This window comes from Holophagales bacterium (assembly GCA_016699405.1).
GTDB lineage: Bacteria > Acidobacteriota > Thermoanaerobaculia > Multivoradales > JAGPDF01 > JAAYLR01.
This window is the reverse complement of sequence record CP064972.1, coordinates 913475-1028817: the sequence shown is the minus strand read 5'-3', so window position 1 is coordinate 1028817 and position 115343 is coordinate 913475. Positions and strand designations below refer to the sequence as shown.

Annotated in this window: 89 protein-coding genes and 2 tRNA genes (1 of these 91 cut by a window edge); 38 read left to right on the top strand and 53 right to left on the bottom strand. The window is 70.0% G+C overall.

The genetic code is table 11. The features are described 5' to 3' along the window. The 8 genes from IPJ17_04370 to IPJ17_04335 all read right to left on the bottom strand — a co-directional run. Positions 1 to 1048 carry the 5' portion of a hypothetical protein gene (locus tag IPJ17_04370; GenBank protein ID QQR74830.1) on the bottom strand. Its footprint begins 188 nt before the window's first position, so 1048 of the gene's 1236 nt are visible here — the first part of the coding sequence; its start codon is at positions 1046 to 1048; its stop codon lies beyond the left edge, outside the window. Between the two features lie 332 nt (positions 1049 to 1380). Next, positions 1381 to 1836 (bottom strand): SUF system NifU family Fe-S cluster assembly protein, encoded by a 456-nt coding sequence (locus tag IPJ17_04365; protein ID QQR74829.1) that lies wholly within the window; start codon positions 1834 to 1836, stop codon positions 1381 to 1383. A gap of 29 nt (positions 1837 to 1865) precedes the next feature. Continuing rightward, positions 1866 to 3128 carry a cysteine desulfurase gene (locus IPJ17_04360; GenBank protein QQR74828.1) on the bottom strand — a complete coding sequence of 421 codons (1263 nt, stop codon included), beginning with the start codon at positions 3126 to 3128 and terminating at the stop codon, positions 1866 to 1868. Continuing rightward, a complete protein-coding gene (gene sufD / locus IPJ17_04355) occupies positions 3125 to 4468 on the bottom strand; it encodes a Fe-S cluster assembly protein SufD (protein QQR74827.1) in 1344 nt (447 codons plus the stop codon). The genes IPJ17_04360 and sufD overlap by 4 nt, the downstream gene beginning before the upstream one ends. Before the next feature lie 11 nt (positions 4469 to 4479). Further along, positions 4480 to 5253, bottom strand: coding sequence for a Fe-S cluster assembly ATPase SufC (gene sufC / locus IPJ17_04350; protein QQR76083.1), 774 nt, complete (start codon positions 5251 to 5253; stop codon positions 4480 to 4482). A 37-nt stretch (positions 5254 to 5290) separates the two neighbouring features. Then, complete coding sequence (gene sufB / locus IPJ17_04345) at positions 5291 to 6742, bottom strand: Fe-S cluster assembly protein SufB (protein ID QQR74826.1); 1452 nt, start codon at positions 6740 to 6742, stop codon at positions 5291 to 5293. Continuing rightward, positions 6739 to 7227 carry an SUF system Fe-S cluster assembly regulator gene (locus tag IPJ17_04340; protein QQR74825.1) on the bottom strand — a complete coding sequence of 163 codons (489 nt, stop codon included), beginning with the start codon at positions 7225 to 7227 and terminating at the stop codon, positions 6739 to 6741. The genes sufB and IPJ17_04340 overlap by 4 nt, the downstream gene beginning before the upstream one ends. A 140-nt stretch (positions 7228 to 7367) precedes the next feature. Beyond that, entirely contained in the window at positions 7368 to 8462 is a 1095-nt protein-coding gene (locus tag IPJ17_04335) for an AI-2E family transporter (protein QQR74824.1), read from the bottom strand. 248 nt (positions 8463 to 8710) lie between these two features. On the opposite strand from IPJ17_04335, the gene IPJ17_04330 reads away from it, so the two are divergent. Next, a complete protein-coding gene (locus IPJ17_04330; protein ID QQR74823.1) occupies positions 8711 to 9010 on the top strand; it encodes a hypothetical protein in 300 nt (99 codons plus the stop codon). An 88-nt stretch (positions 9011 to 9098) separates the two neighbouring features. Continuing rightward, the gene (locus tag IPJ17_04325; protein QQR74822.1) at positions 9099 to 9713 is read left to right on the top strand and encodes a DUF2238 domain-containing protein; all 615 of its coding nucleotides are present in this window, start codon (positions 9099 to 9101) and stop codon (positions 9711 to 9713) included. Between the two features lie 88 nt (positions 9714 to 9801). Here the strand turns inward: IPJ17_04325 and IPJ17_04320 are convergent, their stop codons facing one another. After that, positions 9802 to 10359 carry a PaaI family thioesterase gene (locus IPJ17_04320; protein ID QQR74821.1) on the bottom strand — a complete coding sequence of 186 codons (558 nt, stop codon included), beginning with the start codon at positions 10357 to 10359 and terminating at the stop codon, positions 9802 to 9804. Between the two features lie 140 nt (positions 10360 to 10499). Here IPJ17_04320 and IPJ17_04315 point away from each other — a divergent pair, with 140 nt between their 5' ends. Further along, a complete protein-coding gene (locus IPJ17_04315) occupies positions 10500 to 12341 on the top strand; it encodes a phosphoenolpyruvate carboxykinase (GTP) (GenBank protein QQR74820.1) in 1842 nt (613 codons plus the stop codon). On the opposite strand, the gene IPJ17_04310 is transcribed toward IPJ17_04315, so the two are convergent. After that, positions 12283 to 12993 carry a methyltransferase domain-containing protein gene (locus IPJ17_04310; GenBank protein ID QQR74819.1) on the bottom strand — a complete coding sequence of 237 codons (711 nt, stop codon included), beginning with the start codon at positions 12991 to 12993 and terminating at the stop codon, positions 12283 to 12285. The genes IPJ17_04315 and IPJ17_04310 overlap by 59 nt on opposite strands. 44 nt (positions 12994 to 13037) lie before the next feature. Here IPJ17_04310 and IPJ17_04305 point away from each other — a divergent pair, with 44 nt between their 5' ends. From IPJ17_04305 to IPJ17_04295, 3 genes are read left to right on the top strand one after another with little or no spacing between them, the layout of a single operon-like run. Further along, positions 13038 to 14843, top strand: a complete 1806-nt coding sequence (locus IPJ17_04305) for a glycosyltransferase family 39 protein (protein ID QQR74818.1) — start codon at positions 13038 to 13040, stop codon at positions 14841 to 14843. 13 nt (positions 14844 to 14856) lie between these two features. After that, positions 14857 to 15606, top strand: coding sequence for a glycosyltransferase family 2 protein (locus IPJ17_04300; GenBank protein QQR74817.1), 750 nt, complete (start codon positions 14857 to 14859; stop codon positions 15604 to 15606). Beyond that, a complete protein-coding gene (locus tag IPJ17_04295; protein ID QQR74816.1) occupies positions 15603 to 16511 on the top strand; it encodes a ChbG/HpnK family deacetylase in 909 nt (302 codons plus the stop codon). Before IPJ17_04300 ends, IPJ17_04295 begins: the two co-directional genes overlap by 4 nt. Here IPJ17_04295 and IPJ17_04290 read toward each other — a convergent pair. Both IPJ17_04290 and IPJ17_04285 read right to left on the bottom strand, forming a co-directional pair. Next, positions 16474 to 19632: a nucleotidyltransferase domain-containing protein gene (locus IPJ17_04290; GenBank protein ID QQR74815.1), complete on the bottom strand. Its 3159-nt coding sequence runs from the start codon at positions 19630 to 19632 to the stop codon at positions 16474 to 16476. The two genes, IPJ17_04295 and IPJ17_04290, sit on opposite strands and share 38 nt — an antisense overlap. A 204-nt stretch (positions 19633 to 19836) precedes the next feature. Further along, positions 19837 to 21123 (bottom strand): Glu/Leu/Phe/Val dehydrogenase, encoded by a 1287-nt coding sequence (locus tag IPJ17_04285; protein ID QQR74814.1) that lies wholly within the window; start codon positions 21121 to 21123, stop codon positions 19837 to 19839. Between the two features lie 200 nt (positions 21124 to 21323). On the opposite strand from IPJ17_04285, the gene IPJ17_04280 reads away from it, so the two are divergent. Next, positions 21324 to 22955 (top strand): short-chain dehydrogenase, encoded by a 1632-nt coding sequence (locus tag IPJ17_04280; GenBank protein ID QQR74813.1) that lies wholly within the window; start codon positions 21324 to 21326, stop codon positions 22953 to 22955. On the opposite strand, the gene IPJ17_04275 is transcribed toward IPJ17_04280, so the two are convergent. Next, on the bottom strand, positions 22945 to 23784 hold the full coding sequence (locus tag IPJ17_04275; GenBank protein QQR74812.1) for a sensor domain-containing diguanylate cyclase: 840 nt from the start codon (positions 23782 to 23784) through the stop codon (positions 22945 to 22947). The genes IPJ17_04280 and IPJ17_04275 overlap by 11 nt on opposite strands. Positions 23785 to 23934: 150 nt before the next feature. On the opposite strand from IPJ17_04275, the gene IPJ17_04270 reads away from it, so the two are divergent. After that, positions 23935 to 25347 carry a Glu/Leu/Phe/Val dehydrogenase gene (locus IPJ17_04270; GenBank protein QQR74811.1) on the top strand — a complete coding sequence of 471 codons (1413 nt, stop codon included), beginning with the start codon at positions 23935 to 23937 and terminating at the stop codon, positions 25345 to 25347. A 76-nt stretch (positions 25348 to 25423) separates the two neighbouring features. Here the strand turns inward: IPJ17_04270 and amrS are convergent, their stop codons facing one another. From amrS to rpsU, 9 genes are all read right to left on the bottom strand, one after another. Beyond that, complete coding sequence (gene amrS / locus IPJ17_04265) at positions 25424 to 26530, bottom strand: AmmeMemoRadiSam system radical SAM enzyme (GenBank protein QQR74810.1); 1107 nt, start codon at positions 26528 to 26530, stop codon at positions 25424 to 25426. A 51-nt stretch (positions 26531 to 26581) separates the two neighbouring features. After that, positions 26582 to 27175 (bottom strand): NAD(P)H-dependent oxidoreductase, encoded by a 594-nt coding sequence (locus tag IPJ17_04260; GenBank protein QQR74809.1) that lies wholly within the window; start codon positions 27173 to 27175, stop codon positions 26582 to 26584. A gap of 63 nt (positions 27176 to 27238) precedes the next feature. After that, positions 27239 to 27586, bottom strand: coding sequence for a 4a-hydroxytetrahydrobiopterin dehydratase (locus tag IPJ17_04255; GenBank protein ID QQR74808.1), 348 nt, complete (start codon positions 27584 to 27586; stop codon positions 27239 to 27241). 16 nt (positions 27587 to 27602) lie between these two features. After that, positions 27603 to 28355 (bottom strand): enoyl-CoA hydratase/isomerase family protein, encoded by a 753-nt coding sequence (locus IPJ17_04250; GenBank protein ID QQR74807.1) that lies wholly within the window; start codon positions 28353 to 28355, stop codon positions 27603 to 27605. A 193-nt stretch (positions 28356 to 28548) separates the two neighbouring features. Further along, a tRNA-Asn gene (locus tag IPJ17_04245) sits at positions 28549 to 28623 on the bottom strand. Between the two features lie 82 nt (positions 28624 to 28705). After that, on the bottom strand, positions 28706 to 30406 hold the full coding sequence (gene rpoD / locus IPJ17_04240; GenBank protein QQR76082.1) for an RNA polymerase sigma factor RpoD: 1701 nt from the start codon (positions 30404 to 30406) through the stop codon (positions 28706 to 28708). A gap of 89 nt (positions 30407 to 30495) precedes the next feature. Further along, the gene (gene dnaG / locus IPJ17_04235; protein ID QQR74806.1) at positions 30496 to 32295 is read right to left on the bottom strand and encodes a DNA primase; all 1800 of its coding nucleotides are present in this window, start codon (positions 32293 to 32295) and stop codon (positions 30496 to 30498) included. Positions 32296 to 32363: 68 nt separating this feature from the next. Continuing rightward, the gene (locus IPJ17_04230) at positions 32364 to 34778 is read right to left on the bottom strand and encodes a Smr/MutS family protein (protein QQR74805.1); all 2415 of its coding nucleotides are present in this window, start codon (positions 34776 to 34778) and stop codon (positions 32364 to 32366) included. Positions 34779 to 34891: 113 nt separating this feature from the next. Further along, positions 34892 to 35101: a 30S ribosomal protein S21 gene (rpsU, locus tag IPJ17_04225; protein QQR74804.1), complete on the bottom strand. Its 210-nt coding sequence runs from the start codon at positions 35099 to 35101 to the stop codon at positions 34892 to 34894. 372 nt (positions 35102 to 35473) lie between these two features. On the opposite strand from rpsU, the gene IPJ17_04220 reads away from it, so the two are divergent. The 6 genes from IPJ17_04220 (at position 35474) to IPJ17_04195 (ending at position 41929) form a co-directional block, all read left to right on the top strand. Further along, the gene (locus tag IPJ17_04220) at positions 35474 to 37474 is read left to right on the top strand and encodes a hypothetical protein (GenBank protein QQR74803.1); all 2001 of its coding nucleotides are present in this window, start codon (positions 35474 to 35476) and stop codon (positions 37472 to 37474) included. A gap of 4 nt (positions 37475 to 37478) precedes the next feature. Further along, positions 37479 to 39710, top strand: a complete 2232-nt coding sequence (locus IPJ17_04215; protein ID QQR74802.1) for a lytic transglycosylase domain-containing protein — start codon at positions 37479 to 37481, stop codon at positions 39708 to 39710. Between the two features lie 79 nt (positions 39711 to 39789). Next, a tRNA-Ile gene (locus tag IPJ17_04210) sits at positions 39790 to 39862 on the top strand. Between the two features lie 166 nt (positions 39863 to 40028). After that, positions 40029 to 40769, top strand: coding sequence for a hypothetical protein (locus IPJ17_04205; protein QQR74801.1), 741 nt, complete (start codon positions 40029 to 40031; stop codon positions 40767 to 40769). Further along, positions 40766 to 41212 carry a ribonuclease HI family protein gene (locus IPJ17_04200; GenBank protein ID QQR74800.1) on the top strand — a complete coding sequence of 149 codons (447 nt, stop codon included), beginning with the start codon at positions 40766 to 40768 and terminating at the stop codon, positions 41210 to 41212. The genes IPJ17_04205 and IPJ17_04200 overlap by 4 nt, the downstream gene beginning before the upstream one ends. A 9-nt stretch (positions 41213 to 41221) precedes the next feature. Further along, the gene (locus IPJ17_04195) at positions 41222 to 41929 is read left to right on the top strand and encodes a YggS family pyridoxal phosphate-dependent enzyme (protein QQR74799.1); all 708 of its coding nucleotides are present in this window, start codon (positions 41222 to 41224) and stop codon (positions 41927 to 41929) included. 42 nt (positions 41930 to 41971) lie between these two features. Here the strand turns inward: IPJ17_04195 and IPJ17_04190 are convergent, their stop codons facing one another. Then, a complete protein-coding gene (locus IPJ17_04190; protein QQR74798.1) occupies positions 41972 to 45013 on the bottom strand; it encodes a hypothetical protein in 3042 nt (1013 codons plus the stop codon). 50 nt (positions 45014 to 45063) lie between these two features. Between IPJ17_04190 and IPJ17_04185 the strand changes: the two genes are divergently transcribed. From IPJ17_04185 to IPJ17_04150, 8 genes are all read left to right on the top strand, one after another. Continuing rightward, the gene (locus IPJ17_04185) at positions 45064 to 45468 is read left to right on the top strand and encodes a GntR family transcriptional regulator (GenBank protein ID QQR74797.1); all 405 of its coding nucleotides are present in this window, start codon (positions 45064 to 45066) and stop codon (positions 45466 to 45468) included. Then, on the top strand, positions 45461 to 46366 hold the full coding sequence (locus IPJ17_04180) for an ABC transporter ATP-binding protein (GenBank protein QQR74796.1): 906 nt from the start codon (positions 45461 to 45463) through the stop codon (positions 46364 to 46366). The genes IPJ17_04185 and IPJ17_04180 overlap by 8 nt, the downstream gene beginning before the upstream one ends. After that, positions 46363 to 48405, top strand: a complete 2043-nt coding sequence (locus IPJ17_04175; protein ID QQR74795.1) for a hypothetical protein — start codon at positions 46363 to 46365, stop codon at positions 48403 to 48405. The genes IPJ17_04180 and IPJ17_04175 overlap by 4 nt, the downstream gene beginning before the upstream one ends. A gap of 47 nt (positions 48406 to 48452) precedes the next feature. Then, the gene (locus tag IPJ17_04170; protein QQR74794.1) at positions 48453 to 48752 is read left to right on the top strand and encodes a YggT family protein; all 300 of its coding nucleotides are present in this window, start codon (positions 48453 to 48455) and stop codon (positions 48750 to 48752) included. 9 nt (positions 48753 to 48761) lie between these two features. Continuing rightward, a complete protein-coding gene (locus tag IPJ17_04165; GenBank protein QQR74793.1) occupies positions 48762 to 49262 on the top strand; it encodes a DivIVA domain-containing protein in 501 nt (166 codons plus the stop codon). Between the two features lie 93 nt (positions 49263 to 49355). Next, the gene (locus IPJ17_04160; protein QQR74792.1) at positions 49356 to 50615 is read left to right on the top strand and encodes an imidazolonepropionase; all 1260 of its coding nucleotides are present in this window, start codon (positions 49356 to 49358) and stop codon (positions 50613 to 50615) included. Positions 50616 to 50652: 37 nt separating this feature from the next. Further along, entirely contained in the window at positions 50653 to 51060 is a 408-nt protein-coding gene (locus tag IPJ17_04155; GenBank protein ID QQR74791.1) for an EVE domain-containing protein, read from the top strand. Between the two features lie 2 nt (positions 51061 to 51062). After that, complete coding sequence (locus IPJ17_04150) at positions 51063 to 51959, top strand: endonuclease/exonuclease/phosphatase family protein (GenBank protein QQR74790.1); 897 nt, start codon at positions 51063 to 51065, stop codon at positions 51957 to 51959. Position 51960: 1 nt separating this feature from the next. Here IPJ17_04150 and IPJ17_04145 read toward each other — a convergent pair whose 3' ends face one another. From IPJ17_04145 to IPJ17_04110, 8 genes are read right to left on the bottom strand one after another with little or no spacing between them, the layout of a single operon-like run. Beyond that, positions 51961 to 53205 (bottom strand): efflux RND transporter periplasmic adaptor subunit, encoded by a 1245-nt coding sequence (locus IPJ17_04145; protein ID QQR74789.1) that lies wholly within the window; start codon positions 53203 to 53205, stop codon positions 51961 to 51963. Further along, positions 53202 to 53900 carry an ABC transporter ATP-binding protein gene (locus IPJ17_04140; GenBank protein ID QQR74788.1) on the bottom strand — a complete coding sequence of 233 codons (699 nt, stop codon included), beginning with the start codon at positions 53898 to 53900 and terminating at the stop codon, positions 53202 to 53204. The genes IPJ17_04145 and IPJ17_04140 overlap by 4 nt, the downstream gene beginning before the upstream one ends. Positions 53901 to 53906: 6 nt before the next feature. Next, complete coding sequence (locus IPJ17_04135; GenBank protein QQR74787.1) at positions 53907 to 55034, bottom strand: FtsX-like permease family protein; 1128 nt, start codon at positions 55032 to 55034, stop codon at positions 53907 to 53909. A gap of 14 nt (positions 55035 to 55048) precedes the next feature. Beyond that, positions 55049 to 55693 (bottom strand): GWxTD domain-containing protein, encoded by a 645-nt coding sequence (locus IPJ17_04130; GenBank protein ID QQR74786.1) that lies wholly within the window; start codon positions 55691 to 55693, stop codon positions 55049 to 55051. Between the two features lie 9 nt (positions 55694 to 55702). After that, on the bottom strand, positions 55703 to 55987 hold the full coding sequence (locus IPJ17_04125) for a DUF3467 domain-containing protein (protein ID QQR74785.1): 285 nt from the start codon (positions 55985 to 55987) through the stop codon (positions 55703 to 55705). 25 nt (positions 55988 to 56012) lie between these two features. Continuing rightward, the gene (locus IPJ17_04120) at positions 56013 to 57305 is read right to left on the bottom strand and encodes a DUF4147 domain-containing protein (protein QQR74784.1); all 1293 of its coding nucleotides are present in this window, start codon (positions 57303 to 57305) and stop codon (positions 56013 to 56015) included. Next, positions 57287 to 58594, bottom strand: a complete 1308-nt coding sequence (locus tag IPJ17_04115) for an ABC transporter ATP-binding protein (protein ID QQR74783.1) — start codon at positions 58592 to 58594, stop codon at positions 57287 to 57289. Before IPJ17_04115 ends, IPJ17_04120 begins: the two co-directional genes overlap by 19 nt. After that, positions 58591 to 59409, bottom strand: coding sequence for an ABC transporter permease (locus IPJ17_04110; GenBank protein ID QQR74782.1), 819 nt, complete (start codon positions 59407 to 59409; stop codon positions 58591 to 58593). Before IPJ17_04110 ends, IPJ17_04115 begins: the two co-directional genes overlap by 4 nt. 62 nt (positions 59410 to 59471) lie before the next feature. Between IPJ17_04110 and IPJ17_04105 the strand changes: the two genes are divergently transcribed. Then, positions 59472 to 59780: a hypothetical protein gene (locus IPJ17_04105; GenBank protein QQR74781.1), complete on the top strand. Its 309-nt coding sequence runs from the start codon at positions 59472 to 59474 to the stop codon at positions 59778 to 59780. A 22-nt stretch (positions 59781 to 59802) separates the two neighbouring features. Here IPJ17_04105 and IPJ17_04100 read toward each other — a convergent pair whose 3' ends face one another. The 9 genes from IPJ17_04100 to IPJ17_04060 all read right to left on the bottom strand — a co-directional run bounded on the left by IPJ17_04100 (position 59803) and on the right by IPJ17_04060 (position 71732). Beyond that, positions 59803 to 61113 carry a trypsin-like peptidase domain-containing protein gene (locus IPJ17_04100; protein ID QQR74780.1) on the bottom strand — a complete coding sequence of 437 codons (1311 nt, stop codon included), beginning with the start codon at positions 61111 to 61113 and terminating at the stop codon, positions 59803 to 59805. Between the two features lie 73 nt (positions 61114 to 61186). Then, entirely contained in the window at positions 61187 to 63409 is a 2223-nt protein-coding gene (locus IPJ17_04095) for a hypothetical protein (GenBank protein ID QQR74779.1), read from the bottom strand. Between the two features lie 4 nt (positions 63410 to 63413). Beyond that, positions 63414 to 64916 (bottom strand): Rne/Rng family ribonuclease, encoded by a 1503-nt coding sequence (locus tag IPJ17_04090; GenBank protein QQR74778.1) that lies wholly within the window; start codon positions 64914 to 64916, stop codon positions 63414 to 63416. A gap of 14 nt (positions 64917 to 64930) precedes the next feature. Further along, positions 64931 to 66073: a rod shape-determining protein RodA gene (gene rodA, locus IPJ17_04085; GenBank protein ID QQR74777.1), complete on the bottom strand. Its 1143-nt coding sequence runs from the start codon at positions 66071 to 66073 to the stop codon at positions 64931 to 64933. Next, positions 66027 to 67820 carry a penicillin-binding protein 2 gene (gene mrdA, locus IPJ17_04080; protein ID QQR74776.1) on the bottom strand — a complete coding sequence of 598 codons (1794 nt, stop codon included), beginning with the start codon at positions 67818 to 67820 and terminating at the stop codon, positions 66027 to 66029. The genes rodA and mrdA overlap by 47 nt, the downstream gene beginning before the upstream one ends. Before the next feature lie 12 nt (positions 67821 to 67832). Then, entirely contained in the window at positions 67833 to 68345 is a 513-nt protein-coding gene (mreD, locus tag IPJ17_04075) for a rod shape-determining protein MreD (GenBank protein QQR74775.1), read from the bottom strand. Then, positions 68332 to 69177, bottom strand: coding sequence for a rod shape-determining protein MreC (mreC, locus tag IPJ17_04070; protein ID QQR74774.1), 846 nt, complete (start codon positions 69175 to 69177; stop codon positions 68332 to 68334). The genes mreD and mreC overlap by 14 nt, the downstream gene beginning before the upstream one ends. Positions 69178 to 69209: 32 nt before the next feature. Next, positions 69210 to 70235, bottom strand: coding sequence for a rod shape-determining protein (locus IPJ17_04065; protein ID QQR74773.1), 1026 nt, complete (start codon positions 70233 to 70235; stop codon positions 69210 to 69212). Positions 70236 to 70292: 57 nt separating this feature from the next. Then, entirely contained in the window at positions 70293 to 71732 is a 1440-nt protein-coding gene (locus IPJ17_04060) for a FecR domain-containing protein (protein ID QQR74772.1), read from the bottom strand. 135 nt (positions 71733 to 71867) lie between these two features. Between IPJ17_04060 and IPJ17_04055 the strand changes: the two genes are divergently transcribed. Next, positions 71868 to 73814: a SurA N-terminal domain-containing protein gene (locus IPJ17_04055; protein ID QQR74771.1), complete on the top strand. Its 1947-nt coding sequence runs from the start codon at positions 71868 to 71870 to the stop codon at positions 73812 to 73814. A 66-nt stretch (positions 73815 to 73880) separates the two neighbouring features. Here the strand turns inward: IPJ17_04055 and IPJ17_04050 are convergent, their stop codons facing one another. Continuing rightward, positions 73881 to 76757 (bottom strand): insulinase family protein, encoded by a 2877-nt coding sequence (locus IPJ17_04050; protein ID QQR74770.1) that lies wholly within the window; start codon positions 76755 to 76757, stop codon positions 73881 to 73883. Between the two features lie 117 nt (positions 76758 to 76874). Here IPJ17_04050 and ruvA point away from each other — a divergent pair, with 117 nt between their 5' ends. The 5 genes from ruvA to IPJ17_04025 all read left to right on the top strand — a co-directional run bounded on the left by ruvA (position 76875) and on the right by IPJ17_04025 (position 82399). After that, complete coding sequence (gene ruvA / locus IPJ17_04045) at positions 76875 to 77465, top strand: Holliday junction branch migration protein RuvA (GenBank protein QQR74769.1); 591 nt, start codon at positions 76875 to 76877, stop codon at positions 77463 to 77465. 55 nt (positions 77466 to 77520) lie between these two features. Next, complete coding sequence (gene ruvB, locus IPJ17_04040) at positions 77521 to 78549, top strand: Holliday junction branch migration DNA helicase RuvB (GenBank protein ID QQR74768.1); 1029 nt, start codon at positions 77521 to 77523, stop codon at positions 78547 to 78549. 40 nt (positions 78550 to 78589) lie between these two features. Then, a complete protein-coding gene (locus IPJ17_04035) occupies positions 78590 to 79480 on the top strand; it encodes an NAD(+)/NADH kinase (protein QQR74767.1) in 891 nt (296 codons plus the stop codon). 32 nt (positions 79481 to 79512) lie between these two features. After that, positions 79513 to 81627 carry an acetate--CoA ligase family protein gene (locus IPJ17_04030; protein ID QQR74766.1) on the top strand — a complete coding sequence of 705 codons (2115 nt, stop codon included), beginning with the start codon at positions 79513 to 79515 and terminating at the stop codon, positions 81625 to 81627. Between the two features lie 103 nt (positions 81628 to 81730). Next, on the top strand, positions 81731 to 82399 hold the full coding sequence (locus tag IPJ17_04025) for a Crp/Fnr family transcriptional regulator (protein ID QQR74765.1): 669 nt from the start codon (positions 81731 to 81733) through the stop codon (positions 82397 to 82399). Positions 82400 to 82450: 51 nt separating this feature from the next. Here IPJ17_04025 and IPJ17_04020 read toward each other — a convergent pair whose 3' ends face one another. After that, positions 82451 to 84016 (bottom strand): radical SAM protein, encoded by a 1566-nt coding sequence (locus IPJ17_04020; GenBank protein ID QQR74764.1) that lies wholly within the window; start codon positions 84014 to 84016, stop codon positions 82451 to 82453. A gap of 355 nt (positions 84017 to 84371) precedes the next feature. On the opposite strand from IPJ17_04020, the gene IPJ17_04015 reads away from it, so the two are divergent. From IPJ17_04015 to IPJ17_04000, 4 genes are all read left to right on the top strand, one after another. Continuing rightward, positions 84372 to 85772, top strand: coding sequence for a hypothetical protein (locus IPJ17_04015; protein QQR74763.1), 1401 nt, complete (start codon positions 84372 to 84374; stop codon positions 85770 to 85772). Positions 85773 to 85888: 116 nt separating this feature from the next. Further along, complete coding sequence (locus IPJ17_04010) at positions 85889 to 87262, top strand: glycosyltransferase family 4 protein (GenBank protein QQR74762.1); 1374 nt, start codon at positions 85889 to 85891, stop codon at positions 87260 to 87262. 163 nt (positions 87263 to 87425) lie between these two features. Then, positions 87426 to 88709, top strand: a complete 1284-nt coding sequence (locus IPJ17_04005) for an S-layer homology domain-containing protein (protein QQR74761.1) — start codon at positions 87426 to 87428, stop codon at positions 88707 to 88709. A 253-nt stretch (positions 88710 to 88962) separates the two neighbouring features. Beyond that, positions 88963 to 89919, top strand: coding sequence for a glycosyltransferase (locus IPJ17_04000; protein ID QQR74760.1), 957 nt, complete (start codon positions 88963 to 88965; stop codon positions 89917 to 89919). 1 nt (position 89920) lies between these two features. Here IPJ17_04000 and IPJ17_03995 read toward each other — a convergent pair whose 3' ends face one another. Next, positions 89921 to 93874, bottom strand: coding sequence for a glycosyltransferase (locus tag IPJ17_03995; GenBank protein ID QQR74759.1), 3954 nt, complete (start codon positions 93872 to 93874; stop codon positions 89921 to 89923). Positions 93875 to 93980: 106 nt separating this feature from the next. Between IPJ17_03995 and IPJ17_03990 the strand changes: the two genes are divergently transcribed. From IPJ17_03990 to IPJ17_03975, 4 genes are all read left to right on the top strand, one after another. Then, positions 93981 to 94985, top strand: coding sequence for a glycosyltransferase (locus IPJ17_03990; GenBank protein QQR74758.1), 1005 nt, complete (start codon positions 93981 to 93983; stop codon positions 94983 to 94985). After that, entirely contained in the window at positions 94982 to 95533 is a 552-nt protein-coding gene (locus tag IPJ17_03985; protein ID QQR74757.1) for a GNAT family N-acetyltransferase, read from the top strand. Before IPJ17_03990 ends, IPJ17_03985 begins: the two co-directional genes overlap by 4 nt. Continuing rightward, on the top strand, positions 95530 to 97182 hold the full coding sequence (locus IPJ17_03980; protein ID QQR74756.1) for a GNAT family N-acetyltransferase: 1653 nt from the start codon (positions 95530 to 95532) through the stop codon (positions 97180 to 97182). The genes IPJ17_03985 and IPJ17_03980 overlap by 4 nt, the downstream gene beginning before the upstream one ends. Positions 97183 to 97328: 146 nt before the next feature. Continuing rightward, the gene (locus IPJ17_03975; GenBank protein QQR74755.1) at positions 97329 to 103022 is read left to right on the top strand and encodes a polysaccharide pyruvyl transferase family protein; all 5694 of its coding nucleotides are present in this window, start codon (positions 97329 to 97331) and stop codon (positions 103020 to 103022) included. A gap of 26 nt (positions 103023 to 103048) precedes the next feature. Here the strand turns inward: IPJ17_03975 and wecB are convergent, their stop codons facing one another. Further along, complete coding sequence (gene wecB / locus IPJ17_03970) at positions 103049 to 104164, bottom strand: UDP-N-acetylglucosamine 2-epimerase (non-hydrolyzing) (GenBank protein ID QQR74754.1); 1116 nt, start codon at positions 104162 to 104164, stop codon at positions 103049 to 103051. A gap of 6 nt (positions 104165 to 104170) precedes the next feature. Beyond that, positions 104171 to 105367, bottom strand: coding sequence for a glycosyltransferase (locus tag IPJ17_03965; protein ID QQR74753.1), 1197 nt, complete (start codon positions 105365 to 105367; stop codon positions 104171 to 104173). A gap of 216 nt (positions 105368 to 105583) precedes the next feature. Here IPJ17_03965 and IPJ17_03960 point away from each other — a divergent pair, with 216 nt between their 5' ends. After that, positions 105584 to 107035 (top strand): PQQ-dependent sugar dehydrogenase, encoded by a 1452-nt coding sequence (locus IPJ17_03960; GenBank protein ID QQR74752.1) that lies wholly within the window; start codon positions 105584 to 105586, stop codon positions 107033 to 107035. 15 nt (positions 107036 to 107050) lie between these two features. On the opposite strand, the gene IPJ17_03955 is transcribed toward IPJ17_03960, so the two are convergent. From IPJ17_03955 to IPJ17_03920, 8 genes are read right to left on the bottom strand one after another with little or no spacing between them, the layout of a single operon-like run. Beyond that, the gene (locus IPJ17_03955) at positions 107051 to 109252 is read right to left on the bottom strand and encodes an MMPL family transporter (GenBank protein QQR74751.1); all 2202 of its coding nucleotides are present in this window, start codon (positions 109250 to 109252) and stop codon (positions 107051 to 107053) included. Between the two features lie 32 nt (positions 109253 to 109284). Next, a complete protein-coding gene (locus IPJ17_03950; protein ID QQR74750.1) occupies positions 109285 to 110391 on the bottom strand; it encodes an FAD-dependent monooxygenase in 1107 nt (368 codons plus the stop codon). Further along, a complete protein-coding gene (locus tag IPJ17_03945) occupies positions 110388 to 111161 on the bottom strand; it encodes a glycosyltransferase family 2 protein (GenBank protein QQR74749.1) in 774 nt (257 codons plus the stop codon). Before IPJ17_03945 ends, IPJ17_03950 begins: the two co-directional genes overlap by 4 nt. Before the next feature lie 7 nt (positions 111162 to 111168). Continuing rightward, positions 111169 to 112965, bottom strand: a complete 1797-nt coding sequence (locus IPJ17_03940) for a fatty acyl-AMP ligase (GenBank protein QQR74748.1) — start codon at positions 112963 to 112965, stop codon at positions 111169 to 111171. Continuing rightward, positions 112962 to 113219, bottom strand: coding sequence for an acyl carrier protein (locus IPJ17_03935; protein QQR74747.1), 258 nt, complete (start codon positions 113217 to 113219; stop codon positions 112962 to 112964). Before IPJ17_03935 ends, IPJ17_03940 begins: the two co-directional genes overlap by 4 nt. After that, positions 113216 to 113809 carry a hypothetical protein gene (locus IPJ17_03930; GenBank protein ID QQR74746.1) on the bottom strand — a complete coding sequence of 198 codons (594 nt, stop codon included), beginning with the start codon at positions 113807 to 113809 and terminating at the stop codon, positions 113216 to 113218. Before IPJ17_03930 ends, IPJ17_03935 begins: the two co-directional genes overlap by 4 nt. Before the next feature lie 16 nt (positions 113810 to 113825). Further along, positions 113826 to 114887: a type III polyketide synthase gene (locus IPJ17_03925; protein ID QQR74745.1), complete on the bottom strand. Its 1062-nt coding sequence runs from the start codon at positions 114885 to 114887 to the stop codon at positions 113826 to 113828. A 21-nt stretch (positions 114888 to 114908) separates the two neighbouring features. Next, positions 114909 to 115331, bottom strand: coding sequence for a hypothetical protein (locus IPJ17_03920; protein ID QQR74744.1), 423 nt, complete (start codon positions 115329 to 115331; stop codon positions 114909 to 114911). Positions 115332 to 115343: the final 12 nt, after the last annotated feature.

The window sequence follows — 115343 nt, the reverse complement described above, 5'->3', positions numbered from 1 at the left end:
GGCGCTGGGCTGAATCAGAGGAACGCTCTGTTTCCAGGCCCTCGACCCCGGCCAAAAGCGACTGCTCCGCACTCCGGTAGCTCTCGAGGACGCTCTCCGTCTCAGCCAGCTTCCTCTGCATCCGGCAGTAGGCGGCCTGCGACTCATCTAGATAGTGCTCGAACCTCTCCATTCGAAGCAAGAGTACTCGGTGGAGATTGATGACGTTCCGAACTGCCGCTGGCTGGAGGCCAAACCTCTCCTTGTACGTCAAGGCCATCAGGATCTTCGCGAATGCCGTGCAGCCAGTCGAAGCGATCGCCTGTTTGCCATTGACGACCCAGTCCACGTCGAGGAGCCCGTCGACTCCGTTTCGCGACCTGGCCGACGTGACATGCCACACATAGCAGGCGCGACCCGGGAACACCTCGCTGCCTCGATATTCGAGCGGCTCCGCTTCCAGCCCTGTGGCGGCGGCGATCTCAGCGGCAAGATCCCGCGCTTCATCGATCACGAAGAGATGAAGGTTGTAGAGCAGGCCGTCGAACGGAGAAGCCCCTAACGACCATACCGTGAACTCCGAGTACCCCCTGAGAAAGGTGGGGGTACCGAAGGAGAAGTCCGCCGCCCGGCGCAAGACAGCGTGATCGCAGAGGAAGTCAACCAGCCCCTTGGCGATTGGAAACTGTTCGGTCAGCCACTCGTTGATCTCGTCGCCGACATCCTCGAACCGCTTGGCCGAATCCTGGTCCGTCACTTCACAGCGGACCTGAATGAGCAGAAGCCCACTCGCGTGCACTTGGAGCGTCAAGGCACGGAGCTGCCATGGGGTGACCTTCGCGAGGCTGGACCCAAGGACATCGAGCGCGCCTTTGTCGAGGTCAAGGACTAGGCGGTCCGGGAACCTCAGATCGTCCCACTGCGACCCGACGGTCAGCCTTGCGGCCCCGGCTCGCGCGAAGCCGCCCGTGACCGCCGGGAGGGAGATGGTCCCGAGGGCGGGGGGAAGATCGAACCGGAGTATTCGCGTTCCAAGGACCCAGACGAGACTCTCCACGAACTCGATCATCGGACTCCCTTCAGAAGGCGAACCATCGTGTTTCGTCGAGCTTCTCCTCAGCCACAAAGCGCCCGGCTATCGGCAGGCAAGGCCTACGCTTCTTCTGGTTCTCCGAGTTGCACTTGTCCGCCGAGCCTTATGCGCCGCGGACCGGGTCAACCTCCGCGCATCTCTCTAGCTGGCTGCCTTCAAGGCCTGCAACTGAGCGGGTGCCTCTCGGCGTCGCAGTACATGCATAATACTACCGACGGTCGAGATCACCGAGGGAACCGGCTTGGGCTGCGGGTCGAGATTGTGTTCGAGAGAGCTTCCCGCGGCGGTCGCCCCGAACCGACGTGGTACTACTCGGTGGTGACGGCCGGCGCCCCACCTTCGAGGGCCGACTTCAAGGTGTGCCAGGCGAGAGTCGCGCACTTGACGCGCATCGGGAACTCGCGGACGCCGGAGAGGGCGGCGAGCTTGCCGAGCGCCGGGTCGAACGCCGCCTTCTCGTCCGGCGGGCCGGTGAGCAGGTCGTGGAAGCGGTGGAAGAGGGCCTCGGCTTCGGCGACCGTGTGGCCCTTGATCGCCTCGGTCATCAACGAGGCCGAGGCGGTCGAGATGGCGCAGCCGCTCCCTTCGAAACCGACGTCGACGACGCGATCGCCGTCGAGCCGCAGGGCAACGCGCACCTTGTCGCCGCAGAGCGGGTTCGCGCCGTCGGCCTGGTGATCGGCCCCGGCCGGCAGGCCGAAGTTCCGCGGCCGGCGGTAGTGGTCGAGGATGACTTCCTGGTAAAGGTCGGCGAGCCCGTCCATGGCTTGACGATATCCCGTTGCCGGCTGTTTCAGAGGGGGAAGAAGCGCCGCACCTTGGCGAGGCCGGCGGCGAGCGCGGCGACCTCGTCGAGGGTGTTGTAGAGCGCGAAGGAGGCGCGGACGGTGGCCGGCACGCCGAAGCGGTCCATCACCGGCTGGGCGCAGTGATGGCCGGCGCGCACGGCGATCCCTTCGCGGTCCAGGATCGTTCCGACGTCGTGGGGATGAGCGCCCTCGACGACGAAGGAGAGGACGCCGGCCTTGTCCGGAGCGGTACCGACGAGGCGGATCCCCGGCACGGCCGCCACCGCGTCCGTGGCCGCCGCGAGTAGCCTGTCCTCCCAGGCCGCGATCGCCGGCCGACCGACTTTTTCGATCAGCTCGAGCGCCGCGGCGAGGCCGACCGCCTCGGCCACCGCCGGGGTGCCCGCCTCGAAGCGCGACGGTGGCGCGTCGAACACCGTCTTCTCGAAGCTGACCGAGCGGATCATGCCGCCACCCGACTGATAGGGCGGCATCGACTCGAGCAGCTCCTGGCGTCCGTAGAGCACGCCGATTCCGGTCGGGCCGTAGGTCTTGTGGCCGGAGAAGACGTAGAAGTCGCAACCGAGCTCCTGCACGTCGACGGGCAGGTGCGGTGCCCCCTGGGCGCCGTCGACCAGCACCGGCACGCCGCGGGCATGAGCGAGGGCGACCATCTCGCGTACCGGGTTCACCGTGCCGAGGGCGTTCGAGACGTGGGCGAGCGCGGCGATGCGCGTCCGGTCGGAGAGGAGCCGTTCGAATTCTTCGAGGATCACCACCCCGCGGTCGTCGATCGGTGCGACGACCAGCCGGGCTCCCGCCTGTTGGCAGGCGATCTGCCAGGGGACGAGGTTCGAGTGATGCTCGAGCGCGGTGATCAGGACCTCGTCGCCAGCGCCGAGTCGCCCCCGCAGATAGGACGACGCGACGAGGTTCACCCCCTCGGTGGCACCGCGGACGAAGACCACTTCGGAGAGCTTCGCCGCACCGAGGAAGCGGCGGGCCGTCTCCCGCGCCCGTTCGTACGAGGCGGTCGCCTGGGCGGAGAGCAGGTGGACCCCGCGGTGGATCGCCGCGTACTCGTGGGCATAGAAGCGGGCGAGCCGATCGATGACGGCGCGCGGCTTCTGCGCCGTGGCGGCGCTGTCGAAGTAGACCAGCGGCTTGCCGTACGGACGCTCGGCAAGCACCGGGAACTCGGCGCGCCAGCGCTCGACGTCGAACGCGCCCGTCTCCGTCATCGCTCGCTCCGCCGCCTCGGCGCTCATGTGGCGTCCCGCACCACTTCGCCGTGGGGAATCCAGGAGAGGAGCGATTCGCGCAGGGCCTGGCGCACCGACTCGACGCGAATCCGCTCGACGATGTCCGAGGCGAAGGCGTAGGTCAGGATACTGCGCGCCGCCTCCTCGCCGATGCCGCGCGAACGCAGGTAGAAGACCGCGTCGGCATCGAGCTGGCCCACCGTCGAGCCGTGGGTGCAGCGGACGTCGTCGGCGAAGATCTCGAGCTGCGGATTCGTGTTGACCAACGCCTCCTTCGACAGCAGGAGGTTGCGGTTGGTCTGTTTGGCGTCGGTCTTCTGCGCGTGGGGATGCACGAAGATGCGGCCGTTGAAAACGGCACGCGCCTTCTCGTTGAGGATCCCCTTGTAGAGCTCGTGACTCGCGCAATGCGGCTTGGCGTGATCGACCCGCATGTGGGTGTCGGCGAGCTGCCGCCCGCGGACCATGTAGAGGCCGTTGAGATTCGCCTCCCCGCCTTCGCCGTCGAGCAGCGCCCGCACGTCGTGGCGGACGAGCGCTCCGCCGAGCGAGATCGAGTGCGAGGAGACACGGCTGTCCCGTCCGGTGGCCAGGGCGAAGGTCGCCAGGTGGAACGCCTCCAACCCCTCCCGCTGCACCTTGTAGTGGTCGATCGCCGCCGCGGGGCCGGCGACGAGCTCGGTGACGGCGCAGGTCAGGTAGTTATCTCCCGGCCGGCCGACGTAGGTCTCGACCACCGTCGCCGCGCTCCGTTCCCCGGCGAGGACGAGCACGCGCGGGAAGGCGGCCGTCGGGACACCCTCCTCGTTGGCGCCGAGGAAGAGCAGGTGCACGGGCGGGTCGAGCGCCACGGCACGAGGCAGGACGAGCACCGCTCCGTCCTCGAAGAGCGCCGTGTTCAGGGCGACGAACGGGTTGTCGACGACGTCGGCCCGGCTGCCGAGCGCCTGGGCGACCTCGCTGCGCCCCGCGGCGAGCTGGGCGGCGAGCGAGCCGAGAAGCACGCCGTCCGGGACGCCGGCGAGGCGCGAAAGCGACGGTGCGAGGCGACCGCCGACGAAGACGAGCTCGATCGCCCCGGGGATGCGATGCGGCGCGAGCAGCGCTTCGGCGTCGGCCGGGACGGTCCCGGCGGCGCGCCGGAAGACGGTCCGGGCGAGCGGCGCGACGTTGGTGAACCGCCACTCCTCGAGCTTCGTCGTGGGGTAGCCGACTTCGGCGAAACGGGCCGCGGCGAGCTGGCGGCGGCGGGCGACGGCCTCCGGCTCACGGCCGGCAGCGGCCAGCCGCACCGCCTCGAAGTCGGTCGAGAACGGGGGGGCGACAGGGGTGCTGGTGACGGTCATCGCGTCTCCGCTCAGCCGACGGACGGGGCGACGACCGCCGAGGCCTCGTCCTCGAGCCAGGCGTAGCCCTTCTCCTCGAGCTCGTGGGCCAGCTCCTTGCCGCCGGAGCGCACGATGCGCCCGTCGATCAGCACGTGCACGACGTCGGGAACGATGTAGTTGAGCAACCGCTGGTAGTGCGTGATGACCAGGAACGACCGGTTGCCGGCACGCAGGCTGTTGACTCCGTCGGCGACGATCCGCAGGGCGTCGATGTCGAGCCCCGAGTCGGTCTCGTCGAGCACGCAGAGGCTCGGCTCGAGGACGGCCATGTGGAAGATCTCGTTCCGCTTCTTCTCGCCGCCCGAGAAGCCCTCGTTGACCGGCCGCTGCAGCAGGCTCTCGTCGAGGCCGACCAGCCTGACCTTCTGCCGCACCAGGGCGAGGAAGTCCATCGCGTCGTACTCGGGCAGGCCCCGGTGCTTCCGCACCGCGTTGACCGCCGCCTTGAGGAAGTAGGTGTTGGAGACGCCGGGGATCTCGACGGGGTACTGGAAGGCCATGAAGACGCCCTCCCGCGCCCGTTCCTCCGGGGCCATGGCGAGCAGGTCCTTGCCGTCGAGCAGGACCTCCCCGTCGGTGACCTCGTAAGCCTCCCGCCCGGCGAGCACCGAGGCGAGCGTCGACTTGCCGGAACCGTTCGGCCCCATGATGGCGTGCACCTCGCCCGGCTTCACGGCGAGATCGAGTCCGTGGAGGATCTCGCGGCCCTCCACGTTGGCGTGCAGATTGCGGATTTCGAGCATGTTCACAGGGGTTCCTCGATCTGGATGACGGGCGGCGTCAGCCGACGCTGCCCTCGAGCGACACGGAGAGGAGCTTCTGGGCTTCGACGGCGAACTCCATCGGGAGCTCGCGGAAGACCTCTTTGCAGAAGCCGTTGACGATCATCGAGACGGCGTCCTCGGTCTCGATGCCGCGCTGATTGCAGTAGAAGAGCTGGTCCTCGCCGATCTTCGAGGTCGAGGCCTCGTGCTCCATCTGGGCGGTGGGGTTCTGCACGTCGATGTAGGGGAAGGTGTGGGCCCCGCACTCCGAGCCGATCAGCATCGAATCGCACTGGGAGAAGTTGCGGGCGTTGTCGGCACCGGGGAGGATCTTGACCGCCCCGCGATAGGTGTTCTGGCCGTGGCCGGCCGAGATGCCCTTCGAGACGATCGTCGAGCGGGTGTTCTTGCCGATGTGGATCATCTTCGTCCCGGTGTCGGCCTGCTGGCGGTTGTTGGTCACCGCCACGGAGTAGAACTCGCCGATCGAGTCGTCCCCCTTGAGTATCACCGAGGGGTACTTCCAGGTGATCGACGATCCGGTCTCGACCTGGGTCCAGGAGATCTTCGACCCTCGACCCTCGCACTTGCCGCGCTTGGTGACGAAGTTGTAGATCCCGCCCTTGCCGTCCTTGTCGCCGGGGTACCAGTTCTGGACGGTCGAGTACTTGATGGCGGCGTGGTCGAGGGCGACAAGCTCGACGACGGCGGCGTGCAGCTGGTTTTCGTCGCGCATCGGCGCCGTGCACCCCTCGAGGTAGGAGACGTGGGCCCCCTCCTCGGCGACGATCAGCGTGCGCTCGAACTGCCCGGTGTTCTTGGCGTTGATGCGGAAGTAGGTCGACAGCTCCATCGGGCAGCGCACCCCCTTCGGCACGAAGACGAACGAGCCGTCGGAGAAGACCGCCGAGTTGAGCGTGGCGAAGAAGTTGTCGCTGTAGGGCACGACCGAGCCGAGGTACTTGCGGACCAGCTCCGGGTGCTCGCGGATCGCCTCGGACATCGAGCAGAAGATGATGCCGAGGTCCTTGAGCTTCCCCTTGAAGGTGGTCGCCACCGAGACCGAGTCGAAGACGGCGTCGACGGCCACCCCGGCGAGCGCCGCCCGCTCGTGGAGCGGGATGCCCAGCTTCTCGTAGGTGCGCAACAGCTCCGGATCGACCTCGTCGAGGCTCTTCGGTCCGTCCTTCATCGACCTCGGGGCGGAGTAGTAGACGATGGACTGGTAGTCGATCGGGGGCCACTTGACGTTCGCCCAGCGCGGCTCGACGAGCGTCAGCCAGTGGCGGTAGGCCTTGAGCCGCCACTCCAGCATCCACTCCGGCTCCTGTTTGAGCGCCGAGATGCGGGCGACGATCTCCTCGGAGAGGCCGGCAGGAAGCGCGTCCTGCTCGATCTCGGTGACGAAGCCGTATTTGTACTCGCGGTTGGCGAGCTGCTCGATGGTCTCGTTGTCGGTGGTCGTCATGCCCTCTCCTTGACTGCTTTCGTCGCCGCTGCGGGCGCTCGTCGGGCGACTCGCGCCGCACGCAGCTGGATCAGCCGCGGCGGCGGTGCGCTGAGATCGGCCAGCGTGATCCCGGCGAGTGCCTGCCGCACCGCCTGGTTGATCCGCTGCCAGTGGCCGCGCACGGCGCAGTAGGCCTCGCGATCGCACTCGCCCGGACTGCCATCGACGCAGACGGTCAGCGCCACCGGACCTTCGAGCGCCTGCAGAATCTCGGCGGCCGCGATGTCGCGCGGCGCCCGCGCCAGGCCGTAGCCGCCGCGGATCCCACGGTGCGACGTCAGCAGCCCGTTGCGGGCGAGGATCTTGAGGATCTTGCTGACCATCGGCGCCGGCAGCCGCGTCTCGGCGGCGAGGTCGGGTGCGTTGGCCACGCGCTCGGGATCCTCGGCGAGGCGGCTGAGCAAGATGAAGCCGTAATCGGTCTGCTTGGTCATCCGGATCATCGACGGATCTCTCGGGCGTCCATGGAGGCGACGGGTCGCGCACTAAACAGTACGGCCTCGGTACTGTTTCGGATGGATGATAGCAGCCGCCTTCGCGCTGTCAACCGCGCGGGCGGGCCGACTCCGGGCGTGGCCGGCGGTCAGGCGGGGTTGGAAGGCGTGCGCGCCCCCGCAGGGTGCGAGCGGGCGGCGCGACGCGGCTCGGGCGACGGCTCGCCGCTGTCGAGCAGGCAGGCGAGCCAGTGCAGCTCCGCGTCGCCGTCGGCGACGATCTTGATGGTCAGCGTCAAGGGAACCGAGAGCAGCATGCCGGCACCGCCCCACAGCCAGCCCCAGAAGACCAGCGAGAGGAAGACGGCCAGCGTGGAGAGCCCGAGGCGGCGGCCGAGCAACAGCGGCTCGGCGACGCTGCCCAGGACGACGCCCACGACCAGGTAGCCGAGCCCGACCAGCATGGCGTGCGCCGGATCGTGCTGGACGAAGGCGATGAGCATCGCCGGAAGAGCGGCGAGCAGGGCGCCGACGTTCGGAATGAAGTGGCAGGCGAAGGCCAGCAGGCCGAGCAGCACGGCGAAGTCGAGCCCCATCCATGCCACCCAGAGACCGACGGTGAGTCCGAGGACGGCGCTCATCAGCGTCTTGATCCCGAGGTAGCGCTGCAGCTCGCCGGCGACGCGCGTCATCCGGTCGATGCGCGGGTGCTCGCCGAAGGCGCGCACCAGGCGTGCGCGGAAGCCGTCCGCCTCGAGGAGGATGAAGATCATCGTCAGCAGCACCAGGGTCCCCGACGAGAGGAAGCCGGCGACCTGTCGCAGGGTGCGCGACGCCATGTCGACCACCGCCTTCGGATCCACCCAGCGCTCGGGCAGCCAGGTGTCGACGACGACGCCCTTGGCGCTCCACCAGTCGAGGGTGTAGGCGAGGCGGCTGCGGATCTCCGCCAGGTAGCGCGGCCCCACCTCCATGAGCTCGGAGAGCGAGCCGAGGAGGAGGACGAAGAAGCCGGTGAGCAGTCCGAAGGCGGCGGCGAGCGCCGCCAGAACCGCCAGCGAGAGCGGCAAACCGCGGCGCTCCAGGGCGCGGACGAGCGGTAGCGCGAGCACCGCGAAGAACCAGGCGAGGACGATCGGCACCAGCAGCGCCTCGGCGGCGCGCATCGCAGCGAGCACGACCAGCACGGCGGCAACGCCGAGCAGAGTGCTCGAAAGGCCCCGGATCTCGCGGCTTTCAGCCATCGCGCGGCAGTGTAGCACCGGCTCGAACGGCGCTTCGTCGCCCCTCTCGACACCGCCGAAGCGACTGCGATATCTCGCGCGCGCGTTCTACCCTCTTGTAATCCGAAAGAAAATGTTGACAATAGGCACAACACTTCGACCCAAGGCCTCGGGCAAGCGCACATCGCGTGCGAGCTAGCAGGGCTACAGGGAGAAGCGGAGGGAACAACGGCTCGCCCAATGAAGGGCGGACCCAAAGGAGAGAACGGATGGCGACGAAGAAGAAGAGCCCCAGCAAGAAGGCCGCGAAGAAGCCGGCGAAGAAGGCTGCCAAGAAGCCGGCGAAGAAGGCCGCGAAGAAGCCGGCGAAGAAGGCTGCGAAGAAGGCTGCCAAGAAGCCCGCCAAGAAGGCGGCGAAGAAGGCTGCCAAGAAGCCCGCCAAGAAGGCTGCGAAGAAGGCTGCGAAGAAGCCCGCCAAGAAGGCCGCCAAGAAGCCGGCCAAGAAGGCGGCTCGCAAGCCGAAGGCGGCTCCCCCGGCGGCTCCTGCGCCCGCCCCGGCGATGGGCTGAGGATCTTTCTTTCTCCCTCGCCTCGAGGGACCATCCCGGCTCCGGCGTCCTGCCGGGCCGGGATTTTTCATTCTGAGCGGAGGCAACGATGACCGGTCGACGAGAACAGCTCGCCCTTCTCGCTGCGGTGGCGGCGGTGCTCCTCTGGTCGGGTATCCGGCCACACGATCGACTCACCTGGTGGCTCGAGGTGACGCCGGTGCTGCTCGTCGTGCCGCTCCTGCTCGCCACCGCCCGGCGCTTCCCGCTCACGCGGCTGCTCACCTGGCTGATCGCCGTTCACGCGGTGATCCTCATGGTCGGTGGCCACTACACCTACGCCCTGGTCCCGGCCGGCGCCTGGGTGAGCGAGCTGCTCGGTCTGGCACGAAACCACTACGACCGGCTCGGCCACTTCGTCCAGGGGTTCGTTCCGGCGATCGCGGCGCGCGAGGTGCTCCTGCGGCGCACGCCGCTACGCGTCGGGGGCTGGCTCTTCCTGCTGGTGACCAGCGTCTGCCTGGCGGTCTCGGCGCTCTACGAGCTCGTGGAATGGTGGGCCGCGCTTGCCGGGGGCGAGGAGGCGTCCGCCTTCCTCGGCACCCAGGGGGACGTCTGGGACACGCAGTGGGACATGTTCCTCTGCCTCTGCGGCGCGCTCGTCGCGCAGCTCGTGCTCGCCCGGATCCACGACCGTCAGCTCGCCCGCCTCGCGGCAAGCTGACCGCACCCGCCGTTCGTCGCGCCCCACGGGGCGACGAGCGCCAACTCGGCCCGGGCATGCGTCACGAACCGATCTGCACCACCCCGAGCTAGCGGCGCAGGAAGGCGTCGGGGTCGAGCCCCTGGGCGCGCGCGGCGCGTTCGAGCAGGTCGCGGAAGCGCAGCGGGTCGATGTCGACGAAGAGACCTTCGGACTCGGCAAAGAGCGTTCCGTCCGCGCCGACGAGCCGACCGCGCGCCTCCATCTTGCGTCGCTCGCTGCCGACGACCCACGCCTCCAACCGAGCATCGGTGCCGAGCGGCAACATGCGACGGAAGTCGGTCACCAGCCGGACGGCGACGGCGATCCGTCCTTCGAGCCACACCGCCGCGCCCATGCCTTCGTCGAGGACGGCAGCGATCGAACCGCCGTGTGCGTGTCCCGGCGGACCCTCGGCTCCCGGCCCGAACCAGGCGCGCCCGACGAGCCGCGGCGATTCCGCCCGTTCGAAGTAGGCGACGCGCAGGCGATCGCCCGGGGTGTCGCTCGAGACGAAGGTGCCGCGCCCCGCCTCCAGGCGAAACGGCTTGAAGGGCACCCAACCCGGCTCGGCGACGACCGGCGGCGGACCGAGCGGGCGCATCGCATCGCGTCCGGCTGCTTCCATGATTCGACTCCTCCCCGGCGCGTCGAGGACGCACCGCGACAAGCGTAGGGCGCGACGCGACGCCTCGCAACCCGCCAGGCCGCTGCGTGTCGGCCGGTCGACTGCCCCATAGAATGCGCCGAGCTCCCGAGGAGGTGTCGATGGACCCGCACTCCGCCGCCCCCACCCGAAATGCCCGGCTTCTGGCCTGGGTCGACGAGATCCGCGCGCTCTGCCAGCCCGCTGCCGTCCACTGGTGCGATGGCTCCGAAGCCGAGCGCGATGCGCTCTGCGCCGCCATGGTCGAGTCCGGGACCTTCATCCGCCTCAACCCGGAGAAGCGCCCGGGCAGCTTCCTCTGTCGCTCCGATCCGCGCGACGTGGCGCGCGTCGAACACCGCACCTTCATCGCCTGGAAGCACCGCGAAGACGCCGGCCCGACCAACAACTGGATGGACCCACGCGAGCTGCGTCAGACGCTCCACGGGCTCGCCGCCGGCTGCATGCGCGGCCGAACGATGTATGTCGTGCCCTTCTCCATGGGGCCGATCGGCTCGCCGATCTCCCACCTCGGCGTGCAACTGACCGACTCGCCCTACGTCGTCGTCAGCATGCGGATCATGACCCGGATGGGCCGGCTCGCCCTCGAGGCGCTCGGCGAAGAGGGCGAGTTCGTCCCCTGCTTCCATTCCGTCGGTCGCCCGCTCGCTGCGGGAGAGGTCGACGTCGCGTGGCCGTGCAATCCGGAGAACACCTGGATCGCCCACTTCCCCGAGGAGCGCCTGATCTGGTCGTTTGGCAGCGGCTACGGCGGCAACGCACTCCTCGGCAAGAAGTGCTTCGCCCTGCGCATCGCCTCGGTGCTGGCGCGCGACGAGGGGTGGCTCGCCGAGCACATGCTGATCGTCGGGGTCGAGTCGCCGCGGGGAGACAAGACGTACGTTGCCGCAGCCTTCCCCAGCGCCTGCGGCAAGACGAACTTCGCCATGATGATCCCGCCGGCCGGCTTCGACGGCTGGAAGGTCTGGACAGTCGGCGACGACATCGCCTGGATCAAGCCGGGGCCCGACGGCCGGCTGTGGGCGATCAACCCCGAGAACGGCTTCTTCGGCGTCGCCCCCGGGACCAACGGGCGCTCGAACCCCAACGCCATGGCGACACTCTCGGCCAACTGCATCTTCACCAACGTGGCGCTGACCGACGACGGCGACGTCTGGTGGGAGGGGATGACCGAGGAGAAGCCGGCACACCTGATCGACTGGCGCGGGCGCGACTGGACGCCGGCGTCGCCGGAGCCGGCAGCGCACCCGAACTCGCGCTTCACGGCGCCGGCCGCGCAGTGCCCTTCGATCGACCCGGCCTGGGAGGATCCGCGGGGCGTGCCGATCGGCGCCTTCATCTTCGGCGGCCGGCAGAGCCGCGACATGCCCCTCGTCTACCAGGCGTTCAACTGGGGGCACGGCGTCTACATCGCCGCCACGATGGGCTCGGAGGCCACGGCGGCGGCCGAAGGCCAGGCCGCCGTGCGTCGCGACCCGATGGCCATGCTGCCCTTCTGCGGCTACAACATGGCCGACTACTTCGCCCACTGGCTCTACCTGCGGCGCAAGCTCAACGACCCGCCCCGCATCTTCAAGGTCAACTGGTTCCGTCGCGACGCCGACGGCAAATTCCTCTGGCCGGGCTTCGGCGAGAACATGCGGGTGCTCAAGTGGATCGTCGACCGCGTCGACGGCCGCGGCAAGGGCGTCGAAAGTCCGCTCGGCTGGATGCCGCGCTTCGAGGACCTGCAGTGGGAAGGGCTCGACTTCCCCCGCGAGCGGTTCAACGAGCTGATGGCGGTCAAGCGCGAGGCGCACGCCGCCGATGCCCGCTCGCACGAGGAGCTGCTCGATCGCTTCTACGACCGCCTGCCGAAGGAGTTCGTCTACGAGCGGCAGCTGCTCAAGTACCGGGTCTGGCGCTCGCAGGAGGTGTGGGAGCACTGGAAGGAGCGCGGCTGAGGGCCGGCAGCTCGGCGCGCCGGGCGAGGTAGAGCAGGTGGGCGTGCGGATACCCGCGCCCGAGCGGGTGCGTCTCGATCCGCTCGAAGCCGGCGTTCGCCAGCAGCTCGCCCATCCGCTCGGGGATCTCGTAGGTGAAGGCGTCGCCGAGCGTCAGCCCCACAAGGTCGACCAACCGCTCCTGGAGGCGGTTCCAGGCGCCCTTCACCCGAGCGCGCGGGTCGATCTCCTTGAGCAGCAGAACGCCCCCGGGGCGAAGTCGATCGTGCGCCGTCGCGAGCAACGCCGGCCAGGCCTCGGCGGGCAGCCGGTAGAGCACGTCGAGGATCGACACAGCGTCGAACGTCCCACCGATCGCCTCGGCGTAGCCGGCGACCGCCTGCAGGCCCGGGCGGTGGACCGGGGGGAAGTGCTTGCGGCGGTCCGGTTCGAGCGCCACCGCGCGGCGCGCTCCGGCAGCGAGCGCGAGGTGTGCGAAGATCCCGTGCCCGGCTCCCAGATCGAGCAGCGTGGCCTCCGGCGGCAGAAACTCGAGCACGCGCCGCAGTGGACAGGTCAGGTAGCGCACGAGCACATGGAGTCGCGTGCCGCGCGGTGAGGCACCGAAGGCACGCGAGAGAGTCCGCCAACCGGTCCAGAAGCCGAGACGCATCACCCAGCGTTCATATGTCCTCGCCGGAACTCGCGTCAACCGCGATGCCGCCGACCCGCCGGTCGACCCTCACCCTTCCCAGGGTCTGGCTCGCTGCGGCCGCGGTCGTCGCCATCCGCGTGGCGAGCGCTCCGCACACCTTGTGGGAGCACGACGAGGGGCTCTTCGTCCTCGCGGTCGAGCGCTTCGCTCCGCTCCTCCACCACCCTCATCCTCCGGGGTACCCACTCTTCATCGGCCTCGGCAAGCTCCTCTCTCCGTTCGCCGGCGACCCGTTCCGCGCCCTCGTGGTGTTGGCCGTCTTGGCGACGGCGATCGGCTTCGTCGCGCTCGTCGATGCCTTCCGGCGGCTCGCCGGCTCGTTCGGCGCCGCGGGCGACCGTCTGGCGCTCGCCGCCGCGCTGCTCTTCCACCTCTCGCCGGCGATGCTCGTCCAGGGACCGCTGCCGATCTCCGACGCTCCGGCGCTGGCCTTCCTCTCGCTCGCGCTCGCCGCGGCGGCGCACCTCGGCGAGCGTCCGTCGCTCGCCGCCACCGCGAGCCTCGGTGCCGCCGCCGCCGCCGCGGTCGGTTGCCGCCCGCAGCTCGTCGTGCCGGTGGTCCCACTGCTCCTGCTCGCCTGGACGCCGCGGCTCGGATGGCGACGCACGCTCGCCACCGTCGGCGCCTTCGCGGCCGTCGCGCTCGCCTGGTTCGTGCCGCTGGCCGTCGCGACCGGCGGGCTCGGCGGGCTGATCGACTACGAGCTCGGTCACGCCGGCAGGATCGCCGAGCATCAGCTCGCCGACTGGCGCGCCGCGTGGCCCGCGACCCGTCTCGCGGCCCGCTTCGTCGCTCACGGCTGGGGGCGCGCCGCGACCGCGCTGCCGCTACTCTCGCTCGCCGCCGTCGGCGCCTGGACGCTCGTGCAGCGACGGGTTTGCTCCGCCCTGCCGCTCGCCGGCCTGGCCCTCGGTCAGCTCGCCTTCTGCCTCGCCGCGATGGAGCCGGCCGACGGCGTGCGCTATGCCCTGCCGGTCACGCTCGGTGTCGCCTTCGCCGCGACTGCCGGGGCCTTTGCGCTCGCCAGCGCGCTCGCCCTTCCGCGGCTCGCTCCGCTGCCGCTCGCCATCGTCGCCGGCTTCGGCGCCGCCTACGTCTGGCCGCTGCTCGCCGAGCGCGTGACGACTCCGTCGCCGCCCGCCGCCGCCGCCGCGTGGATCCGTGACGAGCTGCCGCGCGACACCGCGGTGCTGGTCGCCAAGACGCTCCTGCCGCACGCCGCGGTGCTGCTCGCCGATCGCGAGCGGCGGTCGCTCGAGGCGACTCCCGAGATGTTCGCCGGCGAGACGCGCCGCACCGTCGTCATGCTCACCGAAGGCGCCAGCAGCTGGCCGGGAGCCCGGCTCTTCGCCTGGCCGCCGAGCGATGCCTACGGCAAGCTGACCCGCGCGCAGTACCGCGAGGTTTCCGTCACGTCGCTACCCGCGGAACGGCGCTTCGCGGCGTTGCGCGGCGTCCACCCGTACGAACCGAACGGCCCGGACGGCTGGTGGTGGCTCGCCGACGACTGCGCGCTACGCCTCTATCCGGACGGACACCGGCGCGTCCGGCTGACGCTGCGCGAGCCGCCGATCGTGCCGTTCGCCGCCAACGGCATCCGCCTCTTCGTCGACGGCGCACCCGCCGCCACCGTCTCCGTGCCGCGGGGAGAGCGGCGCGAGGTCGAGCTCGAGCTCCCGGCGGACGCGGCCAGCGTGGAGATCGGTCTGCGCGCCGAGATCGGACTCGTGCCGGCCGACTCGGGCCTCAATCCACGCGACCACCGGCGCGTCGCCGTGCAGCTGCTCGGCCTCGAAATGCTACGCTGACGTCCCGTCGGCCATGAACGAACGCCCCACCGTCTCCCTCGTCGTACCGATGTTCAACGAGCAGGAGAACATCGAGCACGCCCTCGACTGCGGCATCGAGTCCCTGGCGCGCTATGCCCGGGACTGGGAGGTGATCGTCGTCGACGACGCCTCGACGGACGGTTCGGCGGCGCTCGTCGAGCGGCTGTCCGCCGCCGAGCCGCGCATCCGCCTCCTGCGGCACGAACGGAATCAGAAGCTCGGCGGCACCCTGCGCACCGGCTTCGCTGCCTGCCGCCACGAGGTCGTCCTCTACATGGACGCCGACCTGCCGTTCGACCCGGACGTGCTCGGCCCGGCGCTTCGCGCCCTGGCGGTGACGCGCGCCGACCTCATCGCCGGCTACCGGCTCGACCGGACGACCGAGGGCCTGCTGCGCACGATCTACTCGTACTGCTACAACACGCTGATCGGCTTCCTCTTCGGCTGGCCCCACCGCGACATCAACTTCTCCTTCAAGCTGCTACGGCGCGAGGTGCTCGACGCCGTCGAGCTGCGCTCGGAAGGGTCGCTGATCGACGCCGAGCTGATCGTCAAGGCGCGCAATCTCGGTTTCGTCATCCAGCAGATCGGTCTGGACTACTTCCCGCGGGTGCGCGGCACCTCGACGCTGTCGTCGCCCGGGGTGATCCTCAAGATCCTGCGCGAGCTCGTCATGCTCTTCCCGGACATGCGCCGGCCCCGCCGCCGAGCTTCCACGCCTCCCGCGACCCCGGCACCGTGAGCTCGGGGCGCGCGCTCGTCGTCACCGCCGACGACGTCGGCCTCCATCCCGGCATGACCGCTGGCGCTCTGGCGGCGCACGACGGCGGCCTGGTGACCGCGTGCAGCCTCTCGGCCTGCGGCGCGGCCTTCGGCGAGGCCGTCGCCGCGCTCGCCTGCCGGCCAGGTCTCGATGTCGGGGTGCATCTCACGCTGGTGGAGGAGCGCCCGCTCTCGCCCGCCGGCGAAGTGCCGACGCTCGTCGACGGCAATGGGCGCTTCCTTCCGGGGTTTCCCATCTTCGTCGCCCGCTACGCGCTCGGCGCCATCGCCTGCGACGAGGTCGAGCGCGAATGGCGACGGCAGATCGCGCGGGTGTTCGACGCCGGGCTCGCGCCGCTGCACCTCAACTCGCACCAGCATCTGCACACCCTGCCGCGGCTCTTCGCGCTCACCGTCCGGCTGGCGCGCGAGCACGGCATCCCGTTCGTGCGCGTTCCTGGGGATCCCGCCGCCTTCCGGAGCCTTCGTCCGCGCGCCCTGGCCGTTCGCGCGCTCGACCGCCTCGGCCGCCGCGCCCGGCGCCGCCTCGACTCCGCCGAGCCCCCCTCCGTTCGGGCCGTCGACCGCACCGTCGGCGTGCTGGTCGCCGGCCAGCTCGACGAGCCGGCGCTCCTCTCGGTTCTCGAGGACGTCGAAGGGACTGCGGAGCTCGTCTGTCACCCCGGTCGCGGCGACGCCGACCTCGCTCACGCCTACGACTGGGGCTACCGCTGGGACGCCGAGACCGCCGCTCTCCGCTCCCCCCGTGCCGCCGCCGCCCTCGCGGCGCGCGGGATCGAGCTGACGCGCTTCTCGCGACTCGCGCCGCTCTCGGGCTCGCCCGTGCCTAGGCCCCCAACGGCAACGGTCGCGCCGCGTCGGTGACGGCGTCGATCTTGGCCGCGTAGCTCTCGCCGCGCGCGATGTCGGCGTCGGTGACGTACTGGACGTCGAGCAGGCCGTCGGTCTTGTAGCCGGTGCGCAGAAAGTTGGTTTCGGCAAGCGCCAGGCTCCAGCCCTCGAGCCACTCCTCGAGAGAACGGCGCTGCTGATCGGTGACACCCGCTTCGAGGTGCACCAGCAGGTCGAGGTCGGAGGCCGGGCCGGCGGTGGCGTTCTTGGTGCTGCCGAACAGATAGAGCGCCCGCACGCCGAAGCGCACCGGATCGAGCGCCGCGGCGAGCCGCTGGGCCATCCGCAACCGCCATCGCCAGTGGTCGTCGGGGCGCCGCTCGGTCGCCTCGGGGACTCCCGGAGCGCCGCGGTCCTCCGGTCCCGCGCTGGGCAGCGAAAGCACGCCGACGGCCTCGTCGAGCTCGGCGTTCATCAGCACCTTGAGGACCAGACCTTCCGCTTCGCGCCGGACGTCGATGACGTGGACGACCGCGGCGAGATGGGCGAACTCGGGCAGCAGGTCGGCCAGCGCGTTGCGCGAACGGCGGAAGAACGCCTCCTGGAAGACCACCTCCGGGTCGTCCGGGTAGAGAGGGAGGTAGCGGATCGACGACTCGACGAGATCCTGGAAGAAGTGCGTCCCGAAGGAGAGGTCGGGCACATACCCCTCCTTCTGGCGCGCGATCTCGATCAGCACGGCGGTGTTGCTGATGTCGGCGTAGGTCACCGGCACCCCCAGCCGGATGTCGCCGCGGCTCCCCCAGCGGCCCGGCCCCATGAGGATGAACTGGCGCTTCGGCAGAACGCGATTGAGTCGGCCGACGCAGTGTCCGACCTCCTTGAGCGCCGTGTGGTCGAGCGCCGCATAGCCCTCCGGGTCGACGTAGACGAGATGGGTGATGTCGCCGACCTGCCCGTTCGAGACGTAGCGGTTGGCCGAGAAGATCACCCGCTCCCGCGGCAGGTCGCGCGGGATCGGCACCGGGCTCGCCCCGCTCGTCGCTCCCTGCGGGCGGCACTGCAGCAGGTAGACGTTCTCGCCGTCGCAGGCGAACTCGATGTCGACCGGGGTCTTCAGGCGCTCGCAGAGCACCTGCAGGAGGGTCCGCATGCGCTGCAGGAACGAGGAGTCGGACAGCAGCCCTTCGAAGGTGACCACCAGCGGGTCCTTGGCGAAGTCGATCAGGCCGCGGATCCGTCGCAGCCGGTCGTGGTCGACGAGCGAGAGGATCTGGCGCGCCATCGGCAGTTGCTCGCCGTACTCGGCGACGAAGGCGCGCGCGTCGATCGACTCGAACTCGCCGGTCTCGAGGTTGACCACGTCGAGCTTGCTCGGGGCGTAGCGCAGCGCCTCCTCAGCCGTCTGGTTGACCCGCAGCCCGGGCTGACCGGGTGCGACCAGCACCGGGTAGTCGTCGGCCAGGCGATCGACGGCGCGCGTCCCGAGACCGGGAACGATGCGCAGCAACCCGTCCTCCCGGCGGATGCGCGCCGACCAGCGGAACTCGTTGTTCGAGAAGCCCACCCCGGCGAAGACCGGCAGCCAGTACGGTCCGATCCGCGTCCCGACCACTTCCTGGATGAGGATCCCCATCTCCTCGTGCATGTCGAGGAAGCCCTTGCGGGCGCGGTACTCGATCGGGTCGGGCGAGAAAACCGAAGCGTAGACCTCGGCGATGGCGTCGCAGAGCGCGGTGAGCCGCTCGCGCTTCGTGCCGACGTTGCCGAGGAAGAGACTCTTGTACTTGCCCGAGAAGGCCGAGCCCAGACGGTCCTCGAGCAGCGAAGAGCTGCGCACGATGATCGGCCGTCCCTCGAGCTCGTCGAGCACCACCGTCAGGCCGCGGATCATCTCGGCGGAGAAGAAGGAGTTCTTGAAGAGCTGGACGAGGTGCGGGTACTCGAGGCGCACCCGGTCGGTCTCGTCGTACTTGCGGTTGTGCACCTCGGCGAGGTCGTTGTGCAGGATGAAGTCCAGCAGGCCGTCGGAGGGGATGAACCAGCTGCGCGGGATCTTGATCTCGCCGAGCACGTCGCGGTACTCGGTGGCGCGCTCGAGGATCTTGGCGGCGAGAAAGAGTCCCGCCGACTTGCCGCCGATCCGTCCGTGGCTCTTCGGCGGGTAGACGACGCGCTGGGCGAGATCGTGGAAGTCGGACACCTGGAGCACCGTCTTGGCGATGTTGACGAACTCGAGCTGGTCGGTGAGGAAGCGACGCACCAGGGCGGCCCGCAGCCCGGTCTGCGTCGCCGCCGAGAGCTCGTGCTCGTCGACACCGCTCTGGCGGAAGCGCTGGAGCGCGTCGACCAGCTCGGCGAGCGGGGTATCGACCCGCTCGACGGCGTGCTTGAGGAAGGTGGTCTTGTCCTCCTTGATCCAGCTCTGGATGCAGTTGAGGATCTCGCCTTCGGGCAGGTGGAGGACGGCGATGCGGAACGCCGCCTCGACCGTCGCCGAGTCGGCGGCAAGCGCGGTCCGGGGCAGCGGCCGGTTCTCGTCGAACGCGTCTTCGTCGGAGATCACCGGGGCCGCCTCGCGCAGCAGCCGCTCGGCCTCCTCGACGCCGCTCCAGCAGAGGTAGTTGATCATCTTGCGCCCGAGCCGACCGAGGAGCGCGCGATCCGTGCGGCGCAGGAACTCGAGGATCACCCACCATTCGGGAGCCGCATTGTCGCCATGGTTGCCCAGGGCGCGCTGCGAGCGGCGCCGCGAGAGCATCGAGGCGAGACGCTCGGCGATCGTCTCGAGCAGCTTCTGCTCCTCGCGCGAGAACGGGTCTTCTCCGGCGCGCCCCGGCGGGCTCGTGTAGTAGACCTCGAGCCAACCCGACATCTCCCCCTGGACCACCACCGGCGCCGCCTGCTTCCACGGGCTCGGCTGGAATCCGTTCGACTCGTAGACGCGGTTGCCCAAGGTGGCGCGCGCCGCGCAGCGGTCCGGATGCTGCCAGCCGGCCGGAATCGCCGCCAGCACCTCGCGCACCACCTCGTCGGTCGGCGCCTCGGAACGGGCGAGCGCCTCGTCGACGCGGTAGAGGCAGTTGAGCTCCTTGGCCCGCTCCTGCAGGTCGTGGAGGATCCGGTCGAGCGGTTCGTCGGTCGGTGGGGTCATGGCGGGTCAGGCCTCATGTCGGGCTCGCCGCGCGACGGAAGCGCTCGCCCTTCGCGGGCGGCGGCGTCGGCCGAGGAGCTCCGGAGGTTGGAGGAACGGGGGGCGGAAGGGGTCAAACAGACCGCCCCCGAGCCCGTGGATCCGGGCCCGGGGGCGGGAAGTCACCGTTCGTTCGTCAGGGACGTCGTTCAACGCCCCTGAAGGTTACACCCAGCCGCGGTCGTGGCAGGCCTGCGCCACGCGGCTGATCGAGATCACGTAGGCGGCGTCGCGCATGTAGAGCTTGCGCTTGGCCGCCAGGTCGGCGACCGCGTTGAAGGCCGAGGTCATCGCCAGGTCGAGCTTGCCCAGCACCTCGTCCTTGTCCCAGTACATGTTCATGTTGCTCTGCACCTGCTCGAAGTAGGAGCAGGTCACGCCGCCGGCGTTGGCCAGGAAGTCCGGAATCATGTAGATCCCGCGCTGGTGAATCACGGCGTCGGCCTCGGGAGTCGTCGGGCCGTTGGCGCCCTCGGCGATCAGCTTGACGGTCGGGGCGATCTTGCCGACGTTGTCGGCACGCACCTGGTTCTCGATCGCCGACGGAATGAGGATCTCGACCGGCTCCTCGATCCACGCGTCACCCGGCAGGACCTCGTAGCCGAGCTCCTTGGCGCGCACCTTGTCGATGCCGCCGAAGCGGTCGGAGATGCCGACCAGCTCGTCGGGATCGACGCCGGCCTTCTTGCGGAAGCTGTAGGAGCACTGATCGCCCTGGTCCCAACAGGAGACACAGGTCACCGTGCCGCCGAGCTGCCGGAACAGCCGCACGGCGTACTGGGCGACGTTGCCGAAGCCCTGGACGCTCGCCCGGCAGCCCTCGGCCTTCATGCCGAGGCGCTTGAGCGCTTCGCGAATCGTGTAGACCACGCCGTAGCCGGTCGCCTCGGTGCGCCCCTGCGAGCCGCCGAGTCCCACCGGCTTGCCGGTGATGAAGCCCGGGTAGTGCCCGCCGTGGATCTTCTCGTACTCGTCCATCATCCAGAGCATGTGCTGGCCGGAGGTCATCACGTCGGGCGCCGGCACGTCCTGGAGCGGGCCGACGTTGCGCGCCAGCTGGCGCACCCAGCCACGGCAGATCTGCTCCTGCTCGCGCTGCGAGAGGTGGTGCGGGTCGCAGATCACGCCGCCCTTGCCGCCGCCGAGCGGGATGTCGACCACGGCGCACTTCCAGGTCATCCAGGTGGCGAGCGCCCGGACGGTGTCGAGGGTCTCTTGCGGATGGAAGCGGATGCCGCCCTTGGACGGACCGCGCGCGTCGTTGTGCTGCACGCGGAAGCCGTGGAAGATCTTCACCCGTCCGTCGTCCATGCGGACCGGGATCGAGAAGCTGTACTCGCGCATCGGCTGACGCAGCAGCTCGCGGGTGGCCTCGTCGAGATCGAGGATCGCCGCCACCTTGTCGAACTGAGCCTGCGCCATCGCGAACGGATTCACGCCCTGGATGGCCATCTAATCTCCTTTCACGATCACCTTGTGGGTTCTCTCGGGGGGAGCCCGAGCCGCCTTGCCCGCGCCGAGCGCGAGGGGGCCCTGGCCTCCACGTGAACATCATCCGCCTTTTCGACACCCTTCGCCTCCTCCCGTTGGGTAGGATCGGGGCGAATCCCAGGGACAGCGGATCGGCCCCGGCCGGTCGGCAAGGAGGGGGCGTGAAGGTCGAGGGACGCAAGGCATTGGTGCTCGGCGGCGCCGGGCTGGTCGGCGTGGCGGTCTGCCGCGAGCTGTTCGCGCGCCATCCGCGCGAGGTGCAGATCCACAGTCTGCGCCGCGAAGAGGTCGAGGAGGCGCTGCGGGAGCTCGAAGGCGAGGCCCCTGCCGGCACCCGCGTGACCGGAACCTGGGGAGACCTGTTCGGACCGGTGGCCGAGACCCCCCGCTGGGAGCGGATCCGGGCGCAGCTCGATCCGCTGGCCGACGCCCAGCTCGGCGAGTTCCTGCTCTACAAGGTCCTCGTCGAAGCCCGCCCCGACCTGGTGATCGACTGTGTCAACACCGCCACCGGCATCGCCTACCGCGACGTCTTCCGCGCCGCCGACGCCATCTCGCGGGAGATCGACGCCGGCGAGCCGAGCCGGGCCGCGGCCGAGGATCTGCTCGAGGCCCTCTACATGCCGCGCCTGATCCGCCACGTCCAGGTGCTCTATCGCGGCATGACCGACGCCGGCGTCGGCGTCTACATCAAGGTCGGCACCAGCGGCACCGGCGGGATGGGGCTGAACATCCCCTACACGCACTCCGAGGAGCGACCGAGTCGCGTGCTCCTCGCCAAGAGCGCCGTCGCCGGGGCGCACTCGATGCTGCTGTTCCTCATGGCGCGCACTCCGGGAGCGCCGATCACCAAGGAGATCAAGCCCGCCGCGGCGATCGCCTGGAAGCGCATCGCCCACGGTCCGGTGGTCCGCCGCGGCGAGACCCTGCGCTGGGTCGAGGCCCGCCCGCGACCGCTCGGCGCGACCTTCTCCACCCACGACCCCGGCGCCGCCCGCCTGCTCGACCGACCGCTCGAGAGCGTCTTCATCGACACCGGCGAGAACGGCATCTTCAGCCTCGAGGAGTTCGCCGCGCTGACCACCGCCGAGCAGATGGAGTTCGTCACCCCCGAGGAGATCGCCCAGTATCTGATCTTCGAGATCGAGGGGCGCTCGACCGGTCACGACATCATCAACGCGCTCGACAATGCCGTCCTGGGGCCGACCTACCGCGCCGGGTTGATGCGCCACTGGGCGCTCGAGCGGATGAACCAGCTCCAGCGCCAGCACGGGACCCACAGCGTCGCCTTCGAGATGCTCGGGCCGCCGCGCCTGTCGAAGCTGCTCTTCGAAGCGCATCTGCTGCGCCTGGCCTTCGGCACGATGACGGCGGTGCGCCAGTCCACCGCCGAGCAGGTGCGCGGCACGCTCGACCGCCTGGTGCGCGACCGTCCCGACGTGGCCAACGAGATCGCCGCCGTGGGCATCCCGCTCCTGCTCGACTCGGGCGAGATCGTGCGCGGGCCGAAGGTGATCGTCCCGGCGGCCGCACAGGAGGAGCCGGTCACCCCCGACCGCGTCGACGCCTGGGCGCACGACGGTTGGGTCGACCTGCGGCTGGCCAACTGCGCCCGCTGGATCGAGCGCTTCGAGGCGATTCTGCGCGAGGTGGAGGCGATTCCCGAGACCGACTCGAGTAGCCGCTACCTCCGGCACCGCCACTTCTGGGACGAGCAGCACGCCATCCAGCCCGGCAAGGTGGCCGGCTGGATCCTCTCGATCGAGGAGCGGGGCGGGCGGATCAAGCGCTAGACGAGGTCCCGCGAACCCGCGCCCGCCGTTCGAGCAGGTGCGTGTCGGCTCGCGACAGCGTCTCGGCGAGGCTCTCGTGCTCGGCTCGGATCGCCCAGCCGAGCGAGATCGTCACCGAGTCGCCCGCGTCGGGCTCGGCGAGGCGCTCGGCAACTTCCTCGGCGGAGGCGGCGCTGGCGTCGCCGAGGAGCACGACGAATTCGTCGCCGCCGTAGCGCACCACGTGGTCCCCGGCGCGCAGCCGGGACTGCAGCCGTTTCGCCACGGCCCGCAACACGCGATCGCCAACGAGGTGGCCTTCCCGGTCGTTGAACGACTTGAAATGGTCGACATCGACCACCACCACGCCCCAGGACTGGGTCGCGTTGTCCCACTGGGCCGCCAGCTCGGCGAGGAAGTGGCGATTGAGGCAGCCGGTGAGGGCGTCGCGCATCGACAGGTCGCGCAGTTGCGTCTCCAGCCGTTTGCGCCGGGTGATGTCGACGAGGATGCCATGGAAGCGCAGGCGACCCTCGTCGTCGCGTACCGCGAAGCAGGTGTCGAGAACGGTTCGCACTTCGCCGTCGGCGCGGCGAATCTCGAGCTCGAACTCCTTGACTTCGCCGAGTCGCTCGAGCTGCTCGATCTCGGCCCGGCGGCGCTCCGGATCGACGACCAGGTCCCCGGCTCGCACGCCCGGTAGCGCCTCCATCGAGGGGACGCCGAGGATCTCCAGCAGACGCGGGTTGGCGTCGAGGATCTCCCCCTCGGCACTGGTGACGTAGATCCCCTCCTTGAGACGGAAGACCAGGTTCCTCAGGGTCGAGGAATCGTCGAGCGGTTTTCGCATCGCCCTCCCCCTCCGCCGCGCCGCGGCGCGTCTTGCCTGGCTGCGGCGCCGCCGGTAGTCTCCGGCCGGTCCGATCGCCCCAGCAGCTCTTCCGGCGCGAGGCCAGCGGGGGTGCAATGCCGCGCCCGACCGCCACCTTCTGCGAGAACCATGTCCGAGACCATCGGTTTCTTCGACCAAGTCTGCCAGAACTTCGACCGGGCTGCTGCATTGACCCGGCACGATCCGCATCTGCTCGAGCAGATCAAGGTCTGCAACAGCGTCTACCGGATGGCTTTCCCGATCGAGAAAGACGACGGCTCGATCGAGGTCATCCACGCCTGGCGCGCCGAGCACAGCCAGCACAAGACGCCGACCAAGGGCGGGATCCGTTACGGCCTTCTGGTCTCCGAGGACGAGGTGATGGCGCTCGCCGCGCTGATGACCTACAAGTGCGCCATCGTCAACGTGCCGTTCGGCGGCGCCAAGGGCGGCGTGCGGATCGACCGGGCCAAGTACTCCGATCGGGAGCTCGAGCGGATCACCCGGCGCTACACCTACGAGCTCTTCCGCAAGGGGTTCATCGGACCGGCGGTCGACGTTCCCGCGCCGGACTACGGCTCGGGTCCGCGCGAAATGGCCTGGATCGCCGACACCTACCAGGCGCTCGCCCCGAACGACCTCAACTCGCTCGCCTGCGTCACCGGCAAGCCGGTCGGCCAGGGCGGCGTCCGGGGCCGCAAGGAGGCGACCGGCCGCGGCGTGGCCTACGGCATCCGCGAGGCCTGCGCGGTCGCCGAGGACATGAAGGCGCTGGGGCTCACGCCGGGTCTCGCCGGCAAGCGGGTGGTGGTCCAGGGGCTCGGCAACGTCGGCTACTTCGCCGCGAAGTACCTGGCCGAGGCCGGCGCGATCCTCGTCGGCCTTGCCGAATACGAGGGAGCGATCGCCAATCCGAACGGCCTCGACCTCGACGCGGTTTTCGCCCACCGGCGGGAGACCAAGTCGATCCTCGGCTTCCCCGGCGCCACGGACATCCGGCGCTCGGTCGAGGCGCTCGAGCTGCCCTGCGACATCCTCGTGCCTGCCGCGCTCGAGAACCAGATCACCGGCGAGAACGCCCCACGCGTTCAGGCCAAGATCATCGGCGAAGGGGCCAACGGCCCGTGCACCGCCGAGGCCAGCGCCATCCTCGAGCAGCGCGGCGTCCTGGTCGTCCCGGACATGTACCTCAACGCCGGCGGAGTCACGGTCTCCTACTTCGAGTGGCTGAAGAACCTCGAGCACGTCGCCTTCGGCCGCATGGCCCGGCGCTTCGAATCGGGCGTCAACCACAAGCTGCTGGCCGCAGTCGAGCAGCTGACCGGCAAGCGGCTGAGCGATGCCGAGAAGGCCGCCTTCGACGGTCCCGACGAGCTCGCCCTGGTCAACTCCGGCCTCGAGGAGACGATGGTGAACTCGTACCACGAGATCCGCGAGACCCGCCTGCGCACCCCCGGCAAGCCCGACCTGCGGACCGCCGCGTTCATCTGCGCGGTGGACAAGATCGCCACCACCTACGGGGAGATGGGCATCTTCCCCTGATCACCCCGCAGAGCGCCGACGTCCTTCGAGGGCCGGGGAAACCCGGCCCTCGCCGTTTTCTTGCCATGCTCCCGGGTCAGGGCGTCGCGAAGCGCGAAAGGCGGACCGGAAGGCGGCGCTCCCCCCACGTCCCTGCCGCTTCCGCCCACCGCCCCGCGAGCGGGGTGCCGCACTTCGGGCAGTTGCCTTCCCGGCCGAGGCTCCAATGCGTGAGGCGGAACCAGTCACGCCCGATCAGCGTTTCGCCGCAGCCGGCGCAGCGCGTCTCGCCCCCGGCGGCGTCGTGGACATTGCCGGTATAGGCATGGCGGACCCCGTTGCCGAGGGCGATCTCCCGTGCCCGGATCAGCGTGCCCGCCGGAGTCGGCGGGCGGTCGACGAGCTTCCAGTCGGGATGGAAGGCGGTGAAGTGCACCGGCACCTCCGGACCGAGCTCGGCGACGATCCACTTCGTCATCGCGTCGATCTCCCCGTCGGAGTCGTTGAGACCCGGGATCAGCAGGTTGGCGATCTCCAGCCAGACCTCCGTCTCGCGCCGCAGGTAGACCAGGGTGTCGAGCACCGGCTGCAGCTCCCCGCCGCAGATCTCGCGATAGAAGCCCTCGGAGAAGGCTTTGAGGTCGACGTTGGCGGCGTCGATCTCGGCGAAGAGCTCGGCGCGCGGTCCCGGGCAGATCTCGCCCGCGGTCACGGCGACGGTCTTCACCCCGCGTGCGTGGCAGGCCCGGGCGACGTCGATGGCGTACTCGTGGAAGATCACCGGATCGTTGTAGGTGAAGGCGACGCTCGTGCAGCCGAGCTCGACGGCCGCCCGCGCGATCGTCTCCGGGGCCGCCTCGTCGGCGAGGCGATCGACGTCCCGCGACTTCGAGATGTCCCAGTTCTGACAGAAGCGGCATGCCAGGTTGCAACCCGCGGTGCCGAAGGAGAGAACCGCGCTGCCGGGATAGAAGTGATGGAGCGGCTTCTTCTCGATCGGATCGACGCAGAAGCCGCTCGAGCGCCCGTAGGTGGTCAGCACGACCGCGCCGTCGAGCGCCGCGCGGACGAAGCAGAGTCCCCGCTGGCCGTCGCGCAGGCGGCAGAAGCGCGGGCAGAGATCGCACTGCACGCGGCCATCGTCCAGACGGTGCCAGTGGCGCGTCGGTACCGTGTGGCGATCGCGAACGCCGGGGGTGTCCATGGCGGAGACCTCCCCCCTATTCTGCGCCTCGATGGCCCGGGGGATCTTTCCTCAGGCGGGCGGCGTGGCTCGCAGGCGCGTGGCGACCTCGATCAGTCGCGCCACAACCCGGCGGACGGCAGCCGTTGCGCGCTCGTCGAGCAGGGCACCGTCTGGCGAAAACGCCGCCTGGGCCCGCGGCAGGACCACTTGCTCCGGGATGGCAAGAACCTCGAGCTCCTGCAGGATCGCCCGCAGCGCGGTGAGACTCCGTGCACCGCCGAGCGGACCGGGCGAGGCGGCGAGAAGCGCCGCGGGCCGGCCGGCGAGCGAGGCGAAGCGCCGTTCCCCGGGCAGCGCGCGCGACGCCCAGTCGAAGGAGTTCTTGAGAACCGCGGTCACGCAGGCATTGTGCTCGGGCGAAGCGACGAGGAACCCGTCGTGCGTCGCCATCGCCTGCTTGAGCTGGATCGCACCCGACGGGAACCCCTCCTGCTCTTCGAGGTTCGGGTCGTAGAGCGGCAGGGCGAGCTCGCCGAGCGCCAGGCGGGTGACCGACGCCCCTGCCCGCTCCGCCTCTTGCGCGGCCAACTCGAGGAGGCGCCCGTTGAGCGAGGCTCGGCGAAGGCTGCCGTGGAAGGCGAGGAGTCGAATCGGATGGGGCATCGGGATCTCCGGGTTGCAGACAAGCCAACCTCACCGCACCCGGAGGAATTCCCGCCGCCCGCCTCAGCCGACCGCGAGCGCGCGGTCGGCCTTGGCGGCAAGAACGAAGTCGCTCTCCGTCAGGCCGTCGATCTTGTGGGTCCAGATCGTCAGGCGCACCTTGCCCCAGGCGAGGTGGACGTCCGGGTGGTGCCCCTCGCGCTCGGCAAGCTCCCCGACGCGGTTGACGAAGGCGAGCGCCGAGACGAAGTCCGGGAAGGGATACTCCTTCTCGAGGTGGTGGACGTCGACCGCCCGCCAACCGTTCGGCCCGAGGTCAGCCAGCAACCGCTCGACCTCCGCGGCCGGGAGTGGCGGCACCCCGCCTCGGCACGGGACACAGGCACGGTTGGCGAGATCGCAGCTCTCCATCGGGACACCTCGGCTTTCAGCCCTTCTTCTGCAGACGCGCGACGAGCGTCGCCACGGCGGCGCGTGTCTCGTCGCTGAACCAGTCGTCGAGGAAGCGATCCTGGGCCGCGGCGTCGAGGTCGTCAAGGGCACCCAGGACACCGGCCCGCAGGAGCTCCCGGGTCCGCAGCATCGGCCCACGAGGCAGCGCGAGCAGGCCGCGGCACCAGGAGAGAGCGCGGGCAACCACCTCGGACGGCAGCGCGAGCTCGTCGACGAATCCGCTTGCCAGCGCCTCGGCGGCGAGAATCAGGCGACCAGAGACCGCCAGACGCTCTGCGACGCGCCCGCCCACCCGCTCGCGCAGGGCGGCGAGGATCGGCGACGGCACGGTCAGCCCCACCTGCACCTCGTTGAGCCCGATCTTGAACTCTCCCTCGGCCATCACCCGGTAGTCGCAGAAGAGGGCGAGCACGGCGCCGCCGGCCGGGCTGTGGCCGGTGATGGCCGCCGCGACCGGCACCGGCGAGGCGGCGATCGAGCGCATCAGGGCAAAGAAGTCCCGTACCACCTCGACCATCGCCGGACGGTCGAGCGTCGCGAGCCGCGGCACGTCGAGGCCGCCGGAGAAGATCCCCGGCTGACCGGAGAGCACCAGCGCCTCGGCTTGTCGGCTTCCCTCGTCGATCGCGTCGCGTAGCGCGGCGATCAGCTCGGGCGAGAGCGCGTTGACCGGCGGATGTGCCAGGCGCAGCTCGAGGATCGCTCCATGTTCCAGACGTTCGAGCATCGGCAGGCCTCCCGGCGAGGATCCTAGCCCGGATCGCCGCGGCCTCCGGCGAGGGACCGCCTCGAAGCGGCATTCGCCGAGGAGAGCTTCGCGCCCCCTGGCCCCGCGGCCCGCCAGAAAGGCGAAGGCCCCGCCGACGTCGCGGGGCCTTCGAAAACATCACCGGCGGCCGAGTGGATCGCCGGATCTCATCTGGCTCCTGGGGAGGGACTTGAACCCCCGACCAATCGGTTAACAGCCGATCGCTCTACCACTGAGCTACCCAGGATCGGGTCTCGGCTCGCGCCGAGCGTTCAATCTTAGATTCCGGCCCGGGGCTGCGTCAACGCGGTGCCCGGAGCCGGCCCTTCTCACATCGTGGTGTCCAGGAACGGCTTGAGCTTCGAGGCACGGGTCGGATGGCGGAGCTTGCGCAGCGCCTTCGACTCGATCTGCCGGATCCGCTCGCGGGTGACGTTGAACGAGCGGCCGACCTCCTCGAGGGTGTGCTCGGCGCCGTCCCCGACACCGAAGCGCATCCGCAGGACGAGCTCCTCGCGCGGCGTCAGCGTCTTGAGCACCCGACCGGTCTGCTCGCGCAGGTTGGTGAAGATCACCTGGTCGAGCGGCGAGACCGCCGACTTGTCCTCGATGAAGTCGCCGAGATGCGAATCTTCCTCTTCGCCGATCGGCGTCTCGAGGGAGATCGGCTCCTGGGCGATCTTCATGATCTTGCGCACCTTCGAGGCCGGCAGATCCATCCGCTCGCCGATCTCCTCGGCGGTGGGCTCGCGGCCCAGCTCCTGGACCAGCGAACGGCTGGTGCGGGTGAGCTTGTTGATCGTCTCGATCATGTGGACCGGAATGCGGATCGTCCGCGCCTGGTCGGCGATGGCGCGGGTGATCGCCTGGCGGATCCACCAGGTGGCGTAGGTCGAGAACTTGTAGCCGCGGCGGTACTCGAACTTCTCCACCGCCTTCATCAGGCCGATGTTGCCTTCCTGGATGAGGTCGAGGAACTGCAGGCCGCGGTTGGTGTACTTCTTGGCGATCGAGACGACCAAGCGGAGGTTGGCGACGATCAGCTCCTCCTTGGCCTTCTCGCACATCGCCTCGCCTTCGCGGATCTTGCGAATGGTGCCGGCCACCTGGTCGTGGCTGGTGCCGTAGCGCTCGTCGATCTCGGCGAGGCGCACGCGGTACTTCTCGATGCGCCGCTTGTGCAGGTCGCGCAGCTCGCGGTTCGACTCCCGGTCGAGCGCCGTCATCGCCCGGCGGATGTCCTGCTCGAGGCCCGAGAACTGGCGATCCAGGTTCTTGAGGAAGTCGACCAGCCGATTGCGGACCTGGACGGTGAAGTCGATCGAGCGGATCTCCTGCGAGATCTTGCCCACCACGCGGTCGATCTCGCGGTCGATCTCCTGGAAGCGCTGGCCACCCTCCTTGTACTTCTTCTGGAGCTTGCGCTGCTTCTGGATCTCGTGGTCGAGCTTGGCGATCTGCTCGAAGATCTTCAGGTTGCGCTTGATGCGGTCGGCGGCCTTCGGGTCGAGCGGCTCGTCGGGGTCGCTGCTGGCGATGAGCTCGCGCAGCACCTTCTTGTCCTTGGTGGCGAGCTCGTTCAGGCGCAGCAGCTCGCGCAGCACCACCGGGTTCTCGCAAAGCGCCTCGTAGATCAGCCACTCGCCGTGCTCGATGCGCTGGGCGATTTCGACTTCGCCCTCGCGGTCGAGCAAGGGGACGGTGCCCATCTCCCGGAGGTACATGCGCACCGGGTCGTTGGTCTTCTCGTGCTCTTCGAGCGCGAAGTCGGCGAGCTCCTCCGTCTCCTTGCGGTCGAAGTCGCTGATCGGCGTCGCCTCGACCTCTTCCCGGTTGAGGTAGCGGTCGGGCCGGTCGATGACGTCGATGCCAAGGTCGGTGAAGCGCTGGTACAGCTCGTCGACCTCGTCGGGCAGGCTGACGAGCTCCTCGGGCAGGAGGTCGTAGATTTCGTCGTAGAGCAAGTAGCCTTTGCCGCGCCCGAGCTCGACGAGCTGGCGAACGGACACGTACTTGTCTTCAATGTGCAGGATTCTGGCAGCAGGGGTCACGCGCGCGCTCCTCGTCCTCCGTCACCGGAGGGCGGTCGGTCGGCCACGGGTGCTGGAGGGGACCGCTCTCAGGTCGGTTCCTCCCGGCGATTCGTCGGCTGGAGGGAATGGAGGTCGCGGCTGAGCCGGCTCTTTTCGGCCAGGAGGGCTCCGAGGCGAGCAGGGTCTCCCTGCCGTTCCGCCTCGCGGATTTCGCTCGCCAACTCCCGCATCCTCTGCTTCTGCCAGCGGCGTCTGAGATTCTCGAGGGACTCCTGGAGCCGTCCCCCAACCTCAGGGCCATCGGGTCTTTCTAGCAAAAGTCGGGCAAGGCGGTCAACGTCCGCACCTCCAGCGGAGAGGGCCCCCATCACCTCTCGGAGATCCGGCACCCGCCCTTCTCGCTCATAGAGAGCGCGAAAAGCGCTGAAAATATTCCGGCAGACCGGATCCAGGAAAACCTCCGGGCCCGGAAGCGCCGCCAGAGCCACCCCCGCGGCGAGCGGGTCGAGCAGCAGGGAAAGAACTTCCTCCTCGTGGGAGCGGATGGCGCTCGGCGGCGTCGCTCCAGCCGGCGAGGCCGCCAGCAGCTCCTCCTTGCCGACCCCGAGTCGCCCCCAGAGCAGGTCCGCCGGCACGCCGAGACGATCGGCCGCGAGGCGACCGTAGCTGTAGCGGAGCACTGCATCGGGGATCGGCTTGAGCATTTCGGTGACCGCCGCGGCGGCCTTCGCCCGCACCTGCGGCTCGCGGTGGGCGTCCGGAGGAACCAGCCGGTCGATCTCCAGGAGCACGAGGTCCGGGGCATCGGTGAGCAGCTTGCCGAGCGCCGCGTCGCCGGCCGAGAGCCGCAAGGAGTCCGGATCCTGTCCGGCGGGCAGACGGATGCGGCGGACGGCGATCCGCTCGGCGAGGAGCAGCGGGAGCGCGCGGCGAGACGCCGTCTCGCCGGCCTCGTCCCCGTCGTAGGCGACGACCACCTGCTCGACGTAGCGCGCGGCGAGACGCACCTGGTCGGCGGTCAACGCCGTGCCCATGCTGGCCACCACCGCCTCCTCGCCGCTCGCCGCGACGGCCAGCAGGTCGAAGTAGCCCTCGACCAAGATCAACCTTCCCCCCTCGCGGGCCTTCCGCTTGGCGAGATCGAGCCCGTAAAGCAGGGTCCCCTTGCGGAAGCGCGCCGTCTCGGCGGTGTTGAGGTACTTGGCCTTGTCGTCGCCGAGGGTGCGACCGCCGAAGCCCACCAGGCGGCCGCCGGCGTCGCGGATGGGGAAGATGAGGCGGTGGCGAAAGCGGTCGTAGGCCTCGCCGCCCCCTTCGGGTCGCGACACCAGACCGGCCGCTTCGAGCTCGGCGACGGGGAATCGCGGCGAGAGCGCGCCGAGGAGACCTCGCCAGCCGTTCGGTGCGTAGCCGAGGGCGAATCGGCGGACCAGCTCGGCCGGAACGCGACGCCGGGCCAGCAACGCTTTCGCGTCCGCGGAGCGTTCGAGCTCGCGGGTGAAGTACTCGGCGGCGGCGAGCAGCGCAGCCTCGAGCGACGGCTCCTCGTTCGAGCGTTCGCCCCGTCGTCCGGGTGCGACCGTCGGCAGCGGCACTCCGAACCGGCGGGCCAGGCTCTCAATGGCCGCCGGGAAGTCGTCGCCCGACATCGCCATGTGAAGGCGGATGGCGTCGCCGCCGGCGCCGCAGCCGAAACAGTAGAAGAGCCCCTGCTCGGCATCGACCGAGAACGACGGCGTCTTCTCCTTGTGGATCGGACAGAGGCCGCTCCAGCGGCGCCCCGCCTTGCGCAGCTTGGTGTGCTCGCCGGCGATCGCGACGATGTCGGCCGCTTCGCGAACGGCCCGCACGAGGTCGGGGGTGAGATGGACGTGAGAGATCGCCATGACGGGGCGCCAGGGACTCTACGCCAGGCGACGCCGAGGGGCCGCCGGGCGGAGGGTCGCGGCTCGCCTCAACCGCGCAGGGTCACCACGGTCGCCCCGTTTCCCCCTTCGTTCGGGGCCCCGGGGCGCTGCGTCGCCACCAGCGGATGGGCGCGGAGGTGCTCGCGAATCGCCTGGCGCAGGCGACCGCTGCCGTGCCCGTGGACGATCCGCACCTGCGGCAGGTTCGAGCGCACGGCGCGATCGAGGTACTCGTCCACCGCGTCGAGGGCCGGTTCGACGCGTTCGCCGATCAGCTTGAGCTCGGCGGCGGTCTCCTGGGTCTGCAGGTCCGGCTGCGGCGCGCGCGGAGAGCGCGTCGCGGGAGCGCTCCCGCCGCCCCCACCCGCCTGCGCCGCGAGCTCCGCGACGGAACAGCGCAGGCGCTTGCCTCCCACGGCGACCTCGGCCTCGTCCCCGACCAGCCGTTCGAGCCGGCCGTTCCAGCCGAGCGCCCGGTGGCGAACGCGATCGCCCACCCGCAGGTCGCCGCCGACCGGTTCGTCGTCGACCTCGAGCCGAGGGGCCTCGGCAAAGAGGCGTTCCACGGAGCGCTCCGCCAGGCCGCGCCGGCGACCCTCCTCCCAGGCCGCCCGCATCTGCTCCACCTCGGCTCCCAGCTTGGCGACCGTCTCGCGACGGAACCGTTCGAGGTCGCGTCTGAGCCCGAGCGCCAGCTCACGGCGCTCGGCGACCGCCGCGGCGAGCTCGGCGGCGAGCCGTGCCCGTTCCGACTCCGCCGCGCGCGCTTCGCGGCGCGCACTTTCGGTTGCTGCCGTGAGCTCCTGTCGCGTCCGCTCGATCTCCCCGAGCAGGCGTCGCAGGTCGCGGTGCTCCGGCCCGAGCAGGTGCTCGGCACGATCGAGCCACGCGCTCGGCAGGCCCAGGCGGCGGGCCAGGGCGAGCGCCTCGCTCCCGCCCGGTGGCCCCGGCAACAACCGGTAGGTCGGCCGACCCGACGCCGGGTCGAACTCCATCGCCGCGCAGCCAGCGCCCGGCAGTTCCAGGGCGGCGGCCGCCAGGCGGGTCAGATGCGTGGTGATCACCGAGAGCGCGTCCGACTCGAGCAAGCCCTCGAGAAGCGAGACGGCGAGCGCCGCTCCCTCTTCGGGATCGGTTCCCGAACCGAGCTCGTCGACCAGCAGGAGCGCATCCGCACCGCGCGCCTCCCAGACCTCGGCGAGGCGGAGCAACCGGCCGCTGAAGGTCGAACGATCGGCGAGCATCTCCTGTTCGTCGCCCACCGCAGCGACGATGCGGGTGAAGCGCGGCACTGCGCTGCCGGCGGCGGCGGGGATGGGCAGACCCGCGAGCGTGGCAACCGCCAACAGCCCGGACGTCTTGAGCGCCACCGTCTTGCCGCCGGCGTTCGGCCCGGTCACCACCAGGGCGCGGCGGCTGCCGCCCAGCTCGAGCTCCAGCGCCACCGCCTCGCCGCGATGGCCGGCACTGCCCAGCACCCGCTCCCGCAGCTCGGCGAGGCGCGGGTCGAGAAGAGGATGGCGCGCTGCCCGCAGACGCAGCACACCGTCGTCGGCAAGCTCGGCCAACCGTGCGCCGGTCATGCCGGCGAAGCGATGACACGCCTGGAGGAGATCGAGCAGACCGAGGAAGCCGGCCAGCCGTTCGATTTCGGGAGCAGCGGCCCGAAGCTCGTCGAGCAGCTCGGCAAAGAGGCGCGCCCGCTCGGCCTCGTCTTCCTCGACTGCCGACTGCAGCGTGTTGTTCGCCTCGACCACCTCGAGCGGCTCGAAGTAGAAGCTGCGCCCGGTCCCCGAGCGCCCGTGCACCAACCCCGGGAGACGCCCCTTGGCTCCGGCCTGGAGCATCAGCATGAGCCGCCCGCCCCGCATCGGCACCGTCTCTTCGCTCAGCTCGTCGCGGAAACGCTCGCGGATCGCCGAAAGCTCGCCGTAGAGCTGGTCCCGGGAGCCCTGGATCCGGCGGCGCAATACGCCGAGCAACGGGCTCGCGTCGTCGCGCACGGTCCCGCGCCGATCGAGCGTGCGCTCGATCCGGCGGATCCAGTCCGACGGGTCGGGAAGCCCGGCGGCCAAGCCGGCGAGCTCGTCGCACGGCGGGTCGGCCGCCTGGACGCGATCGCTCGCCGCCGCCGCCACTCGCAAGAGCGAGCCGAGCTGGAGGACGTCGGTGCCGACGAGGGGGGGATGGTCCGAGAGTAGCCGCGGCACGAGTAGCTCGACCCCGTCCCCCAGACCGGGGACCAAGGGGCCGTCGAGCAGCAGGCGGCCGGTCTCCTCGAACGCCGCGCGGCGGGCCAGCAATCCACTCCAGGTCGGTGCCGGCGCCAGGCGCTCGACTCGGCGTGCCCCGAACGGCGTCTCGGCGAGCGCCGACAGCAGGCGGAGGAAGCGGGGCCATTCGAGCGCCTCGGACGAGGCGGACGAGAGTAGCGGCGAAGGGATTGGCGAGGCTTCGGACATGGAAACGGGGTACGACGAGGGGGAACGGGGTGACGGTGCGCGGGGCTCAAACGACAGCGGGAACGGAACCCGAAGGCCCCGTTCCCGCAAGACGACGGTCGCTCGATGGCCGATCAGGCCAGACCGAGACGCCGCTCCTCGCTGAGCTTGCGGGCCATCTTCTTGCGGGCCTGGACCGCCTTGCGCTTGCGCTTGACGGAGGGCTTCTCGAAGTGCTGGCGCTTCTTGAGCTCGGTCAGGACGCCAGCCTTCTCGCACTTGCGCTTGAAGCGGCGCAGCGCGTTCTCGAAGCTCTCGTCCTCACGCACGTGGACTACGGGCATCGCCTAGATCACCTCGATTCACCCTGCGGATCCGGCAGGCTTCGCCTGGCGGCCCCCAAAGAGGGGAACGATCATTTTCTTCCGGCGTCCCGGCGCTGTCAACCGCGATGGCCTCGCGGAGGCATGTCGGCCGCCCACGAGGATCCCGTCTCGGCGGGGTCGTCAGGCGCCGGCCATCCGCCACCGCCCTCGCGTGAGGCGCTCTCGCAGGGTGGCTCACCGGACCCGTTCCACCTCCGCTACGCTGGCTCTAAGTTCTTGAACAGGCGCGGCTTGGCGGACAGCGCGGCGCCTTGACAGGGGTGCGAAGCGGGTCCGATAATGCGAGGTTCGGAGCTTCTCTGAGCCCTGACTCACCGGCGGAGGTTCGTGATGCCGCGTCCTGAACAGCTCGAACAGGTCAACCGCCAACTTGCATCCCACCTCGAGGGGATCGTCGACGAGCTGCGACGCACGGTCCTCGCGAAGTTGAAGGAAGCGAACGCCTCCGCCTTCGAGCGGCTCGGCGACATCCGTGCCGACCTGCCGGCGCATCTCGTCGCTCCGGAGCTGCTCGACGACATCGCTGCGACGCTCGCCCCGCCGCCACCCGCCCCGATCGCTGTGCGCTCCACCTCGGCCGACCTGGTCGCGGCGATCCGTCGCGTCGACGGGGCTGGTACGCAGACCGAGTTGCTCGAAGGGTTGCTCGACGGCGTGCGTCGTTTCTGCGATCGCTCGGCGCTCTTCATCCTCGCCGAACAGGGTGTCCGGGGATGGGCAGCGGCCGGATTCGGCTCGGGCCTGACGGCGCTCGACGACTTGAGCCTCGCTCCCGGCACCGCGCTCGATCGCCTTGCCCAGGCGCACGGGGCCCTGCCCCTCGACCGCGACGAGTGCACCGCGCTGATCGGCGCCATCGACGGTGAGCCGGCAGTCGACGGGGCCCTCGTGCCGCTCGTCCTGCGCGACCGGCTCGCGGCGGCGCTCTACGTCGATTGCGTCGCCGACGGTCACCCGATCGACCTCGCGGCGGTGCAGGCGCTGGGGTTCGTCTCGGCGCAGGCGCTCGAGCTGCTCGGCCTGCGCGAGCGCACCGCCACGCCGACGCTCTACGCGGCCGACGACGAGGGGGCTCCGAGTCCCCTGCCGTTGTGGAGCGAGACCGGCGAGGAGTCCGAGCACGAGGCGGTGGCCGGAGCCCCGGCCATCGAAACTTCCTGGGACGCCGAGCCGGAGCCCGCCGAGCCCGAGCCCGTCGAGGCCGAGCCGGCGATCGAGCTCCCACCCGTCGCGATCGCCGAGGAGCCGCCGGCTTTCGTCGTCCAAGCTCCCGAGGCACCCGCCCCGTCGTGGGGCGCCGAGCCGCCCCCGGCCACGGCCGACGATTTCCTCTTCTCGACTCCGGTCGAGGTGGAGCCGTCCCCCTTCGCGAGCCCGAGCGCGGCGCCCCCCGCGCCCGAGCCCATCGCCGCCGCACCGGAGCCCGAAGCTCCCGCAGCCTTCGAGCTGCCGCCGATCGACGCGCCCACCGACACCTGGGAAACCACCAACGACGACACCGCGGTCGCCTCGGTGACGGTCGCCGAAGCGGGCGAGTCGTGGAGTGAGCCGGTTTTCGAGCTCGCCGCCGAGGAGCAGCAGGTCTTCGAGCTGGTCAACGACGAGCCGGCCGCGTCCGAGCCGGCCTTCGAGCTGGCGCCGATCGACGAGATCGCCGGAAAGGTGACGCCGTTCGCCACACCCGAGGCCGACGCTCTCGCCGAACCGCGGGCCACGGGCTTCGAGCGTCCGATCGAGGAGACGACCGCTCCCCTCGCTTCCCAGCCTTTCCCCTGGAACAGCCAGGCGTCGACCCAGCAGGTTCCGGTCGTCGCTCCCCCGCCGGTACGCGCCGATCTCAGTGAGGACGAGACGGTGATGATTCCGCGCTCGAGCCTGCCGGCAAACGCCCAGTCCATGTCGCCGTTCGCTACCGGCCCGACGCCGAGCCCGGTCGCTCCTCCGGTCCTGGGCGGCTGGCCGGCCGGCGACCGGACGGCCAGCGGTCGCGGGCCCGCCGAGGTCGTCCCGCCGACCGATCTCCAGGGGCCCGGCTGGGCCTTCAGTCCCGCCCGGCCGTCAGCCACCAGCGGCAGCGACGAAGCGTTCCACGAAGAGGCGCGACGCCTGGCGCGCCTCCTGGTTTCCGAGATCAAGCTCTACAACGAGGAGCAGGTCGAGGAAGGGCGTCGTCACAAGAACATCTATGCGCGATTGAAGGAGGACATCGACCGCTCGCGCCAGCTCTACGACGAGCGGGTCCACGAGCGCGTGCGGTCGAGCACCGACTACTTCCAGCAGGAGTTGGTGCGGAACCTCGCCGGCGGCGACCCGAGCGCGCTCGGTCGGTGAGGCCATGCGCAAGCCGGTCCTGATCGCCTCCTGGGCTGCGGGAGCCGTCGCCGCCGCCCTGGTCGCGGCGACCGGCCTGGTCGGCTCCGATACCCCGCCGATCGCCACCAACGCTCCCGTCGTCGACCCGGCGGGAACACCCGCCGACCCGACCGCCGACCGCGAGCTCGCCCGGGCGTTGCGCCAGGGAGACTGGAAGGCGGCGCTACGTCGACTCGAGCCGACACAGACCACCGGGGAGCCGGCGGGAGGCCGGGCGAGGCTCCTGCTCGGCTTCGCTGCGCACGCCAAGGGCCGACTCGCGGATGCCGAACGTTGGCTCGCCGGGGCCGGCGGTGCGACGGCGGCGCTCTCGGGCTTCGGCGATTGGCGCCTCTTCCTCCTTGCCGACGCCGCGGCCAGTCAGGGACACCGGCCGGTCGCCATCGCGGCGCTCGACGAGCTCATCGCCGGGTTCGCCGCGACGCCGTTGCGTTCCCAGGCCTACCTCAAGCTCGCCGAGCTGCTGGCGGCCGACAGCAAGAGCGCCCAGGCCGTCGCCTGGATCGCCGCAGGACGCGCCGCCGGTGCGACCGGCGAGCCCGCCGTCCGTCTCGAAGCCCTCGCTTGGGCGCTCGGACGGGAGCTCGGCGACCGCGCCGTCCAACTCGAAGCCGCCCGTCGCTTGCTGGTGATGGCCCCGCTCGAGGCGGCGCGCCTGGACGTCGCCGCCGCCTTCCCGGGCGGGAACTGGATCGGCACGCTCGGCCCCGAGGAGCTCGAGCGACGCGCCGAGAGCCTGCTGGCTCTCGAGCTCGCGCCGAGCGCCCTGCAAACCCTCGAGGCGATTCCTGCCACGGCGCGCGACGCCCGCTGGTCGACGCTCAAGGCCCGGGCGCTGGTGGCCGACCATCGCGCCGCCGAGGCGTGCGAGCTCCTCGCGGCGGTGCCCGCGGAGGGAGCCGCCGAGCGACTGCTCCTCGACTGGACGCGCGCCCAGGCCGCTGCCGCGGCGGCGACCGCCGAGCGGGGTCGCAACAACCCCCCGGCGAGCGTCCGGGCGCAGTATCGGCGGCTCGAGGAGGAGCTGCTGCAGCGCGCCGCGGCACGCGCCGTCGCCGATCCCGCCCTCGGGCGGCTCGCCCTTCGGGCGCTCTATGCCAACCTCGAGGCCGACGACCGGATCGAGGAGGCCGTGGCCACCCTCGTCCGGCTTCGAGCTCTCGACCCGACCGACACCACCGGGGCGCGACACCTCTGGGAGCGCGGCTGGCGCGAGTTCCGCGGACGGAACTTCACCGGCGCCGTCGGCTTCTGGGCGCAGTTGCACGATCTCTACCCGAAGTCGGCCTACGGGCGGAGCGCCCGCTACTGGACGGCGCGGGCGTTCGCCCGGCTCGGCGACAAGAGCCGCGCCCAGGAGGTCTTTCGCGAGGTCGCCGCCGGTCGGCCGGTGGATTTCTACGCTCGGCAGGCCGCCAGCCGCCTCGAGGCCCGCGGTGCGCTGCCGCCCGACGACGAGGCGAGTGCGCGCGAGCCCTGGCCGGAGGACGCGCGCCTGGGCCGGGCTCGGCAGCTCACCGACCTCGGCCTCGACGAGCTCGCGCTCGCCGAGATCGAGCTGCTCACCGGCACGGTCGACCCACGCAGCGAAACGGCCCTGCGTGGCGTGGTCCTGGCGCATCAGGGCGAACGGCGGGAGAGCCTGCGCCTGCTGCGTCGCGCCTTCCCCCGGCTCGGTACCGCCTTCCAGGCCGAGGTGCCGCGCGAAGCGATCGAGCTCTTCTACCCGCTCGACTACGGCGACACGATCCGCCGCCTGGCGACCGCCGCGCGGCTTCCGGCGCCGCTCGTCTTCGCCGTCATCCATCAAGAGAGCGCCTTCGACGCCCGGGCGAAGAGCCGCTCGGGCGCCCGCGGGTTGATGCAGGTCATGCCGGCGACCGGCCGGGAGCTCGCGAGGCGGATCGGCATTCCCTACTCGCTCGCCCGGCTCGACGAGCCCGAGACCAGCGTCCGGCTGGGAACCACCTACCTGCGCCAGGTGCTCGAGATGTTCGGCGGCAACGTCGAGCTGGCGCTCGCCGGCTACAACGGCGGGCCGAACCGCATCCTCTCGTTGTGGCGGCACGCCGGCCCCCAGCCCGAGCTCGACTCGTTCCTCGAAGACCTGTCCGTCGAGGAGTCGAAGAACTACGTGAAAAGGATCCTCGTCCTCGCGGATGGCTATCGCCAGCTCTATCCTTCGCTCGGATGAACTGTCTTCCCCGCCGACCACGCTGGCGACGGGTGCTATAGTGAAAGCTCGCGGCGGCCAACGGCCGTGTCGCCGCCATGGGTCCATAGCTCAGCGGTTAGAGCACCCGGCTCATAACCGGAGGGTCCCTGGTTCAAATCCAGGTGGGCCCACACCGCCGAGTCACCCGGCCGACTTGATGGAAGCCGACTCGCAGCCACTCCCCGCTTCCGCCGCCGCTCCGGCAGTTCCTTTCCGAGCTCCCGCTCGATCTCCATCGCCTCGTTCGCTGCGGTGCGGCCTCTCGCCGTGCCGGGCCGGGGCTTCAGGATGCCCGAAATGACCAGCCCTCTGGAAGTCGTCGTCGCACTGCAGAACAACCTTGTGGAAGCCCGGGCCACGGAGACGATCCTCTCCGGGCTCCCCGAATGGATGACCGAGCTCCACGCCGAGTACAGCAAGGCCAAGGGTGAGGTCGACGCCTTGCAGGCCGTCGCGGAGACCGCCGGCAAGGAGCGTCGCGATGCCGAGACGGCGATCGCCGAGAGTCAGGAGAAGCTCAAGCACTACCAGCAGCAGATGACCCTGGTGCGCAACCAGCGCGAGTACGGCGCCCTGTTGCAGGAGATCGACCACGCCAAGGTGGCGCTGCGCAAGCTCGAGGAGCAGGCGCTCGCGGCGGTCGAAAAGCTCGAGGGGGCCGAGCGCGAGGTCGCCTCGCGGCGCGAGGCGTTCGCCGACCTCGACCGTCGCTACGCCGAAGGGCTCTCCCGCTGGGAGCAGGAGAAGCCCCAGCTCGCCGCCAAGCTCGCCGAGCTCAAGAGCCGCATCGACGGGCTGCGCGAGCAGCTGCCCAAGCCGGTGCTGCGCCAGTTCGAGCGGATCTTCGAACGCCTCAAGGGGGACGCGACCGCCCCGGTGCGTCGCGTCGAGCGCGCCGGCAGCGGCGTGAGCCTCTGGCACTGCGGCAGCTGCCACTATCAGGTGCGCCCACAGGTGGCGATGGAGATCCGCGGCTCCGGCATCATCGTCCAGTGCGAGAGCTGCAAGCGGCTGCTCACCCCGGAGGAGGGGGCTTGAGCGAGCCGGCGGCGCGCGCCTGGGTCGACGGCGGCGCGCGCGGCAATCCCGGCCCGGCGGGTTTCGGGGTGATTCTCGAGCATGCCGGCGGACGGGAAGAGATCGGCGGCTACCTCGGCTCGACGACCAACAACGTCGCCGAGTACGCCGCGCTGGCCACGCTGCTCGGCCGTGCCCTCGAGCTCGGGCTCCCGCGCCTCGAGGTGGCGAGCGACAGCGAACTGGTCGTCAAGCAGGTCGCCGGTGCCTACAAGGTGCGCGCCCCGCATCTCCAGCCGATCTTCCTCGGCGTGCAGGCGATGAAGCGGCGCATCGCCCACTTCCGGCTCCGCCACGTGCCGCGCGAACAGAATCGCGAGGCCGATCGGCTCGCCAACCGCGCGATCGACGAGCGGCTGCCGCTGCCGGGCTGTCTCGATCGTTCGCTCCTGCCGCCGCGCTGAGGCTCGACCGTGCCGCTTGCGATCGCCGACTCGCTCGCCGCGATCGAGGCCCGCATCGCCGCCGCCTGCGCCCGCGCCGGGCGGGCTCGCTCCACGGTCACCCTCGTCGGGGCGAGCAAGGTGCAGCCGGTCGACTCGTTGCGCGCGGCGTTCGACGCCGGCCTCCGCGACTTCGGTGAGAACCGCGTGCAGGAGGGCTTGGCCAAGGCCGAGCTCCTCCCGGCCGAGATCGCGTGGCACCTCCTGGGGCCGCTGCAGTCGAACAAGGTCCGCGCCGCCCTCCGCCTCTACCGCACCTTCCACGCCGTCGACCGCTTGTCGATCGCGCTCGACCTCGAGCGCGAGGCCGCACGGGCCGGGCTCGACGCTCGCGGCTTTCTCGAAGTGAACCTCGGCGCCGAGCCCACCAAGCACGGCTTCGACCCGGACGAGGTCCTCGCCGCCGCGCGCGAGCTCGCCCCCCTCGAGCACCTGCGCCTCGTCGGCCTGATGGCGATCCCGCCATTCGGCGACGACCCCGAAGCTTCGCGCCCCTGGTTCGTCCAACTCCGATCGCTGCGAGACGACGTGGCCACCGCGCTTGGCCCTGAGCGCTTCCCCGGCCTCCTCTCGATGGGCATGAGCGACGACTTCGAAGTCGCCATCGAAGAAGGTGCCACCCACGTCCGCATCGGCACCGCGCTTTTCGGTGCGCGGCAGGTGCGCGAGAGCTCCTGAGGTTGCACCGCTCGAGGAGAGTGCGGCCTTCTCCTTCGATGACTACCGACGCCGCGGCGGGGCGTGACCGGCCGGAATCGTCCAGATCTCGCGGCCGTGAATGCCGTCGTCGGCGAGGAAGTAGAGGGCGTGGTTGGCCGCCGTGAAGCTCGACGGCTGGGAACCGGTGGCGCCGGGGACGACGTCCGCGAGTAGCCGCGTTCCTCCGGGGCTCCCGTCGGAGGTCCAGATTTCCTCGCCGTGGATGCCATCGTCGAAGGTGTAGTAGAGCCGCTCGTCGACGATCGCCAGCGACCCATCCCAGGCCCAACCATACTGCCAGTCTCCGAGCCGGATCGTGCCCGCGGTCGTGCCATCGGTTCGCCAAAGCTCGCGCTGCTGCTGCTCGCTGGTCAGCTCGAAATAGGCGAGCCAACGACCCACGCCGACGAGTGACGGCCCGTAGTCTCCCGGAGCATCCGTCAGACGCGTCGCCTGGCTGGTCCGCGGATCGAAGAGCCAGAGCTCCGACCCGTGCACGGGATCCCACCCATGGAAGAGCAACCCGTTGTCGAACACTCGCGGATACAACCCGGAGAGCATGCTCGGCGGGGCCTCGCTCATGCTCCAGAGCACCTCCACCGCCAGCGACTCTCCACGGCTCCACCGCAGCTCGATGCGCCCGTCGCTGCGGCGGACCGAAAAGACGAGGCCCGAGCCAAAGGTCGATGCCTCGAGGAGTTGCTCTCCGCTGGGCGTCTGGTAGACGGCCCGCGTTCCCTCCTGGGTTCCATCCGTGCGCCAGAGGCCGTATTCCCCGGGCCGAGACGAGCTTGTGCCGAAGTAGAGCGGTCCATGAGCTACCGGGTAGCTGGGGTAGAGGGAGCTCGACCCCTGTCGTGGACCGGCGATCCGGGTGACTTGCCGCGACACGGTGTCGAAGAGGACGAGATCCGCTCCGCCGGCTGCCCAAGCGCTCCAGACAAGCACCCGCTCATCGATCCAGCCCATAAACCAGTCGACCGGCGGAAGCTCCGCGACGAAGGTCGTACCGGCTTCGGTTCCGTCCGTGAACCAGAGGCCTCGCTGGTCGACACCGCTCTGGAGATAGGCGCCAGCACGGGAAGGCGCGGGAATGACTCGTTTCACCTCGGGGCGATCCGGCCTCGCCGGCCCGAACAGCTGAAAGTCCGTGCTTGCACCACGCTCGCGCGCGTGAACGGCGAACGACCAGCACTCGTCCTCCACGAACAGAACAGCGCGTTGCGTAGGGACCACGTCCGGGAGGGAGTTGGAGTAGGTGAGGCTACACCTGTGCTGGGCGCCCTCGAAGACAACCTCTGTTGGCGAGAGACCGTCGGTTGCCACGACGAGATCGCCCCAACTGGGCGGTCCGCGACGGGCGACCAAGTAGGTCGCCGAGCCCTGGGATACCGCAGGCATGATGCCGCCCAGCCCTGGCTTGTCGACCAGAAGATCGCGGGCGAGCGCCCCCGAATCAAGCGCCTCGCGCGCGGCCCAGGGCTCGCAACCGTGCAGGAAGTCTTTGGCCGAGAAGTGCCAGCGGCCCGCGGCCGGGTAGAGCTCGAGGTTGTCCTCGGAAAACCTCGAGCAGCCGAACCGCTGCAGGCCGTGCGCGAGGCGCGTCGACTCCATCGTCGTGACGTCCGTGACCCACAGGCTCTTGCCGCCTCCCGTCTCGCGAGCGGTCCAGAAGAGCCGCGTTCCGAAGGCAACCGGAGTGCCCGGCCTTGCATCGCATTCACCCGCGCAGGCATCGATGACCTTTCGGCCGTCCCCTGAATTCCCATTGGATACCCAGAGCTCGAGGCCATCGTCGTCGGCTCGGGGAAAGAACAGCTTGTCGCCGAGCGCGAAGACCCAGGGATCTGGTTGCCCTGGGCGCTGAGGGAGCGTTTCGACCAGGAGAACGCTGTCGGCACTCCCGTTCGTCATGTAGAGCCCGACCTCGTTTTCGGAGCGGTCGGCCAGGAAGAAGAGGTGCGAACCCAGGAAGGCGAGCGTCGGAGCTCCTTCGGCGCTGGAGTGAATTCGCTGCGAGGACGGGAACTCCCCGGTCCACGCGACCGTTCCGCCGGGCAGACCGTTGCTGTGCCAGATCTGGGTCCGCGGCTCGTAGTCGTACGAAGCGATAAAGGCGATGCCCGTGGCGGACCGGATCGGGCTCGAGATCGACGAAACCTCCGGTGCGTACCAGACGAGCTCGATGCCGCCGACCTTGCCGTCAAGCGCGAGGAGATGCAACGGTCGCTGCCCGGCCGAGGAGAACAGGTGGGTGCCCGAAGCGGCGAATGTCTGCCCGCGCAGGCTCAGCCGGTCCTCCGCGAGAACCGTCCCGGCGGTCATCCCGTCGCTCCTCCACACTTCGTATCGGGTCGTGCCGTCGAGGACGAGGACGAGTCGATCTCCGACCGCGACGAAAGCCGCCACGTTGCTCGTCTCGATTGTCTGATTGAAGACGGCCACACGCTGGGTGCCCGCGCGCGTCCCGTCCGTGCGCCAGAGCTCGTGTCGGTCCGAGTCCGGCTCCAGGCTCGTGAAGAAGAGCTGGTCGCCCAGCACGGTCGCTCTGGTTGCGTTGACACCGCCCGGGTAGGAGAGCGGATTGCCGCGACCGGCAACGACGAGCGAGTAGGTCCCCGCGGCGGTGCCATCGCTGCTCCAGAGCCCAGAGGGCTGCTCGGGCAGACAGCTGTGAAAGCGGAAGAGCGCGACTCCTCCGACGACACCCAAGAGCTCGGTCCGATCGATGCCACCGTCGGAGTCGCAGATCTCGGCGATGGGGAAGGTCCCCTGCGGAGTGCCATCACTGCGCCAGAGCTGGTGGTGGCCCCACTCGCCGGGCAGCGAGCGGGCGGTGAAGACGACCGCGTCGGGAAGTGCCGAATAGAACCAGGGCGTCGACCCGGTGGCCGACGCGAAGTCCTGGTTCAAGTCGGCGAGCAGATGGGCCTCTTCGCCCTCGACCACCGTTGCCGTCAGGAGCAGTAGCGCAACAGCGATCTGCGTGCGCATGGCTCGTCTCCCCCGATGAATACACCTACGGTAACACGACGGAGGCGCCACCCGCCGCGGAGGGCGCACGTTGACTGATGTATCGCAGTACTAGTACAGTAAGTCTCGGACGCGACGCCATGCTGAGCCTCGACCCCAACGACTCGCGACCGATCTGGCGGCAGATCGAGGAGGGGTTCGCGCAGCTCGTCGCCGGCGGGATGCTCGCTGCCGGCAGCGCGATCCCGTCGGTGCGCGAGCTGGCGCGCGAGATGGCGGTGAATCCGGCGACGGTGGCCAAGGCCTACCAGCGTCTGACCGATCGCGGCCTCTTCGCGGTGCGGCGCGGCGAGGGGACCTTTGTCGCCGCGAGCTTGCCCCGTCTTTCGACGCGCGAACGGGAGCGACAGCTCGCCGCGGGCGCGCGGCGCTTCGCCGCGCTCGCCCGCTCGCTGCGCGTCGAGCTCCCGGAGGCCCGCAGCGCGCTTGCCGCGGCCTGGGAGGAAGCGCTTCCCCGTCCCGAAGAGGAGGCCGCCGATGACTGACCCCGTGCCCACGCCGGGTGCTTCTCCGATCTCGATTCGCAGCCTCACGGTCCGCTTCGGAAAGGTCCTCGCGGTCGATCACCTCGACCTCGACATCGCGGCGGGGAGCGTCTACGCCCTGCTCGGGCGCAACGGTGCCGGGAAGTCCTCGCTCCTGCGCGCGCTGCTCGGCCTGCGCCGCCCCGAAGCGGGCCAATGCCTCCTCCTGGGACGCGACCCCTGGCGCCAGAGCGCCGAGCTCATGCAGCACGTCGGCGTCGTCCCGGAGGAGCCGGAAGCCCCGTCCGATCGCACCGTGCGCGCGCTCGGCACCTTCGCCTCGCGGATCTACAAGGCCTGGGACGACGAGCTCTTCACCGCCGCGCTGGCGCGCGAGCGCGTCCCACTCGATCGTCCCTTCGGCAAGCTCTCTCGCGGCCAGAAGACGCTCGTCGCCCTCGCGCTCTCTCCCCGCCCCCGCGTGCTGATTCTCGACGATCCGACGCTCGGCCTCGACCCGGTGGCGCGCCGCTCGGTGCTCGATGCGCTCGTCGAAACGCTCGCCGAGCGGCCGACGACGGTGCTCCTCGCCACCCACGACCTCGACGCCGTCGGACGTTTCGCCGATCGCGTCGGATTCCTCCACCAGGGCCGGCTGCTGCTCGACGAGCCGCTCGAAGCGCTCCGCGCGCGGCATCGCCGCGTCACCCTGCCACTCGACACTTCCAACGAACTTGTCACCGCCTGGCATCCGCTCGGCGAGCGCCAGACCGCGTGGGGACACGAGTGGTTGGTCAGCGCGTTCCCCGACGAGCGGAACGACGAGCTCCAGAGCAGGCAGGAGATTCGCCTCGAGCCGCTTCCTCTCGACGAGATCTTCCGCCTGCAGATCGACGAGCACGAAAGGAGCGCCGCATGAGGGCTGCCGTCGCTGTCTTCCGTGACGAGCTCGCTGCTCGCCGCCGATTTCTGCTGCTCGCGCTGGTGGCCGGGCTGATCCCATTCGCGGCGGTCGGGCTCTATCCCCGCGGAGGCGCCTCACCCGCCGACGTCCGCGGCGCCACGGCCCTGGCGATCGCCGGAACACTCGGCTTTCTGCTCGCGATCGGCATCGGCAGCTCCCTGTTCGCTCCCGAGCTCGCTTCGGGACGACTTCGCTATTGGCTCTGCCGTCCCGTGTCGGCGACCGCGCTCTGGCTCGGACGGAATGCAGCGGCCCTCGTCGCGATCTACGCTTCCGTCCTCCTGGCGCTCTTCCCGACGACGCTGACCGGTGATCTCGGCTGGCACACCATCGACTCGATCTCCATCGCCCACGCCCCGGGGACTCCTCGCGTCTACCTCCTCTTCGCGCTCCTCGCTCTGGCGCTGGTCTTCTTCCTTGGCCAGGGACTGGGCCTCCTCGAGCGGTCTCGCTCACGCTGGCTCGCCTTGGATCTCCTCGGTCTGGCCGCGGTCGGGTCCGCTCTCGGCGCCACGGGGTCACGGCTTTTCTGGGCGGGTGCCCTGGTCACCCGGATCGCCGTCGGCCTGCTCTTCGCGCTGGCACTCCTGCTGGCACTCGTCCTGGCCGGGTTCGTCTCTCTGCGCCGCGGGCGAGCCGATCTCGCCCACACCCACCGGCTCTTCTCGCTGACGCTCTGGTGTGCCCTTGGCCTGGCAACGAGCGCACTCGGCGCCTACGGCTGGTCGACGCTCCACCCCGGCCCCGACCGCCTGCGGCTCGACACGACTCGGGTCATCGCGCCCGCCGAGGCCCGTTGGTTCGCTCTGTCCGGTGGCCTGAGCGGTCGGAGCGATCTCCATGGGCTCTTCGTGTGCGAGGAGTCGTCCGGGGATTGCCGGCACTTGGGGTTCGATGTCGATTCCACCTGGAGGGAGGCCCTGTCCGTCATCGCCGCCCCGTCAGGCAACGCGATGACCTGGTTCGGGCCGAGTGGGGATGGCTACGCGCGTTTCCTTGCCGAGACCCACGACCGAGCTGCACCGATCGCCCTGCAGATGCCCGCCGACCGGGTCGTCGACTCGGCTCTCGCCTTCTCTCCTGACGGAGTGAATCTCGCGACGCTATCCTCCGGCCGCGCAACGCTTCTGCGCACACAGGATGGAAGCGTCACCCGGACGTTCCCTTTGCCCGGGTTCGACCACTTCGGCTATCCGGGATGGGAGTCGCGGTTCGTCGACAAGACCTCGCTCGTCGTCGCGCGTCTCGTCTCGGAAGCCCAGGCGTCGGGATCCCGCTCCCGCTCCCTCCAGGCCCGGCGCATCGACTTCGATCGTGCCTTGATCCGAGACGTCGGTCGCGTCGCCCTGGCGCCGCTCGACGACAACACGATCGGCGGCTACGCGACGTCGCTCTCCCCCCGCGGAGGTCTCGTCGCGATTCGGCCCTGGCTCCGTGACTGGCGAGCGGTGTCCTCGGAGGCGCTCGGCATTTTCCGGGTCGAGCCGGGGATGCCCTCGCTCCTCGCACCCTCGCTCGCCAGCGCGACCGCGCTTCCCACCTGGCTCCCGGACGAGCGCGCCATCTGGACTCGGCGATCTCACGAGGGGCTCATCCTGCACTGGCTCGAGCCCGCCACCGGGGAGGTGCACGACATCGCTCTGCCGGGAGTCGCGCGCTTCGCCGCCGTCGCCGCTCGCGGGGAGGTCCTCGTCGCCAGCGTGAGCGCCGACGCCGAGCCGCCGCTCCCGCCGAATTCTCTGGAGGTCCGCAACCTCGCCGATCCGCGCGGCGCGCCGCTTTCCTGGCGGGCGGTCGCCGTGCACCTTGCCACCGGCGAGATCCGCACGCTCGGGGAGGGTCTGCGGGCGATCCTCCCGGCGCTGCGCAGCGCACCGCTCGGCACGCGCGCGCTCTTCGTCGACGGGCGCGGCCGCGTGGTCGAGATCGATCCGCGGAAAGAGAGCCAGCGCGTCTGGCTCACCGCCGAGCTCGGCGGCTTCGCTCGCGAGTGAAGGAATTCACGCCGCACCTCGGCGTGCGTGCTACAGTCTGGCGTCCCATGGGGCTCGCGACGGGATACGGTTTCGGCCTGCTGCGCCTGCTCTTCGCGCTGCTCGACCTCTACACCTGGGTGATCATCATCCGGGCGCTCCTCTCCTGGGTGAGCCCCGACCCGTACAACCCGATCGTCCGGCTGCTCGCCCGGCTGACCGAGCCGGTGTTGCGGCCGTTGCGCCGGCTCGTCCCCCCGCACAAGCTCGGCGGGCTCGACCTCTCGCCGATGCTGGTGATCCTCGTCATTCAACTTCTCAAGTACGGCCTCGTCTATTCGCTCGCCCTGCGGCCGGCGATCTTCTGAGGAGGCACCATGAGCCTGACCCCCCTCGACATCCAGAAGACCCAGTTCTCCGAGCGCCGCAAGGGCCTCGACCCGGACGAGGTGCAGGGCTTCCTCGCCCTGGTCGCGGAGGAGCTCGCCAGCCGAATCGCCCGCATCGATCACCTGGAGCGGGAGAACCGCTTCTTCGCCGACCGGCTGCGGGAGGCCGAGGAGCGCGAGCACCAGTTGCAGGAGACGCTGGTGCGCGGTCAGAAGCTCTCCGAGGAGATCGTCGCGGCCTCCCACAAGGAGGCGCAGCTGCTGATCAAGGAGGCCGAGCTCGCGGCCGACAAGATCGTCGAGCAGGCGCTCGAGCAGGCACAGCGGATCGAGGCGAAGATCCAGGAGCTGCGGCTGCAGCGCAAGGAGCTGCGGATGCGCCTGCGCAACGCGCTCGATCTCTATCGGCAGATGGTCGAGACCGACGAAGAGGACGATCTGCACACCGCCTCGGTCCACACCCTGCCGCGCGTTCGCCGGCAGGCCTGAGCGGCGGGCGGTTCGCGTCGGCGCGAGAAGCCCGTCCGCCCTTCGCGCCCGCCGCCGTCCCCAGCGACGCCCTTCCTCCCGCATAATCAGCCGGTGAGCCACGACCTGCTGATCGAGAACCTCGCCGAGATCGCCACGCCGCTCGGCACGGCACCCCAGGCCGGACCCGCGCAGGGGGCCGTGCGTCGTTTCCAGAACGCCGAGCTGCTTTGCCGCGACGGACGGATCGCTTTTCTCGGACCGCGCGAGGAGCGCCTGGCGCGTCTCGGCGAGCTCCCCGACACGCCTCGCCTCGACGGGGGCGGCGGCACGCTGGTGCCCGGCTTCGTCGACCCACACACCCACCTCCCGTGGGCCGGTAGCCGGGAGCACGAGTTCGCCATGCGACTCGCCGGCAGGAGCTATCAGGAAATTGCCGAGGCGGGCGGCGGCATCCTCTCCACCGTGCGCTCGACCCGCGGGGCTTCCGCCGACGAGCTTGCCGCCGCGATGCGCCCGCGGCTCGCCCGGATGCTCGCCTGCGGCACCACGACGGCCGAGGCCAAGAGCGGCTACGGACTGTCGCTCGTCGACGAGCTCAAGCAGCTCGCGGCGATCCGCCGCGCCGCGGGAACCCAGCCGGTCGAGCTGGTGCCGACGCTGCTGGCCGCTCACGAGGTGCCACCCGAGCATCGCGACGATCGCGCGCGTTACGTCGAGATCGTCTGCTCGGAGATCGTCCCGGCAGTGGCCGCCGAGAGGCTGGCGCGGTTCTGCGACGTCTTCTGCGAGCGCGGCGTCTTCTCCGCCGACGAGTCGCGGCGCATCCTCGAGGCGGGTCGCGAGCACGGCCTCGCGCCGCGCCTCCACGCCGACGAGTTCGTCGACTCCGGCGGCGCCGAGCTGGCCGCCGAGCTCGGAGCACTCTCGGCCGACCATCTGATGGCCGTCTCCGAGCGCGGCATCGACGCGCTGGCCGCGGCCGGCGTGGTCGCCATCCTGTTGCCGGGCACCAGCTTCTTCCTGATGAAGCACGTCTATGCGCCGGCCCGCACGCTCGTCGCACGCGGTGTGCCGGTGGCGCTCGCCACCGACTGCAATCCCGGATCTTGCAACACCGAATCGATGCCGACGATCCTGACGCTCGCCGTTTTCGAGCTGCGGCTGTCGATCGAGGAGGCGCTCACCGCCGCCACCCTCAACGCCGCCTGCTCGCTCGGTCTAGGCGCCGAGATCGGCTCGCTCGAAGAGGGCAAGCGCGCCGACCTCGTGCTGCTCGACGCCCCGAACCTCTTTCACCTCGCCTACCACTTCGGTGTCAACCCGGTTCGCGCAGTCGTCAAAGGCGGGCGAGTCGTCCACCTCGCCACCTGACGCCCGCCGCGGCCGCATGACCTAGAATCGAGACGCGATGGCCTGCTGGCTGCTGAAGACCGAGCCCGGAAGCTACAGCTTCGGGGATCTCGCGCGCGACGGTCGCACCGTCTGGGAGGGGGTCAGCAACGCCCTCGCCCAGAAGCACCTGCGCGCTGCGCGCGCCGGCGACGAGGCGCTCGTCTACCACACCGGCGACGAGAAGTCGGTGGTCGGCTTGGCGCGGATCGCCTCGGACCCCTACCCCGACCCGAGCGACGCCGAGGGGCGCCGCGTGGTGGTCGACCTGGAGCCGGTCCGACGGCTCCCCGAAGTCGTGAGCCTCGGCGAGATCAAGGCCGATCCCGCCTTCCGCGAGTTCGACCTGGTGCGCAACTCGCGCCTTTCGGTGATGCCGGTGCCCGAACCGCTGCGCGCGCGGCTGCTCGAGCTCGGCGGGCTCTGAGCATGCACCACGCCCCGTGGTCCGTGGACGCCCCGCGTCTGCGGCTGCTCACTCTCAACATGGCCCACGGCAGGCGCCGCTCGCGGCACCAGGCGCTGCTTCGCCGCTCGACGCTTTCGGCGAACCTCCACCACATCGCCGCCGTCCTGCGTCGCGAGAGCCCGGACGTCGTGGCGCTGCAGGAGGCCGACGGACCGTCGCTGTGGAGCGGTCGTTTCGACCACATCCACACGCTCTCCCGGCTCGCCGGCTACGACCACTCCTTCCGCGGCGACCACCAACGTCTCTCGGTCGGCTGGCGCGGCCTCGATGTCGGACTCGAGTACGGGACGGCGCTGCTCTCGCGCCTACCGCTCGCCGACCCCCACTCGCAGGCGTTCCGCGAAAGCTGGCGCGACACCAAGGGGTTCGTCACCGCCACGGCCGAGCTGCCGGACGGCGGCGGCCCGGTCGGGCTGGTGTCGGTGCATCTCGACTTTCTCTATCCCTCGGTCCGCCGGCGGCAGGTCGAGCAGCTCGTCGAGCACGTGCGGCACCGGACCCATCCGCTGGTCATCCTCGGCGACTTCAACTGCGAGTGGGGGCGAGAGCGCGGCGCGCTCATGCTGCTGGCGCGCGAGCTCTCGCTGCAGCCGTTCGTCGGCGAGATGCGGCCCACCTTCCCGGCCCGGCGTCCGGTCGTCTGCCTCGACTGGATCCTGGTCTCCGACGAGCTCGAGTTCGCCGCCTATCGGACGCTCGACGATCACCTCTCCGACCACCTGGGGGTCGTCGCGGAGGTTCGCCGGCGCCAGCCGGGGAGCCGGGTGCGCGAGACTCCGGGAAGGGTTCGCGTCTCGCGCGCCCGGCGACCGACCGCTCGCCGCGCCACGCCGACCGATCCCTCAGCCGTCCTCTGAGTCAGCTTCCCGTCCCCGCCGAACGGCGCGGGACCCGCGGCGGTCCGGCGAGCGGCGCCCCGGTCGCCGGAGCTGCCGGTTCGCGCAGCTCGACCTCGTCGCCGGCGACGAGACCGTCGGTCGCTTCGGCGAACCGTTCGTTGAGCGCTCCGAGCCCCACCGTCACCTCACGCCACACGCCGTCGCGCCGCACCCGCGCCCGGGCGCGATCGGCGCCGTCGAGCTCCAGCGCCTCCACCGGCACGAGCAGCGCATCGGCGACCGCGGCGGTCTCCACCACCGCATCGACACGAAGCTGATAGGGGAGCACGTCGGCGTCCGCGCCGAGCTCGGCGCGCACCTCCTGCACCTCGGTGTCCGACAGCGCCCGCGGATCGGGGTCGGTGATCGACTTGCGCCCCATCGCCGGCGCCACCGAGCGCACCGTGCCCGCGAAGACCTGCCCCGGGAAGGCGTCGCAGCTCGTGTAGACCGTCTGGCCGACCTTCACCCGGCCGACCTGGCTCTCCGAGACCTCGAGCCGCACCCAACGCGCACCGGCGGTGGTCATCGTCACGACGGGGACGACGGTGGCGCCGAGGCCGATCGTCTCGCCCGGCAGCAGGTGGCGCTTGAGCACCACCCCGGCCGCCGGGGCCACGATCTCGGTCGCCCGCACGGCGTCACGCGCCGCCGCGAGCTCGGCCGCCGCCTCGGCGAGGACCTCGTCGCGCGCCGCCAGACGGACGAGCTCGGCTTCGCGCTCGGCCGCCACCGCGTCGGCCTGTGCCGTGTCGTAGGCCCGGCGCGCCGCATCGAGCACGGCCGTCGAGTCGATCCCCTGGCGCGCCAGGGCATCGCTCCGTTCGAGGGTCCGTTCGGCCTCGGTGCGTCGTGCGCGTGCCGCCGTCAGACGGGCCTCGGCCGCCGCCACCTCCTGCGGCCTTCCGCCGCGCTCGAGTCGCGCGAGCCGCGCTTCGGCCGCCGCGAGGCGGGCGCGCGCGTCGGCGTTCTCGAGCACCGCCAGCACCTGGCCGGCCTCGACGCGCTCTCCTTCGGCGACACGGACCTCGGCGAGCCGACCGGGGACCCGCGGGCCGAGACGTACCAGCTCGCCGGGACCCTCGATCCGCCCGAGCGCCGCCACCCAGTCGTGGAGCGCTCCGCGGGCGACGCGCGCCGTGGGACGCGCTTCGTGACCGCAGGCGGCGAGGGCGAACAGGACCGGCAGCAACGCCCGGACGGTCGATCGAACAGGCCGATTCATCTCTTCTCCTCGTGGACGATCCGTCCGTCCTCCATGTGCAGCACGCGGTCTCCCAGGTCGACGATGCGCGGATCGTGGGTGACGACGAACACCGCACGCCCCTCTTCGCGCGCCAGTCGACGCAGGAGCTCGGTCACGCGATAGCCGGTCACTCCGTCGAGACTCGCCGTCGGCTCGTCGGCCAGGAGGATCGGAGCCTCGGCGGCGAGGGCCCGGGCCACGGCGACGCGCTGTTTCTCGCCGCCCGAGAGATCGGCCGGCTTGTGGGTCAGTCGGTGCTCGAGACCGACCCGCCCGAGGTGGCGCGCCGCTTCGGCGACCGCCCGCGCGCCGCCGATCCCGCGCAGGTTGAGAACCAGCTCGACGTTCTCCCGCGCGGTGAGCGCCGGGAAGAGGTTGAACCCCTGGAAGACGAAGCCGAGGTGACCGAGCCGCACCCGCGAGAGGTCACGCTCGGAGAGGCCCGCCACGTCGATCCCGTCGACCCAGGCGCCGCCGGCGCTCGGCCGCAGCAGGCAACCCATCAGCATGAGCAGCGTCGTCTTGCCGCTGCCCGAAGGTCCGACCAGCAGCACGCACTCGCCGCCGGCGAGGGCGAGGTCGACGCCCGCCACCGCCTCGACCCGTTCGGCGCCCTCGCCGTAGGTCTTGCGCACGCCGTCGAGGCGCAGGCGGATCGAATGACGATCGTCCATCGGCGCTCAGCTCTTGAAGACCTGCGCCGGGTCGAGGCGCGTCAGGCGATAGATGGAGACCACCGAGCTCCCGGCACACATGGCGAGCGTGAGCACGAAGATCCCGGCGATCATCCACGGCGGCAGCAGCACGTCGAGTCCCCCACGGGCGAGCAGGCGCACCACCCCCCAGGCGACCGCCATGCCGGCGACATAGCCGACGAGCGCGGCCAGCAACCCCTGCTCGAGCACGATCCGGTAGAGGAAGCCGTCGCTCGCCCCGATCGCCTTCAGGGTGCCGAACTCCTTGAGGTGCTCGAGCGTCGACGCGTAGATCGTCTGGGCGACGATGATCGTGCCGATCGCGAGCGCCATCAGCATCGAGGCCAGAAGCGCCACGCCGGCGCCGGTCAGCACCATCCAGTAGCGGCGCGAGAGGTTCGAGAACTCGCGCGCCGTGTGCACGTCGACGAACGGCACGGTCCGGCGGATGGCCCGCTGCACCGAACGGACGTCGACCCCGGGCGCCACTTTGACCAGGATGTAGGTGACCTGGTCGCGGCCGACGAAGAAGGTGAAGCGGCGGGCGTTCTCGAGGCTGGTGAAGACGTAGGGGCTCTGTGTGAAGTTCTTCGCGCCGCGCGTGAACCCGATGACCCGCGCCCGGTGCCCCCGGATGTCGATGCGCTCGCCGAGACGCGGTCGACCGAGGCGTGCCGTGTCGCGCTCGTCGACCAGCACGCCGTCGAAGCCGCGCACCGCTCCTGGATCGCCGACGACCACGTCCCAGGGTGCGCCGATCCGCGAGCGCGGGTCGTAGCCGACCACCTCGATCGACTCCTGGCCGCCGTCGGGCCGCTGCCAGGAGGAGAAGGCGAGCACCAGCTCCTCGGCCCAGGCGACACCGTCGACCGAGCGCACCTGAAAGAGCTTCCGCCGGTCGTTCGGCCGGCCGAAGTCGTAGTTCTTGAGGTCCTTCGAGGTCACCCAGAGATCGACGTCGATGTGGTCGATGACCACCGAGGCGTTGGTGAGAAAGCGCAGGAACATCCCGGCCTGGATGGTGATGAGCACCACCGCGAAGACGATGCCGGTGACCGCGATGGCAAAGCGCAGCCGGTCGTGCAGCAGGTTCTTGCGGGCGACCGAGACCATCGAGCCGCCGCGCGTTACCGCTCGGCCTCCGCTCGCACCCACCCGCGCGCCGCCGCCTCGAGCAACGCCTGGCCCGCGATCAGTCGCGCGCGGTCGCGCTCGCGCAGGAACGTCACCCGCCATTCACCGCCTTCGCCCGGCGCCGGGAGGCGGGCGCGCAACGCCGGATCGAGGTCCTCTGCCACCCAGCCCCAGCTCTCGACGCGCGCGACGCGGTCCGGCTTTCCGCCCCCGGAGCCCGCCAGCGGATCGTCACGACGCGTCAGGCGCAGGCGGCTCGGCGGGCCCAGCAACAGGAAGGCACGCCCCCGGTCGCTCCGGCTGCCGTCGAGGTCGCCCTCGTCGTAGAGACGGTCGGCGATCTCGACGCGCTCGAGGAAGATCGCCTGGGCCGGGTTCTCCGGGTCCTCGGGTGTCGGGTCACGGCGGCGCCAGAACTGCTCGCGAAAGGTCGCGAGCTCGCTCGTCGAGCGCAAGCGGCCGAGCTCGCGTCGCTCCTCGGGCAGAAGCAGCCAACGCACCGGACCTTCGGCCCAGGCCGCCGCTTCGGTGGGTAGCGTCGGTGCGCGCGAGGACGCGCAGGCGCCGGCAAGACTGGCGGCGACGAGCGCGAGCGCCAGCCTCGCCGGCGCACGGAGCGGCCAGGAGGGGTCGCGCATGTCCGTTCTTCAGTTGGCGTCGGGGGGCAGCTCGGGACCCGGAGCCTCGGGGATCACGCCGAACGCCTCCTCGTAGCGTGCCAGGTTCGCGGCAAGCGCCCGGACGATTCGCTTCAGATGCGGCGGACTGGTGACCACCCGCGCGGTTACCACGCCCTGCGGCGGCACGAGGTGGATGAAGTCGAGAACGAACTCCTCCCGCGTGTGAGCGATGCGGAGCAGATTCGCGTAGCGCCCCTTGAGCTCTTCGTCGCCGATCTTGATCGGCAGTTCGGCGGACCCGGCCTCACTCATCGTCGACTCTCCTCCACCCGTCGGCTCATCGTAACCCACCGGTCGCCTGCCTGCGGTCGCGGAGATAGACGACGAGATCGGCGACGTTCGTTCCGCTCGCCCCGCCGGCGAGCAGCGCGTCGGCCGCGGAGAGCGCCGGCGTCGCGTTGCGCCCGGCCAGTGCGACTCGCGGGTCGATTCCCGCGGCGACGATCCTGGCCCAGGTCGTGCCGTCGACGATCGCGCCCGCCGCCGGGCTGGCTCCGTCGACGCCGTCGGTGGCGAGAGCGAGCAGGAGCTCGCCGCTCGCGCCGGCGAGCTCCTGCGCGGCGGCCAACGCAAGCTGCTGGTTGCGCCCGCCGATGCCCGGGCTCTCCCCCAGCTCGACCGTCGTCTCGCCGCTCGCCACCAGAGCGACCCGCTCGCCGGCGAGTCGTCGCCCGGCTTCGACCAGATGGACCGCCGCGGTCTCGGCGTCGCCGGTCAGCAGCACACGCGTGACGGCGATGCCCTGTGCTGCCGCCGCCGCCGCCGCGGCGTCTGCGGCCGCCGCCCGGCCCGCGAGGAGTCGGTGCTCGACGCGCACCAGCTCCGGGGCATGCGCCCCGAGCGTCTCGCGTCGCTCGCCGCGCGCCCCCGCCTCGAGGTGGCGTCGCACCGCGAGTGGGATCTCCAGTCCGTCGACCGCGGCGAGCGCGTCGGCGAAGGTCGTCGGATCGGCCGCGAACGGACCCGAAGCCACCGTCGCCGGATCGTCACCGGGCACATCGGAGAGCAGCAGAACGACGACACGGGCCGAGGTGGCACGCAGCAGGCCACCCCCCTTGATCGTCGAGAGGTGCTTGCGGACGGCGTTGACCTCGTCGATCGCCCGCCCCGAGGCGAGGAGCGCTCGATTCGTCGCCGCGAGATCGGCGAGCGACAAGCCGGCGGCCGGACGCTCGAGGCAGGCCGAAGCCCCCCCCGAAAGCAGCACGAGCAGACGCTCGCCCGGCCCGAGAGCCGAAGCGAACGCATGCACCCGCCGTCCCGCGACGAGACTCGTCGCGTCCGGCACGGGGTGCCCGCCTTCGATCTCCTCCCATCCCGCTCCCCCGAGAGCGGGCGACGAGCGCGGTCGCACGAGGAGGGCCGGCCGGCCGCGCGGCTCGACGCCGGCGGCCATCGCCGCGGCCGCCTTGCCGAGCGCCAGCAACGCCGTCGCGTCGACGGGACGCTGCTCGAGCTCGGCGCGGACGAGTCGCTGCGGGTCGACCGCCGCGAGGCCCGCGCGCGCCAGCTCCAGCGCCAGGCCCGCCAGCGGGTGAGCAACGGTCGCGGTCAGCCGCGCTGCTGCCACGCGACGCCGCCGGCGAACTCCCAGGCGTGCTCGGGAAAGTAGACCCCGATGCCGCCGTGAGGGGCGGTGACGGAGAAGGAGAGGAGCTTGCGGCGATAGTCGTACGGCGCTCCGTTGCGCGCGTGCACCGCCACGTCGAGCAGGTACTCCCCGGGGGCGAGGCGCAACCCCGGACAAACCAGGCGGACCGTGGCGGGGCCGGCAAAACGCTCGGCGGCGAACCCCTCGAGGTCGGTGTTCGTCCCCCAGCATTCGACGCCGCGCGGCGTGGACAGGGCGACGCCGAAGACGAAGTCGTCGAGCGCCTCGCGCGCCACCGCCGAGATCTCGACGACGAGGTCCTCGCCGGTGGCGAAGTGGTAGCGCTCGCCGCCGTCGCCGCCGAGCAGGCGCACCGACTCGATCTGCGCCGCTCCCGATCCCCAGCGCAGAACCTCGCCCGCCGGCTCGACGGCGAGCTCCGCGGTGGCCGGCTCTGTCTCGCCGCGCTCTTCCGACTCCCGCTTCTCCTTGGCTTCGCGATGCCCGCGGCTCTCCTCCTCGGCCACCGCCTGACGGTAGGCGTCGACGACGAAGCGCGGCGGGCCGAGCGCCCGCTGGTGACCGCGCTCGATCCACAACACGCGGTCGCACAGGTCTTCCACCAGGCCGAGCGAATGGCTCACGAAGAGCACCGTGCGCCCCTCGGCGAGCAGCTCGTCGATGCGCCGCAGGCAGCGATGGGCGAACGCCTCGTCGCCGACCGCCAGGACCTCGTCGACCAGCAGCACGTCGGGGTCGGTGTGAATCGCCACGGCGAAACCGAGCCGCACGTACATCCCCGAGGAGTAGTTCTTGACCGGCTCCTCCATGAAGTCGGCGAGGCCCGAGAACTCGACGATGCTCTCGTAGCGGCGCTCGATCTCGCGCTTCGGCAACCCGAGCACGGCGCCGTTGATGAAGACGTTCTCGCGCCCGGAGATCTCCGGATGGAACCCGGCGCCGAGCTCGATGAGCGCGGCGACGCGGCCGTCGACGACCAGCCGCCCGGTCGTCGGCCGGAGGATGCCGGCCAGGAGCTTGAGCAGCGTCGACTTGCCCGAGCCGTTCGAGCCGACGACGCCGAAGGCCTCTCCCTTCTCGACCGTGAAGTTCAGGTCGGTGAGCGCCGGAATCGCCTCGCCGGGCGGCAGGTTGCCGACCAGCGAGCGGTCGAGCAGGGCGCTCTTGAGCGTGCGCAGACGATGCCCCGGTCCGACGCGCCGGTAGAGCTTGCTCATCCCCTCGACGACGACCGCCGGGGTGCTCATGCGGCCTCCACCAACGTCTCGCGCAGCCGCGCAAACAGCCCGGCACCGACGAGCCACCCGCAGAGCGCGACGAGGGCCATCTGCAGCCAGAGCGAGGCGGACGGGACCTGTCCCGCGAAAAGCGACTGCTGGTACGCCAGGACGAAGGGCGCCATCGGCGAGAGACGCACGATCGCGCGCAGCGCCGGATGCGCCACCGCCGCCATCGGGTAGAGCACCGGCGTGAGGAAGAAGAACAGGGTCAGCAGATTGGCCAGGATGTCCTTGACGTCCTTGAAGTGGACGTGCAGCGCCGCGAGGCCGAGCGCGAGCCCGCAGGTCAGCACGAGCTGCAGCAGGGCGATCGCCGGCAGCGCCAGGGAGCTCCACCCCCCCACCGGATAGCCGAGCACCCGACCGACCGCGAGCCCGGCCACCAACACCGGCAGCGCGAAGAGGAAGTGGACGAAATTCGCCGCCACCGCGACGGCCGGCAGAAGCTCGATGGGGAAGACGGCTCGCCGGATGAGCCCGGCGTTGGCGAGCAGCGAGACCGTCCCTTCGGTCAGCGAGGTGGCAAACCAGATCCAGGGGAAGAGACCGCAGAGCAGGAAGAGCGCATACGGCTCGACCGCCGCCCGCTGCTGCAGGACGACACTGAAGACGAACGAGTAGACCGCCAGAAGCAGCAGCGGGTTGACGAGTGACCAGAGGAATCCGAGCGCCGAGCCGCGATAGCGCGCCTTGATCTCGCGCGCCGTCAGCGTCAGCAGAAGGGCGCGGTGCTCGAAAAGCGTGCGGGCGGCGCTCAGCATCGGCGAAAGAGTCCGGGGCATTCTAACCCGTGCCTCCGGTCGAGCTCGGGGGTCGGTCGCCGCGCTGCACTATCATCCGCTCCATGAGCGCCCCCGGACGACTCCACGTGCGTTGCCCCGAATGCGCCTGCGATCTGGTGGTCGACGCGGCGACCGGCGAGGTCCTCTCGCACAAGAAGGCGCGTGAGCCGCTTGCCGGCGGCAAGGACTTCGATTCGCTGCTCGCCGGTCTCGGCGAGCAGAAGGAGCGCGCCGAGCAGCTCTTCGAACGCGAGAAGGCCGCGCTCGCCGATCGCGACCGCCTGCTCGAGGAGAAGTTCCGCGAGGCGATGAAGCGCGCCGAAGAAGAGCCCGAATCCGGCCCACCGGCGCGGCCGTTCGATCTCGACTGAGCCGCCGGCCGCTCCGCGCCCGTCACATCGGGAACGACAGGTTGTAGGCGTAGCGGCCGCGGCCGACGACCAGCAGCAGGCCACCGCGCTCGATGGCGCGGAGGACCTCGCGGTCGAGCGACTCGGGGTCCTCGAGCCGCTGCCCGTTGGCCGAGAGGATCTGGTCGCCGACCTCGAGCCCGCGGCGCGCCGCGGCGGAGCGCGGCGAGACGGCGGAGACGACGAGGGCCTTCGCCCGCGTCTCGACCTCGAGCCCCACGAGCTCGACGAGCAGTCTCCGTCCGAGCTGCCTCGCCGGACGGGCGGCGGCGAGCCGCTTGTGCAAGGTGCTTTCGCCCCGTCGCACTTCGAGATCGAGCGGCACATCCGGCCCGGCCGTGGTGAAGGCGGTGGCGACGTCCTCGCGCAGGACGACCGGCTTGCCTGCCGCCGCGACGACGATGTCGCCTTCGGAGAGCCCCGCCTCGAGCGCCGGCGAGCCGGCGAAGACCTTGTCGACGTAGGCGCCGCGGGTGGCGGCGAAGCCCTCGCGACGCGCCAGCTCCGGATCGACCGTCAGCAGCCGCATTCCGGTCCAGAGCGGCTGCAGCTCGCCGAAGCGCAGCAGGTCCTCGACCACGCGGCGCGCTCGATCGGCCGGAATCGCGAACCCGATGCTGTTGGCCCCCTGGACGATCGCCGTGTTGATCCCGACGACGTCGCCCGCCAGATTGACCAGGGGCCCGCCGGAGTTGCCGGGGTTGATCGAGGCATCGGTCTGCAGGAAGTCGGTGTAGACGAGCTCGCCGCTCTCGGCGGGCACCGAACGCCCCCGTGCCGAGAGCACGCCGGTGGTCACGGTGTGCGAGAGACCGAACGGGTTGCCGATCGCCACCACCGTCTCGCCGATCAACAGGTCGCCGCTGCGACCGAGCGGCGTCGCCGGCAGCCCGTTGCCTGGCACCTTGAGCAGCGCCAGATCGGCACCCCGGTCCGAGCCGAGAACATCGGCCTCGAGCTCGCGCCCGTCGAGCGTCGTCACGACGATCCGCGAGGCCCCCTCGATGACATGGGCATTGGTGACCACGAGCCCTTTGGCGTCGACGATGAGACCCGAGCCGAGCGACTGGGCGCGGCGCGAGGTGCCGCCGAAGAAGCGACCGAAGAACGGATCGACCTCGCGGACGATCGACTCGGCGGCGATGTTGACCACAGCCGGCGAGACACGATCGACGACTTCGACCACCGGCGTGCGCCGCGGGTCGCCGGGCGGCGGGGGCGCCGAAGCGGCAAGGGCGGGAAGCGACACGAGGAAGAGGACGAGTAGCGATCGCGACCGGGGGGTTCGGAGCATGGGCGGGTTCTCACTCCTTTCGGGCTTCGCATCCGATGCGAAACCCGTGCCGCCTCCCCGCGCAGCGCGCCCGTCAGTCGACCGCGAAGAGGCGCACCGTCGCGTCGAGAATCGGCGCCGCCGCCTCCGGTGCCGGCGCCCCCCCACCGAGCGCGGCGATCTCACGGATCGTGCCGAGCCCGGCCGGCGGCACGGCGGCGAGCCGACCGACCGTGCTCCAGCCCAGCAGGCGCGCCTCCCCGGCGCGCGTCCGCACCTCGAGCCACCAGGTTCCCGGCGGCGCGGGGCGTCGGCCTACCACCGTGGCGTCGGCGAGGTGAGCCCGCAGCCCGCGAAGGGCGGCGAACGCCGGCCGGCGACGCAGGGTGCCGTCGGGCTGCGGGTCGATGAGACCATAGCCTTTGGCGACGAGCTGCCACCAGTAGACGCGCTCGGCCAGGCCGCTGCCCAGGGCGAGGAGCGCGTAGCGCGCGAGATAGTCGGCCTGCGTCGCTTCGTCGACGGCGACTTTCCTTCCAGCCGGCGAGTGTGGTCCTTCGCGCAACGGCCAGTTCACCTCGGTGACCCAGAGGCGATCGGCCCCGCGCCGCGAGGTCGCGGCGAGGGCACGAAAGAGCGCCAGTTTGCCGAGCGTGTCGAAGCCGAGCTGGTGGTTCTCCGGCGCACCGCGGCGGTCGACGTAGAGGAGCGCCGAGACCGCGTCGAAGCGCAGCTCCGGGCCACCGAGCCCGAGCACGGCGGCGAGCGCATGCGGCTCGAAGTCGATCACCGCCGGGCCCAGGATCTCGACGCCGGGGTGTTGCCGGAGGATCTCCGCCGCGTCGGCGGCGAGGCCGAGGTACTCTGCCGGCGTCCAGACGCCCCACTTGCTGCGGTTGATCGCCTGCCCGACCTGGAAGTGACGGCCGAAGGGCGAGAAGCGTTCCGCGAGCTCGGCGACCGCGGCGCGCCAGCGGGGGCGGTCGCGCACCAGCTCGCGCGTCTGCGGGAGCGCGAACGCCAGCTCGCAACCGCGTGCCGCGAGCTCTCGGGCGAGCGCCTCCTCGTCGTCGTGCCGCTCGGCCCAGGGATGGAGACGGAGGAGGAACCGCCGGACGCCGAGCTCGTCGACGGCGGTGAGCAGCGCCGGCGGATCTTGCGGCCAGGGCCGCAGCGCGACGCCGAGCCCGTCGATCGACCCGGGCTGCCGGAAGGCGCCGTCGAGCAGCTCGCGATACCGCCCTCTCGCCCGGACCAGCCCGACCGTCGCCGCAGCGAGCGCGCGCAGGTGGGTCGGCGCGGCCTGCAGCCGCACCAGGGCCCGGCCGGAGCGCCCCGCATGCAGGTGCGGTTGATCGGAGAGGGGATCCCACACGGCCCGGTCCTGGACCCGTGCTCCCACGGGCGGCAGTGGGATGTGGGGGTGGACGGTCCGGCCGGCGAGCAGCCCACGCAGGCGCGAGCCGAGCGCCCGCAACGCCGGCTTGATCCGATGGCGGGCCAGAAAGAGGCGCTGATCGAGCCGGTAGAGCGCTCGACGTGCTGCCGTCAGGTCGCCCTGCCAATAGGCCTGCAGCAGGCGCGCCTGGAGATCCGGACGGAGCAGCGGAAGCCGGCAGAGGTCGCGGGTGCGCTCGCTCGTCGAAAGCGGCCGACTGAGCCGACAGCGGTTGAGGTCGAGCAGCACGAGGTGCGGCGCCTCGGACGGCGACGCCCCCGGGGTGATGAGCAAGTTGCCGATCGAGACGTCGCGGTGCCAGCAGGGAACGGCGTGGAGCCGGCGCAACAGGTGCGCGATGGCGTCGACCAGCGCTTCGGGTGCGACCGCGGGATATTCCTCGGCCTCGCGGCCGGCGAGCAGCGCGCGGAAGTAGTAGCGCGCTTCGAGCCCGCCGCTCGCGAGGCGGCAGACGAAGAACGACGGACCGTTCGGCCGGGTGGACTCGACGAGCAGCAGCGGCTCGGGCGTCGGGATGCCGGCCGCAGCGAGCGCCACCGCGGCCCGGAAGCTGCGCTCCGCCTTGCTGCCTTTCAGCCGCCGGTCGAGCTGGGCACGCCTCCCGTCATGGCGGAACTGCTTGACGACGACCTCGACCGCGCCCTCCGGGAGCTCCAGCGTCGTGACGTAGAGGTAGTTGCGACCCCAGTGCAGGGTGCGGGTGGCGCACGCCGGATCGGCGAGCCGGCAGGCTTCGCCGGCAAGGCTCGCCGCATCGAGTCGCGTCGTCGCTTCGCCTCGCCAGTCGGCGGTGGCGAAGGAACGAAATGCCGGGGCCGCGCCTGCCGGGTCGACGCGCGGGCTAACCTCGCCGCCCAAGCGCTCAAACCTCGAGGATGTCGAAGCTCTCGTGATGCAGCTTCGGGTCGCCCTGGAGCAGGATCGCCACGGCGAGGGCGCGTTCGAGCTCTTCGACCACCGCGTGCTCTTCCTTTTGCAGCGCCCGCGCCACCTCGGGGTGAACGCGCAGCAGCAGCTCGCGCGAGGTGAGCGTTCCCCGCAGCTTCAGCGCCTCGCGCCGCAGCGCGAGACAGAGCGTGGTCACCGACTTGACCCGGCCGCCGCCGCCGCAATACGGGCAGGGCTGGGTGAGCAGCCTCTCGAGGTTGGTGCGACTCCGCTTGCGGGTGATCTCGACCAGTCCGAACTCGGAAATCGACAGCACCTTGTACTTGGCGCGGTCCTTGCGCAACTCGCGCTCGAGCGCCTCGAACACCTGCTCGCGGTGCTCCTTCTCGGTCATGTCGATCAGGTCGAGGACGATGATCCCGCCGAGGTCGCGCAGGCGGATCTGCCGCACCACCTCTTCGACCGCCTCGAGGTTGGTGCGCAACGCCGTGTCCTCGAGGTTGTGGCGCCCGACGAACCGCCCGGTGTTGACGTCGATCGCCACCAGCGCCTCGGTCGGGTTGATCACCAGATAGCCGCCGGATTTCAGCCAGACCTTGCTCTTGAGCGCCGCCTCGATCTCGCTCTCGATGCCGAAGCGCTCGAAGAGCCCGACCGCCTGGCGGTCGAGCTTGACCCGCCCGACGAGCGCCGGCTGGACCTGGTCGAGGAAGTCGACGATCCGCTCGTAGGTGTCCTCGCCATCGACCCAGATCACCGAGTAGTTGGCGGAGACCAGGTCGCGGACGACCCGCAGCGCCAGGTCGAGATCCTGGTGCAGAAGCGTCGGCGCGCCGGAGCGTTCGGCCCGCTCGCGGATACGCTTCCACAGACCGGAGAGGTAGACCCGGTCGGCCTCGAACTCCTCGCTCCCCTTCCCCTCCCCGGCGGTGCGAACGATCCAACCGGCGCCGCTCTTGGCGGCGAGCTCGTCGATCAGCTCGCGCAGGCGGGTGCGTTCGGCCTCTTCCTCGATGCGCCGCGAGACGCCGAGGTGGCGGACGGTGGGCAGCATCACGAGGTAGCGACCCGGCAGGGTGATCTGCGTCGAGACCCGCGCGCCCTTGTTCGGCAGCGGATCCTTGGTGGCCTGAACGATGATCTCCTGGCCTGCCTTGAGCAGCTCGTCGATGGTGTGCGGCGCCCCGTTGCCGGCGGAGGCCTGGACGTCCTCGCTCGCCCCGTCCTCGAGCTCCTCGAACACCTCGAGGTGATCGATGACGTCGGAGACGTAGAGGAAGGCGTCACGTTCGAGACCGATGTCGACGAACGCCGCCTGCATCCCCGGCAGGACCCGCGAGACTCGCCCCTTGTAGACGTTGCCGACGACCCCGCGCTGCAGGTGCCGCTCGACGAAGATCTCGGTCAGCCGGTCGTCCTCCAGCACCGCGATGCGGGTCTGGTACGGGTCCGACTCGACGAGCATCTTGTGGGCCATGGGCTGATTATCCCTCACCGGTTGACGTACCGGCGGTAGTCGACGTTGAGGATGAGCCCGGTGGCCAGGCAGATGATCAAGGTAAACGAACCGCCGTAGGAGAGAAACGGCAGCGGGATCCCGGTGATCGGCAGCAGTCCGATGACCATCGAGCAGTTGTAGAGCACGTGGAAAGCCACCATGGAGACCAGGCCGACGACGAGCAGGATGCCGGCGCGGTCGCGAGCCCGCATGGCCACCGCCGCGGCGTTGCCGATGTAGAGGGCGTAGAGCCCGAGTACCGTGGCCACACCGAGGAAGCCCCACTCCTCGGCAAGCACGGCAAGGATGAAGTCGGTGTGGCGGGCCGGGAGGAAGCGCAGCTGGCTCTGACTGCCCTGCATGTAGCCCTTGCCCGAGAGCTCTCCGGAGCCCACCGCGATCTTGCTCTGCCGCGCCTGGTAGCCGGCGCCGCTCGGGTCGCGGCCCGGATCGAGGAAGGTGAGGACTCGCTGCTTCTGGTACGGCTGCATGGCGAAGCCCCAGGCCACGGCCCCGGAGAGCACCACCACCAATGCCGCCGCGGCCAGCATCCGCCACGGAATCCCGCAGACGAGCAGCATGCCGGCGGCGATCGGCACGAACATCGCCGCCCCGCCCATGTCGGGCTCGAGCACCGTGAGCCCCATCGGCAGGGCGACGATCCCCAGCGCCTCGGCGATCTGCCGCAGAGACAGCTCGCGGGTGTTCGCCCGGGCGAGGTAGCGAGCCAGCATCAATGCGGTCGCCAGCTTGGCGAATTCCGACGGCTGGATCCCGATGCTGCCGATGCGGAACCAGCCCTGGGCACCCCCCGCCTGGTGTCCGACGAAGAGGACCAGGACCAGACCGAGCTGGGAGAGGGCATAGAACGGCACCGCGAAGGTGAGCAGGAAGTGGTAGTCGACCATCGCCGCGAGCAGGAGAGCGACGAGGCCGACGCCCAGGAACGCCGCCTGGCGCGGCAGGTAGTCGACCGTGAGCTCGACGCTCGCGCTGTGCACGGTCGCCAGGCCGATCGCCGCGAGCGCCAGGGCCGCGGCGAGCAGCCCCCAGCGCACGCTGGCGAGGGCGCGCAGCGGGCTGCGCTCGTCAGGAAGGGCGAAGCTGCCCGAGTGATAGCTGGAGGTACTTCTCATAGAGGGCCTTGGCAATCGGGGCGGCGGCTCGCGAGCCCTTGCCGCCGTGCTCGATGAAAACGACCACCACCAGGCGCGGAGCCCGCGCCGGGGCGAAGGAGGCGAACCAGGCGTGATTGCGCAGCTCCCAGGGGAGATCCTCGTGCTCTTCCGTGGCGCCGCGGGCGGAGACCTGCACGGTGCCCGTCTTGCCGGCCACGTCGAGCCCTGGAACGAAGGCCGCCGCTCCCGTCCCTTGCTCGTTGACCACCGCCCAGAGCGCTTCGCGAATCGTCGCCATGCTCTGCTCGGAGACCGGAAGCCGCTCCGAAGGCGTGTCCGCTTCGTCCTTGTGACGGACGAGGTGAGGATGAACGAGGTGGCCGCCGTTGGCGGTCGCCGCGAAGAGGGCGGCGATCTGCAGCGGGGTGACGAGGAGCGGGCCCTGGCCGATGGCCACCGAGATCGTCTCGCCGGCATACCAGGGATGGCCGCGTGCGGCGCGGCTCCAGCCGTCGTCCGGGACGAGCCCGGCCTTCTCGCCGTCGATCTCGATGCCGGTCGGGCGCCCGAGGCCGAAGAGTCGCGCGTAGCGGGCGATCCGCTCGATGCCGAGCCGTTGGCCGAGCGCATAGAAGTAGACGTCGCACGAGCCCTTGAGCGCCGCCCGCAGATCCACGGAGCCGTGCCCGCCGGCGCGGTGGCAGGCGAATCGCCGGCCGTAGTAGGTCGCACCGCCGCCGCAGAAGACGCGATCGCCCGGCGAGATGACCCCTTCGGCGAGCCCGGCGGCGGCCACCACCACCTTGAAGACCGAGCCGGGCGAGTAGGTGTTCTGGATCGCCCGGTTCTGCAACGGGTGACGCTCGTCGTCGAGCAGGCGCTGCCAGTCTTCCTTCAGGAGTCGCCGGGCGAAGAGGTTCGGATCGTAGGAGGGCGAGGAGACGAGGGCCAGGATCTCGCCATTGGTCGGGTCGAGAGCGACGACCGCCCCCGTCTGCTCGGCCATCCAGGTCTCGGCCTCCTGCTGCAGCTCGAGATCGAGCGTCAGTGTCAGGCTCTCGCCGGGCCGTCCCATCTCCCGCCGGTTCTCCGCCACCAGCTGGCCGCGGCTGTCGACGACCACGACACGCTCGCCGTCGACGCCGCGCAGCACCCGGTCGTAGGTCCGCTCGATGCCGCGCCGACCGAGCCAGTCTCCGGACTGGTAACCGCTTCCCGGGCGCGACAGCTCCTCGTCGGTGACCTCGCCGAGGTAGCCGAGCAGGTGGGCCCCCTGGGTGCCGAGGCGGTAGAGCCGCCGGTGCCCCACTTCGACCTCGAACTCCGGGTGCTCGAGCCGCCCGACGCCGAAACGCGCGACCTGGTCGAGGGTCAGCCCTTCGGCCAGCAGCACCGGTGCGAAGAGCGGCGTCCCCTCGTAGCGCCGCAGCACCACCTCGAGGTCGGCGATCGGGCGGGTCAGCGCCGATGCCGCAAAGACGAGGCTCGAGGCACGGTCGCGCCAGCGCGAACGGTCGACGGTGAGGTTGTAGCTCGGCGCGTTCTCGACCAGGACGCGACCGGTCCGGTCGTAGATCGTGCCGCGGGGTGCCTTCAAGGTGAGCTTGCGCAGCCGGTTGTTCTCGGCGAGCTCGCGAAAGTAGCTGCCCTGAACGACCTGGACCACCCAGTAGTTCGCCGCCAGGGCGAGCAGCGCCAGGGCGGTGATCCGTGCGATCACCTTCACCCGGCGGACCAGCGCCTCGCGCTCCTCGCGGACTTGCACGGTCGCTGTCCCCTAGCCCCGCAGCCCGGTCCGCCGCTCGGCCCGGCGGGTTGCCATCCGCCCGGCGATCAGGCGCTCGCTCTGAGCCAGAAGCAAGCCGACGATCCCGGTGCACGCCGCCTTGGCGATCATCCACGGCGCCGCAGGCAGCTCGGCGGCCGGCAAGAGGAGCACCGCAAGAGCGGCGAGGAGCGCCTGCTGGAGCGCCGAGGCGAGCGTGAACACCAGAATGACGCCGCTCGAGCGCTGAACCACGAGCTGCTGGGCGACCCGCGCCGCGGTGTAGCCGACGAGCGTGTCGGCGAAACCGTGGAGACCGAACGGCCCACCCGCGAGCGCATCGGCGACCAGACCCGCCGCCGAGCCGCCGAGCGTCGCGGTGGAGACTCGGCCGTCGCGGGCGAACAGGACGACGACGATCAGAACGAGGTCGACGAGCCGCGGGAATCCGGGCACCAGCACCAGGCCGGCAAGGTGCAGCCCGGCAGCGACCGCCAGCGCGAGCAGAAAGCTAAGAACCCGCATCGCGCGACGCCTCCACCAGCGACCGCGGCGGCGCCTGGTAGTCGAGCAGCAGGACTTGATCGAGGCGGCGGAAGTCGACCGCCGGCGCGACGACGATGCGATGGAAGAGCTCGCTTCCCGGGGTCACTTCGATCACCGTGCCGATCGGCAGCCCGGGCGGGAAGACACCGTCGATCCCCGCGGTGAGGACTCGGTCGCCGACCTCGACCTCGATCTGCCGCGGGACGAAGTCGAGCTCGAGGCGGCCCTCGGCGCCGCCCCGCAGGACCCCTTGTCGCTCCCCGCGCTCGAGCACGGCGCCGAGGCTGGCGGCCCGGTCGGTGATGAGCTGAACCCGCGCGTAGTCGCCAGCCACCGAGAGGACCCGGCCGACGAGGCCGGCCTCGGTGACCACCGGCTGATTTGCTCGCGCACCGCCGGCCCCCGCGAAGACCACCAGCGTCCTCAGGAGCGCCGAATGGTCGGCGAAGACCACCTCGGCGATGCGCAGGTGGTACGGGCTCGCCCGCTGGTAATCCACCGCCGCCGAGAGGCGGTCGACCTCGCGCTCGAGGGCGTGAAGCCGCAGGCGGTCCCGCCGGAGCTCCCGGACCTCGGTCTGCAGCTGCTCGTTTTCGGTGATCAGCTCGCGCCGCTGCCGGGATCGAGCCGCCATCTCGCCGAACGTCGACGACACGGCCTGGACGCCGCGTGCCGCCGGCGCCAGGGCCCGCAGGGAGAGCTCCTCGAGCAGCCCGAGCCGCTCCCCCTGACGACGGACCTGCCAGGTGAGCAAGGCGAGCTGCGCGCCGAGCAGGGCGAAGAGCAGGGCCCGGGAGATTCGCGGGTTCATCGCGGAGGCTGCGGGCGCCTCTCGGCGAACGCTCAGCGGATCGAGACCTTGCGCAGGAGGTCGAGCTCTTCGAGCACGCGCCCGGTACCGAGCACGACGCAGGCGAGCGGATCCTCGGCCGGGACCACGGGCAGGCCGGTCTCGGCACGCAGGCGGGCATCGAGACCGTGGAGCAGCGCACCGCCGCCGGAGAGCACGATCCCCTTGTCCATGATGTCGGCCGAAAGCTCGGGCGGCGTCCGCTCGAGGGCCATGCGCACCGCCTCGACGATCGAGTTCACCGTCTCGGTGAGCGCCTCGCGGATCTCCGCGTCCGAGATGGCGAGGGTCTTCGGCACGCCCTCGACGAGATCGCGACCCTTGATCTCGATCGATCGCTCCTCCTTCATCGGCCACGCCGAGCCGATCTCGCACTTGATCGCCTCGGCGGTGCGCTCGCCGATCAGCAGGTTGTACTTGCGCTTCAGGTACTGGATGATCGCTTCGTCCATCTCGTTGCCCGCCACGCGAACCGAGCGCGAGTAGACGATGCCCGAGAGCGAGATGACCGCGACGTCGGTCGTCCCGCCGCCGATGTCGACGATCATGTTGCCCGAAGGCTCGGTGATTGGCAGCCCGGCGCCGATCGCTGCCATCATCGCCTGCTCGACGAGATAGACCTCGGAGGCACCCGCCTTCTGGGCGGAGTCGCGCACGGCCCGCTTTTCCACCTGGGTGATCTCCCCCGGCACGCCGATGACGATCCGCGGGTGGACGTAGACCTTCCGTCCGTGCGCCTTCTTGATGAAGTAGTCGAGCATCCGCTCGGTGACCTCGAAGTCGGCGATGACGCCGTCCTTCATCGGTCGGATCGCCTCGATGTTGCCGGGGGTGCGTCCCAGCATCTCTTTGGCTTCCGCGCCGACGGCCTCGATCCGGTTGGTCAGCTTGTTGATCACGACGATCGACGGCTCGCGCACCACGATGCCCTTGTTGCGGGCATAGACGAGGGTGTTGGCGGTCCCGAGGTCGATCGCGAGGTCGTTGGAAAAGTAGCGCAGCAGGGAGCTGAAGGCCATGAATCGTCCTGTCCGGAGTGAGTTGGGCGATGGGAGTCGGGCGGTAGGATCGGCGGGTCAGAAGCTCTCGACGAAGACGCGACGGCGACGCACGGTTTCGTTTCCCGCGACGTCTCGCGCCTTGATCTCGACGAAGCTCCAGCCCTCCTTGGCGAGCTGGACGGTCTTGGTGAACGAGCCGTCGGCCGCCACCGCCACCTGCTCGGCGTCGACGATGACGGTCGCCCCCGGCTCGGTCCGGCCGCCGACGATGAAGATCGATCCGTAGGACTGGACCTCGTCGATCTCGAGCGGCGGCGGGATGCGGTCGCCCTCGCCGCCGGGGTTGCGAGCCGCGACGACGCGGAAGGTGCGCGGCGTGCTCCAGGGCCCCTGAAGGCCGTCGCGCGAAATCGCCGCGACGCGCCAGAGGAAGCTCCCCGGACCGCGCAGCCCCAGGTTGGCACTGGCCTTGGCCCGCGAATCCACGTCGATGACGTTGTCGACGAAGAGGCGATTGCGCCCGACCTGCAGGGCGTAGCGCGCAGCACCGGAGACCGGCTCCCAGCCGAGCGCCAGGTTCCGCGTCGCATCCATGCTGACCTCGAGCTTCTCGGCCGGCTGGACGGGCTGCGGCGCGGCGGGGAGCGTCTTCGGCTCGGAGAGCAGGTCACCCGTCTGGACGACCTGCTGCAAGGCACCGACTCGCCGTTCGAGCCCACCCGCCGAAGCGATGTCGACCGAGCCACGGAAGGCGGCGAAACGACCGGTGGCGCTCTTCTCGTCGTAGGCGACCACGGCCTCCGACTGCTGCGCCACCCGCGCCTCGGCCCGCGGCGTGCTGACGCGGCTGCCGCGTTGCGAAGTATTCAGGTTCACCCAGCCGTACTGCATCGAAATCGACTGCTCCCCGGGCTCGCCGGTCGCCGAACGGTTTCGCGTGACCAGGAAGAGGGTATTGGGGCGCACGGTGTAGAGCGTTCCGTCGAGGAAGACGATCTCGGCCGAGCCGTTGGCGGCGGTCTTGACGTAGTCCCCGGAATGCAGGACCAGCCGCGCCCGCGCCTCCTCCCACTCGCCACGGTCGCCGCGACGGTACTCCACCCCACCCTGGGCGGCGATGAACTGGGCCTCCCCGGAAAGGCGCCGGTCACGCAGCGCGTCGAGAATCGACTGGGAGAGGGCTCGGCTGCGCCGGCCGGCGGCGAGCGCCTCGCCGTAGCGCCCGGCCGCGAGCTCGCCCCGCCCGGCCTCGAGGCTTCGCCACGCCTCGCCGAATTCGACCTGGAATGCCGCGTTCCCCTGCGCCTCCTGGACCTGGGCCACGAGGCGGGACGCGTCCTCGAGCACGCTTCGCGACTCGCGCTCGAGCGCCCGCCGCTCCCAGAGCCGCCAACCGACCAGCGCCAGGCCGGCGAGGACCAGGAGGGTCAGGAAGATCCCCCAACCGCGGAGGGTATCCACCGAGACGGTGTACCAGTCCTTCCGGTGGATCGTCGGCTTCACGGGCGGGCTCACGGTTTGCCTCCCAAATGCAACCATTCAATATAACATGGCGATTCGGCGGCGTTCGGCCATGTTTGCCGAGAGCCCGCTCCGCTTGCTACCATCGCCCGTTCTGGCCCGCTCTTCCGGGCCGTGAGGCCCGAAACCATGCTGAAGATCCTGCGCGACAACCTCCGCTACCTGAGCTGGATTCTCTGGCTCGTCATCATCGTCTTCGTCGGCTTCGTCTTCGTCGATTTCGGCGGGGCGCGGATGCGCGGCGACGAGACGGGCGCCGCCGCCACCGTCGGCAACCGCCAGGTGAGCTACGTCGAATACCAGCGCCAGTACCGCCAGCTCGAGGAGCGCTACCGCCAGACGCTCGGCGAGCGGTTCACCCCCGAGCTCGCCAAGCAGTTCCGCCTCCCGGCTCAGGCACTCGAGCAGGTGGTGGCCGAGAAGATCCTGCTGCAGGAGGCCGAACGGGCCGGACTCGCCGTGAGCGACGAGGAGGTCCGCAAGGCGATTCTCCAGGTGCCGGCGTTCGGCGACGGCAAGGGCAACTTCGTCGGCCAGGAGTACTACGAGCAGATGCTGCAGGCGGAGGGCTACACGCCGGCGCAGTTCGAAGCGACGGTGCGCGACCAGATCCTGGTCAACAAGCTCTCGGCGATCCTCGCCCAGACCCTCCACGTCCCCGACGCCGAGGTCGAGCGCGCCTACCGCGAGCAGGCCGAGACGGCGAAGATCCGCTACGCCTTCGTCCCGGGCTCGCGCTTCCAGGGCCGTGCACCGGCGACCCCGGCCGACCTCCAGGCCTATTTCTCGGCGCATCCCGACGAGTTCCGTCTGCCGCCCCAGCGCTCGGTGGGCTACCTCCTGATCGACTCCGGCAAGCTCCGGGCGCAGGTGAAGGTCGACGCGGCCGAAGTCGCCAAGTACTACCAGGACCATCCCGAGGAGTTCCGCCAGGAAGAGCAGGTCCGCGCCCGTCACATCCTGCTCCAGGTCGGCGACAACCGCAGTGACGCCCAGGCGCGCACCGAGATCGAGGCGCTGCGCAAGCAGCTCGAGGCCGGGGCCGACTTCGCCAAGCTGGCGGCCGAGAAGTCCGACGACCCCGGCAGCAAGACGCGCGGCGGCGACCTCGGGTTCTTCGCCCGCGGCCGGATGATCAAGGAGTTCGAGGACGCCGCCTTCAGCGGCGCCGCCGGCAAGTTGATCGGGCCGATCCACACCTCCTTCGGCTACCACCTGCTCGAGGTGACCGATCGCAAGCCGGCCGGTGAGCGGGCGCTCTCCGAGGTCGAGGGGGCGATCCGCAACCGCCTCACCACCGAGCGGGTCGAGGTCGCGGCCGAAGCGCGGTCGAAGCAGCTGGCGCAGCGGATCAAGGATGGCAAGGTGGCGACCGCCGACGCGTTGCGCGCTCTGGCCGACAACGATGTGGTCTCCTGGCAGACCACCGCACCGTTTGGTGAGGAGGACGCGGTGCCGGGCATCGGGCGCGGAACCCCGTTCACCGTCGCAGCGTTCGCCTTGCAGGCCGGCAAGGCCTCCGATCCGGTCAAGATCCCGCGCGGCTGGGCCGTCCTCTGGCTGGTCGAATCGCGCGAGGCGCGCGACCCGCAGCTCGCCGAAGTCGAGCCGAAGGTCCGCGCCGCCGTCGAACGCGAGAAGCAGGCCGCCCTCGCCAAGGCCGAGCTCGACCGGGCGCGCGGCGCGATGGCCGCCGGCAAGACGCTCGACGACGCGGCCAAGGAGCTCGGAGCCGAGGTCCGCGAGAGCGCCAGCTTCGGCGCGCGCGGTGGGATCCAGGGCCTCGCGGGCAGCGAGGCGGTGGCTCAGGCAGCCCTGGCGCTCGGCGCGGGTCAGGTTGGCGGACCAGTGGCGATCGGCAACGGCGCCGTGCTCTTCCAGGTCACCGAGCGGACCCGCTTCGATCCCGCCAAGTTCGCCACCGAGAAGGCCCAGAAGCGCTCCGAGCTCGAGTCGCGCGAATTCCAGGCACTGCTCGACTCGCTGATCACCCAGCGCAAGCTCGAGCTGAAGGTCACCTACGACCGGCGGTTGGTCGACGAGCTCGGCCTCGGCGACCTGTCGGCCAAGGGCTGACCGGCAGCACGATCGCCGCCGGCCGGTTCGGGCTTCGCGCCCGGGACGGCCGGCGGTCGCACCGCTTCAGGGCTTTCCTTCCGTCGCTTCCGGTAGCAGCGTTCCGCGAACATAGCGGCTGCGGTCGGCGTAGAGCCGCGCTGCCGCCGCGAGATTCTCGCGTGTCACCCGCGCCAGCAGCTCGTCGTAGCGCAGGATGTCGGTCAGCTCCCATCCGACGCGCACGTAGCCGGTCAGCGTCCCGGCCCAGAAGCCGTTCTCGCGCAGCGCCACCTCGCGCTCGCGCCGCGCCGTCTCGCGGACCTTTTCGACGGTCTCCTGCCGCGGGCCCTCGCGCTGGAAGCGCTCGAGCGTGGCGAAGAGGTCGCGCGTCAGCTCCTCGACCCGCGTCGGGGCACAGCCGAAGCCGATCGACAGGGCGTACCTCCCGCGCGGCCGATCGACCAACGAGCCCGTCACGCCGACCCCGTAGGTGCCGCCATCCTCTTCGCGAAGCGCCTCGCGGAGCTCGATCTGCAGGGCGTCGGCAAGGGACTTCAAGGTGTGTTGGGCCTCCCGCGAGAACGCCGCGTCGCCGTGGAAGATCACGCTCACCGAGGCTTTCGGTTCGATTCCCTTTCGCACCTCGAAGGTCTCGACGCCCTCCGGATAGGCGACGCCGATGTCCCGCCACGAGGCGGGCACGGCTCCGTCGGCAGCGGCCGGGAGCCCACCGAGCCACTGCTCGACGAGCGGCCGCACCGCCTCCGGTGTGAAGGAGCCCACGAGGACGAAGGTGAACCCGCGCAAGTTGGCGAAGCGCTGGCGGAACACCCGTCCGGCGGTCGCGAGATCGATGGCGTCGATCGTCGCCGGTGTCGGTGGCCGGCGGCGCGGGTGGTCGCGATAGAGGTGGCGCGAGAGCTCGTCGGCGAAGACCGCCTGCGGTTGCGCCAGGCGATTCTCGAGGAACGCCCGGGTGCGCGCCCTGAACGCTGCGAACGCCTGTGGATCCTCGCGTGGCGCCGTCAACGAGAGGTAGGCGAGCTCGAACATCGTTTCGAGGTCGCGCGGGGACGAACCTCCCGAGATCCCCTCCTCGAGCTCCGAGAGCTGCACCCCGGCACCCGCCAGGCGACCGGCGAGCGCCTTGCGCAAGGACACCGCGTCGAAGCGTCCCAATCCACCCTCCGCGAGCACCGCCGTGGCGTAGCTCGCCGACAGATAGTCGGCGTCGGCGACCGTCGAGTGACCACCCGGGCGGAAGCCGCGCAAGAGGATTTCGTCGTTCTTGAAGTCCGTCGGCTTGAGGAGCACGCGGACGCCATTGGAGAGCGTCCAGTCGAGGACGCCGAGCGGGTCGATTCGGCGTTCCGCGACGATCGTCCCGGGCCCCGGCGGTTTCTCGACCAGGGGACCCGCAACGGTCCGATCGTCGTAGGCGGCGAGCTCGAGATGTCGGCTTTCATCGACCAGCGCCGCCAGGCGCGCGGCATCCGGCGCGGGCGACCCGGATCGCTCCGGCCCGCTGGCGAGCAGCACCCGGCCGTCCTCGGCGAGCCAGCCCGCCCCGGCCTCCTGGACTTGCGCGAGGGTAATCCCGGGCAGCATCTCGCGCACCAGGGCGAGCTCGGCCTCGATCCCCGGGGCCGCCTCGCCTTCGAGGAAGTTCGCCAGCAACTCCCCGGCAAGGTCGTCCGACTCGGCCTTCTCGCGTTCGGCGAAGGCGCTCTCGTAGCGCCGCAGGAGGCCGGCCTTCTGTCGTTCGAGCTCGCCCGCCGAGAAGCCGAAACGCCGGACGCGTTCGAGCTCGGCAAGGACGGCAGCGAGCGCCGGCTCGACCCGCTCCGGCGCCGCGGTGGCCTGCAGGCGGAAGAGCTGGGCACCCCGCACGCCGGAACCGCTGCTCGCGGACGCAGCGAGGAACGGTGGGCTTGGCGATCGACGCAACTCGTCGAGCCGAGCGTTCAACATGCCGGACCAGAGCCCCCGCAGGAGGTCCCGCCGGTAGTCGTCGGCGGTCAGCAGTCGTTCGGCCGGCCCGATCCGGCTGAGCGAGACGCTGGCGACCGAGAGCTCGGCGTCGGCCGTCACGTCCGTTCGCAGAGCCCCGCCCGCCGGTACCTGCGGCGTTTCCCAGCCACGGGGCGGCGGCGGCGCGGGCAAGGAGGCGAAACGAGCACGGATCGCACGCTCCATCGCGGCGGGGTCGAAGTCTCCGACGGCCACGACCGCCATGCGATCGGGCCGGTACCAATCCCGATAGAAACGACGAAGCTGCTCCGTGCTGGCCTTCTCGATCACCCCCGGATCGCCGATCGGCAGCCGCTCCGCATAGCGCGAACCGCGCCAGAGGATCGGCAACTGGCGATCCCGGACACGGGCCGAGGCCCCTCGACCGAGCCGCCACTCCTCGAGCACCACCCCCCGTTCGGCGACCACTTCCGTCGGGTCGAGGCTCACGCAACAGGCCCATTCGCCCAGGACGTCGAGGCCCTGGGAGAGGATCGCCGGATCATCGGTCGGCACGGTCAGGGTGTAGACCGTCTCCTCGAAGCCGGTCGAGGCGTTGAGATCGGCGCCGAAGCGCACGCCCGTCCGCTCGAGCCAGGCGGTGAGCTCGCGCTTCGGATAGCGCGCCGTCCCGTTGAACGCCATGTGCTCGAGGAAGTGCGCGAGACCGCGCTGGTCGTCGTCCTCCTGGACCGAACCGGCGTCGATCGCCAGCCAGAGCGACGCCCGCTTGGCCGGACGAACGTTGGCGCGCACGTAGTAGCGGAGTCCGTTGTCGAGCCTGCCCGCGCGAATCGCCGGGTCGAGCGGCAGAGCGGCGACGACGGGGGGCGCCAACGCCGACGAGGATGGCGGGGAAGGCGCGACGACGGGGGGCGCGACCGAGCAGGCGAGGCTGGCGGCGAGAGCGAGGAGAAGCGGGAGGGAACCCAAGCGGCGACGAGCATTCATCCCGTGATCCTAGCGGCAGGCGACAGCGCGGGTCGCGCGAGACCGATCTCGGCGGCCCGCGCCTGGCGGCGACCGCGGCGCTCACCTCGTCGCCGTTCCGCCTAGAATGACGCCGCGATGATCGGACTGCTCACCGGGATTCCTCTCCGCGTCTCTCCCGAGCGGGTGTTGCTCGACGTCGCCGGGGTCGGCTACGCCGTGCAGATCCCGCTCTCCACCTTCTACGAAATCGAGAAGATCCCCAAGGGAAGCACCGTGCGGCTCTTCGTGCACACCCACGTGCGCGAGGATCAGCTCGCCCTTTTCGGGTTCTGGAGCGAGCAGGAGCTCGAGATCTTCGAGAAGCTGATCGCCGTGTCCGGCATCGGCCCGCGGCTCGCCCAGGTGGTGCTCTCCGGCATGGCCCCGGGTGACCTGCTCGCCGCCCTGGCGCAGGGTGACGTCCGCCGACTGACCGCGATCCCGGGTGTCGGCAAGAAGACCGCCGAGCGGATGGTCGTCGAGCTGCGTGATCGCGTCCAGGCGCTCGCCGCGGCGATCCCCGCCAAGAGCGCCCCCGACGAGGACGACCTGCTCTCCGCCCTGGTCAACCTCGGCTACAAGGAGCCGCTCGCGCAGCGCGCGCTCGCCGAGACGCGCAAGGAGCATCCCGACGCCGCCTTCCACGATCTGCTGCGCTTCGCGCTCAAGCGGCTTTCGCGGGTCTGATCGGCCCCGACACCGTCCGGGCGAGGCTCTCCCACCCCAGGGATAGAATCCGCGCGTGACGCCCGACGATCGACTCCTGTCCGGCACCCTCGAGCAGGACGACGCGGGGGTCGAACAGACGCTCCGCCCGCAGGTGCTCGACGACTACGTCGGGCAGGAGCGGATCGTCGCCAACCTGCGGATCTTCATCCGCGCCGCGCGCGAGCGCGGCGATTCGCTCGACCACGTGCTGCTCTTCGGCCCACCCGGGCTGGGCAAGACCACCCTGGCGCACATCGTGGCGCGGGAGATGGGTGCGCCGTTGCGCTCGACCTCCGGTCCGGTGCTTGAGCGCGCCGGTGACCTGGCGGCGATCCTCACCAACCTCGAAGCCGGCGACGTGCTCTTCGTCGACGAGATCCACCGCCTGGGACCGACGGTGGAGGAGATCCTCTATCCGGCGCTCGAGGACTACCAGCTCGACCTGGTGCTCGGCCAGGGACCGGCGGCGCGCACGGTGAAGATCAATCTGCCACGTTTCACCCTGGTCGGGGCGACGACGCGTGCCGGCCTCATCAGCTCGCCGCTGCGTGCCCGCTTCGGGATCGTCCATCGACTCGACTTCTACGCCCCGCCGGAGCTGGCGCGCATCGTGCGGCGCTCGGCCGAGCTGCTCGGGATCGCCGCCGACCAGGCGGGCGCCGACGAGATCGCCCGCCGCAGTCGCGGCACGCCGCGCATCGCCAACCGCCTGTTGCGCCGCGTGCGCGACTTCGCACAGGTGCACGGGTCGGGGACGATCGACCTCGCCACCGCCCGGCGCGGGCTGACGCAGCTCGAGGTGGACGAGCACGGCTTCGACGAGCTCGACCGCAAGATCCTCGGCACGCTGATCGAGGTCTACGGCGGCGGCCCGGCTGGGATCCAGGCGATCGCCGCCGCGGTGGGTGAGGACCGCGGCACGATCGAGGACCTCTACGAGCCCTATCTCCTGCAGGAGGGCTTCCTCCAACGCACCCCGCGTGGCCGCGTCGCCACTCGCCGCGCTTTCGAGCATCTCGGCTACCCGCCACCGAGCGGCAACGGCCCCACGCTCTTCTCGTGATCCGGCCGGGCGTTCTCTCCGCCATCGCCCGTTCCATCCCGTGCTCCGCGTGCTGCTGATCCAGAACCCGCACGCCGGCGGCGTTCGCGGCGCCCGGCGGCTCGCGGCAGCGCGGGCGGCCCTCCACGCCGGAGGCGTCTCCGTCGCCGAGGCTCCCTGCGACGATCCCGGCGCAAGCGAGCGGGCCGCCCGTGACGCCGCCGACACCGGCCGCGTCGACGCCGTCTTCGTGCTCGGCGGCGACGGCACGGTGCGGGCGGTGGCCAGCGGCCTGCGAGGCAGCGCCATCCCTCTCGCCGTGCTTCCCGGCGGCACGACGAACGTCGTCGCCGCGGCGCTCGGGGTACCGGACGACATCGGCAACGCCGTCGCCGCCCTGCTGGCAGGTGAGCTCCGCGCCTTCGACCTCGGGCTCTGCGGCGACGCGCCGTTTCTCATGCAGGCCACCGCCGGGCTCGACGCGCGGATCATGAGTCGCGTCGACCCGCGCCTCAAGCGACGGTTCGGCAAGGGAGCCGTCGTGCTGGCGGCCGTCCGCGAGTGGGCCCGCTATCGCTTCCCGGTCATCGAAATCGAAGTCGACGGGCGCCGGGAACTCGCCACCGGGGTTGCGGTCTGCAATCTCTCGGAGTACGCCGGCCGTTTCCGCATGACCCCCGACGGTCGGCCCGACGACCGTCAGCTCGAGCTCCTGGTCTTCCGCGGCCGGCGGCGGCGCGATGCGCTGGGCTTCGCTCTCGCGCTGGCCGGCGGACGGCACGCCGATCGCCGGGACGTGGCGATCCGCCCCGTCGAGGAGGTCAACCTCCTCGGTCCACCGGACACGCCGCTGCAGATCGACGGCGATCCCTGGCCGGCTCGCTACCCCCTGCGCCTCCGGCTCGCTGCCGACCGGTTGCAGCTGCTCGTCCCCGCTCCCCCCCGTCGATGAACCCGACCTATCTCCTGACGGAGAACCGCCACATGCCGACCGCCGAGAGGCCCGCCCGCTCCCTCGATCCGATCTTCTCGCCGCGCACCGTGGCGGTCATCGGCGCTTCGCGCTCGCGCGAGTCGCTCGGCTGGGCGCTCGTCCACAACCTGGTGCGGGCCGAGTTCCAGGGTGCCATCTACCCGGTCAACCCGAAGGCCGATTCGATTCACTCGCTCAAGTGCTACCCGACGGTCGCCGCCATTCCCGACGCGATCGACCTCGCCGTGGTCACCGTGCCGCGCGACTCGGTGCTCGGCATCGTCGACCAGTGCCTCGACCAGGGCGTACGCGGCCTGGTGGTGATCACCGCCGGGTTCTCCGAGACCGGCGAGTCGGGGCGGCGGATGGAGGAGGAGCTGCGCGCCAAGGTGCGAGCCGCCGGAGTGCGGATGATCGGCCCCAACTGCATGGGCGTGCTCAACACCGCGGCGGCGGTCCAGCTCGACGCCACCTTCTCGCCGACGCCGGCGCGGCCGGGATCGATCGGCTTCGTCAGCCAATCGGGAGCGCTCGGCGTCGCCGTGCTGAATGTCGCCGCCGGACTCGGCCTCGGCCTGACGCAGTTCGTGTCGATGGGCAACAAGGCCGATACCTCCGGCAACGACCTGCTCGAATACTGGCAGGACGACCCGGCCACCAAGGTCATCTGCATGTACCTCGAGTCGTTCGGCAATCCGCGCCGCTTCACCGAGATCGCCAAGCGCGTCTCGCGGTCGAAGCCGATTCTGGTGGTCAAGTCCGGCCGCACCGAAGCCGGTGCGCGGGCCGCGTCGAGCCATACGGGCGCACTCGCCGGGGCCGACGTCACGGTCTCCGCCTTCCTCGAGCAGTGCGGCGTGATCCGTGCCGACACGATCGAGGAGCTCTTCGACATCGCGCGCGCCTTCGACCGCTGCCCCCTCCCGGCGGGGCGTCGCGTCGCGATCCTCACCAATGCCGGCGGCCCGGGCATCCTCGCCACCGACGCCTGCGTCTCCTTCGGCCTCGAGGTCGGTTCGCTCTCGTTCGGCACGCGCCAGGCCCTGCGCGCCTTCCTGCCGAGCGTGGCGAGCGTCGACAACCCGGTCGACATGATCGCCTCGGCGACCGCCGACCAGTACGCCCTCTCCCTCGCCACCCTGCTCGCCGACCCGGAGGTCGACGCCGCCCTGGCGATCAACGTCACCCCGGTGCTCGGCGATCCGCGCGACGTCCTCGAACGGATCGCCGAGGTCTCGCGCGGCGCCGCCAAGCCGGTGCTCGCCGTGATGATGGCGCGCGACGAGCTCTACCGAGCGATTCAGGGGCGCAGCGACCTGCCCCCGGTCTACCACTTCCCCGAGTCGGCGGCGCGCGCCCTGGCGATGCTCTGCCGCTACGCCGAGTGGCGCCGACGGCCGGCCACCGAGGAGCTGCCGGTCTTCGCCATGGACGACGCGGCGATCGCCGCCGAGCTCGATCGGGCGGGCAGCGACGGCTACCTTCCTCCGGAGGCGGCCTTCCGCCTCCTCGAGCTCGCGGGCCTCCCCGTGGCGCGCTATCGGCGGGTGCAGAACGCCGAGGACGCGGTCGCCGCGGCGGCAGCGCTGGGCTTTCCGGTCGTCCTCAAGGCGGTGGCCGAAGGCCTGGTCCACAAGAGCGAGCACCGCGCCGTGGCGCTCGATCTGCGCACGCCGGAGGAGGTCGCCCGCGAGGCGCGGCGAATGGAGCTCGCCCTCCAGGCCGCCGGGCTCACCTCGGACGGATTTCTCGTCCAGGAGATGGCGCGCGGCGGCCAGGAGGTGATCCTCGGCCTCTCCACCGATGCGAAGCTCGGCCCCCTGCTGATGTTCGGCCTGGGCGGCAAGTACGTCGAGGTTTTCCGCGACGTGCGGTTCGGCGTCACCCCCCTCGCCCCCTCCGAAGCCCGAGCGATGGTCGACGGCATCCAGGGCCGGGCGCTACTCGACGGCGTGCGCGGTGAGCCGCCGGTCGACCGCGGACTGCTCGTCGAGGCGCTGCTGCGCCTCGCTCAGCTCGCGGCGCGACATCCGCGACTCGTCGAGCTCGACGTCAACCCGTTCCTCGCCGGCAGCGACCGCAGCCGCTCGCGCGCCGTCGACGTGCGCGCCCGGTTGGCGCGCTGATCCGGTCTTCCCACCGCGCGCGGCGCCACGGGCGGGCGGCGCGGTAGAATCGCTGCCAAATTTCCGGAGGGTCCCTATCGTGGGCGTGGTCCAGGATCCCAGCATGCTCGTCGAATTTCCGCTCTTTCGCGGCTTGCCGCCCGATCAGCTGGCTCGCGTCAACGAGCGGCTGCATCGCAAGACCGTCCCGGCCGGCACCAACATGATCACCGCCGAGCAGCCCGGCGAAGTCGTCTACCTGCTCGTCGAGGGGACAGTGAAGATCCTCGTCGAACAGCTCGACGGACGCGAGGTGATCCTCGCTTTCCTCGGCGCCGGCGACACGGTCGGCGAGATGAGCCTGGTCGACAGCTCCGGCCGCTCGGCCAACGTCATGACGATGGAGAAGTGCAGCTTCCTCTGGATGGACCGACCGACCTTCCAGGACTGCCTGAAGATCCCGGAGTTCTCGACGAACCTGGTGCGACTGCTCTGCTCGCGTCTGCGTCTGGCCAACGAGCAGATCCAGTCGCTCTCGAGCCTCGACGTCGCCGGACGCCTCGCCCGGCAGTTGCTCGCCTTCGCCGAGCGCTACGGCAAGCCCGAAGGCGACGGCGGCGTGCGCATCTCGCTGCGCCTCACCCAGACCGACCTCGCCGAGCTGGTGGGCGCCTCGCGCGAACGGGTCAACCAGGTGATGGTCGACTTCCGCCAGCGCGGTTTCGTCACCGTCGAGCCGAACCACCACGTCCTGGTGCAGAAGCCCCGGGAGCTCGCCAAGCTCTGTCGCTGAGCCCCGGCGAGGGGCTCGGCTGAATTCGGTCCGGCGCGACCGCCGGACCGCTCACCCCATTCTCAGGAAGTGCCAGCGCAGCTCGCTCGGCTGCGCCGCGAAGACTTCCGGGGCGATCCGCTCGCCGAACTGGCGCAACACGTCGGCGAGCGGTGCCCCGCGCGCCGCGCACTCGATCGCGTCGGCCACCTCGGTCCCGCCCTTGCCGAGGTAGGTCTGCCAGACGGCCTGCCGGATCGACAAGTTGTCGGTCAGGCGGACGTTCGGGAGGCGGCGCACGCCGCGACGCAGGCGGGCGATCTTCTCGCGCAGATTCTCCTCGCGGTCCATCGGCTCGCGCTGCCAGGGCGTGTAGGGCTTGGGCACGAAGAGGTTGACCCCGAGCTGGATCTCGCCGGTGCGGCCGCGGGCGCGCGTCTCGGCGAGCATCGCCTCCCGGCATTCGGCCGCGAGGTCGACGATGCCGTCGACGTCCTCCATCGTCTCGCCCGGCATGCCGACGATGAAGTAGAGCTTCAGCTCGCGGAAACCGTGGCGAAAGATGAGCCGCACCTTCTCGAGCAGCAGGGCATTCGGCACCGGCTTGTTCATGATCCAGCGCAGGCGATCGGTGCCGGTCTCCGGCGCCAGCGTGATCGAGCGGTCCCCGGAGGCGTGGAGGGCCGCGAGAACCCCTTCGGTCACCGCCGGGATGCGGATCGACGAGACCGCGGCGCGGAAGCCGAGCCGCACCGACTCCTCGAGGATGCGCTCGACCTCCGGATGGTCGCCCACCGCCGTGGCGACGAACCCGAGTTGATCAGTGACCGCGCGCGCCCGCTCCATCGCCTCGAGGATCATCTCGGTGGGGTGGGCGCGGAACTTCCCCATGCCGAACGTCGCCCAGCAGTACTTGCACTTCTCCGGGCAGCCGCGCGACATCTCGATCAGGAACTTGTCGGCGAACTCGGTGTGCGGGGTCACCAGGCAGCTCGTCGGCAGGTGACCCGGCAGGCGCATCTGCTCGGCGGTGAGCTCGAGCTTGCGGAGCTTGCCGCCCTGCGCGAGCTCCTCGGGGTCGTGACGCGCCGGGACGAAGAAGCCGTCGGTCGCGGCCAGACGGTCGAGCACCGCCTCGCGATGGCTCTCCTGCTCGAGCGCGGCGAGCATCGCCGGCAGCAAGTTCTCCGCCGCCCCGAGCGGGAAGACGTCGACCAGCTCGGCCATCGGCAACGGGTTGATCGCCGCGCACGAGCCGCCGAGAAAGACGAGCGGATCGCCATCGCCCCGCTCTCGCCGCCGCCACGGCACGCCGGCGCGCGCCAGCAGCTCGAGCAGGTGGACGAAGTCCTCTTCGAAGGAGACCGAGAAGGCGATGGCGCCGAAATCGGAGAGCGGCGCATCGCGCTCGACCGATCGCGGCATGCCCTCCCCGTCGGTGAAGAAGCGTTCGGCGATCCAGTCCGGGCGTCGGTGGACGAGCTCGACCACCCGCTGGAACCCCAGGCTCGACATGCCGACGTGGTAGCGATTCGCGTAGGCGACGGCCAGCCGGTGCTTGGCATGGCGCGGAAAGGCGATCGCTGCCCGTTCGGCCGCACGCAGGGGCGACCAGTCGTGTGGTTTCGGTCTTCTCATCGCGATGGATCGCATTGTAGACGCTGCGCCCGGAGCGCTCGCCCTCGCGTCCCTCACGACTCTTCCGGTCGGGTTGTCCCCGCCGGCGAACCTCCTCCGGCACGCCTCGACCCGGAGCGACCGAGCGATGCCTTCCACGGTGCGGGTTGGGGGTGACCGCTCCTCCGCCGGACCGCGGAGCGCCGGATGTCACCCGACGACTCCCGCGCGCGGCGGGGCGATTGCCGGATGAACTAGTTCACTTCGTCGGCGGCCCGCCGGTGGCACAGTCGAGGTCGTGAAGGTCTGCTTTCGATCCCGCTTGGGGGGCCGAATTCACGCGCTCGCGCTTTGCGTCGGGCTGTCGACCGGGACCTTGGCGTCCGCGACCGTTCCGGCTGCCGGGCCCGGTCGTTTCCTCAGCGCACCGGACGGCACTCTCGCCGAGGAGCTCGCGCTCTCCCCGGCGGTCGCCGAGGGCTTGGCGGCGCTCGCCCCGGGACAGACGGCCCTCTTCAGCGACTGGCCTTGGGCGCCCGGCGAGCGCGTCGGTGTCGCGCTGACGGCCCATGACATCTACGACCAACGCGCCATGATCTGGGCCGTCACGCCGACGGGCCCGGTGTCGGTTCCTCGTTCGCGATTGCGGTTCTTCTGGGGGCCGACCGACCGCGGGGGGCTCGATCGCCTGCTCGTCGAGCTCGACCCCGACACGCTCCGGCTGAGCGCCCGCTCCTTCGGCGAGTCTGCCGGCTACCGGCTGGAGCCCCCGGAATCGGCGGGCGGTGTGTGGCGACTCACCTCCGAGCCCGCCGCCCCCGACGCGTCGAGCTGGAGTTGCGGCCAGCAGGCGGACCCACTGGTGGCCTCCTCAGGCTCGGCCCCCCGACCGAGCTTCGCAACAGACGGGGACGAGCCCGAGCTGATCAGCACGCTTCACACCGCGACCGTGGCCGTGGACACGGACAACGAGCTGCTGAACCGCAAGTTCTCGAACAACACGACGAGCGCGACGACCTACCTCGCCGAGCTGTTCGCCGCGATGAACGTGATCTACGAGCGCGACGTCCTGGTGCGACTCCTCCAGGGCACCACCTTCCTGCGCCCGTCGACGACCGCCGACCCGTACGTCCAGCCCTGCGGTGCCGCGGTGACCGATTGCCAGACGGCGACCGCCTCGAACACCGACCGGCTGAACGAGTTCAGCAACTACTGGGCAGCCGGTTGCGGCGGCAGCGGGCAACCCTCCTGTACCGGGGTGACGCGGGCGCTCGCCATGATGCTCTCGGGTAAGCAGTCGAGCACCAATTCGTCGTCCGGCATCGCCTGGCTCGACGCCCTCTGCAGCACCGGGATCGGCTACAGTTTCACCCAGGTCTTCAAGTTCGCCGGCGCCACCGGCGCGAGCGACGCCTTCGTCGTCGGCCACGAGCTTGGCCACAACTTCGGCTCCCCGCACACCCACTGCTACAGCCCGGCGATCGACAACTGCTACAACGCCGAAGGCGGCTGCTTTTCCGGTACGACCTCCTGCCCGGCCGCTACGACGATCAACGGCGTCACGAACGTCCGCGGCACCCTGATGAGCTACTGCCACGTGCTCGGCGGCTGCTCGGCCAGCCAGGTATTCCACCCCCGGACCGTCAACGAGCAGGTCGGTCCGCTCATCCAGAGCAGCGTCGGCACCTGCATCTTCCCCTTCGACCCCTTCGCCGCCGGCTTCCGGGACGGCTTCGAATCCGGCCTGGTACCGCCGTGGTCGGGGAAACGGCCGTAGCGAAACCGGCGCCCCAAGCCACGTTCTCTCGGGTTCCCGATTGGGAGTCGAGCCTTCAGCACCTCGAGGTGGTGTTGGATTCGTCCCCAGTCTTCACCAATAATCCGTCTAACTCGATGAACCCACCACGCCGGGTCGCCCTGATCTCTCATTCTTCGGCCCTTTCCGGTGGGGAGCAGGCGCTTCTTCGAGCCGTGCGGGCGCTTGGCGGTTCAGGCTACCTGCCCCACGTGGTCCTCCCGGGTCCCGGGCCGTTGCGGCAGGTGCTCGAATCCCTTGGCGTACCCGTAGCAGAACTTGCCACGGCTTGGTGGATCCCCGCCACGCACTGGTCCGCCGAGGTCTTCCGGGCGCAGCTTGTTGGGTTGGAGCAGCGCACCGAGGCGCTTGGGCGTTGGCTTGCGGCCGAACGCATCGACCTTGTTCACACCAACACGGTCGTGACCCTAGAGGGAGCGCTCGCCGCTGCCGGGCGTCGACTGCCGCACGTCTGGCACAGTCGGGGCCTTTTCGACGGGGGCTTTCCTCCCTCTTTTTTCGGCGAACTGCGAGGCATCTTCGAGACCATCACGGCACTTGCCGATGTCATGCCATGCGTCTCTCGTGCCGTGGCCGACCAAGCCCGATGCCACGAACCGGACTCGCCGTGCCGGCTTGTTCCAGACGGCTTCGACCTGGGAGAGCCGGGGTCGCGTCCTCCTGCACCTCGAGCCGAAGTAGCGGCACGACTGGGTGTTCCCATCAACAGGCGGCTGGTCGTCTCCCTTGGCGGCATCCAGCGGAGGAAGGGCCTGCTCGATCTGGTGGATGCCGCAGGCAAGCTGGCCCGACAGTTCTCGGACGTCGTCTTCATTCTTGGCGGAAGCGACAATGATCCGACCCACACTCAGGAGCTGCGCGGGAGAATCGCGGCTCTTGGTCTCGAGGCCCGGGTCCTGCTGCCCGGGCAGATCGCCGATCCCGCGTCTCTCCTCTCTCATGCCGAGCTTTTCGTCCACCCCTCCCATTCGGAGGGATTCGGGCTGGCGATCTTGGAGGCCATGGCGCTCGCTCGACCGGTGATCGCCACACGCTGTGGCGGACCCGAGGATTTGATCGAGAGCGGAAGGTCCGGCCTTCTGGTCGACGTCGGTAACGCCGATCAGTTGGCCGAAGCGATCCGGGTGCTGCTCGGAGACCCAGTAAGAGCGGCGCGAATGGGCGAGGAGGCTGGGCGACAGGCCCGCAGGTTCGACCTCCAGACCCTGGGCGACAACCTGGACCGCGCCTACTCCGAGGCGTGCGAGCGCCACGCCTCTCGTGGGCGTCTTGGGCGGGGCCAACGTCTCTGGATCGCTTCGGAGGTTCTCGGCTCGGCCCTCGGGCGGGCGGCCTCGCCACCCGGAGCGGCGTCCGGTGCCCCTCTTGTGCGTTCGCCCTTCGGTTCTGCGCTCTTGACCATGTCTCGGGTCGCCTGCGCCCGTCGACCGCGCCCCGGCTCGGGTGGCTAGGCACCCGCCGCCCCCTTTTGCTCGGATCCGCCGGTTGATCGCCAAGCCAACCCATGGGAACATCTAGCCCGATTCTCGATCTTCAATCTCGAAAGGAGTCAAAGCGACCATGAGAAATCTGTCCGTATTGAAGGGGCATGTCGTCGCCGCTGCGGCGACGGTCTTGCTCGCCGGGGCTGTTGCGGCCTCAGCCAGCACCATCACCGTTCCCAACGGCACGGGAGGCGGCACTTGCGGCGCCGGCAATGCCAACCTCTATCGGTTCGGCGGAAACTGCGGCTCGAAGGTCCAGGTCAACACGACCGACCCCGCGTACGTCCAGGACAACTCGCCGGCAGCCGAGGGAACCTACCGGGTTCGCTTCTACATCAACCTCGCCGGGCGTGCGCCCGTGGTGCCTCCGGTAGCGGCCGATGATTCGCTGCTGACGATGACCACGGGCGACCAGTTCGACATCTTTGCTGCTTACGATGGCGCCGATCCGGTTCCGCCGGCCACCGCTGGCGACAAGGAACTGCGCGTCCAGGTCGACTTCGTGTCGGCCGGCAACTATACCGTGCAGGCCTTCATCCGGACGGATGCCGGAACCGAGCTTTCCACTTCCACGAAGGCGGTCAAGCGCGGTTGGGCCGCGGTCGAGGTGGAGTGGGCCAAGTCGACAGCCGTCGGCGCGAACAACGGCAAGCTCAACCTGTGGGTCAACGGTAGCGCCGCAACGACACAGGTCACCGGCGTCGACAACGACACCGCGGCGATCAACTACGTACGGTGGGGCGCCCTTCCGAAGGCTGCGGCGGCAACCCTCCCGGCGACGCTGAGTGGTGTCTTCAAGCTGGACGACTTCGTTTCCCAGCGCGAGAACTACATCGGGCCAGCTCAGCCGTTCTCGGACAATACGAACACGTCGAGCTCGTTCTGGCCCTTTATCCAGTCCACCTGGGCCAACGAGATCATGCCCGGCTGCACTAGCTCGACCTTCTGTCCCGCCAACAACATCCGGCGAGACGAGATGGCCAAGTACATCGTTTCTTCGCGTCTCGGCACGGCCTTCACTCCGTCGGCCTGCGTTACCCCCCAGTTTGCCGACGTTCCGTGCTCCAATGCGTACGAACCGTACATCCGCACTCTCGTCAACGCGGGCGTCGTCACCGGCTGCGGCGGCGGCAACTACTGCCCCTCGGCGACCGTGACGCGCCGCGAGATGATCGTTTTCGTGCTGGCTTCGCTGATCGGTCCCCCGACGACCTGCAACGGCACCTTCGCCGACGTCCAGCCCGCCGGCCCGCATGCCTCGTTCTGTCCCTGGATCGAGACCGCGGCGACGGCCGGCGTCGTCTCGGGTTGCGGCGGCGGCAACTTCTGCCCGCTGAACATCACCCGCAAGGACGAGATGTCGGTGTTCCTCGGCCAGACCTTCGGTCTGCCGCTGCACGTGGTCGGTCCGTGAGCTCTCTGACGCACTGACCACCAGCCGTCGCATTTTCAACTCGAACGCCTCCCCGTCCCCACGGGGAGGCGTTTTTCCTTCTCCTCGAATGTCCGCGGATTCGGCCTCCCGATCCTTCGGGCCATCAGTCTGGGCCCGGACCTCTTCACGAATGCCTTGGCTTCGGGGGCCACTGCCTCGTCGCGTCCTCCTCGTTGCCGATCCTGGGGACGGGCATCACGTCGAGATCTGCTTCCTTCGGTTCTTCGCGCGCTTGCGAGAGTCCCTGCCGTTCGATTGGGAGCTCCGAACGTACCGCGACGGCACCGCTTCGGTTGATGCGACCTTCGATCTCGTCATCCTTTGCCGGCCTCGTTTTCCCGAGGGGCTCAGTGTCCTGGACTCGGCGAATGCGCTCGGCCTCTCCGCAATGGCAATGATCGACGACAACTGGCCGGCGGCGGGACGCGAGTACGCTCGCTATCGCGACCTCTTTTCCCCCGGCAGGCCCGCGCTCGACGCGTTCCTGGATTGCATCCGTCGCGCGGACGTGACACTCGTGTACAACGGCACACTCGCTCGGGAGCTCGAGCCGATCGCTCGCCGATTGGAGCTACTACCGACCAACGTCGACCTGTCGCTCTTTAGCGCCCGAACTCCGATCGACCGCGAGGGTGGCCGGTTGCTGGTTGGATACGCCGGGTCGCCTCGTTTCGAGTCGTCAGCCTTCGAGGCTCTCGCGGAGCTCGTTCGGCGACGACCTGCGGTCGACCTGCTCCTGATGGGACACGAGCTTCCCTCCCCGCTTGAGAGTGTTCCGTCTCGCCGGCTCCAGTTCGTCCCATTCGTACGCGGCTATCCTGAGTACGCATCTCAGCTCGCCACCCTCGCGCCTGACGTCCTGGTGGCGCCGCTCGAAGACAACGTGTTCAGCGCTTCGAAGTGCCCGAACAAATTCCTCGAGATCACTGCCGTCCACGCCGCCGGGGTCTACTCTCGGGTCGAACCCTACGTTTCGGTAGTCGACGACGGCCGTACAGGCCTGCTGGTGGCCAACCGAACCACCGACTGGCTGATAGCGCTAGAGCGGCTCGTCGACGACTCCACGCTGCGACGTGCGATTGCCGCCAAGTCGATGGATCGCGTCAGCCGCGATTTCTCGACCAGCGCAGTGCAGCCGCAGTTCGAGGCCGTGCTGCGGCGGGCCACCCAGTACCGGGCGCGGCGGTGAGCTAGCCGATGATGGCCCTTACGGCCTCAACGTAGTCCTCGATTCGATGACGTTCTTTCAGGCTCTCTAGTGCTTGGCGAGCCAACCAGCGGCGCAAGAAGGGATTCTCCGCGAGCTCCAGGATCGCCTCGCGCCACGCCCGCGGCTGCTCTTGAGGTACCACCAAACCAGTTCTGCGGTGATCGACACTGTCGCGGTAGATCGGGGCGTCGGAGACGATGGCCGCGATACCAGCTGCAACGTACTCGCGATAGCGGATATCCGTCTTGCAGCGATTGAATTCGAGATCGCGGAGCGGCGCGAGCCCGACGTCCCACCTCCGCTCACGCAGTGTCCGGCGAAACTCCGAGTAGTCTGAGGTCCAGGGAATCCGATTCACTCCTGGGTGACGTTCGAGGACGGCGGGACAGAAGCCGAAGAACTCGAACTGCAGCGGGTAGCTCTCCTCCAGCATCGGGAGGATGGCCTCGAGGACGGGCTTGAACTCCGCGTCCTTGTAATAGCTGCCGAGGAAGCCGATGCGGGCCGGGCCCTCTCGCGCCGGTGGAGGGGACTCACTGCCATCCAGGATGTGGTAGGGCCGAACGACCGTCACACGGCTGTTGATCCCGGCAAACGAGGCTTCTGCCGTGGGCGAATAGACCTTGACCTCATCAACTCCGGCCAGCAGCGCGGTGATGCGATCCCTCGCTTCTCCGAAGTGGACCCGCCAGGGGTGTCGCGGGTCCTCGATGACCTGGTCGATGAGAAGAAGGTTGTCGTCCGCGTCGTAGATCGTGTGGCAGCCCTGGCGCTTGGCGGCCTCCAGCAACTCGACTGCCTTCGCCGAGACGGCACGCTGGAAGATCACGGCATGGAAGGAATAGAGATCTTCAGGACTCTGGTCCTGAGTCGATCTGATCAACCACTCGCGACCCGTGGCCAACGACAGGCGATCGAGGGCATGACCATAGTAGAGATGCGTCGATACCGTCAGGGTGTCGTAGAGCACCAACACGCGCTTTCGCCGCAGTGACCATCGCAGGCGGGATAGCGGGCGATAGACCCCGACACGATCTGCGAGATGGCGCACGCCGTCCACGTCGAACCACCCGTGTCTCTCGGCCCCGGAGGTCCCTCCGGCCGGAGAAGGCGAGGCCTCAGGAGTGCGCAGCAAGACGCCGGCTCCCGCGTCCGGCACCCCGTCGTCCGTCGAGGGCCGCTCGCCGTGCTTGGCGGAGCTACGAATCAGCTCGGCAAAGAGCCGATTCGCGACGACCTGTGGGTGTCTTCTGGCGCGAACCTCCCGATACGCGTCCATCCGACGACTGACAGCCTCAGGTGGCGCGTCGAGAAACCTCCTGATCGTGGCCTCGAGATCCGTCGTGGCCGACTGCTCGCCCGGAGCGAGGGTCCGAATGGGGACCGCGGCGGCGGCGGTGCAGTCCGCGACCCATTCCGGATCCGCGTCGTTCCCGCAGAGCACTAGATCCGCCTGGGCCAATCGCTTGCCAGACGGGAGTCCTCGGGTTGATACGCACTGCCAGCCTTCGATCGCGATCGCGCCGGCGTCCTCATCTCGTGAGTGCGACCAGGGTCCGGTTTCTGGGCGCACCCACAGCGCCAGGCGAGATGGTCCCGGTTGAATTCCTCCGGCGCTCTCACCTGCGCTGGCGATGTCTCGGAGGAGGCGATCGAGACCGGCAGAGAAGTACTCGAGCGGAACTGGGTCTGGTACGAGGCCATCGGATACCTCGACGGCGCCAATCGTCGACGCAGGTGCGATCTCGAAGCCGCTCGGTAACCCACCAGGTCTCGAGATCAACCATGCTGCGGTTTCGTCCTGGCGCAAAGGATCTCCCGTCTCGCAGCCGGCAACCGAGATGCCGTACTTTTCAAGCAATCGCGGGAGCTCGCGGTCGCGCGAGCGGGCTGAGCCCTCGAATCCGGCCAGAGAGATCCGAGGCCTCCCATCTCGACCACGACACCCGCGCGAGAGTGCGTGGATTTCGATCGCGCGACACGCCGCCTCATGGAGGTCCACAAGAACCTCTGTCGTCGACTCCGCTCGCACGTGCGCGATCATCGCCTCGCGCATGGAATCGAAGCGTGCCGACGACATCGACACTCCTTCACGCAGCGCCGCCAACCAGCATTCCGCCCGATTCTCCGACTTCAGACAGGACACACCAGACGGGAGCGCATCGTAGGGTGAGACGTCAGAGAAGATCCCGAGCGCACCGGCAACCGCCGTCAGAAGGTACTTGCTTGGAGACTTGGCCATCCGCGGCCTCGGCTCGCCAAGCAGCGGCGTCAGCAAGATGTCGAACCTCGCCGCCTTCAATCGTGCGAGGAATCGATCCATGCTCGCGTCAAAGGGACGAGTTCGAACGCGTGCCGGCAGCGGTGGAAGGTTGGCGAGGTCGATTCCCCAAAACTCGAACTCGAGCGTCTCGCCATACTCCTCCGCGAGGTCTCGGAGTGCGCCCCAGAGCAGCTCGAACTCCTCACGCCGATAGCTTCCGCCAACGTAACCAATACGGATCCGTCCGCTTTCTCCCCGGGACCGAAGCTCCCTTGGTAGGTCGTCATCCGCAACTGCGGCGTCATGGGGCACCGAGCGCGGGTTCTCGCTTTCGATGACCTTCGCCAGATGCGGGTTGGTCCAGACGGCGTCAGCCGCGCGGAGTTGGCGAAGTAGGCTCTCTCGATCCGGCTGGCCGGGTGCGAGTCGATCCCACGCAGCACCGAGCTCATGAAGATGGAGGAGGTCGTCGTCGAGAAAGTAGCCAAGTGGCATGCGGCTGGCCAGAGCACGTTCGGCAAGGCGGACTGCGGGTTCCGTGATGCTTCTGACGAGAAGCAGGAGATCCGCCTCGCTTTCCCAGCCGTCCTCGATCTGAGTCACCGGCTGGTAGTAGGTCTTGTAGCCTCCTCGAGCGGAACTGACCTGGTCGTAGCCACGGAGGAAGAAGGCCCACGGCGCGTAGTACGCATCGCTGGTCCACAGAAGCGGACGAGGCCTAACCGCCACCTCCTCGAAGGGGGGTTCTCGGCTGTCGCCGCCGGCTCCTAAGCTATCTCCGACGCGGTCGAGGAACGGCGTCACCTGCGTTCTGGCAACGCGAGCAGCGATTTGCGGTGGCAATGGAACACCACCCGGGGCGAACGAATCGAGCTCATACGAATGCCACGTGGTCGGCGTCAGGAGCCGATCGCGATCTATGGCCTGGATGAACCGAAAAGCGGAGAGATCGAAAGGGACGAGGAGAGAGATTGCCCGCCCATCTTGACGCAAAGCCACGCGAGACACGACGCGGTCGAGTGCCTCGAATGGGATGTGCCGCACCAAGCGCATCCAGAGGTCCCAATCGCAAAGGCGACGCATGGCCACCTGGCAGTCGTACATGCCCACGCGATCGAAGACCGAACGCGCGATGAGGACAGAGTTGTTGGCCAGGCGGTTCTGAAACGAGAGCAGAACCTCATCGAGTGGGGCGGCCGGAAGGGGGACGCGCCGTTCTCCGGAGGCAAGCACGACTTCGGCCGACCCGAACACGACGGCAGGCTCCACGAGACCCAGAGCTCTTTCCACGAGTGCTTCCAGGGCGCCTGGAAGCCATTCGTCATCGTCGAACTGAAATGCCACGAATCTCCCGCGTGCGAGCTCGATGCCCTCGTTGACACGCAGCGCTGGCAGCCCCGAATTGAGATCGTGGCGGACGTGCACCACGCGCTCATCGCGGGCCTGCAGCGCGCGAAGAAACCCGGCAGTTCCGTCGGTCGAACCGTCATCCACGACCAATAGCTCGAGGTCGACCCAGGATTGTTGCAGCACGCTTTCCACCGCACGCGCCAGAGTGCCGCTCGAGTGCCGTGCGAAGGTGGGAAGGATGACCGAAACCGCCGGCGACCGCGGCGCACTCGGTGAGCAATGGACCCTTCGGTCCTTCAAGAAGTCGGCAACGCGGATCACCGGAACATTATGTCCGAGATGGCACCCGGCTAATGACCTTGCTCAGGGCGACAGATAGAATGCGGGGGCGGAGTACCCTCTTCGACCTTTCCACCGGCTCGACCGCATGCTGCTCCCTCCCTGCCATCCGCCCGAGCTCCGAGTTCTCCATATCGGCGGCTACTGGCGTGGCACGAACGACATCGTTCGGCACATGATGCAAGGGCTAAAGGGGACAGGTGCATCCGTTCTGGAACTGTGCACAGATTCTCACCCGGAGATCCTCGACGCGGAGGGACGCAGGTACGATCGTGGGACCTCGGGACCGGTCTGGTTGCGTTCGGAGCTGATGGAATCGTGGTTGATCGGTTTCGATCCGCAGCTGGTGGTTTGCAATGCCGGTGGCCTCAGCTTTCGTCCGGAGATCGCCGAGCAACTGCGGAGGAGTCGATGCCTACTTGGCATCGCACTCAGCGATCCCGACGTCTACCGAAACACGACACGGAGGATCGCTGCCAACTTCGATCGCTTCCTCACCAACGCTCCCGATCTGGTTGCGGACTATCGCAAGCTCGGCGTGCATGCCGAGCCGTTGGACATCGGAACCAATCCCGACTTCTTCCGACCCGCGGCCCCCCGCCCCTCTTTGAAGTGCGACGTCCTGATCCTCGGGCGCGCTCACCCCGATCGGATCGATCCGGTCCGCTCTCTCGTCGCGAGGTTCGATGTTCACGTCTACGGAGAGGGCTGGGAGGATCACGGAATCGAGAGTCGTGGCATCATCTCTGGAGACGACGTGCTCGCCGCACTCTCCTCCGCCGCGATGACGATCGTCTTCTCCCGCACTCCTGCGGGTCATTCCATCGTGAAGGTCGGTCTTTTCGATTTCCTGGCCGCCGGGGCGCTGGTGGTCACGAACCGCGACCCTGTCGTCTCGTCACTCCTGACCTTCGGCCAGGAGATCGTCGGCTTCGACTCCGTTGACGATCTCTTGACCCGCGTCAAGTACTACCTCCGTCACCAGGAGGCAGCAGAGAGGATCAGGCAGTCCGGACGGGCGCGAGTCTTGCGCGATCACACATGGAGGGTCATCTGGCTTCGAATTCTAAGGTCGCTTGGAGGCACGGGATGATCCGTTCTGGACCAAAGGTACTCTCCGATGGCCGAGTCACCCTACGCGAAATCTCCCAGGGTGACACCGAGAACCTCTTCCTCTGGCGCTCGGACCGGTCGGTCCGGGGGCGGTTTCATACCGAGGGGCCGCGCGACTTCGCCGGCCACTCGGCTTTCGTTGCCAAGTATTTCTCCGCCGAGAACGACGACTGCTGGTTCGTGATCTGCAGCGATGGCGTGGACGCGGGCGCCGTGGCACTCTATCGAAGCGGAGAGGGCGCCGATCGCTCATGGGAGGCTGGGCGGATCGTACTGTCGCCGGCGTTTCGCGGACTGCACGGGTTCAACCTCGCGCGCCGCGCGATCCTGCTGCTGCAGGAGTTCGCGCGACAGGTCGGACATGTGGCGATGCGATGCGAGGTCCTCGAGTCGAATCGGGTGATGCTCGCCATCGTCCGGTCCGTGGGCTTTGAGGCCGTGGGCGGTGGCAAGCGGGGTGGGCGGGCCTTTCTTGAGCTCGAGGCAACCCTTCTGAAGCGAACCGGCGGGAGCTCCGCACCGTCATGATCGGCAATGGAAGCGACGTGGTGGTCCGTGGCAGCTTGCGGCTTCGCGAGATCACCCGTGGTGATGCGCCCCTTCTCTATTCGCTGCGCCTGGACCCCGAGACCAGGTTGATGTTCCGCTCGACCGCGGAGGTCTCGTTTGCCACGCACTGTGCGTTTCTCGAACGCTATTTCTCGGCTGACAACAACGATCGTTGGTACGTCATCGAATCTCTCGGTCGAACCGTAGGCACAATCGCCCTCTACAGCCTCTCGGCGGATGGGCTCGAAGCAGAATGGGGGCGCTTCGTAGTTGCTCCCGAGCATCGGGGAGCCGGGATTGGACGTGCCGCACTCTCGGCCCTGATCGACGAGGCTCGACGATTGGGTGTCCGTCGTCTTCGCTGCGAAGTGCTTGCGACGAATCTCTCGGCCCTGGCGCTCTATCAGCGGCTCGGCTTCCGGGAGGTCTCGATGGCCGAGCAGGAGGAACGTCGTTTCGTCACGATGCTGCTCGAATTGACTGAGGTGAGCGCCATGGATCCGATCCACCTCTTTGTTCCCACCTTTCGTGTCGATGAGACCCTGAACGAGATTCGGGAGTGTCTCGAACGCGGCTGGACTGGCCTAGGCTACAAGACCGTGGCATTTGAGGAGGCGTGGAGCCGCTACTCCGGCCTTCGCCATTCTCATTTCGTGAATTCCGCGACCGCGGGCCTTCACCTGGCCTTTCGTGTCCTTGGCGAGGCGAACGGTTGGCGCCGGGGAGATGAGGTCATCAGCTCGCCATTGACATTCGTCTCGACGAATCACGCGATTCTCTACGAAGGTCTGGTTCCTGTCTTCGCTGACGTGGATGAGAGTCTCTGCCTCGACCCCGTTTCGGTGGAATCCAAGATCACCGACCGCACGCGAGCCGTGTGCTTCGTTGGCCTGGGGGGAAATCCCGGTCGTTGGCATGACGTGCTGGAGATTTGCCGCCGACGTGGTCTCGTGGCAGTCCTTGACGCCGCCCACATGGCTGGAACGTGGGTGGATTGTCGGCATGTTGGTCACGACGCAGATGTCGCTGTGTTCTCCTTTCAGGCGGTAAAGAACCTGCCGACCGCCGACTCCGGCATGGTCTGCTTCTCCAGTTCCGAGCACGATGCGGCGGCCCGCCGCTGGACTTGGCTTGGGATCAACAAAGACACCTACACGCGGACACTTGGGTCGGGAGCCTACAAGTGGCTCTACGACGTGGAGCATGTCGGGTTCAAGTACCACGGGAACTCGATCATGGCCGCAATGGGCTTGGTTGGTCTCAAGTACCTCGAGACCGACAACGAAAGACGGCGGGAGATCTCAGGCTGGTACGATCAAGACCTTGGCGACGACCAAGCCATCTCCCGCGTACCGATGTCGCCGGGCTGCACGCCGTCGCGCCACCTCTATCAGATCCTGGTCGAGAATCGCGACGAGCTAGTCGTCGCGCTCAATGAACGCGGCATCTTTCCCGGGGTCCATTACAGGGACAACACGCTCTATCCTATGTATGCCTATGGGGCAGGAACGTGCCCCAAGGCCCGCTTGGCAAGCGAACGTGTCGTTTCGCTCCCTCTTCATCTCCGGCTCTCACGGGAGGATGTCGAGCGGGTAGCATGCGCGCTCCGCGAACTGGTCGCGCGATGAGCCGGTGCTTCGACGCTCGCCCGCTTTTCGGGGCGGGCGATCAGGTTTCGACTCGAGGACCGTCTCCACATGCAGCAAGTTGCTCACCGCGCCGGTCTCGTACACCGGACAACTTCGCGAGAGGCTGATCCCCGCAGGAGATTTCTGTGTCGAAGCGTATCTTGATTGCCGGAAACTACGGCCAAAGCAATCTCGGCGACGAGGCGATCCTCGCCGGTGCCCTCGCCGGTCTGCGGGCCATCGATCCGACGCTGCGACTCTCGGTGGTGACCGCCGATCCCGAAGGAACGGCGCGGGCTCACGGGGTCGAGACCGTCGCCATTCGCGACCCCGGGGCGACACGCGACGCCGTTACGGCAAGCGACCTGGTTGTCGTCGGCGGGGGTGGGCTGCTGAACGACTACTGGGCCGTCGACATCGGTCGGGTCCTTTTCGACCCCGGGTGGGGATTGACCTGCCACACCCTCCCGGCCTTGACCGCTGCCGCGCTCGGCAAGCCTTACGGGTTCCTGGCCGTCGGGGCCGGACCGCTCGACGATCCCCACGCCCGCGAGTACGTCGCCGCTCTGCTCTCGGGAGCCGCATTCGCTTCGGTCCGTGACGAAACTTCACGCCGGCTGCTGATCGACTGTGGCGCCGATCCGGCGCATATCGACCTCGCTGCCGATCCCGCCTGCCTGCTGGAGGCCCGACACAGCCCAAGTGTCGATGCCATCCTCGAGGAGCACTCTCTCGCCGCGGGCGGCAACTGGCTCGCGATCGCACTCCGCCCGTGGCCGTTCTCGACGAATCGAGACGGTTTGCTCGCCACGCTCGCTCAAGGCCTCGACCGGGCGCTGGTCGCGGCCGATGCCCGGGCGCTTTTCGTTCCCATGCAGCCCTCGGGGGGCGAAGGCGATGCCGACCTGCCGTTTGCTCGCGCGGTTCGCGAGCGGATGCGAGAACGCGAGCGCACCTCGGTACTGGAAACGGAGACCTCGCCCGGCGAGGTGTCCGCGCTCCTCGGCGCCTCGCGGGCAGTGGTGGCGATGCGGCTTCATGCGCTCCTCCTGGCGGCCAACGCCGGTGTGCCCGGCCTCCCCATCGCCTACGATCCAAAGGTCCGAGCGATCGCCGCTGAGCTCGGGATCGAGGAGCTCGTGCTTCCGGTCGATCCCCTCTCCCCGGAACAGCTCGCCGGCGGAATCGCCCGCCTTCTCTCCGAAAGGGCGCTGTTCGCGCAGCGATCCCGGGCCTGCGGACAGATCCTTCGCGAGCGGGCCAACGCGGGCATCCGGGCGGTCGTGCAGGCCCTCGGCGCGGCCCCTCGACTGCCGGCGCTGTCGCGACTCCTCGGCGCCGGTGCCATCGCCGCCGCTCGCGATCTGGCGAGCGCGCGTCGCGAGAACCTGGCGCGACGCGAGGAGCAAGAGCGGGAGCTGGGACGCTCGATCGCTGAGCGAGATCGCCTCCTCGCCGAGGTCGATCAGCTACGGCGCGAGTGCGGCCAGATCGTCGGCCGCCTGACCGACGCGGAGGGCAAGCTCGCCCGCTCGCTCGAAGAGCTGGCCCAGGCTCGATCCGAAGCCAAGCTCACCCGAGCTGCGGCCGAACGTCATCGTCTCGAGCTCGTTCGCATCCAGACGTCTCGTCTCTGGAAGTTCGGCAATCTCTATTGGTCGGCTCGGCGTCGCCTCGGCCTGTCCACGTCTCCCTCCCCCACCACGAACTCGACCGCACCCGCGAGGGCTTCGGCAGCGCCACTCGCCCCTTCGCGCTTGGTCGCTCCGCCTGCGGACGCCCCGCGTCCACCGCTCCCGGGAGGGCTGCCGCCGCGTCACGACGTGCTCTGTCTGCCGATCATCGACTGGGACTTCCGGTTCCAGCGCCCGCAGCAGCTCATGGGGCGATTCGCGGCGGCGGGTCATCGCGTGTTCTATGTCTCGCAGCGCTTTCGGCAAACGGGCCCGTCCGTCGAGCTGCGCGAGATCCGCGAGCGCGTCTTCGAAGTCAGCCTGCGGGCTCCCTCGCTCAACGTCTACCGCGACGACCCGGCTCCGGCCCTCGACGCGCTCTTCGCCGGGCTCGATCTGCTGCGCCGCGATGCGGCCCTCGGCGCCACGGCGGTGGTGGTGCAGTTGCCATTCTGGTGGCCACTCGCGGACCGGGCGCGGACCCATTTCGCCTGGCCGGTGGTCTACGACTGTCTGGATCTCCACAGCGGATTCTCGACGAACGAGAGCCCGATGCTGGCGCTCGAGAACAACCTTCTCGCGGGCGCCGATCTCGTCCTCGCCTCGGCCGCGGCCCTCGAGGTCCAGGCTCGGAAGCTCAATTCGAGGGTGCTCCGCCTCCCCAACGCCTGCGAGTTCGAGCACTTCTCCGGCATCCCCATCCGTACTCCCGCGGCTCGACCCGTCGTGGGCTACTACGGCGCCATCTCCGACTGGTTCGACAGCAGGCTCGTCGGCGAGCTCGCCGCGCGCAACCCGGATTGGAGATTCGTGCTCGTCGGCTCGACTTTTGGGGCAGATCTCGGCCCGCTCGAGGGGCGGCCGAACGTCGAGCTCATCGGCGAGGTCTCGTATACCGAGCTTCCGCGATGGCTCGAGCAGTTCGATGTCTGCGTCATCCCGTTCCGGCGTACGCCGCTGACGGAGGCAACCGACCCGGTCAAGGTGTACGAAATGCTGGCCGGAGGAAAGCCGGTGGTCTCGACGCCACTTCCCGAGATCGTCGCGCTCGGTTCGTTGGTGCGCGTCGCCGAAGACGTCGCCGGTTTCGAAGAAGAGATCCGCACGGCACTCTCTTCCGGGGATGACGGAGAGGCGGGTCGACGCCGCGCCTTCGCGGCCGAACAGACTTGGCAGCATCGTTTCGAGCAGATGGCGCCGGCGGTGAAGGCAGCATTCCCGCGTCTTTCGGTCGTGGTCGTGACCCACAACAACGCCGACCTGACAGCCCGCTGCCTGGAGAGCCTGGACACGGCATGCGAGTGGCCGAACCTCGAAGTGGTCGTGGCAGACAACGGCTCGAGCGACGAGAGCCGGGGGCTGCTCACGCACTGGGCCCACGGCCGGAGCTTGACGACGCTTCAACTCAACGCCGAGAACCTCGGTTTTGCCGCTGCCAACAATCGGGCACTGGCGGTCACGAGCGGCGAGTTCCTTCTCCTGCTCAACAACGACACCGTGGTGACCCGCGGTGCGTTCGCCACGTTGGTGCGTCACCTCCACGCCAATCCCGGGATCGGTCTGCTCGGCCCCGCGACCAACGCCATCTCCAATGCGGCCCAGGTGGCGACGTCCTATCGAGATCTCGACGAGCTGCCGGCCTGGGCGGCCGACTGGTCCTGGCGCAATGACGGGCGCCTCGCGCGACTCGACATGGCGGCGATGTTCTGCCTGGCGATGCGACGAGAAGTCTGCGAGCAACTCGGCCCCCTCGACGAGCGCTTTGCGGTGGGCATGTTCGAGGACGACGACTACTCGCTGCGCGCACGCCGCATCGGGCTCGAGGTCTGTTGCGCGTACGACGCCTTCATTCACCACTGGCAGAAATCGGCGTTTCGCCTTCTCGGCGAGTCCACCTATCGACGGATCTTCGAGGAGAACCGACAGCGTTTCGTCGACAAGTGGGGATCCGCGGCCCCGTCTCACCGGATCCCCGAAGCCGCGCAGACGTCTCTGCCCCCGCATGACCTGTTGCGACGTGCCGCCGAGGCTCCTGGAACCGTCGTTTTCCTGCCCTCGGTCGGCTGGGGTATTCATCTTCTGCAGCGGCCGCACCACCTGGCTCGTGTGCTCGCGCGGCGCGGCTATCTCGTCGTCTTCGACTGCTCGAACGCCTACGACGCCATTGAAGGCTTCGCCGAGCTGGAGCCGAACCTCTTCTTGTTCCGCGGCGATCCCGAGACGCTCCACGCCTTGCCGGCGCCTCTGCTCTGGTCGTTCCCCTACAACTTCCATCTCTGTGCCGACTATCCCGAAGGCGCCGTTCCCCTCTACGACTGGATCGACGACCTCGCGGTGTTCCCCTACGAACCCGCGATGCTCGAGCGCAATCATCGGCAGGCCCTGGCGAAAGCCCCGATCGTTGCCAGCGTTGCTCAGCGGCTCCACCGCGAGGCGCTGGCCGAACGCGCCGATGCGCTCTACCTTCCCAACGCCGTCGACTTCGCACACTTCGCGGCTCCGCCCCCACCGCCGGACGATCCAGCTTTCGCGGCGATGCTCGCGAGTGGCCGCCACATTGCCGGCTACTACGGCGCGTTGGCCGACTGGTTCGATTACGAGCTGATCGCCGCGGTGGCGGCCGAACGTCCGGACTGGGGATTCGTTCTCATCGGACCCGACTACGAAGGCGCACTGGCGCGAAACCGGTCCACGCTGCGCGCCGAGAACATCCTCTGTCTCGGACCGCGCGACTACGCGCTGCTGCCGGCCTATCTCGCGCGCTTCGACGTGGCGACGATTCCCTTCCGCATCAACGACATCACGCTCGCCACTTCACCGCTCAAGCTCTACGAGTACTTCGCCGGCGGCAAGCCGGTGGTGACGAGCGCAATGCCCGAGTGTCAGGCATTCTCCGAGGTGCTCATCGCCGAGGGACCGGACGCCTTCTCTCGCGCCCTCGACGAAGCCCTCGCTCGTGCCAGCGATCCCGCCTTCCGCGCTCGGCTTCGCGAGCTCGCGCGGGAAAACGACTGGTCGGCGCGGATCGATGCGGTGCTACCGCTTTGGGAGGCGCGCCGACACCTCCCGCGACAGCGCTCGCCCTGGAGCACCCGGGTACATCGCCGTCCGGTCGCCGGGGACACGTTGCCGCTCGCCGGAAGCCCCGAGAGTCGTCGCCAAGACGACCATCCGCTGCCGGCGACGACCTCACCGCCGCCGCCGGCGGCGAGTCCGGATTCCGCAGTGGTCGCGCTCGCCGCGCGTTTTGCCCATCTCCGGCCCGAGAGCGACCGTCGCTACTTCGACGCGCTGCTCGCCCACCTGGCCGGAATCGCCGATCACCCGTTCCTCCCGGTCTATGTGGAGTACGCAGCGACGGCGGTCCAGCGGGGTCGACTCGCCGTCGCGTCGCTCCGCCCTCACATTCAACTCGACGGAGCACGCGTTCTCGACATCGGATGTGCGTATGGCGGCTTCCTCGTCGCGTTGGCCGAGGCGGGAGCTGTCCCTCTCGGGATCGACGTCAACGACCGACTTCTTGCGCTGTCGCGCCATCTCGCCGCAGATCACGAGGTGCCAATCGAGGCACTCCTTCACGACGCCTCGGTGGCGCGTCCGGAGTTCGCGGCGGCGTTCGATCTCATCGTTGCCAACGACGTGATCGAGCACGTTGCGGCACTCGACCCCTTCCTGGCCAATATCTCGCGGTGGCTGGCGCCGCAAGGCACCGCCTACCTCGAGATTCCCAATGGCCGCTTCCCGGGATTCGTCCGCAAGGACGGCCACCATGGCGCGTTCGCCGTCTCGCTCCTTGAGTTCTCGACCGCTGCCGAGCTGCTTCGGACAACCGGCCTTGCCTCCAACTACGACACGTTCAACTATCTTACGCTGGCCGAGTACCGCTCACGCTTCGCCGAGAACGGACTGCAACTGGAGCTGCTGCCTGGATCGTTGGACGGGTTCTCTCGGGAGGCCGTTCTGGCGGAGATCGAGAGCTTGCGCAGCGAGTGGCCTGGACGAGTCGAGGAGGAGATTCCTCCCGCGTTTCGCGACGTGACATCGCGCGCCCTGCGGGCCTATCTCGCCGAGCTCGACGCGTCGGGAGTCTGCGAACCCGGCCGTGAACAGGACCTGTACGAACGATACGGCGCGTCGTTCTGGCGCGTGCTCTGTCGCCGCAGCTGAACCCGCAGCCGGTTTTAGAAGGCCCTTCACCCCGAAGTCGGCAACCGCCCCATTCCATCGCGCGCGGCGGCCAGCAGCTGGGCGATCCTCTCTCCCGCGCCCCCATCCCCATACGGCTGCACCGCCGTGGCCATCCGCAGGTAGGTCCCTTCGTCGGCGAGCAGGCGGCTCCCCTCCTCGACGATGCGGGCGCGATCGGTGCCGACGAGCTTGGCCACGCCCGCTGTCACCCCTTCGGGGCGTTCGGTCGTCTCGCGCAGCACGAGCACCGGCTTGCCGAAGGTGGGCGCCTCCTCCTGGATGCCACCGCTGTCGGTGAGCACCAGCCGGCAGGCCATCAGGTGGCGTACCAATTCGACGTAGTCGAGCGGCTCGGCCAGCTCGACGTTCGACAGGCCACCGAGGGCCAGATGCGCCGGGCCGTGCACGTTCGGGTTGCGGTGCACGGGATAGAAGAACCGGGTCTGCGGAAAGCGGCGAGCGAGCTCGGCGATCGCCTCGAAGATCTCGGCGAGCGGCGCACCGAAGCTTTCGCGACGGTGGACGGTGACCAGGACCTCTCCGCTCGGTGGCACCTCGCCAAGCCCCGCGGCGATCTGCTGCAACGCGTCGACCACCGTGTTGCCGGTCACGTGGATCCGCTCGGGCGCGATCCCCTCGGCGATCAATGCCTGGCGCGCCGTCTCGGTCGGCGCGAAGAGCAGGTCGGCGAGGCGGTCGGCCAGCTGCCGGTTGCCCTCCTCTGGAAACGGGCTCCGCAAGTCGCCGGTCCGCAGCCCGGCCTCGACGTGCGCCACGCGCACGCGGCGGTGAAAGGCGGCCAGGGCCGCCGTCATCGCCGTCGTGGTATCGCCCTGGACGATCAACCACTCGGGGGCCAGGGCGGAGATCGTTCGGTCCATCTCGGTCAGCACGCGCGCGGCAAGGTCGTTGAGACCCTGGTCGGGGCGCATGAGGTCGAGGTCGATGTCCGGAGCGAGGTCGAGCGCCCGCTGCACCCGATCGAGCATCTCGCGGTGTTGTGCGGTCGAACAGAGCGTCACGGCGAAGTCGTCCGGGCGCCGCCGCAAGGCCCAGGCCACCGGCGCCATCTTGATCGCCTCCGGACGAGTTCCGTAGACGATCAGGACGCGAGTCGGCATGGGGTTTCAGGTGGGTGCGGAACCTAGCGAGCGTACCAGGGGGGCAACGAGCCGCTCAAGGGCGGCCGCCCGTTCCGCCCAGCTCTCGCCGACCACGGCGGCGCGACGTGCCGCCCGCGCCTCGGCTCCCGGGTCGGCAAGTGCCCGGTCGAGCGCCGCCGGAAGCTCCGTTGGCGTGTCGTAGAGCTCGAGTAGCGTCGACCACCGGGCAATTTCCGGCAGGCGGCGCGCCACCACCGGAGCGCCGACCGCCAGCGCCTCGTAGAGCTTCACCGGATCGACGGCCCGAGTCAGCGGCAGGTCGCGAAACGGCACCAGGGCGATGTCGAGCGCTGCGAGGAACTGCGGCACCGCCGTGTGGGGGATCTCGCCGATCAAGCGCAGGTTGGGCTCGCGCTCGAGCTCGGCGAAGGCACGATCCTCGACGCGCCCGGCGATGAAGAACTCGATCTCTGGTCGAGCACGCGCCGCGTGGCGCAGCGCATCCGCATCCACCCACGACGCCAGCGCCCCCACGAAGCCGGCCCGCGGGCGCCGGTTGCGCGGCGGCGGCGCCAGCCGAAAGCGCTCGAGGTCGACGCCGTTGCGCACCAGGGCGATCGCCGCTACCGGCGCCGAGGGCGTCTCGGCGAGCGCGGCGGAAGTGGCGACGACCAGGTTGGCCTCTCCCAACAGGCGCCTTTCGGCCTCCAGCACCGCGGCGGGGATCGCCGCGAAACCCGCGTGAAGGTCGAGCCGGTCGTAGACGACCGGCGCACCGGTGCGTGCGGCGAGGGCTCGCGCCAGCGGCTCCCAGAACGGCAGTTGGACGAGCAGCCAGGCGGGCGGCTGCACCAGGACGGCGAGAACCTCGTCGGCGAGGACTTCGGCCTGCGCAGGATCGAGGGTCGTTCGGTACGGGTCGGGAAGCCCCGGCAGGCTGAGCAGCGCCCAGAGGAGCGAGGGTGTGAGCGGGCGAGCCGTGAATCGGGGTGCGAGATGGGTGCGCGCGAACGGATCGAGGTAGACGACCGGCCGACCTCCGTCAGCGAGTGCCACCGCGAGCTGCTGCGGCCTCTGCCAGCGATAGTCCCAGGCGACCGCCGGCAGCACGACGACCGCGCGATCCCCGCGCGGGGACTCGAGCCGCAGCGGACGGGGAAGCGCCGCGAAGGCGGAGGCGAGCTCCCAGCGACGACCGGTGACGAGCGCACGAACCCCCAACCGGAACCGTCGTTCGGCGCGGCCGAGCCGAAAGCCGAGTGCGGGTCCCCACGGGGTGGCGTAGCGGAAGGGCGAATGGGTTCGGACGATTCCACAAGTGTCTCACGCTCGGGCCACGATGGGGTTGTGGCTCCCTCCACGCCAGAAGGAGGCGACCCGGGTTACGATCCGCCGACCCGAAACCGCCCGCCGAAAGCGGGCCTGCAAGGAGTATCGATGCGATCCCATTCCAGCAGGCGCTCCTGTGTCCGCGTTCTCCTCGCGCTGGTTTCCTGCTGCGCCGTGTTCGCGTCGTCCGCCCACGCCGCGCTCCAGCTCGCGCAGATGATCACCGGTCTCAACGCCGGCACCTACGCCGGGGACGCGCCGATCGCCTATGTCGACCCCGACGACGGAACGGCCCACCGGCTGGTCGTCATGCACAACGGCCGCATCCTTCTCTACGAATCGGGCGGACTGCGCGCGACCCCGTTCCTCGACCTCTCGACAGAAACCGGGTCCGGAAAGGTCCTCAAGTCCGGCTCCTCGAGCGAGCGCGGCCTGCTCGCGCTCGCCGTGCACCCGAGCTTCCGCCAGAACGGGTACTTCTACGTCTACTACACCTCGACGAACTGGGACGGCGCCGACCCGATCACCACCGGCGACATCGTCGTCGAGCGCTACACCCGGAGCCTCGTCGACCCGAACCTCGCCGATCCGGCGACCGCCCAGGTGGTGCTGCGCATCCCGCACTCGGCAAGCAACCACAACGGCGGTTGGCTCGCCTTCGGTCCCCTCGACGGCCTGCTCTACGTCTCGACCGGCGACGGCGGCGGCGGCTGCGACTCGACCGGCCCGGCAGCCGGCGTCGGCAGCGATCCCCTGATGCCTCCAGGGAACGCGTGGCGCTACGACGGTTCGCACTACAACCCGGTGCAGACCCATCCGGGAACCTACCTGCTCGGCAAGATCCTGCGGCTCGACGTGTCGGGCGACGACTATCCGGCCGACGCCCTGCGCAACTACTCGATCCCGCCGACCAACCCCTTTGCCGGCGCCACCTTCGGAGCCGACGAGATCTGGGCCCGCGGGCTGCGCAATCCGTTCCGCTTCAGCTTCGATCGCGCCACGGGCGACCTGTGGGTCGGCGACGTCGGCCAGAGCCGTGGCGAGGAGATCGACTACGTTCCGGCCGCGACGCCGGCCGGTCAGAACTTCGGCTGGGTCTGCCGCGAGGGGCTCGAGCCGTCGAACCTCTCGCCGTCGAGCTGCACGGTGACCAACTGCCCGGCCGACACCACCGGCCTGCTCCAGCCGATCCGGGCCGAGGACGGCAATGCCGGCGGCTGGTGCTCGATCATGGGCGGCTATCGCTATCGCGGCAGCCAGATCGCATCTCTGGCCGGCATCTACCTGTATTCCGACTACTGCCTGGGCAACGTCTGGAAGGCCACACCGGCCGCACCTTGGGACTTCGCGCTCGCGGTCAATCACTCGAGCGGGACCTATGCCTTCGGCCAGGACCACCTGGGCGAGCTCTACATCGTCAATGGCTCGGCGGGCACGGTCTCCTGCTTCCACGACGGCGAGGTCGCGTCGAACGCCTGCTTCTGGAAACTCTGGACCGGCTTCGGCGAGGACACCTTCGAGTCCGGCGACCTCACCCGTTGGAGCTCGCAGACCCCCTGAGCGCGGCGCGCAGGCTCACTCTCGCGGTGTCGTCGCGCTCTCCCCGAAGAGCACCGGCACGAGCAGCAGGTCGGCGGCGAGCGCCACGGCGATCGCCGCCGCCGAGAGCAGACCGAAGCGCGCGGTCGGCGCGAAGTCGGAGAGCGCACAGACGCCGAAACCGCCCATCAGGATGAGCCCGGTCAGCAGGTAGGCGGGTGCCGTCTGTTCGAGCCGGCCGGCGATCGCTTCGCCGCTCCCGAGCCGATCCCGTTCCTCGCGGTAGTGCGCCAGGGTGTGGATGGTGTCGTCCACCACCAGCCCGAGGGTGACCGACGCGACCATCACCGTCGCGACGTCGAGCGGAACGCCCGACCAGCCCATCAGCCCGAAGACGGCGAGCACCGGCCAGAGGTTCGGCGCGAGCGCGCGCAGGGCGAGGCCGACACGGCGGAGCAGCAACAGGAAGGTCGCGAAGAGCACGGGCACCGTCACGGCGAGCGAGCCGCCAAGGGTCGAGAGCAGGTAGCGCTGCATGTCGAGCAGCAGCAGGTACTGGCCGGAGAGCGCGACCTGCGCTCTCGGGAAGGCCGCGCGAGCGGCCGCCTCGGCCCGCTCGCGCAGCGGCGCGATCGCCTCGGCCCCCACCGTGCGGACGAAGAGCGTGATCCGCGCGCGGCGACCGTCGGCGGTGAGGAACGGTGCGAGCAGGCGGGCGCCGCCAGCATCGGCACGCAACGCCGCCAGGGTCTCGGCACGCAGCGCCTCGGGAGGCAGGAAGCCCTCGGCGGGAGAGTCGCGCGTCGCCGCCTCCAGGATCTCGCCGGCCGAGACCGCCCCGAGCAGAGCCGGCTCGTCGCGCAGGCCGTCGACGAGCGGCAGCATGGCAGCGAGCGCCTCGGGGTGATCGAACCCCGAGTCCGTCCCGTCCGCGTCGAGCAGCAACTCGACGGTCGAGACGCCGACACCGTGAGCCTCGAGCTCGGCGGTGCGTTGTCGCACCGGGTGGTGCGCCGGCAGGTAGGCGAGGGCGTTGCTCTCCACCCGCAGTCGCGGCAGTCCGGCGAGCGCCGCCACGGCGGTGCCGGCGTAGAGAACCAGAACCGCCGTCCGGTGACGCGGTGCCCTCCCGGCGAGGGCGCGGCCGAGTCCTTGGGCCAGGCGTTCGACACGCCGCTCGGGCAGCTCACCCGGCCTGCCGTGAGAGAGCGCGAGCAGGCAGGGATAGAGCGTGAACGCTCCGAGGCCCAGCAAGCCGATCCCGACCCCGGCCCAGAACCCGAGGTCATGCACCGGACCGACCGGGCTCACCGCGAGCGAAGCGAAGCCGACGAGGGTCGAGAGCGTCGTCCAGACGACCGCGCGTCCCTTGTCGCGATAGGTCGCCAGCGTCGCCTCCACGCCGTCGAGGCCGGTCGCCTCGAGGTCGCGGCAGGCGAGCAGCAGGTGCACTGCCGAGGCCAGGGCGATGACGAAGACGAGCGGCGGGAGAATCGCCAGGATGAGGTTGAGCCGGACACCCGCGTAGCCCATCGCCCCGAGGAGCAGCGCCTCGCAGGCGCCGACGAAGACGAGCGGCAGCGCCACGGCTCGCCACTCGCGGAAGCTCGCCGCGAGCAGCAGGACGGCGAGCAGGACGAGCAGCGGGAAGTAGCGCTGCTGGATCTCGGCCGCCGACGCGTCGAGCGCGGCGTCGATCGAGCGCGCACCGATGAGATGGGCTCGGACTCCCGCCGGCGCGTTCTCCAGCTCGCCTTCGAGCGCCGCGAAGAGCCGTCGCTGGGACTCGACGGTGCCCGGCCGGAGCAGTGCGAGCGTCGTCGTCAGCTCGCCGCGAGCATCGATCCAGCCGAAGGCGCGGTCGAGTCGATCGGCGCGTGCCGCGTCGCGAAACGCCTCCGGGCTCGGCGGGGGCCAGCCGTCCCGTCCGTGTCGCCCGGCGAGCCCGGCGACGGCGTCGACGCCGGGAAGCGCCGCGACACGGCGCTCGAGGCCGGCGAGCCAGGTCAACCCCTCTTGCGTCCAGAGGCCTGGTCCCTGAGCCACCAGACGCACCCCTTCGTCGCTGCCGAAGTCGGCGAGCATCGATCGATAGCGGGCGAGCTCCGGCGTTCCGGCGAGGTAGAAGACTTGAGGGGAGTTGTCGGACTGGAGACGCGCCGCCCCGGGAAGTGCCGCGAGGACGAGCAGGCCGCCAAGCGCGAGAACGGATCGCCGGTGCGCGACCAGCTTCGTCATCCAGCGCTCCGACGCCGCTGCGCGCGGTTCGCTCATGCGTGAACGAGGTGACCGAGGAAGCGCAGCGCCCGCAGCGGCCCGAGGCTCGACGGCGGTGCCGCCCCGTCGAGCACCGCGAGCAGTCGCGAGAAGAGCTCGGGGTCTGCCGCGAGCGCGCGCACCACGCGCCGGCGCAGCCCGGGATGCGCCTCGGCGAGGAGCGCCAGCCGGGTCACCGCAAGCGGCTGCAGGCCGCGGCGCCGATGGGCGCGCGCGTAGCGTTCGAGGTCGTCCTCGGCCACCGCGGCGGCCAGATCGATCGCCTGGCCGAAGGCGAGAGAGAGTCCCTCGCCGGTGAGCGCGTCGAGGTAGCCCGAGGCATCGCCGACGAGCGCGACCCGCCCGGCGACGACGCCCTTCACCGACTGCTCGAACGGCCCGGCGCCGAGGTCGCGCGAGCTCGACGGCGCTCCGGCGAGCCGACGGGCCAGCGCCGGCACCCGCGAGAGAAGCTCGTCGAACCGCCCGCCGCCGTCGGCAAGCAGGGCGACACCGACCTCATCGTCGCTCACCGGGGTGACGCACGCTTCGCAGCCCTCGCCCCAATGCACCTCGACTCGGTCGATCCAGGGATGCAGACGGTAGTGGCGGCGTACGCCGAAGCGGCGCCGTCTCGCCTCCGGGCCGGCGAGGCCGGTCCAGGCCCGGACCCGCGAGCGGAGCCCGTCTGCTCCGGCCACGACCCGTGCCGCCAGCGGCCCGGCGACCGTCTGCACTCCCCCGCCGGGGAGGAGCCCGGTCGCCTCCACGCCCCAGCAGAGCTCCGCTCCCGCACGCTCTGCGGCCGCAACGAGCACCGCGTGCAGCGTCGGTCGCCTCACGCCGAGACCGTGTCGGCCCGGCGGGAAGTCCCCTTCCGCCACGACGTCACCGTCGAGGTAGCGGATCCCGCGAAAGGCTCGAGCCTCGCCGGAGCGGAACGACACCCCGAGCTGCGCGAGCATCGTCGCGCCAGCCGGCATGATCCCCTCGCCGCAGGGCTTGTCGAGCGGCGGGCGGCGCTTGTCGACGACCGTCACCGTGAGACCTCGTTGACGCGCCGCCAGGGCGAGCGCCAACCCGGCCGGTCCGCCGCCGACGATCACCAGATCGCGGCTCACCGCTCGTCCCCACGCGGCAAACGCCGCCCGTGCGGGTCGAGGAATCGCGCCGTGCGGAGGCCGGTCCGGTGCAACCACCCGGCAAGCGCGACGCGCAGGACGCCGAAACCGTAGCGGACCGAACGGTGGAAGTTGATCGACGAGGCCTCGGGAAAGTAGCGCGTCGGGCAGGAGAGCTCGCCGATGCGATAACCGGCGAGCATTGCCTGCGCCAGGATCTCGGCGTCGAAGACGAAGTCGTCGGAGTTCTCGCCGAGCGGCAGGCTTTCGAGCACGTCGCGGCGAAAGGCGCGGTACCCGGTGTGGTACTCCGAAAGCCGGTGACCGAGCAGCAGGTTCTGCACGAAGGTCAGGGCGCGGTTGGCGACGTACTTGTAGAGCGGCATGCCGCCGGCAAGCGCTCCGCCGCCGAGCAGACGCGAGCCGAGCACGACGTCGTACTCGCCGCTCGCCACCATCGAGGCCATCGCCGCGACCAGGCGCGGCGAGTACTGGTAGTCCGGATGGAGCATCACGACGATCTCCTCCGGCCCGTCGAGCGCCTGCCCGTAGCAGGTCTTCTGGTTGCCGCCGTATCCGCGATTCGCCGAATGGACGTGGGTCTCGAGTCCCAGCTCGCGGGCGAGCTCGACGGTTCGGTCGCCGCTCGCGTCGTCGACCAGGAGGATTCGGTCGACCACGTCACGCGGCAGCTCCGAAACGGTGCGGGCGAGCGTCGCCGCGGCGTTGTACGCCGGCAGCACCACGCAGACTCTCGACCCGGCGATCATCGCTCGCTTACTCGCTCTCGGTCCGACCCCGCCGATTATCCTCCCGCCACCTCGCCCATCGCGAGCGCAGCAGCGCCCACGCCAGCGTCAGCGGGTTCACCGCCGCGGGCCGAACGAGCGTCCCCGCGAGGAAACGTCGCAGCGTCTCCTGGCGCCGGATCTTCCCCGACGAGGTGCGCGGCAGCGTCCCCGGAGCGAGGACGGCGACACGCGACACCGCGAGACCGGTGGCCGCCAGCACCGCGCGCGCGCACGCCGGCGGCAGGGACTCGCGCGCGGTGGCGGTGGCGCCGCGGGCGTGCTCGACGAAGAGCAGAATCTGCTCGGTCGCCGCCCCGGGAGGCAGGTAGGAGACCGCTGCCGCACAGCCGGCGCGCCACCCCGGGATTCCGGCGAGCGCCTGTTCGATCTCGTCCGGCGCGTGGTTGCTGCCACGCACCAGGATCACGTCCTTCTCCCGTCCGGTGAGGAAGAGATCGCCGTCGAGCCAGACACCGCGGTCGCCGGTGTCGAGCCAGCCGTCCCGCAGGGCCCGCGCGCTCGCCTCGGGGCGGCCGAGGTAGCCCTCCATGAGCGAGGGCCCGCGCACCCAGATCCGGCCGACCCGCGCTTGGGGAAGAACACCGCCATGCTCGTCGCGGATCTCCACGGCGAAGCCGGGAAGGGGGCGGCCGACCGAGACGATCTCGACGGCCGAGATCGCGCCGGCACCGCGCTCTGGCGGCTCGCACGTCACCGCCTCGCCGCGCTGCGCAAGGGCATCGCGCTCGAACCAGGCGCTGCGCCAGGGTCGGCCGAGCTCCGAGAAGGTCACGGCGAGCGCCGCTTCCGAGAGTCCGTAGACCGGCGTCAGCGCCTCGGCGCGAAATCCCCACGGCGCGAACCGCGCGGCGAAGCGGCGGAGGACTTCGGGAACCACGGTCTCGGCACCGTCGAGCGCGACCCGCCAGCCGGAGAGATCGACGCCGGCGAGCTCCTCGTCGCGCACCCGTTCGACACACAACGCGTAGGCGAAGTTCGGCGCTGGCGAAATCGTCGCCCGGGAGCGCGCGATGGCGCGCAACCAGAGCGCCGGACGAGCGAGGAACTGCTCGGGCGGCAGCAGGGTGAGATCCGCCGCCCGTTCGAGCGCCGGGAAGACGCAGCCGATCAGCCCCATATCATGGTAGAGCGGCAGCCAGGAACAGCCGGCGTGGGTCACTCCCGGCTCGTCCGGCCAGAAGGCGTTGAGCGCCAGGGTCTGCGCCAGCACGGCGCGCTGGGAGAGCGCCACCGGCTTCGGTTCGACCGTCGTTCCAGAGGAAAACTGCACCAGGGCGAGCTCTTCGGGCGCGCCGAGGTGCGGCGCGCCGCTCGCGTGCGGCAGCTCGTCGAGCCTGCGGGCGCCGAGCCGCGGACGAGCCCTGGCGAGGGTCTCGCCGAGGATCCTCCCGACCTCGCGACCGGTGAGAACGAGCGGGGCCGCGACCGCGCCGAGCATTGCCGCGGTGCGCTCGTGGTATTCGGCAAGACGCCCGAGACGCACCGGCGGGTAGAGCGGCGCCGGCACGGCCCCGGCGAGCAGCGTGCCGAAGAAGGCGGCGAAGAACTCCTCCGACGTCGGAAAGAGCAGCGCGATGCACTCTCCGGGGCGGACACCGAGCTCCTGCAGCCCGCCGGCGACGCGGTGCGCCTGCGCCTCGATCTCGCCCCAGGACAGGAGCCGTTCGCGCTCGTCGCGATCGAGCAGGTGCAGCCCACGCTCCCTGCCGCCCGCCGAGCGGGCGGCCCGGGCCAACCAGTGCTGCAGCGTGTCGTCACTCATCCGGCGCCCGCAGACTCGCCGGCCTTCGCCACGATCGCACGGGCGAGATCACCCACCGTGGCGATCGCGGCGTCGTCCTCCGGGTTCAGCCGGATCTGGAAGCGGTTCTCGACCTCCGCAGCCAGGGTGAGCAGGCGCAGGGAGTCGAGCCCCAGGTCCTCGACCAGCCGCGCGGACGGTTCGAGCTCGCCCGCGTAGGCGAGATGCTCGCGCGCCACGGCCGCGATCCCGGCGAGTGCCTCGCGTTCCGTCATGACCCTCCTCCGGGAAGAAACGCCCGGCGGCTCCCCAATCGCGCGTCGTAGTCGGCAAGCTCGGCGAGCAAGGCCTCCTCGGTCCGCAAGCGTCGGGCGAGCAGCCAGCCGTTGGCCAGGCTGAAGCCGATCGCCGAAAGCCAGGCCGTGTGCACGAGCGGCAGGGCGGCGAGCTCGAGTCCGACCGCCAGGTAGTTGGGGTGACGCAACCGCCGGTACGGTCCGTCGACCACCGCCGGCTCACCGGGCACCGCGATCACGCGGGTCGACCAGCGATCGCCGAGCGTGGCGATCGCCCAGTAGCGCAATGTCATGGCTGCGCACGCCACGACGAGCGCGGGAACCGCCAGCGCGGGTAGAAAGGGGCGTCGCAGGACCACCACTTCGATCGCCGGGACGACGAGAAAGGCCGCGTGCAATCCGACCATGGCCGGCCAGACGCCGGGCTCGCGGACCAGTCGCCCACCGCGGGCGAGCGCGCGCCGAACGTGGCGGCGCGACAGGACGAGCTCGGCTCCGCGCTCGAGGGCGAGCAGCGCGAAGAGAAAGGCAAAGAGCTCTCGGGTGTCGATCCCGCCGACGGTGCTCATCGCGCCAGCGCCGTCTTTACCACTCGAGCAGCACCAGCTCGGAGCAGAAGCCGGGGCCGAGCGCCAGCAGCATTCCGAGGCTCCCGCGAGGTGGGCGCCGTTCGGCGAGCGTGTCGCCGAGCACCAGCAGCACGGAGGAAGACGAGAGGTTGCCGACCCCGCGCAGGCTTCGCCAGGTGAGCTCGAGGGCGGCGGGCGGGAGCTCGAGTGCGGCCTCCATGGCCTGGAGCACCTTCGGCCCGCCGGGGTGGCAGACCCAGGAGACGATGTCGCGGCGGCCGAGGCCGCGGCTGGCGAGGAAGGCGTCGACGTCGCTCCGCAGGTGCTCCTCGACGACCTTCGGAACCTCGGCCGAGAGAACGATCTGGAACCCCCGCTCGGAGATGTCCCAGCCCATCACGCGCTCCGAGTCTGGATAGAAGACCGAGCGCGTCGCGACGATCCGCGGGCCCTTCGCCGCCGGGGCCGCGGGATGAGCCTCGCCGACCAGGACCACGGCGGCCGCTCCGTCGCCGAAGAGGCCTGAGGCGATGAGGTTGGGGATCGACAGGTCCTCGCGCTGCAACGTCAGCGAGCAGAGCTCGACCGACAGGAGCGCCGCGACCTCGCCCGGCCAGGCTCGCACGGCGTCGGCGGCGCGTGCCAACCCCGCCGCTCCCGCCACGCAGCCGAGGCCGAAGATCGGCAGTCGCTTGAGGTCGGGACGCAGGGCAAGCCGGTTGATCAGCCGCGCATCGATCGACGGGGTCGCAACCCCGGTCACCGTGACGAACAGCAAGGTGTCGAGGTCGCCCGGGGCGAGGCCGGCGTCGGCGAGCGCCTTGGACAACGCCTCTGCTCCCACCTCGGTGGCGACGCGGATCCAGGCGTCGTTGGCGGCTCCGAATCCGTCGAGGCGCGGGTAGTCGGCGATGGGAATCGCAAGGTGGCGGCCGCCGACGAGCACGTTGCGGTGGAGCGACTCGATCCGCTCGAGGTTGAAATACCGCTCGCTCCACTGCTGGCGGAAGGCCGCGAGCAGCTCCTCCTGACCGTAGTAGTGCGGCGGAAAGGCGTGGCCGACGCCGGCGATGCGCATCGTCGCTTGCTCCCGAGCCGATCAGTCCCAGGGCTCGCCGAGCATCCGGCGAGCGAGCGCCGCGAGCACCAGCCCAAGGAGCGGCAGGACGATGAGTGAAGCCCGCGCCGCCCGCCAGAACGGCTCGAGCGGCAGGCGCGCCGCGGCAAGGGCCGACAGAACGGTGAGCGGACCGCGGTAGATCCAGGCGAGCAGCCCCGCCGCCAGCCCCTCGAGCCACCACCGTCCGGTGCGGCCGGTGAGCAGGAGGACCAGCACGGTCATCGCTGCGGCGTCGAGCAGCCAGGCGCCGAGCCGCAGGTGCCCGGGCAGCGCTCCCGGCGCGAGGCCGACGCGGGCCAGCTCGGCCGCGCCGCCGGTCAGGCCGATCGCCTCCAGCGCGAGCTCCGCGCAGGCCGACAGGAGCATGCCGACCAGCAGGGCGAGCAGAACGAACCGGGCCACCGCGGGATGATA

Excerpts from the sequence above, each read along its gene's own strand:
- IPJ17_04365 (QQR74829.1), bottom strand. The coding sequence starts at position 1,836 with ATGGACGGGCTCGCCGACCTTTACCAGGAAGTCATCCTCGACCACTAC.
- IPJ17_04360 (QQR74828.1), bottom strand. The coding sequence starts at position 3,128 with ATGAGCGCCGAGGCGGCGGAGCGAGCGATGACGGAGACGGGCGCGTTC.
- sufD (QQR74827.1), bottom strand. The coding sequence starts at position 4,468 with ATGACCGTCACCAGCACCCCTGTCGCCCCCCCGTTCTCGACCGACTTC.
- sufC (QQR76083.1), bottom strand. The coding sequence starts at position 5,253 with ATGCTCGAAATCCGCAATCTGCACGCCAACGTGGAGGGCCGCGAGATC.
- sufB (QQR74826.1), bottom strand. The coding sequence starts at position 6,742 with ATGACGACCACCGACAACGAGACCATCGAGCAGCTCGCCAACCGCGAG.
- IPJ17_04340 (QQR74825.1), bottom strand. The coding sequence starts at position 7,227 with ATGATCCGGATGACCAAGCAGACCGATTACGGCTTCATCTTGCTCAGC.
- IPJ17_04335 (QQR74824.1), bottom strand. The coding sequence starts at position 8,462 with ATGGCTGAAAGCCGCGAGATCCGGGGCCTTTCGAGCACTCTGCTCGGC.
- IPJ17_04330 (QQR74823.1), top strand. The coding sequence starts at position 8,711 with ATGGCGACGAAGAAGAAGAGCCCCAGCAAGAAGGCCGCGAAGAAGCCG.
- IPJ17_04325 (QQR74822.1), top strand. The coding sequence starts at position 9,099 with ATGACCGGTCGACGAGAACAGCTCGCCCTTCTCGCTGCGGTGGCGGCG.
- IPJ17_04320 (QQR74821.1), bottom strand. The coding sequence starts at position 10,359 with ATGGAAGCAGCCGGACGCGATGCGATGCGCCCGCTCGGTCCGCCGCCG.
- IPJ17_04315 (QQR74820.1), top strand. The coding sequence starts at position 10,500 with ATGGACCCGCACTCCGCCGCCCCCACCCGAAATGCCCGGCTTCTGGCC.
- IPJ17_04310 (QQR74819.1), bottom strand. The coding sequence starts at position 12,993 with ATGCGTCTCGGCTTCTGGACCGGTTGGCGGACTCTCTCGCGTGCCTTC.
- IPJ17_04305 (QQR74818.1), top strand. The coding sequence starts at position 13,038 with ATGCCGCCGACCCGCCGGTCGACCCTCACCCTTCCCAGGGTCTGGCTC.
- IPJ17_04300 (QQR74817.1), top strand. The coding sequence starts at position 14,857 with ATGAACGAACGCCCCACCGTCTCCCTCGTCGTACCGATGTTCAACGAG.
- IPJ17_04290 (QQR74815.1), bottom strand. The coding sequence starts at position 19,632 with ATGACCCCACCGACCGACGAACCGCTCGACCGGATCCTCCACGACCTG.
- IPJ17_04285 (QQR74814.1), bottom strand. The coding sequence starts at position 21,123 with ATGGCCATCCAGGGCGTGAATCCGTTCGCGATGGCGCAGGCTCAGTTC.
- IPJ17_04275 (QQR74812.1), bottom strand. The coding sequence starts at position 23,784 with ATGCGAAAACCGCTCGACGATTCCTCGACCCTGAGGAACCTGGTCTTC.
- IPJ17_04270 (QQR74811.1), top strand. The coding sequence starts at position 23,935 with ATGTCCGAGACCATCGGTTTCTTCGACCAAGTCTGCCAGAACTTCGAC.
- amrS (QQR74810.1), bottom strand. The coding sequence starts at position 26,530 with ATGGACACCCCCGGCGTTCGCGATCGCCACACGGTACCGACGCGCCAC.
- IPJ17_04260 (QQR74809.1), bottom strand. The coding sequence starts at position 27,175 with ATGCCCCATCCGATTCGACTCCTCGCCTTCCACGGCAGCCTTCGCCGA.
- IPJ17_04255 (QQR74808.1), bottom strand. The coding sequence starts at position 27,586 with ATGGAGAGCTGCGATCTCGCCAACCGTGCCTGTGTCCCGTGCCGAGGC.
- IPJ17_04250 (QQR74807.1), bottom strand. The coding sequence starts at position 28,355 with ATGCTCGAACGTCTGGAACATGGAGCGATCCTCGAGCTGCGCCTGGCA.
- dnaG (QQR74806.1), bottom strand. The coding sequence starts at position 32,295 with ATGGCGATCTCTCACGTCCATCTCACCCCCGACCTCGTGCGGGCCGTT.
- IPJ17_04230 (QQR74805.1), bottom strand. The coding sequence starts at position 34,778 with ATGTCCGAAGCCTCGCCAATCCCTTCGCCGCTACTCTCGTCCGCCTCG.
- rpsU (QQR74804.1), bottom strand. The coding sequence starts at position 35,101 with ATGCCCGTAGTCCACGTGCGTGAGGACGAGAGCTTCGAGAACGCGCTG.
- IPJ17_04220 (QQR74803.1), top strand. The coding sequence starts at position 35,474 with ATGCCGCGTCCTGAACAGCTCGAACAGGTCAACCGCCAACTTGCATCC.
- IPJ17_04215 (QQR74802.1), top strand. The coding sequence starts at position 37,479 with ATGCGCAAGCCGGTCCTGATCGCCTCCTGGGCTGCGGGAGCCGTCGCC.
- IPJ17_04205 (QQR74801.1), top strand. The coding sequence starts at position 40,029 with ATGACCAGCCCTCTGGAAGTCGTCGTCGCACTGCAGAACAACCTTGTG.
- IPJ17_04185 (QQR74797.1), top strand. The coding sequence starts at position 45,064 with ATGCTGAGCCTCGACCCCAACGACTCGCGACCGATCTGGCGGCAGATC.
- IPJ17_04180 (QQR74796.1), top strand. The coding sequence starts at position 45,461 with ATGACTGACCCCGTGCCCACGCCGGGTGCTTCTCCGATCTCGATTCGC.
- IPJ17_04175 (QQR74795.1), top strand. The coding sequence starts at position 46,363 with ATGAGGGCTGCCGTCGCTGTCTTCCGTGACGAGCTCGCTGCTCGCCGC.
- IPJ17_04170 (QQR74794.1), top strand. The coding sequence starts at position 48,453 with ATGGGGCTCGCGACGGGATACGGTTTCGGCCTGCTGCGCCTGCTCTTC.
- IPJ17_04165 (QQR74793.1), top strand. The coding sequence starts at position 48,762 with ATGAGCCTGACCCCCCTCGACATCCAGAAGACCCAGTTCTCCGAGCGC.
- IPJ17_04155 (QQR74791.1), top strand. The coding sequence starts at position 50,653 with ATGGCCTGCTGGCTGCTGAAGACCGAGCCCGGAAGCTACAGCTTCGGG.
- IPJ17_04150 (QQR74790.1), top strand. The coding sequence starts at position 51,063 with ATGCACCACGCCCCGTGGTCCGTGGACGCCCCGCGTCTGCGGCTGCTC.
- IPJ17_04145 (QQR74789.1), bottom strand. The coding sequence starts at position 53,205 with ATGAATCGGCCTGTTCGATCGACCGTCCGGGCGTTGCTGCCGGTCCTG.
- IPJ17_04140 (QQR74788.1), bottom strand. The coding sequence starts at position 53,900 with ATGGACGATCGTCATTCGATCCGCCTGCGCCTCGACGGCGTGCGCAAG.
- IPJ17_04135 (QQR74787.1), bottom strand. The coding sequence starts at position 55,034 with ATGGTCTCGGTCGCCCGCAAGAACCTGCTGCACGACCGGCTGCGCTTT.
- IPJ17_04130 (QQR74786.1), bottom strand. The coding sequence starts at position 55,693 with ATGCGCGACCCCTCCTGGCCGCTCCGTGCGCCGGCGAGGCTGGCGCTC.
- IPJ17_04125 (QQR74785.1), bottom strand. The coding sequence starts at position 55,987 with ATGAGTGAGGCCGGGTCCGCCGAACTGCCGATCAAGATCGGCGACGAA.
- IPJ17_04115 (QQR74783.1), bottom strand. The coding sequence starts at position 58,594 with ATGAGCACCCCGGCGGTCGTCGTCGAGGGGATGAGCAAGCTCTACCGG.
- IPJ17_04110 (QQR74782.1), bottom strand. The coding sequence starts at position 59,409 with ATGCCCCGGACTCTTTCGCCGATGCTGAGCGCCGCCCGCACGCTTTTC.
- IPJ17_04105 (QQR74781.1), top strand. The coding sequence starts at position 59,472 with ATGAGCGCCCCCGGACGACTCCACGTGCGTTGCCCCGAATGCGCCTGC.
- IPJ17_04100 (QQR74780.1), bottom strand. The coding sequence starts at position 61,113 with ATGCTCCGAACCCCCCGGTCGCGATCGCTACTCGTCCTCTTCCTCGTG.
- IPJ17_04090 (QQR74778.1), bottom strand. The coding sequence starts at position 64,916 with ATGGCCCACAAGATGCTCGTCGAGTCGGACCCGTACCAGACCCGCATC.
- rodA (QQR74777.1), bottom strand. The coding sequence starts at position 66,073 with ATGAGAAGTACCTCCAGCTATCACTCGGGCAGCTTCGCCCTTCCTGAC.
- mreD (QQR74775.1), bottom strand. The coding sequence starts at position 68,345 with ATGCGGGTTCTTAGCTTTCTGCTCGCGCTGGCGGTCGCTGCCGGGCTG.
- mreC (QQR74774.1), bottom strand. The coding sequence starts at position 69,177 with ATGAACCCGCGAATCTCCCGGGCCCTGCTCTTCGCCCTGCTCGGCGCG.
- IPJ17_04065 (QQR74773.1), bottom strand. The coding sequence starts at position 70,235 with ATGGCCTTCAGCTCCCTGCTGCGCTACTTTTCCAACGACCTCGCGATC.
- IPJ17_04055 (QQR74771.1), top strand. The coding sequence starts at position 71,868 with ATGCTGAAGATCCTGCGCGACAACCTCCGCTACCTGAGCTGGATTCTC.
- IPJ17_04050 (QQR74770.1), bottom strand. The coding sequence starts at position 76,757 with ATGAATGCTCGTCGCCGCTTGGGTTCCCTCCCGCTTCTCCTCGCTCTC.
- ruvA (QQR74769.1), top strand. The coding sequence starts at position 76,875 with ATGATCGGACTGCTCACCGGGATTCCTCTCCGCGTCTCTCCCGAGCGG.
- IPJ17_04030 (QQR74766.1), top strand. The coding sequence starts at position 79,513 with ATGCCGACCGCCGAGAGGCCCGCCCGCTCCCTCGATCCGATCTTCTCG.
- IPJ17_04025 (QQR74765.1), top strand. The coding sequence starts at position 81,731 with ATGCTCGTCGAATTTCCGCTCTTTCGCGGCTTGCCGCCCGATCAGCTG.
- IPJ17_04020 (QQR74764.1), bottom strand. The coding sequence starts at position 84,016 with ATGAGAAGACCGAAACCACACGACTGGTCGCCCCTGCGTGCGGCCGAA.
- IPJ17_04010 (QQR74762.1), top strand. The coding sequence starts at position 85,889 with ATGAACCCACCACGCCGGGTCGCCCTGATCTCTCATTCTTCGGCCCTT.
- IPJ17_03990 (QQR74758.1), top strand. The coding sequence starts at position 93,981 with ATGCTGCTCCCTCCCTGCCATCCGCCCGAGCTCCGAGTTCTCCATATC.
- IPJ17_03985 (QQR74757.1), top strand. The coding sequence starts at position 94,982 with ATGATCCGTTCTGGACCAAAGGTACTCTCCGATGGCCGAGTCACCCTA.
- IPJ17_03980 (QQR74756.1), top strand. The coding sequence starts at position 95,530 with ATGATCGGCAATGGAAGCGACGTGGTGGTCCGTGGCAGCTTGCGGCTT.
- wecB (QQR74754.1), bottom strand. The coding sequence starts at position 104,164 with ATGCCGACTCGCGTCCTGATCGTCTACGGAACTCGTCCGGAGGCGATC.
- IPJ17_03960 (QQR74752.1), top strand. The coding sequence starts at position 105,584 with ATGCGATCCCATTCCAGCAGGCGCTCCTGTGTCCGCGTTCTCCTCGCG.
- IPJ17_03955 (QQR74751.1), bottom strand. The coding sequence starts at position 109,252 with ATGACGAAGCTGGTCGCGCACCGGCGATCCGTTCTCGCGCTTGGCGGC.
- IPJ17_03945 (QQR74749.1), bottom strand. The coding sequence starts at position 111,161 with ATGATCGCCGGGTCGAGAGTCTGCGTGGTGCTGCCGGCGTACAACGCC.
- IPJ17_03940 (QQR74748.1), bottom strand. The coding sequence starts at position 112,965 with ATGAGTGACGACACGCTGCAGCACTGGTTGGCCCGGGCCGCCCGCTCG.
- IPJ17_03935 (QQR74747.1), bottom strand. The coding sequence starts at position 113,219 with ATGACGGAACGCGAGGCACTCGCCGGGATCGCGGCCGTGGCGCGCGAG.
- IPJ17_03930 (QQR74746.1), bottom strand. The coding sequence starts at position 113,809 with ATGAGCACCGTCGGCGGGATCGACACCCGAGAGCTCTTTGCCTTTCTC.
- IPJ17_03925 (QQR74745.1), bottom strand. The coding sequence starts at position 114,887 with ATGCGCATCGCCGGCGTCGGCCACGCCTTTCCGCCGCACTACTACGGT.